Source organism: Acinetobacter sp. UBA6571, from assembly GCF_002434085.1.
Classification (GTDB): Bacteria; Pseudomonadota; Gammaproteobacteria; order Pseudomonadales; family Moraxellaceae; genus Acinetobacter; species Acinetobacter radioresistens.
This window is the reverse complement of sequence record NZ_DJJJ01000035.1, coordinates 1-115,343: the sequence shown is the minus strand read 5'-3', so window position 1 is coordinate 115,343 and position 115,343 is coordinate 1. Positions and strand designations below refer to the sequence as shown.

The window sequence follows — 115,343 nt, the reverse complement described above, 5'->3', positions numbered from 1 at the left end:
CAAGCCTTCCTAGTGCCTGCCGTGTATCTGTAACAACCAGCTGCATCATGTCAAGGTCAAGAGGACGCTCAACAATTGCAACCTGGCAGCCCTTATTTAAAACTTGAGCCACAAAATTATGTGCATCGAAACGCTCACCTTTTAAGGCAAGAAAAGCATCTCCAGCTTCTGCCTGCCGTGAATCCGTCAGAATCCGCTTGATTGGCTGCTCAGGGCAACGTTCCTGATACCAGTAGCCTTGTGTTGCTTCCATTAATTGTTGGGCTGTCCAAGGCTCCAAAGACCCGGTACTTGTTGTAGAGGTATGCATAAGTTTTCCTAGTCAGCAGAATAGGCTTGAGATAAATTGCAGTGTTGGACTTCAAGTGCGGACTGCACTTCGACCACGTCATCAAACCAGTGACGAACGCCATCAATTTCCTGATAGTTTTCATGACCCTTTCCGGCAATGACTACAATATCGCCAGCTTGTGCCTGTTGCACTGCATATTTGATTGCTTCACGCCGGTCGCGAATTTCCTGCACATGATGGTTACCAAAATCAACCCCATTCTTCATATCAGCAAAAATCTGTTCAGGACTTTCTGTTCGCGGGTTATCTGAGGTGAGAATCACCGGGTCAGCATCATTAAGAGCTGCCTGAGTCATCAACGGACGTTTGCCACGGTCGCGATCACCACCACAACCGAATATGGCCCAAAGCTGATTCTGGACATGGCGTTTCAAGGTAACCAGAACCTGTGTTAAAGCATCAGGTGTATGAGCATAATCCACTACAAATAAACGCTCTACATCACGGATCACCTGCATGCGGCCTGGAGCTCCCTTGAGCTGAGGTACAGTTGCTAAAATATCACTCAGTTTAAAACCGGCCTGCTCTACTGCAATCAGACTAGCCACCAGGTTTTCAATATTAAATTGACCTAAAAGCGGGCTCTGTACCACATATTCACCTGTTGGGGCGATCAGCTTAAACTTCGCTCCTTCCAGACTGTAGTGAATATCAGATACGCGATAATCTGCTTCTGGATGTTGTAATGAGTAGGTCAAAATCTTTGGTCGGGCCGGATTGGCTTGTGCTGTTTCCAGCATCACTGGTGCATAATCATCATCCAGATTGATTACGGCACTACGCAGCGTAGCAAATTTGAACAGCAAAGCCTTGGCATCTGCATAAGCTGCCAAGGTTCCATGATAATCCAGATGGTCTCGACTCAGGTTACTATAAATAGCAATTTCAATCTCGCAGCCATCCAGACGGCCCTGCTCCAGGCCATGTGAGCTGGCTTCGAGAGCAACAAAATTCGCACCCTGAGAGGAAAAATCATGCAGGGCATTTTGTAGCTGTAACGCATCTAGTGTGGTATGTGTTGAAGCGACCAGATGCGGTAAAATACCATTACCAGTTGTTCCCATTACAGCACAGGGCTGCTTCTGGAAGCTGATCAGTTCTGCTATCAGCCGGGAAATAGTGGTTTTACCATTAGTCCCTGTGACAGCTAGAATTCGGGCAGAATTTACCGGCTGGGTAGCCTGTAAATACTGTTTTTGCCACCCACCCATCCATTGTCTGACCTGGGGACAAACCCATGCTGTGGTCACCCCGAGATCAGATTCGGAAATAATACCAAGAGCACCTTGGCTTAATGCATTTTCCGCAAAAATACGAGTTTTATTAGAATGACTTAAGCTATCTAAAGCAATAAAGATCTGTCCTGCCTGTACTTTACGGCTATCCAGACAAAAACCGCTAAATGGCTGATTCGCCCACTCTACGTTGGCGTTACCTGGATATATTTCATTAAATGTAATTGTCATGCATCACCTGATTTACGGTTCCTGTGGAACATCGAGCGGCTTATCTAATGGCACATTCATCAAACGGAGTGATTCCTGCATTACCCTGGCAAATACTGGCGCAGCCACCAGACCGCCATAATATTTTCCTTTCGGATTTTCTACGACCACAAAAATAGCCAGTCGTGGATCACTTACTGGTGCTACACCAGAAAACAGAGCGCGGTACTCATTACTCGAATAACCCTTACGGTCAGCTCGCAGTTTATGGGCCGTACCTGTTTTACCTGCAACACGGTAACCGGGAATATTAGCCTGACGTGCAGTTCCTCCAGGTAATGTTACCTGTTCCATCATCAGGAGTACCTGATCAGCGATTTTAGGTTCAAGAAGCTGCTCACCTTTAGGCGGTTCATCCAGCTTATAAAGGCTAAGAGGCATTTTTACACCATGATTTGCCAGCATGGCATAGGCCTGTACCATTTGTAGTACAGTGGCATTAATACCGTAACCATAAGACATAGTGGCTACTTCTGAAACATTCCATTTACTTGGTGGTAAAATCAGGCCTGTACTCTCACCCGGGAACTTCACAGCTGAACGTTGTCCGAAACCAATTCGCTTAAAAAATGTCGGAAGAGTTGAATAGGGCAAAGATAAAGCCATCTTCGCCACACCAACGTTTGATGACTTGATAATTACACCAGTTACACTAAGCTGGCCATAACTATGCGTATCACGAATAGTATGGTTACCGACCCGCATTGAGCCTGAGCCTAAATTAATAATGGTATTTGGTGTATATTTACCACTTTCTAGCGCCGCAGCCACACTTAATGGCTTCATGGTAGAACCCGGTTCAAACATATCGATTGCACCGCGGTTTCGCATGGCATCTTTATTGGCCAGTCCATTTTTATCATTCGGGTTATAAGAGGGCCAACTGGTCATGGCCAGAATCTCACCGGTTTTAACATCTACTGCAATAGCGCTGGCCGAGCGGGCATTGTTGGCGATGCCTGCAGCTGTAAGTTCACGATAAAGAATATATTGCAAACGTGAGTCAATACTCAGTGTAATATTTTCACCCGGTTCAACTTCTTTAATAACCTCGGTTACCTTCAACCGGTTACCGCGTTTATCACGGATAACTTTCTGCTCACCATCGACACCAGCCAGCCGTTTGTTAAGCTGCATTTCCAGGCCTTCAATACCGGTCCCTTCACTATTGGTCAAACCAATAATCTGAGCATTTGGCTGTGGCTGCGGATAATAGCGTTTATAGTTTTTCTCGGCATATACCCCCTGAAAATCTCGCTTGACGATCAGGTCTGCCTGCTGTGGTGGTACTTCTTTTTTCAGAACCAGATAACGTGATCTTGGCCGCTCCTTTAATTTTCTTTTTAATTCGGCCCGATCGATACCGACTGCATCGGCCAACTCATCCAGATTAAGATTTTTATCAGGTAACTGACGCTTGAGTTTGCGGTTATTCGGATCTTTTTTTAACTCGGCTGTAATCTCGTCGTAGAGCTTTTTATTATCAAAATAATCACGCGGGTCAATTACAATTTTCATAATTGGCGTGCTGATCGCCAGAGGTACACCATGACGATCGCTGATGACTCCACGCATGGCTTTTAAAGACTCAGTTCTTAAAATATTGGCATTGGCCTTGTTTTGCAGAAAGTCCTTATTAATAATTTGTACGTAAAATGCACGCGCAATCAATATGACAAAACACAGTAACACCACGCCCCACATTAAATAGAAGCGCCACATATCAAAGGCAAGAGTAGGTTTTTCCGAAATCGACTGCTGTTTTCTTCGTGTTTGCTTAATTCGCTTGTCTACCATACAGCATGCCTTATTTTTTTTGCTCAGAAGTCATAGGTAAGGAAATCACCACAGTTTGTGAAGCCGGCGGAGAATACATACGCAACTGGGTTACTGCCCGGGTTCCAATCTGGGCAGTGGCACCAAAAGTCTGTTGTTCAATCAGCAGGCGTCCCCATTCTGCGTTCAGGTCATCCCTTTCACGCATATAGGAACTCAGATCTCGGTAATCATGACGATATTGAAAAACCTGAAAAACCACCATGACCGCACTCATAAAAACCAGCAGTACCAGAACTGTGTAAACCACAATTTTCTTGAGAGCCGGTTTCTGCAAGAGAGGTTGTTCAGCTTTTTCTTCAACAACTTTTTTTTTCATTGTGCGCCTTACTATGCTAAGCGTTCTGCTACTCTTAACCAAGCACTACGTGAGCGTGGGTTTTCTTTAACTTCGGCATCACTGGCTTTAATACGTGAAATTTTCTTCAAACGGCGAGTGTCCTGCTGTATTTGCGGCATTCCCCAGCCTGAATCTTCGGCCAAACTTGATTCTTTTTGTATAAACTGTTTGATCAGACGGTCTTCCAGTGAATGGAAACTGATTACCGCCAAGCGTCCATGTGGTTTAAGAATATCGACTGCCTGTGGTAGAAACAGCTCAATATCCTCTAATTCTTTATTGATGGCAATACGAATAGCCTGAAAGGTACGCGTAGCAGGATGCTTGTGTTTTTCCCATTTTGGATGGGCAGCTTTCACGAGTTCAGCCAGCTGGCCAGTGGTTGCAATGTAACCTGCCTGTTTAATTGCGCGGGCTAGGCGGCGACTGTAACGCTCTTCCCCATACTGATAAATAATATTGGCTAATGCCTCTTCTTCAATATTGACCAGCCACTCTGCTGCGGTTTGGCCTTGGGAATTATCCATACGCATATCTAAGGGTCCGTCTTGCATAAAGCTAAAACCGCGTTCAGCCTGGTCAAGTTGTGGCGATGAAACCCCTAAATCTGCCATGATCCCATCGACTTCAGTTATACCAATTTTTTCAAGCTCCTGTTTAAGATCAGCAAAACTGGCATGAATAATTTTAAAGCGAGCGTCCTGCTGCTCGAGCTCGGCAGCAACAGCCAAAGCCTGAGGATCTTTATCGAAGGCATAAACCTGAGCATCTGTATTGAGCTGAGCCAGTAATTCACGGCTATGGCCACCTCGGCCGAAGGTTGCGTCTACATAAATTCCTGTATTGCGCTCTGCCAGTACGGCAGCAACAGTTTCATGGAGTAATACAGAAATATGCGACATAAGATCGGTTCAGACAGCTAAAAATTTAACTGCACATTATTACCCTGTTTTTATAAAGCTCCAAATGGCTTTTTGTAGGGAAATATTATTTTCTATAGAGAAAACCGTTTTGCCGATCTTTTTTAAAGCATCATTAAAAGACCCTGACAGAATTATTCTGCTACAGGGCTTTTCCAGAGGAATTACTTGAACGACGAATGGTTAGCGACGATCATTATAAATCTGGTCAAATGTTGCCCCATTTACAAAATGGGTTTGCTGTGCCTTGCTCCATCCCCCGAATACTTCATCAATGGTGAAAGTTTTCAGCTTGGGAAATTGAGCAGCATATTTCGCCATAACTTTCTGGTTACGTGGCCGATAATAGTATTTTGCTGCCATTTCCTGGCCCAAAGGAGAATACAGATAATTAATATAGCCGGTAGCCAGCCATTTATTACCATTTTTTTCAACTGTCTTGTCAACAATTGCAACCGATGGTTCCGTTAAAATTGAAATTGATGGATAAACAATATCATATTTATCACGGCCTAAAGTTTTAAGCGTGACTAGAGCTTCATTTTCCCAGGTTAGCAGTACATCACCCATGCCACGTTCGGCAAATGTCGTCATAGAGGCACGTGCAGCAGAGTCCATCACCTTGACATTCTTATACATGCTTTTAACAAACTCTCGTGCCTTAGCATCATTACCGCCCGGCTGTTTCAGCGCATAGCCCCAGGCTGACAGATAGATCCAGCGTGGCAAGCCGCCTGTTTTAGGGTTAGGTGTAATAATCTGCACACCCGGTCTGGTTAGATCTTTCCAGTCCTGAATTTTTTTCGGATTACCTTTACGTACCATAAAAACAATGGTTGAAGTATAGGGTGCAGAATTATAAGGAAATTCTTTTTGCCAGCCTGCTTTAATCTGGCCAGATTTTACGATCTCATTAATGTCATTTGCCAAGGCTAAAGTCACTACATCACCTTTTAAACCATCAACTACTGAGCGTGCCTGTTTACCTGAACCGCCATGTGACTGTTTAAATTCAACTGTTTGTCCAGTACGGCTTTTCCAGTAAGCACCATATGACTTATTGAACTCATCATAAAATTCACGTGTCGCATCATATGAGACATTCAAAAATTGACGGTCAGCAGCTTGTGTAACTGAACCACATAGTATTAAGGTGGCTAACATGCCACCTTTTAAACCCCATTGGAAATGCTTTCTCATTTACTTCTCTAGGTCACTTGATAAACAATTTGCAATATACTGAAAATTTTTATAAAACAACAACTCATTATACAGTTGAGTATTGCATTCCCTTCAATTGATTAAGTTCTACAGTCCTTGATTTTTCTATAACGTTGTTTTAGGCACAGTTATCAGGTTTTCTCTAACTGAAACTATCATCTTTTATTGAGCTTCTAGTACAGTCAAAAAATCCAAGTATCTTGAGCACTCTTAAGTTTCCTATTTTCTCTTCACCTTCTCTACACATTTATCTGTTAAAACTACACTTCCAATACAGCTTAGGGTTTATTGTAATTTTTTAACTAGAGTTAGTTTAAAATTTTGTAATGAATTGTGAGTCTATACTATAACTGTTAAGACAAAGCTGTTTTAATTCATGCGATTTTCGGCAAACTTTATAAAAATTAGCCGATTTATAGGGGAACTCTTCTTACATGAACATGAATTTATTTAAGATTTTTTACTTAAGTTTGAGTATGCTTACACTCAGTCAGATGGGGCATAGCGCAGTTATTGTACAAGGCAACAGTCTTAAAAATCAGGATTTATCTAAAATACCTGGTTCTACCCATGCTCCTGCTAAAACAGGCTCTCTTATTGAAAAAGCTTTAAACCAGCGCCAATCTGAGAAAACTACGCCTTCAGTTGACAGATCCGAGCTGGATTTAAAAATGTTGACTTCTATGCGTGCTGCTCCTACCCAGAATTTTCTGGCGGCACAGAACCAGCGCTTCAGCCGTCTGGTACAGATTATTTTTCCACAGCAAACCTCTTAATTTTATAATTTTCATAGTCTTTTCTAGCCTGACCTGCCTGCGGTGAATTAACCCTTAAGCTGTCAGGCTTTTTCGTTATAATAGTCTTAATCTGTTATTGAAAATTAAGAGTTATGAACGTCCGCACCCGTATTGCTCCTTCTCCAACTGGCTTTCCCCATGTTGGTACTGCTTATATCGCCCTGTTCAATATGTGCTTTGCCAAGCAGCATGGAGGCGAATTTATATTGCGTATTGAAGATACCGATCAGCTGCGTTCAACCCCTGAATCAGAAAAAATGATTCTGGACTCATTAAAATGGTTGGGACTGAACTGGTCAGAAGGACCAGATATCGGTGGCCCACATGCACCATATCGCCAGTCCGAGCGTATGCATATCTATAAACAGTATGCATTAGAACTGGTTGAAAAAGGTCATGCTTTTTATTGCTTTGCAACTCCAGAAGAACTCGACCAGATGCGTGCCGAACAGCAGGCCCGTGGTGAAAGTCCACGCTATGACGGCCGGGGTCTGCAGCTCTCTCATGAAGAAGTTGAATGCCGTCTGGCAGCTGGTGAACCTCATGTTATTCGTATGAAAGTGCCTGCTGAAGGCGTATGTAAATTTAATGACATGCTGCGTGGTGAAGTTGAGATTCCCTGGGCTCAGGTAGACATGCAGATTCTGCTAAAAACTGACGGATTGCCTACTTATCATCTGGCCAACGTGGTTGATGACCATCTTATGCAAATTACGCATGTCATCCGTGGCGAAGAATGGATACCATCAGCACCAAAACACCAGTTGCTGTACTCCTACTTTGGCTGGGATATGCCGACAATCTGTCATATGCCACTACTACGTAATCCGGATAAGTCCAAATTATCTAAACGGAAGAACCCAACATCAATCAATTATTACCGTGATATTGGTGTATTGCCAGAGGCCCTACTAAACTATCTGGGTCGTATGGGTTGGTCTATGCCAGATGAAAGTGAAAAGTTTACGCTGGCAGAAATGATCGAACACTTTGACATTAAACGTGTATCACTAGGCGGCCCGATTTTTGATGTTGAAAAGCTTAACTGGTTAAATGGTCAGTGGATTAAGGCATTGTCTCCTGCAGAATTGTTAAATACCCTGCTCAACTGGAAGGCAGACCGTAATAAACTTGAAGAGATTGCTGCAGCCATCCAGCCGCGAATCAACCTGCTTTCTGAGGCAGTAAACTGGGCGGGCTTTTACTTCAATCAGTTCCCGAATATTTCCAAAGAACAGTTTGAAAGTAAAAAACTGACTGAGGAGCAGGTTCGTCAAAGCCTGCAATTTGCCATCTGGCGGCTGGAAAGTCTATTTACCTGGAATAATGATACGGTCAGCCAGACTCTAATGGATCTGTCTAACCAAATGGGCATCAAGCTACGTGATTTCATGCCTGCTTTTTTTATTGCGATTGCCGGTTCAACCTCATCCACGCCTGTCATGCAATCTATGGTGACTTTAGGTCCCGACTTGACCTTTGCCCGTTTGCGTCGTGCACTAGAAATTGTAGGTGGTCCGAGCAAAAAAGAGTTAAAAGCCTGGGAAAAACTTAATGAAAGTCTGAAATTGCCGAAAAATGAAGCAGATGATCAAGGCGAGTAAATATTTGTGTTGACGTATGAGCGCAATGCCCCTAATATTGCGCTCACACAAACGCTGGGGTCATAGCTCAGTTGGTAGAGCGCTACAATGGCATTGTAGAGGTCAGCGGTTCGATCCCGCTTGACTCCACCAGAAGCTGTTCTACTTTGTGTAACTGCCTCATAAGTCCCTATCGTCTAGAGGCCTAGGACATCGCCCTTTCACGGCGGTAACCGGGGTTCGAATCCCCGTAGGGACGCCAAATTCTAAAAGCCACTGACCTATTCAGTGGCTTTTTTTATGCTTACACTTTCGGCTTACCTACACTATTCGGTAAAATAGACCGCAAAAGAGTTTAGGAGTTTTTCATGCAATATCGCTGCCCACAATGCCAGAGTCCCAAGATCATACCAGTCAGTCAAGGAACCAATACCACCCGTCCTGTGGTTCCCAAAAGTCTGGTGTTCCTGATTCCGGCTATTTTTATTCTATTACTACTGGTGGTAATCAGTATCGGCATGTGGATCTTTGGTGATGGTGCCGGCAGTACATTGCAAATGGCGACTATAGCTGTATTTATTATCTGCCTTATAGCCGGATTCCTGTTCTGGCGCGATTTGCCAGACTTTAAACTGTCCATGCAGGCATTTATGCAATCCCAGAAACAATGGAAGTGTCGTGAATGTGGCCATGAGTGGCAGATCTAAACCCTAAAATAACTTAGTGACTGTGTTCATGATCATTCTGATGGTCATGAGCAAGTGTCTGACATGGGTCCTCCTCAATCTGTAACGTCACCTCGGTAATACCATGCTCATGGGTCAACATTTCGAGAGCATTTTGATAAAGTTGGTTCCGGTTTGCATGTGGTGCATACAAATGCACAGTTAGATGCACATTTTTAGAAGTAATAGCCCAGACTTTAAGCTGATGAATGCTCTCGACACCATCGAGTTCCAAGAGGTCATTACGCAGCTTTTCAATATCGATCTCTTCAGGTACACCTTCAAGTAGAATATTGATACTCTGTTTCAGTAATATCCAAGTCCGTGGTAATACCCAGAAACCAATTAGCACTGCGATTAGGGTATCTACCCACATCCAGCCAGTAAAATAAATAATTAAGGCGCCAACAATAACACCAACTGAACCCAAGGCATCACTCAGAACCTCAAGATAAGCCCCTTTCACATTCAGGCTGTCTTTCGAACTCGAAAACAGAATGCGCATGGAGATCAGATTGATCACTAGACCAATAATTGCCACGGAGAGCATGCCAAGGCTCTGAATCTCGGGGGGCTGGCTAAGACGCTGGTAGGCTTCATATAAAATATAGATAGCCACCACAAACAACATACAGGCGTTGAAAAGTGCTGCCAGAATTTCAAAGCGTTGATAGCCAAAGGTACGCTTATCATCAGCGGGACGTTTAGCAATTTTAATGGCAACCAATGCAATAGCTAACGCTGCGGCATCGGTAAACATATGCGCAGCATCTGATAACAGAGCCAAACTTTGGGTTATAAAGCCGGCAACTATTTCAATAATTAAAAAGATCGTGGTTAGTGCCAAAGCAAAACCAAGCTTTTTGGCATTACCTTCAGTGACGACTGCATGACTGTGATCGTGCCCATGATGCGCGCCCATTGACAGTCTCCTTGATTCTTAGTGAATTACTTTACAGCTCTTATCCTCTAAGGTAACAGTATGCTACTGGGATATCCAGTTCACTTCTGACAGTAGAACAATGTTTAATTTACCAATTTGAGAATTCAGTTAACCAATTGTTACTATGGATTTTTCTATTGGTATGGTCTGAGATGCCAAAATCCTAAAAACAAAAAAACCAGCCCTCAGGCTGGTTTTTCAGTTGTGGCTATTATCCACTGATTTTTTTATATTTGGCGCGTTTGGTTACAGCTGCATCGCCTAGGCGTGACTGACGATATGCTTCATATTCAGCATAGTTACCCGTGTAAAATTCAGGCTGCTCATTTTCAAACGACAAAATATGCGTTGCAATACGGTCCAGGAACCAGCGGTCATGCGATACCACCATAACTGTACCCGGAAAGACCAAAATTGCATCTTCAAGTGCACGCAAAGTTTCAATATCAAGATCGTTTGAAGGTTCATCAAGCAGTATTACATTAGCACCCTGCTGTAAGATTTTTGCCAGCTGCAAGCGGTTTCGCTCACCACCAGAAAGTTCACCTACACGTTTCTGCTGGTCTTGGCCTTTAAAGTTAAAACGGCCAATATAAGCGCGAGACGCAATTTCGTAATCACCTACTTTCAAGATGTCCAGACCGCCAGAAACCTCTTCCCATACGGTTTTGTTGTTATCCAAGGTGTCACGAATCTGGCCAACATAGGCCACTTTAACTGAATCACCCAGAGTAACTGTTCCGGTATCTGGCTGCTGTTCCCCAGTCATCATACGGAATAGTGTGGTTTTACCCGCACCGTTTGGACCGACAATACCAACAATTGCTGTTGGTGGTACAGAGAAGGTCAGGTTTTCATAAAGCAGACGTCCATCAAAGGATTTACTGATGCCTTCAACTTCTACTACCTTATTACCTAAACGTGGACCAGGTGGAATATAAATTTCAGAAGTTTCATTGCGCTGCTGGAATTCTTTAGAGTTTAACTCTTCAAAACGCTCCATACGAGCCTTGTTCTTTTTCTGCTGGCCTTTGGCATTTGAACGAACCCATTCCAGTTCTTTTTTCAAGGCTTTAGCAAAAGACTCTTCCTGTTTCTGTTCCTGTTCTAGACGGGCATTTTTCTGTTCCAGCCAAGACGTGTAATTGCCCTGGTAAGGAATACCATGTCCGCGGTCAAGCTCCAGAATCCACTCAGCAACGTTATCAAGGAAATAACGGTCGTGCGTAATAGCAACAATGGTACCAGGAAAGTCTTTTAGGAAACGTTCTAACCAAGACACAGATTCTGCATCCAGGTGGTTAGTCGGTTCGTCAAGAAGGAGCATGTCCGGTTTAGATAGAAGCAGACGGCAAAGTGCAACACGGCGGCGTTCACCCCCTGAAAGCAGAGTCACGTCAGCATCCCAAGCCGGCAAGTTTAATGCAGCAGCAGCCTGTTCCATCTGGTTATTCAGATTATGTGCATCCCAAGTCTGGATGATGGCTTCAAGTTTCTCTTGTTCTTTTGCAAGTGCGTCAAAGTCAGCATCTTCTGCTGCATATTCTGCAAACACTTCATCCAGACGGGCTAATGCATCTAACGGTTCACGCAGACCATCTTCAACATTTCCACGTACATCTTTGTTCGGATCTAGGGGTGGTTCCTGTTCCAGATAGCCGATTTTAATACCTGGTTGCGCACGTGCTTCCCCAGAGAAATCTTTATCTACGCCCGCCATGATACGGAGCAGAGTTGATTTACCTGCACCGTTAAGACCGAGCACACCAATTTTTGCACCCGGAAAAAATGACAAAGAGATGTCTTTCAGGATTTCACGCTTAGGCGGAACCATCTTCGACACACGGTTCATCGTGTAAATATATTGGGCCACGCAGGACTCCTCAATTGAAAATCAGAATATCGCAAACTGCGAAAAAATAACCAGCGTATTATACGATGAATACCATGAAAACATAAGGCGTACTCTGGGTATTCTGCGGGTTATCTCCCAACCTTTTGTGACTAAAAATTAAACTCACACCAAGATTTTGAGTTTGCTTAAACTCATCACTATACTTATGAAATAAATAGATATAGACAAAGAATAGGAAAGCTTTATTTCATATTAAAAAATGCTAGACTCGATCAGGTTTTAACCCACATCGAAGAAATAATATGACATATAAAGATGAAACTTTGGCAATTCATGCCGGTTATAGCCCTGAAGCGACGACGAAAGCTGTAGCGGTACCTATTTACCAGACCACGTCCTACTCTTTCGATAATACTCAACATGGGGCCGACCTGTTCGATTTAAAAGTCCAGGGCAATATTTATACCCGTATTATGAACCCTACAACGGCGGTTCTTGAACAGCGTATCGCAGCTCTAGAGGGTGGAATAGGTGCACTGGCACTTGCTTCGGGCATGGCAGCAATTACCTATGCGATTCAGACTATTGCCGAAGCAGGTGATAATATTGCTTCTGTTTCCACCCTATATGGTGGTACATATAATCTGTTTGCCCATACCTTGCCCAAACAGGGAATTGAAGTGCGCTTCTTCGATTATCAGGATCCAGAAGCATTACACTCTCTGATTGATAATAAAACCAAACTGGTATTTGTCGAGTCAATTGGTAATCCGCTTGGCAATATCATTGATCTGGAAGCCATCAGTAAAATCGCCCATGAATATGGTGTACCGGTGGTAGTTGACAATACGGTAGCGACACCGGTTTTGCTCAAGCCTTTTGAATTTGGTGCTGATATCGTGGTGCACTCGCTAACCAAATATATTGGAGGTCACGGTAACAGTATTGGTGGTGCGATTGTCGATAGCGGTAAATTCCCTTGGGGTAAATATCCGGACCGCTTTAAAGTGTTAAATACGCCCGACCCAAGTTATCATGGAGTTAACTATGTTGAGGCGCTTGGTGAAGCTGCTTATATTGCCCGTGCACGTGTTGTACCTTTACGTAATACTGGCGCCGCCATTAGCCCGATGAATGCTTTCCTGATTTTGCAAGGACTGGAAACCTTAAGCCTGCGCATGGAGTGCCATACCGAAAATGCTCTAAAAATTGCCGAGTATTTGAAAGCCCATCCAAAAGTCAAATGGGTAAATTATGCAGGCCTGACAGACCACCCACAGCATGCACTGGCACAAAAATATGTTCAAGGTAAACCTTCGGCTATCTTATCCTTTGGGGTACAGGATGGACTTGCTGGTGGTACCCGTTTTATTGATGCACTGCAGCTCTTTACCCGCCTGGTCAATATTGGCGATGCGAAAAGTTTGGCTTGTCATCCGGCAACCACTACCCATCGTCAGCTCAATGAACAGGAGTTGAAATCTGCAGGGGTTAGCGAGGATATGGTGCGTTTATCTATCGGCATTGAACATGCTGATGACCTGATTGCCGATCTGGAACAGGCACTTGCCGCAGTTTAAGTTATACACAAGCAGGGTCAACATACATGGCCCTGTTTATATTCCCTCAAATACCAGACAGTGTGACTAAAAAGCTTGAACTCGAATGTTTCTGATAATTAGCCCTACCTGATAGCTTTATTTTAATCTGGCATATGTTTTTACTTTCCATTTATGAACTGCTTTTTCAAAGCTTTATCTTTTCAACTATTTTAACTTGTGTTAAAACACAGTATAAACACATACTTAAATTAGAGTAATTGCTCTAAATATTATTTTTAGATTCAACCACTTAACTCTGGATTTTTCCCGTCATTTCGTTAAGATAAAAACCGACTGAGCCCCTTGGCCTATCGCAGGTCATGGCTATAACATATTTAAAAAAATTATATTTATTTTGCCTCAGCAAATTTTCAGCCAGGAAGATCTACGTGAACAACAAATTAGAGAAACTTTTCAAAGACAAGGTAAATGGCAAAGTAGCACTCATCACCGGTGCTTCCAGTGGAATTGGCCTAACTACAGCCAAGAAACTTGCTCAAGCGGGTGCACATGTGCTGCTGGTTGCCCGTACTGAGTCTACCTTGCAAGAAGTTCAGGCTGAAATTGAAGCAGAGGGTGGAAAAGCAACTATTTTCCCATGTGATTTAAATGATCTGGATGCTATTGATGCATGTTCCCAGAAAATTCTGGCGTCTGTAGACCATATTGATATCCTGATTAATAATGCTGGACGTTCTATTCGCCGTGCCGTCCATGAATCAATTGACCGTTTTCATGACTTTGAGCGTACCATGCAGCTGAATTATTTCGGTGCGATCCGTTTGATTCTGAATATATTGCCGCAAATGATGCAGCGTCGTGACGGACAGATCATTAATATCAGTTCAATTGGTGTGCTGGCCAATGCAACCCGTTTTTCTGCTTATGTGGCCTCTAAAGCCGCACTAGATGCTTTTAGCCGCTGTCTGTCAGCAGAAGTGCATTCACACAAGATTGCAATCACTTCAATTTATATGCCTCTGGTGCGCACTCCCATGATTGCACCAACCAAAATTTATCGTTATGTCCCTACGCTGTCGCCTGAGCAGGCAGCTGATCTGATTGCCTATGCCATTATCAAGCGTCCGAAACGCTTGGCTACGCATCTTGGCCGTTTGGCATCTATTACTTATTCGATTGCTCCTGAAATCAACAATATGTTTATGTCAATTGGCTTTAATCTGTTTCCAAGTTCCAGCGCATCAGTGGGTAAACAGGAAAAACTTAACTGGGTTCAACGCGCTTATGCCCGTATTTTTCCAGGTGAACACTGGTAAATATAATTACTTTATCAATAAAAATGCCTCCTATTCTGGAGGCATTTTGCTAGTTTCTTTTATTCCAGAAAATTGACCCGACCGGTCTGCACATCATAAATTGCTCCCACAATGGCTATTTCTCCACGTTCAAGCATCTCTTTTAAGACAGAGCTGTGGTTAACAATATACTGGATATTGTAATGAACATTCAGGGTAGTTACCTGATCAATAAAAGGCCGGTTCAGCTCACGCGGCTGCATAATATCGTAAGCGCTCTGAACCGAATGCATTAGCGGCCCCAAGATATACTGAATATACGGCATTTCTTTAATGTCAGAAATACTTTTATGCTGTAACCGCAGCTGGCAGGCACTAGTTACTGCTCCGCAGTCAGTATGGCCCAGCACCACAACTACTTTTGAACCCTTAGCCTGACAGGCAAACTCAAGAGAGCCTATGACTTTCTGTCCGGCCACATTTCCTGCAATACGCAGGCTGAATAAATCCCCAATTCCGACATCGAACAGCATCTCTGTAGGAGCTCTTGAGTCCATACAGCCGAGTACGGCAGCAATCGGATGTTGACCCTGATCAGCAGTTACTCGGATCTGCCGGTAAATATCACGTTGTAAACGTTCATTTTTCACAAAACGCTCATTTCCTTCCTTAAGCAAGTTCAGTACTTGGGCAGGTGTCAGTTGCTGCTGCAAATCGCGAGTACTGATATCAATATCTAGTACTGCGTCATCCAGTTCATGGTAATGCTGTTTGAATCCGATTAGTTTTAAATCAATCTTGCGTTTAATGGCAGTTTCATTCTGATACTCCTGAATAACTTGATAAATATCTGGATCGATTGAATCGGACTGAGTCGCATCCAGAATTAACCGCTCATCTTTATGAACATGTTCGAGAGCTGAAATGAGTGCTGAACGGTTTAAAAAAGTAACCTGTGAAGGCAGTTCAATCCGTGTAACAATACCGTGCAAATGCTTTTCCTTATATACACGTACGCCCTTATTCAAATTACCGTATAGGATAAAAGCACTACTGACCAATAATCCAATTAGAATTCCAGTGAGCAGATCTGTGAGTAAAATCGCAACTAATGTGATAATAAAAGGCAAAAACTGTTTCCAGCCCTGCTGATAAAGCTTTTTAAAGAGTTTTGGATGGGTAAGTTTAAAACCCGTTAAAATTAAAATCGCAGCTAGAGCTGATAAAGGAATCATATTCATCAATGGCACAAAAAACATCACTGCCAGTAGCAGGAAAATGCCATGAATAATGGTCGAACATTTACTGCGTGCGCCAGAATTGGCATTGACGGAGCTACGTACAATTACCGACGTAATTGGCATACCTCCAATTAAACCGGAAACAATATTGCCTGTGCCTTGTGCCCATAACTCGCGGTTCGGTGGTGATGAACGTTTTTGTGGATCAAGTTTGTCTGCCGCTTCGAGATTCAGAAGTGTTTCCAGAGAAGCGACTACCGCAAGGGTAATAGCTCCGGTGTAAATCAGTGGTTCTGCTAAATAGCTAAAATCCGGGAAAATCAGTACATCTCTTGGAGCTTCCAGTAAATTAGGTAACTGAATCAAGTTATGATTCTGAACTGCCAAAGGAGAACCCATCGACATTAAAATAAAATTTAATAGCGCAGCGGCAACCACAGCTACCAGTGCCGATGGCAGAACCAGTTTTTTAAGAGGACTACTGTCCCAAGCCAGAATTAAAAATAGACTGAGCAGACCAATCAGTGCTGCGCCTTTATCAAGGGAGCTAAAATTTGAAAAAAATGTTCCAGACCAAACTGCTGACCATGAGAAATCATGGATACCCAATAAATAAGGTAATTGGGTTGCTATCAGAATTACGCCAATTGCTGCGAGCAGCCCTAAAATAACGTTATTGGGAATAAAATTAGCAAAAAAACCTAGCTTGAATAGACCAAAGCCAATTTGAAGTAAACCGGCAAAAATAATACACAATAAAAAAGCGGCATAATTGCCGCTTAATTGATCCAGTTGTACCAGCATGACTGCCGTGAGCCCGGCCGCCGGGCCTGCCACACTGATGTGTGAGCCACTCAACACCCCGACGACAATTCCGCCTACAATCCCCGCAATAATACCGGAAATAATGGGTGCACCTGAGGCTAAAGCTATACCTAAACACAAGGGTAATGCGACCAGAAAAACGACAAGTCCAGAGAGTATATCTTTTAAATAAAAGGGTTTTCTCAAATTTAAAACTGACATAAAACAACCGTTTGGAATAAAAATTAGAATCGACTTCGAGGTCAGATGTAACACTAACATCGATGTTTTTATAAAAAGCGAGTTGATATTGTCTGACAATCTTTCTGAATTAAAGCCTGATTATGCTACTATAATGTGTGATTTTTACACTATTTTATTTAACTTTTATCTAACTCTGCCTTATGCTTGCTAGAGTTGGATTTTTTTCATCTAACTTTTTCATTTTAAGGTTTCGAAACCGCAATCCATTAAAAATTGATACGTAGAATTATAATATTTCGCTGGCCGGGTCCAGTCGGCCTGCTCTATTTCAGGCACATAAATTACCATGCCTTGTCGCGCGCGAGTCAATAAAACCCGATACGCATTTAGCAAGTATTTTTGCTTGGCTTCATTTTTAATTTTCTGCCATGTACTACCTTTGAAAGCCTGATACTTCCACTCCTGATCAAAATAAAAATTAATATCCCAAGCAACACAGGTATAGTCAATTTCCAGACCCTGTATATCAAATTCGGTAGCGACCTCTTCTAGGTAATATGAAGAGCGTACATCTGTATCTAGATTTAGAAACCAATGTTCAGGAGTAATTTTACTTTTAATATCTATTCCATCTGCTCTTAAACGCTTTGCCCCAGAGCTTGCTACAATGCCGTAACGCTCCGATCCTTTTGCCCTGGTTTTTAACCATTGCTTAGCTTGCTTCAAATTTCTGCTCAATACGACAGGATAATCAGAACTGATCTCTGAATAGAGCTGTTGAGCAGCCTGAGAATTCCCCTCTAAAATATATTGAATTAATTGTGATACCCGCTCACTTCTAAATGAACGTACAGAGACAGCTAAATGTAAATCCTGTTCATTAATGCCTGTAGTTTGTAGCCAGTTCCTATGTTCTGTAGAGTCCAAATAAACGCTGTCTTCTAATATCTTTTCGGAATAATAAATTTGCCACTCAGAAAACTTCTGTTTCAAGGCTTCTAACCATTCAGTAACGCCAGCTTCTCCTGTATTGATTTCTTGACCACCACCGATTAAACAGACTACAACACACCAATCTATATGCCGATTCATCACATTGATCAAAAACTCGGGTTCAGACATAGTAAAATTATCAATTCCCTTTTTGAGTTTCATAAAATTGGAAACCTGTTCTTTTTGCCAGGCCCGCTGCGCCTCATCAAAAACCACTACCTGCTCAACAGGTATTTCTGTAGAGCGTAAATAATAATCTCGAAAATGATGAATATTCTGTATAAACGCTTTTGCTGAACGCTCTGCCGCTAGACGACTTTTTGACAGGCCCTGCAATTTAAAATTTTTTACTGTATCGCGCACCAATGCTTCACGTAATACATCGACCAATGGCCCATTACCTGAAAGAAAAACAGCATGCTCTGTCTGATCCTTTTTCAATCGCTGATTCGCAATATTTAGACCAGCAAGCGTTTTGCCTGCACCCGGTACCCCGGTTAAAAAGCAGATCGACTTTATGTTATTCTGCTTGGAGTATTCAATGATTTCCTCAATCTTATTAGAGGTAATTTCAAGATTAATCGTACCTGCATCACTACGAGAAATCTCTTGGACTTGATGGCCTTTATATAAAGCTTGTGCTGCTTCAATAATTGTCGGTGTCGGTTTGTAGGGAGCTTCCAGCCAAGATTGGGTATTAATGACTGAATTATGAGAAAATTGCTGAATAATTTCAGAAAATATCTCTCCAAAATTTTCTGCATTACAGCATGCTACCTCATTTAATGAGGCTATTTCCTCCCAATTCTGCCTAGTTTCTGCTGCCTGTGTAGCCACCAAAACTGGAATTACTTTCTGATTATGACTACCTGCATGAAAATTAAGTAAGTCCAAACAGTAATCAATTACTTGTATTTGTGCTGAGTGACTGTATTGCGTATCTCCCACTTTGAATTCAATGACCAAAATTAAATCTTGAATGATCAAAATATTATCTACACGTTTCCCCATACGTGGAATATGAAATTCAAAAAAGATCTCGCCTTGATCAAGTATACAAAGAGCTCTCTTTAAAATCGTAATTTGCTTAAGCCATGCACTTTTTTGTAATTCATCAAGACTGAACTCATGCTGATAAGCCAGTGAACCTAATATAGCCTCTTCATTTTCATTCCTGAATTCTAAAAAATTATTCTGGTAGTAACTTTGTGCAAGACCCATTCTTTTTAGCCAAACTTTCTTCAATTTATTTTAGATAAAAAAGAAAACCTCCCACTTGGGAGGTTTCCGTTTACTTCGCAGAGATTATTTAGATCCTTTAATACCTGCTTGCAATAATAAAGCGCCTAATCCGCCAATTTTCTGTTCCTGCGGTTTAGCTGCCTGTGGTTTCTTCCCTTGTGAGCGTTCACCTTGCGGACGGGCATGTTGAGGACGTTTACCTTGTGGCTTACGCTCAGGACGCTGCTCCTGATTTTGTTCACGACGCGGACGTGGTGATGTTTTTACCGGCGCAGCAGCACCCTCAGGTCGCATAGAAAGATTAACGCGATTACGCTCTGCATCGACCTGAATCACACGTACCTGTACGATTTGTCCCGGCTTTACAATCTTGTGCGGATCTGAAACAAATTCGTTTGCCAATTCTGAAATATGTACCAGTCCATCTTGGTGTACGCCAATATCAACAAAAGCGCCAAAGTTAGTAACATTGGTTACCACGCCTTCCAGTTGCATACCTTCAGTCAGCTGTTTTACATCAGTAATATCATCACGGAACTTGGCAGTACGGAATTCAGGGCGCGGATCACGACCCGGTTTTTCCAGTTCGGCCAATACATCCTGGATAGTAGGCAGACCAAACTTGTCATCAATAAACTGGTTAGGGTCTACCTGACGAATAATTTCACTATTTCCAATAATATCTTTTACAGTAGTGGCTTTGGCTTCAACAATTTTCTCAACCAGACCATAACTTTCCGGATGAACAGAAGATGCATCTAATGGCTGATTACCTTCTTGAATACGCAGGAAGCCAGCTGCCTGTTCAAATGTACGATCGCCCAAACGGGGAACTTTTTTCAAGTCCTGACGGTTGTCGAAGCGACCGTTCTCTTTACGGTATTCTACAATTTGTTGGGCAATTGCTTTATTTAAACCAGCAATATAACCTAAAATTGCAGAAGAGGCGGTATTAACGTCTACGCCCACCGCATTTACACAATCTTCAACTACCGCATCTAACGTTTTTGCAAGACCGGCCTGATTTACATCATGCTGATACTGCCCCACGCCGATTGATTTCGGATCAATTTTAACTAGCTCAGCCAGTGGGTCCTGTAATCGACGGGCAATAGATACTGCTCCACGAATAGACACATCCAGTTCAGGCAATTCCTGAGAAGCCAGCTCACTCGCTGAATAGACTGACGCACCGGCTTCACTTACAGTCACACGGGTCAGTTTTAGATCCGGGTTGGCTGCCATCATTTCAGCCACTACAGCTTCAGTCTCGCGGCTGGCTGTACCATTACCAATTGCAATCAGTTCAATATCAAATTCACGGCACAAACGCGCAAGTTCGGCCACTGAACCTTCTTTATCTTCTTTTGGAGCAAACGGATAAATCGTACTATGGGCGAGTACATCACCTGACTCATTCACTACTGCCAGTTTTACGCCAGTACGTATACCCGGGTCTACGCCCAATGTACGTCGGCTACCTGCCGGTGCAGACAAGAGTAAATGACGCAGGTTTTCTGCAAAGACCTGCATAGCTTCATTTTCAGCAGCTAAACGCTTTTCGGTCAGTAATGAATGCTCAACCTGTGGACGTACTTTACCCATCCAGAACAGTTTTGCAGTTTGCTTGAGAAAATCCTGACGTGTCTGTGGCTGAATTTGATCCAACTGATATTCAACCTCAATACGCTGAATCGCCGGATCATTTTCACCATCAACTTTAAGGCCCAGCACATTTTCCTGACGTCCGCGCAACATGGCCAGTAAACGATGTGAAGGGACTTTGTTCAAATTTTCTGAAAATTCAAAATAGTCACGGAATTTTTTGCCAACTTCTTTCTTCTCTTCACTTGCTACTGCACTTTTCAAAACGGCAGTTTTTGCAAAGTTGGCTTTAAGCTCAGCCGTCAGCGCAATATTCTGTGCCCACTCATCAATAATAATATGCTGAATGGCATCCAGCTGGCTTTCCAGGTCTGGGTACTCTTCATGCGAGAACCCTGCAAGTGCTTCACTCGGGTCAACCTGTTCAGCCAATATTTTCTCAGCAACCGGCCCTAAACCAGCTTCTCTTGCCTTGAAAGATTTGCTGGTCCGTTTTGGACGATAAGGTGCATAAATTTCTTCAAGAGCATTTTTGGTTTCGACGGCCTCGACCCGGGCCAGCAAGTCATCGCTTAATTTATTCTGTTCTTTCAGCGATTCGATGACTTTAGCGCGTCGCTCATTTAAATCACGTAAATAGGATAAACGCGTATCAAGCTGACGTAGCTGCGTATCGTCTAAGCCTTGTGTCACTTCTTTACGGTAACGGGCAATAAAAGGAACACTGGCACCTTCATCTATAAGCTTGATGGCAGCTTCAACCTGATCTGGACGTACGGCAAGCTCGCTTGCCAGCTGCTGAACTAAGTCAGTCATCGTGTTTGATTCCACAAGGATAAATACTAAAAGCTGTGATTATAAAGACCAAGGCCATAAAATCTACTATTGTTTTATCTAAATTACACATCAGCAATAATGCTAATTTAGTGAAGTTCCATGGTTTTTATGCAATTTTACGACAAAATTCCCGTAAATTACCAAGATCTGGCCGTTCCTGTTTATTTTTTACCTGTATATATTTGGTATCTATGTCTTGATTTTTACTGCAATATTTGGTGCTTTAGAGCATAGTAAAACTCATTGTAAGCATCGTATACTCAATACTGTATATGGGTCTGATCACGATGACAATAAACAATAAAGGAGCACATCATGAGTCTAGTTGTACCTGCTGAACATACAGATGCTGTACAAGCCGATACAGATCGCGTTGAACGTATCCTCGTGGTCGATGATGATGTGCGTTTGCGTACTCTGTTACAACGTTTTTTGGAAGATAAAGGCTTTGTCGTTAAAACTGCACATGATGCTACCCAGATGGATCGTCTGCTACAACGTGAACTGTTTTCACTGATTGTACTCGACTTTATGTTGCCGGTTGAAGATGGCTTGAGTATTTGCCGTCGTTTACGACAGTCCAATATTGATATTCCTATTATTATGCTGACCGCACGTGGCAGTGATTCTGACCGCATTGCCGGTCTTGAAGCAGGTGCAGATGATTATCTGCCTAAACCATTTAATCCAAACGAACTTCTTGCCCGTATCCGGGCAGTTCTGCGTCGCCAAGTCCGTGAAGTACCTGGTGCTCCTAGTCAGCAGGTAGAGGTCGTAAGTTTCGGACCATGGTCTCTAGATTTATCGACCCGTACGCTGACACGTGAAGGTCAGGTGGTCACTTTAACCACTGGTGAGTTTGCCGTACTCAAGGCATTGGTTCAGCATCCACGTGAGCCACTAACACGTGACAAACTGATGAATCTGGCGCGCGGTCGTGAATGGGGTGCCATGGAACGTTCAATTGATGTTCAGGTGTCTCGCCTGCGTCGTCTGATTGAAGAAAATCCGGCACGTGCACGTTATATTCAGACAGTCTGGGGCGTAGGTTACGTCTTTGTGCCAGATGGCGCTGAATAACCCGTTTATTTTATGACCGGAATTATCCTGATGATTTGTACAGGCCATTCACTACTGGGAGGTTTTATATCTGCCAATAAAGTGAATGGCTAGTTCGTATAAGAATGCTTAAAAAATCGTATTGTCTATGGCCTTTGAGCCAAGACAAGCCGCTAAAATTCTGTCATAAAATTACAGTCTGAGTATAAAATACACTTATAGGAATCCGGAGTGAAACTCGACCCTATTGATCCACAAGAATTTACTGACTATGTAGCTTATTCAGAGAAAAAACGCACCCGTGGGGAACGTTTCCTGGACAAGATCAAGCCACGCTCCGCAGCAATGCGTACTACAGTTCTGGTCGGTTTTGTGGTGCTGTTCAGTCTGGTCATGTCACTCTGGTTTTTCTGGCGTACTTTATATTTACCTGAAATTCAGCAACATGCCCGTTATCTGGCTGTTGAGCTTGAAATTATTAACAACCCCAAACTGCGTATCTTCCATGACAATGTTGAAATGGATATAGATACCTGGCTCAAAAATCGGGTCGGAATTGAATATGTCACTGACCCTAAAGAGTATCCCAATGTTCGGGAAAAGGTGATCGCCGAATTCTTTACTAACCATATTGAAGAAAAGCTGGCTAGAGAGTTAAAAGTCGATAATGTTACGGTGTATTTCCAGTTTAAGCCAAGCCCAAGAATCTGGATACAGACCCCCGAAATGCACGGAAACTGGGTCCGTGAACCATTAAAAACTTATGCCAACTATAGCCCTGAACTGATTTTTGGTTGGCTGCTCGGTGTTCCGATTATTGCATCTATTATTATTTTGACATTGGTTCGGCAGTTAAATCGCCCCTTACGTCGGCTGCAAAATGCGGCAAACCAGTACAGCAAAACCGGGAAGGCACCTTATCTGGAAACCAATCATGGTCCACTAGAAATCCGTCAGGTAAATCAGGCCTTTAATCATATGGTTTATACGCTAGAGCAGACAGAGCGCGAGCGGATGATCATGCTAGCAGGTATTTCACATGATTTACGTACACCGTTGACCCGAATTCGTCTGACTGCTGAAATGTTACCGGATGAATTCCTGCGTGAAGGGCTGATTTATGACGTTGACGATATGGATGCAATTTTGAATCAGTTTATCTCCTATATGCGTGATGGCTCTGACGAAGAATTAAAAGACACCAATATCAACATCTTGCTACAGGAATTGATTGTACAGTTCAAACCGCTAGATATTCGTTTTGAAGCACAGGATGTTCCTATCATTCCAGCACGTAGCCTGTCATTGAAACGCCTGATTGGCAACCTGATCAATAATGCCAAGCGTTATGGTGCTGAACCAATCGAACTCTCTGCCTATACAGAAAATGACCGGATTATCATCAAGGTAGCAGATCATGGCGAAGGGATTCCAGAAGACCAGATTCAGGATCTGATGCAACCTTTTGTGCGTGGAGACTCCGCCCGTACCGTACAAGGTAGTGGTTTGGGCTTAGCAATTGTCAAACGTATTGTTGATATCCATCAAGGTGAGCTTAAAATCCATAATCGTCCTGAAGGCGGATTAGAAGCTATTATCTCACTGCTGATACCTAAAGAGAAAACTGAAGAAAACAATAGTCATAATCCGCTAGAAAAGATCAAGCAAAGTCTAAGTGACCGTTTTTAATCATGATTAAATTTTAGACATTTGAATTTTACAATTATCTTAGCCTTTAAAAATATTTATTTAAAAAATAGTAGTTTAAAAAGCATCAAAAATATTTATACCTTCATTTCCTGAAAAAATTAGACCTTAGCCTAACAGGCATGCACAATTTGTTTTTTGGGCGGTACAATCCGTCTAGTTTCGAGCATATTGAGAGTAAACCATGTCTTTAGATCGTATTCGATTAGCCTCCCTTCATGACAAAGTAATCAGTGCAGATCAAGCTGCCGAGTTCATCCAAGATGGCATGACTATCGGTATGAGTGGCTTTACTCGTGCAGGTGAAGCCAAAGCAATTCCTCAGGCACTGGTAAAACGTGCCAAACAGCATCCTTTAAAAATCTCCCTAATTACCGGTGCAAGCTTGGGTAACGATCTGGACAAACAGATGACTGAAGCTGGTGTACTGGCTCGTCGCATGCCATTTCAGGTAGATAACACACTGCGCCGTGCGATCAACAATGGCGAAGTAATGTTTATTGACCAGCATTTGTCTGAAACTGTAGAACAGATGCGTAACCTGCAGCTTAAACGCCCGGATATTGCAGTTATTGAAGCAGTTGCAATTACTGAAGATGGCCATATTGTGCCAACAACTTCTGTAGGTAACTCTGCAAGCTTTGCTATTTTTGCAGAAAAAGTCATTATTGAAATTAACACTTCAGTAAGTGAAGAATTTGAAGGTCTGCATGACATCTATATTCCGACTTACCGCCCAACCCGTACACCAGTACCTTTAACTCAGGTAGATGACCGTATCGGTTCAACTGCGATTCCAATTGATCCTGCAAAAATCGTTGGTATTGTATTTAATGAAACACCAGATTCTCCATCTACAGTAACACCACCAGATGTGGAAACTCAGGCAATTGCCAATCATTTGATTAATTTCTTTGAAAAAGAAGTTGCTGATGGCCGTTTACCGAAAAATTTGGGCCCTTTGCAAGCAGGTATCGGCTCAATTGCCAATGCTGTACTGACCGGCTTTAAAGATTCAAACTTTGAAGATCTGGTGATGTATTCAGAAGTATTACAAGACTGTACTTTTGAGCTGATCGATGCCGGTAAAATGAAATTTGCTTCTGGCTGTTCAATGACATTGTCTACCCAGTGTGGTGAGCGTGTTTTCGGCAACCTGGAAGCATATAAAGACAAGTTTGTATTACGTCCACAAGAAATTTCAAACCACCCTGAACTGGTACGCCGTTTAGGTATTATTGGTATTAACACTGCGCTTGAGTTTGATATTTACGGTAATGTGAATTCTACCCATGTTTGTGGCACCAAGATGATGAATGGTATTGGTGGTTCAGGTGACTTTGCCCGTAATGCACACTTGGCAATTTTTGTAACCAAATCGATTGCAAAAGGGGGCGATATTTCTTCAATCGTTCCAATGGTATCTCATGTTGACCATACCGAACACGATGTTGATATTCTGGTTACAGAACAGGGTCTAGCTGACCTTCGTGGACTGGCTCCACGTGAGCGTGCTCGTGTAATTATCGAGAACTGTGTACACCCACTTTATAAAGATGCCTTGAACGACTATTTTGACCGTTCAACTGCTAAAGGTGGCCATACACCACATCTGCTTCGTGAAGCGCTGCAATGGCATATTAACTTTGAAGAAAATGGACATATGCTGGCTGTTGAGCCTGCAGTAAAAACTGCTTAATAGCATTCAGTTAAAAAACGCCCATCTGGGCGTTTTTTCTTGTCTGAATTATTGCAATAGCAAGAACTGGATTAATTTATGCGAAGGCGGGGTGTAGTGGTAACTGGCTGACTAAAGTCTATCTCTCTAAGGGCCTGAGTCTCTAGTGTACCTAGCGAAACCTTACCCAAATCCCACTGAATCTGTCCTGATTCATTACGAAATGGCTGTAACATGATCTCCAGCCCACGCATCGGGTTATCTGACTGTAAACCTGCTGCTATCGCCAGTAAATGCTGTTGTAAGGCTAAGGGCAGATGATCCATATTAACCTCTGGCCTGCCCTCACTCGCTTCAATATTCCGCACCGGATGGGCATTAACAGTGATATTCTGCAAGTCATCCTCAATCTGCATCATCCGATGCTGTAAAGCACGCTGCTCGCTTTTCCTCTCCTGATAGGGAATAAACCCAGTTTCCTGGCGCATCTCAGGCTCAGCCATGACTTTTAATACTGGCAGTTCGACACTTTGTGCAAAAACTGCTGTCGAAGCATTTATGCTAAAAACCATCAGAACAATGTATTTAAAGAAGTGCATAACTATGTCACTCCAGAGCTGGTATCAGTTCAATATATGATTCATTTTTTTCATTTTGTATAAGAATTAACCATCAATTCTGTTACGCTCAGTTAAATCAGTATCTGAATATTAATAAAGACCGCTGATTTTGCCCTTTAGCTATATTCATCATTTTTAATCAGCATAAAAAAAGCCCCATACAGTATATGGGGCTTTTCAAATATGGTGGCGTGAGGCAGGATCGAACTGCCGACACACGGATTTTCAATCCGTTGCTCTACCGACTGAGCTATCGCGCCGATGAGGTGTATTAAGCCGTATCTGCTGGCAAGAGTCAACAAAAATCAGTTTTTTTTAGTTTAAATGCATATATTTTAAGCAAAAAAAATCCCTGATGGGATCAGGGACTGAAAACACAAATATGGTGGCGTGAGGCAGGATCGAACTGCCGACACACGGATTTTCAATCCGTTGCTCTACCGACTGAGCTATCGCGCCGATGTGGGGCGTATTAAACAATCTAATTAACTGATCGTCAAGTCTTTCCTTTATAAAAATATTTAAAAGATTATTTTTCATGCAAAATCAAAAAGATTGAACAAGCAGTAATAGCGAGACTAATAAACTTAACATCCTCTTAAGCTATATTTGCCTAGTTATATCTTTACAGTTTACCTAGATGTGCCAAGCAACGATGGATAGCCCCACAGCCTGGGTCAAACCTTTTGACTTCTTTTGCCTCTTCATAGCGGCAGACTTCACTGACCAGACGTTCAGCAACTCCACGACCGCGATTTGCCGGATGTACTACGATATATTCCAGAGTCTTACTCTCCCCTTGTCCCGTACACCAGATTGCACCTATAATTTTGGTATTAAACTCTGCTGTATACAACGTTGTATACTGGGCCAGATGCTGTTCAAGTTGCTCGACCGCATCCTGCCCGTCTCCGAATTCGGGACTGGTGTCATACAATCGCTCAAGCTGACTGCGGACTTCTGCATTTTCTAGAGAAGTATGAGCATGTACGGTAATAGGCATTGATTAACCCTCCTGAGCAATCTAATATGCTGTGGCTTTGACCTTGATCAACACAGCGCAAGTTTTCACATCAAACATTTTTGACGTTTTTGAGGAATGTGTCCATGACGCAACGTATCAGTGAAGTGGTAAGAAATACTAACGAAACCAAGATTCGAGTTCGTCTCAACCTTGATGGTACGGGTCAGGGCACCTTAAATACTGGCATTCCCTTTTTAGATCATATGATTGATCAAATCAAGCGTCATGGTCTTTTTGATATTGATATTCATTGTGATGGTGATCTGGAAATTGATGACCACCATACAGTAGAAGATTGTGGTATTACGTTAGGTCAGGCTTTTGCCCAGGCACTGGGTGATAAAAAGGGATTGCGCCGCTATGGACACTTTTATGCGCCACTGGATGAATCACTGTCACGTGTTGTAGTCGATCTCTCTGGCCGTCCGGGTCTGTTTATGGATATTCCATTTACCCGTGCCCGTATTGGCAGTTTTGATGTAGACCTGTTTTCTGAATTCTTCCAGGGCTTTGTCAATCATTCCTTAATGACCTTGCATATCGACAATCTGAAAGGGAAAAATTCACACCACCAGATTGAAAGTGTATTCAAAGCCTTTGCACGTGCCCTGCGTATGGCATGTGAAGTCGATCCACGTGCAGAAAATACTGTGGCCTCAACTAAAGGTAGCCTGTAATGACCCGTATTGCTTTACTTGACTATGGCATGGGCAATCTGCACTCAGCCGCGAAAGCACTAGAGTATGTGGGTGCTACTGTTGATGTCACCAATGACCCTAAACTCATTGCTCAGGCAGATAAAATTGTGTTCCCCGGTGTTGGGGCAATGCGTGACTGTATGCAAGGTATGCATGAAGCCGGAATTGATGATGTTGTTAAAAATGCAGTATTCAATAAACCGGTTCTAGCTATATGTGTCGGCATGCAGGCATTAATGCAATATTCTGAGGAAAATGGTGGCGCCGATGCCTTGGGTATTTTCGCAGGCGCAGTGAAGCGTTTTCCTGAGATTGAAGGTTTAAAAGTTCCCCACATGGGCTGGAACCAAGTTAAGCAGACTGAACCAAGTCATCCAATGTGGAAAAATATTGCTCAGGATAGCCGTTTTTATTTTGTGCATAGTTTTTATGTCGAACCACAGAACCCTGAACTGGTTGCGGCAACCTGCCATTATGGACTGGACTTCTGTACAGCTATCCAAAAAGATAATCTATTCGCCACCCAATTTCATCCAGAAAAAAGCCATACTGCCGGTCTACAGTTACTTAAAAACTTTGTGGACTGGAAGATTTAAACAGGTCTAAAACCTTTTACCATAGCTCATCATCAGGTGGGCCTTTTTATTGTAATTCAGCTTTAAACCTATAGTTTAGAAGTTTTCACTTTTCCTTTTGTTCAAGCTTGTTTATGATGCCTACTGCTTTAAACAAAAACTTAATAAAAACATTAAGGATTATAAAAAATGACTTCCAGTTTCAGTTCAACTACAGATTCACCTTTAAAAGCACATGGCCGTTTTGGACGTCTGTCCTTTTTAGGATGGAACATGCTGATGAGTTTCGGCGTTATCCTGCTTGTTTTCTTAATAGGGCTTTTTGCACCGGGTTTATTTAATACTGCTGAGGGTGCAGAGAACATCTCTATACCTGGTCTGATCATGATGGGGATCTTGTATATTGTCCTGATATACTTTAGCTTTATTTTTACCATTCGGCGTCTGCATGACCGCAATCATACCGGCTGGTTATCACTGCTGATGCTAGTACCGCTGGTGAATCTGTTTTTAATATTATATCTGTTCTTTGCCCGTGGTGATGAAGGCATAAATAACTATGGACCGCCGCGTGCAACCGCAACTTGGGAAAAGGTGCTAGGCTGGTTATATATAGTAATTGTTCCACTCGGAATTTTAACAGCTATTGCTGTTCCAGCTTATCAGGACTATGTACAAAAAGCACAATATAGCCAGCTTGAAATACAGCAACGGGCTGAATAGCAGGCCTATACTCAAGCCATGTATCGGCTGAAGTATTATAAATAGTTGATACTTTTACTCGGGAGCTTTTTTTATGCCTGAAAGCACTGAACTTCCTCTGCTCCCGAATAAAGAAGAAATCAACAAGCTTCCTCTCTTTAAAAATTTAGATGCTTCACATATCTATGTGCTTAGCAGTCTGAAAGACTGTCTACCTCTGCAATATGAATTAGTTACGGCTACTGTAGTGGGTTTTGATTCAGAATCTAAACCGACTTTTAGACGTGGCGAGATTTCAACGGGTCCTCATCTTATCCAACTGGCCACTGCAGAAAAGGTGTTCCTGTTTCAGCTTAACCCAGACATCCTCAATTTTCTCAAGCCAATATTGGCAAATCAGAAACAGGTGAAGGTCGGTTTTGGTTTAAAAAATGATGTCCATCTTTTTCAGAAAAAAGGTATAGAACTGCAAAGTACAGTAGAACTCTCAAAATGCTTTTCTGCATTTGGCTTTAAACAGCCTGTAGGTTTAAAAAATGCTGTGGCCCTGCTATTCCAGCAAAATTTTCCCAAATCTAAAAAAATCAGTATGTCTGACTGGTCTAATATGCGTTTAAGCTCAGCACAAATCGGCTATGCAGCAGCAGATGTTTATGCAGCACTGCTGGTATTTCAGGAACTCAGAAAACGTAGCCTATTGCCTGAGCATACTTTACGGCTGCTTGAACAGGTGAACTGTTTAGACCAGTGATCGCGTCATGGTTATCCTGATTTTCTGTCTTATAAATGATGTGCTTGGTCTTATGTAAAGATAACTGCATCTATGAATAGAATTTTAATTGATCAGCAGCCAATCAGATAAGTGATTTGATATTCCCTTTAATTGCGGGACATAGTTACTAGTTCAGACTGGTAATAGCAGCTCAATTACCGCACCTTATCATTTGGATACTTAGCCTGAAGTTAATTGCTGAATTCACTTAATAACATGTTTGTTTTTATATAGAATGCCATACTGAATAATACAAAAACATAACTCTAAGCTGACAATATCTAGCCTAATTTAAGTCAGTCTTATTTTATTGATAGATAAAAATATAGCATTTAGAAAATTCAAGTTTATTGTTAAGATTAGACTAATAAAATTCAACAGGTTAAGCAAGGAGCGAAAGCATGCTGATCATCCCGGCAATTGATCTAAAAGATGGTAAATGTGTCCGTTTAAAACAGGGCCGTATGGAAGACGATACGGTGTTTTCTGATGATCCGGTAGCAACTGCACAGCATTGGGTCAATGAAGGGGCACGTCGTTTGCATCTGGTCGATCTGAACGGTGCTTTTGCAGGTACACCCATTCATAAACCTGTAGTTGAAGCTATTGTACGGGCACAACCAGAACTGCCTGTGCAGATTGGTGGCGGAATCCGCTCTCTGGAAACGATTGAACATTATCTTGAAGCCGGGGTGTCTTTCGTTATTATTGGAACTAAAGCAGTTCAAAATCCTGAATTTGTTGAAGAAGCCTGTAAAAAATTTGCTGGACGCATTATTGTGGGTATCGATGCCAAAGATGGTATGGTCGCTACTGATGGCTGGGCTAACGTTACTGATGTTAAAGCGACAGAACTAGCCAAACGATTTGCAGATGCGGGTGTATCCAGTATTGTATATACTGATATTGCACGTGACGGGATGATGCAAGGTGTAAATATTGAGCAGACTGTAGCCTTGGCCCAGTACTCGGGGTTACCTGTTATTGCTTCTGGTGGCGTAACCAATATGGAAGATATCCGTATGCTGAAAGACCAGCCAGGCATCTTGGGTGCAATCACCGGTCGTGCAATCTATGAAGGTACGCTCAGCCTGCGTGAAGCACAATTGCTTCTTGACGAGCAATCGCCTGTAGTGCTGTAAATATATAGCCAGATTTAAAGAGGCTATCTGGCCTCTTTTTTATATTAACTGAAACCTCTTTTTATAGTGTATTGCCGCTTTATAAATGAGCAGCAAGTAAAACAAAGTAAAAATATAATAACTGCTTATGAATAGGGTTTAACTGAAAACTAGCAAAGGTTGTATCTAGTGCAAGCTTATCGCAATATAGGCGGGCCTTAAAACCAAGCCAGATGTAATGAATACTGCAAATTTATCCAAACTCGCTTCCTCTTCGCTGCTGCCACAATTTGCCCTGATTCTGATAACAGTGATCTGGGGTGGAACTTTCCTGACAGTCCAGTTTGCTCTGAATTATAGTTCACCAATGTTTTTTGTAGGCTGCCGGTTTGCAGCCGCAGCTCTGGCGGTGCTGCTGCTATCCTGGAGAATTATGCGTGGCCTCAATCTGCGAGAGTTGTTAGCAGGCTTCCTAATTGGCTGCACCATTGCGATTGGATATGGTACGCAGACTATTGGTTTACAGACTATTAGTAGCAGTGAGTCAGCATTTCTTACGGCAGTCTATGTTCCGCTTGTTCCATTTTTACTCTGGATTATTTTTCGCAAAACACCACATATCATGACCTGGATAGGTGTCATTCTGGCCTTTAGCGGATTGGTACTCTTGACTGGCAATGGTTTTACACAGATCTCTTTTAGTTTTGGACAGGCGCTCACATTATTTGGTGCTATCGCCATTGCACTGGAAATTATCCTGATCGGCTATTTTGCAGGAAAGGTAGATTTGCGGCGGGTAACAGTTATTCAGCTGGTTTTTACTTCGGTGTTAAGTTTTATGAGCATGCCATTTCTGGGAGAGCACAGTATTCCGGTGTTTTCCTGGCAGCTTGCAGTAGCAGCTTTTGGTTTAGGAATAAGCAGTGCGATTATCCAACTGGTCATGAACTGGGCACAGCGTTATGTAGAGTCATCCCGTGCGGCAATTATCTATGCAGGAGAACCCATCTGGGCCAGCCTGTTTGGCCGGCTGGCAGGTGAGCGTCTGGCGCCATTAGCTTTACTAGGGGGTGCTCTGGTCGTTCTGAGTATTATCATAAGTGAATGGCGACCTAAATTTTTAGGTTCAAAAGATATAGAGCCTGTTACTGAAGATTTAAATACTTTAAATAATAAAAAAGCCTGATGTTTCAGGCTATTGAAATTAATTTAAAATCATTCATACATGGCTTTATTTTCATTTAAACGCAATAAACCTTTAATAGCACGGTATACAATCCATAGCCATGCCAACCCGATTACTCCTACACAAAAACCTGAGGCAAGTAGCAGAACTGAGGCAAAAGCATCGGCATTATTATCTGTAAACAGCAAAAAGATAAAAGGAATAAAAGCCACAATATTCCAAATCAGATACCACCAGAATGTCCGGATCTGCCAAGTAAAATGACTTTCATAGATACCGCCGCGCATCTGGTCCTGTTTAACATAATTGATCACCAGCGCCACTACAGCCAGCAAACCAGCTGTGAAAATCGCCAGAATATAAAGAATATACAGACTGAAAGTCAGACTGCGTCTTGAGTCATTCATGACAGTACCAGAATTCATTTATTTTTCCTTTTTTAAGTATGAATTTGAATCAATAGGGATTCAAAGGAGAAATCAGCCATAAAACCAACAGGATATTTAGAACTATAGTAATCCAATATATTTTTCGAAAAGGTTGTTTTTGTGTTTTATGTCGCAGTTTCTGTTGGGCTAACCAGGCAGCAGGCCACCCTCCCAGAAAGGATAATATATGTAGAGTCTGCTCAGATATACGGCGCCGTCCGGCCTGTGCTGCTTCTCTATCCTGAGCATAAAACCAGTAAGTTGCTACATTCATGAGCATAGTAAATAATAAAAGCAGTCCATTTATAAGACCACTCGCAGTCACTATACCCAACATTATAAAATAGACTGCGATCAGAAGCTGAAAGGGCTGCAAAGCTTTTTTAGATTGTGAACGTGTCTGCTGCCGGGCTGGTTTTTTACGGGCCTGTGCAGCTGTGAGATAGGTCACCTGCTGAGCACGATAGCGGCCCTGTGCATCCAGAATAACCAGATATTCTAGTGCACAACCAATAATTGGCCGGGGTCCAGGTCGGGCAAAATCCTTTATATGTAAAAATACCCGTCCTTTATCAGGCTCATTGGGTTGAATAAATCCATAACCTTTTTCATCAAACCACTCTACCAGTCGCCCCTGATCACGCATCATTTGCCTTACTTCCCGATAAGTGCCAGACGATTTTGTAGCATATTACGCATTTCTAGCGGGTCTTTTTGCAAGATATCCTCTCCACCTCGCTGTTCCTGCGCATTCTTCTGTGCTACTTGCAGACGCATTAACCAGAAACGGCAGGCTGCCATGGCCAGATAAACCGGCAGACAGGCTTTTTCATCTTCTGTCAGCATACGCACAGTCTGATAATTTTCCAGATAGGCTTGTACCCGTGTCTGATCAAGTTTCACCGCCGGATAATCGCTACAGAAATCATTAATCGTAATGGCAATATCAAACAGCAATTCATCATGGTTTAACTCATAAAAGTCCAGAATTCCCTTTAAAGTGTCACCCTCGAATAAGGTATTGTCACGAAACAGATCGGAATGAATGAAGCCAAGCGGGCGCTGCGGGTATTTAGCCTGAAATACTTCAAACTGCTGAAATACACTATCCAGTAAAAGCTGGTCTTGTACATCCATGTCGGGTCTTAGTTCAGCAGCAACCTGACTCCAGTAACTATGATTACGGTAGCTCTGGCGCTCAAAATCAAAATCCTGTAAAGCGACATGCAATTTTGCCTGTGCTCTGGCAACCTCAGCTGTCTGGGCAGTATTGGCCGGTATAGGGTGCTCTCCTACCAGTCGTGGTGCAATCTGGGCAGGCTTTCCGGCAATCTGGCCAATTGCAGCTTCAGCCTGTTTTAAGGGCACCGCAACTGGCAAATGTGCATTGCCCAGATGCTCAAGTACTGGCACCAGTTCACCTGCCTGTGCTGCATTCATCTCTTCAAATACTGTAAGTACAAACTGCGAACCATCCTCGTTCACTAAAAAATAGTTTGTATTCTGAATACCGCCTTGAATTGGAATCAGTTCCTGAACCTTTAGTCCATAAGGTGCTGCGAAGGACTGAACTTCCTTTAAACTCAACGGGGTATAAACCGACATAGAAAACCTGCAAAAAAACATATCGAATTTGATAGAATACCTTCTCCCTCTATCAAGGTGTAGCATCTGCGGAGGTGAGTTTCATAATCGGCTGTTATAATTGGAAAAATTTATGCTCGCAAAACGTATTATCCCTTGCTTGGATGTTGATAATGGCCGAGTTGTTAAAGGCGTTCAATTCCTTGATATTCGTGACGCAGGTGACCCTGTCGAAGTTGCACGTCGTTATAACGAACAAGGCGCCGATGAAATTACCTTCCTTGATATTACTGCAACCCATCATGGGCGGGATACGACTTATCGTACAGTCGAACGTATGGCTGAAAGCGTGTTTGTACCTTTAACTGTTGGTGGTGGTGTCCGTAAAGTTGAAGATATTCGTTTATTACTAAATGCGGGTGCTGATAAAGTCAGTATCAACTCGGCAGCAGTATTTACGCCTGAGTTTGTGCAGGAAGCCTCACAGCGTTTTGGCGCACAATGTATTGTGGTCGCAATTGATGCGAAAAAAACTGGCGAAAACAAGTGGGAAATCTTTACCCACGGTGGTCGTAAGCCAACAGGAATTGATGCGATTGAATGGGCTGTGAAAATGGCTGACTTCGGTGCGGGCGAATTGCTGATTACCAGTATGGATGCCGATGGAACCAAAGCGGGTTATGACATTGCCTTGATGCGTCAGATCAATGATCGTGTCAATATTCCGACCATCGCATCAGGTGGCGTAGGCAATTTACAACATTTGGCTGACGGAATTTTGAAAGGCGGTGCAGATGCGGTACTGGCTGCTTCAATTTTCCATTTTGGTCAACACACCATTCCAGAAGCTAAGCAATATTTGGCTGAGCAAGGGATTGAAATGCGTCTTTAAACGCGAGTATTACTCAAAAAACCAACCTCTCAAAATCATCGTTTGAGAGGTTTTTTATTCACTCAACATTTCCTCAGGCAAAAAAATACCTTGCCTAAGCAAGGTATGGAAACTGCGTTTATACAACGCTAGAGGGTAAACGTGAATTTTGTCATTTTGAAAATTCTGTGCATTTCAAATGCTTGAATCAAAATAGCTATAAAATGAACAAAAATATTGACATTAAAAACAGATTTTATTGACAATTCACGACATGGACGACTGAAGTATTGTCGTGATTCGTCAAAATTTTGGTGCTTTATTGTCACACTTCGCATTTTTCACTAAGCAACTGATTCTTGTTGCTCCGCATCGGCTACAGGTGGTGTCACTAACTTTGGTTTTTGCTCAACCCACTTCGCAGGGAAAACCGATTCAATCGCTTGAGTCAGCGCTTTGGAAAGTGGCGCAGGTAGAGGTAAACCGAGTGGATTGGCTTCTTTTAAATCAGCAGATGAAACCACGCGTGTGCCCATGACATAATCAAACCATGGACGGGTCACACACCAATTCGCATCTTGATTTGAGTTCATGTGATGATCATAATGCCAGGGAATACGTTTTTTTGCCCATTCTGGCTCTAAATGAGAACGGCGATGCACATAATAATAATTACCTGCACAATACCAGAATGACAGCGCCATCCCTTTGGAGAATGGATAGGCTGCCGCACTCAACACGGTTGCAACCACAGCCAATGACATAATTTCATTACGTGTACGCCAACTGTCTAGACCTTCCACATAACAATCATCAGAAAAGTCTTGTTTACGGACTTCACGATGATGTGCCCAATGCGATTCCATCTGTTTTGGCGTTGGACTGAAACGTGGCTTGCCTTTACGGTGTACCCCATGCAATAGATATTTATGAGCAAACCATTCATATGCATTTACAACTGCCAAACCTGCAACAAAACCCTTCAACATGGTTTTCTCCAAATGTTTCCTTATTTTTTTAAAGATATAAATTTTTGTAGGCGAAGTATTGACGATACGATATATTTATATTGACAAAACACGACAGAATAAGGAGTAGACAGGATGTCCCAACTCAAGAACTATACAGGCTCTGTTTATGGCGGATTAGGGCATTTATTAAAGGCTTATTGCGAAACAAAAAATATTGAAATTCCTGAGCAATTACAACAAGTCCAAAATCTTGAACGTTTTGATTACGTCATTTGGCGTGACTTACTTGAAGATCTTAATCGTTTAAATCCCAAGACAGGTTTAGGCTTAGAAATTGCAGAGCACGTACAACCTAAACATTTAGGAATTATTGCTTATCTCGCACTGTCATGTGAAAACTTGGGCGAAGCATTGGCGCGTTATCATGATTTTCATCGCTTAATTTATGATGGTAGCCCTCTCGTCGTTGAATTTAACCCACCCTACGCATCAATCCGCTGGGAAGCTCCAGAACCCAACCCAACCCAATTAACAGATGAAATTGCAATTGCGCTGATGGTGCAATTCCATAAGTTATTTCTGTCAGGTGAAGATCTCAATCTACACGAAGTGCATTTTGTGAATACCGCACCGAAAAACATTATGGTTTATGAGCAGTATTTCCGTTGTAAAGTCCGTTTTGATCAGCCTAAAACTCAGCTACTTCTACCTGTTACCGAAGCCTTTAAGCCACTTCGAACAGGCGATCACACTTTACAGCAATTGTTGCTACAACAAGCTCAAGCTTTATTGGATAAGCTTCCCAATTCCACTCAACTCGATCAACGTCTGCAGCACGCCATTTTGACAGGCCTGCAAAAGAACCAATACCAGATCGACTTTATTGCGAAGAAACTGGGGGTTTCGGTTCGGCAGTTACAACGCCACCTGCAACAGCAAAATGCCACTTTTCAGGAACGGGTACAGGAAGTTCGCTTTATGCTGGCAACTGAATATCTAAAAGACCCACACCTGAGTTTACAGGAGATTGCCCTGCTGCTTTGCTATTCAGAACAAAGCGCTTTTCAGCGCGCATTTAAGCTTTGGACTGGTTTAACCCCACAACAGTGGCGGAAGAACAATACCATTTATAGTTCTTAATCAAGTTGATAAGGAAACGATGGTTTCTTAAAGCATTTTTTATAGAAATGGATTTTCGATTTCCTGTTCAGGTTGGCGCTGAATTTTTTCAGGGAGATTTTCCTGTTCCAGGGCTGCCACCAGCTCATTAATAAAGGCTTGCAACTTCTTGGCAGCCTGTAAACCGACCTGATCTTTGGTTATTTGCAGATTGCCATATAGGCTCACACAATCGACCTGATTTTCCAGCGTTAGGTCATAGATTGCGGAAGACTCATTTCCATTCACAAAAGGCTTAAACATCTCGTTCCCCATTATTATTCTCTTTTCATCACACTGAGCTAAACATAGATGATTTGCAAGATGCTCTACATTATCTCAACAATTGTAAAAAATACTGCACCAGCATATCCACCAACTGCTTGATCAGCGCCTGCTTGGTTTCCTCATCAATCTGTGGCAACTTACTTTCAGCAGTCTGGGGCTGTCCTGAAGCAAACTGCTTTTGTTGAGCCTGTATGCTGGCGGTATCGGCTTCTTCCGCACATTGGCTTTCCGCATCCCAACGCATATATTTAATGTCTTGATTGGCCTTAACCTGAGCTGCGGTCAACGGTAATTGATAGATGTTACGCTTCTGCTGCTCGGTCAGTTGCGGGAATAAATTAATGCCTAGCTTTTCTTCCAGATAACAGATACTGACCACTTTTACCTGCTGGGAATCATTATTGGGCGCATAGTAGGCACCACTAATGCCCTGCTTGGGCAGATAGACCGCCTTATACACGGCAGTTGGCACAATCACGCCCTGCCCAATGGTTTTGAGTCGTTTTCCCTCAAACACAGGCCCTGTAACAACATAAGCATCCCTATGCTGTTTGGTTACAATCGCACGCACGGCTTCCTCCAGCTTACGCCAGAGTTCCTGATTATTTTTAGGCGATTGCGGTACCATATTAGCTAAAGAGAAACTATCATATTGTGCAGCGGTGTTATTCATATCGCCATTTGGCGCCATGTGCCCACGGTCATAGCCTGAACCACGGTAGTCTGTCAGCAATGCACGATGCGCCTGTTGCACCCGTGTTTCCTCATGGAAATTGTCTTCACGCTTGATCTTGATGCTTAAACGTTCAGGTGTCAGATACTCGGCCGACCACAATGGGGTTTTGGACACCCCCGAATACATCACGTTGAAGCCGTTAAAGCACAGTGCATAACTGTCTTTTTTCAGGCTTTCCCTGCTCAGTATCGGTGGCACATCACGGTAGAACTGTTTTAGGCATCCACTATTGCCGCCTGAGGCAGGAAGAAGCTTGGCAATTTTTTCACTGCCAAATGCGATTGCAAAACTTCCCGTTGCAACTAGGGTAAGTAGAATCTTTCCAATATTCTGGCTTAAAAAATTAGCTTGAGTTTTAGCCTTTTTGCTTGGTTTCTTTGCCATAACCACATCAAGATCAACATGAACGCGAAGCTTAACAATTCAGGAGCATGCTGTATATTGCGCTACCGTTTAGAACGACATTTTATGTCGCAAAACTGTTCACTTGATCAGCAGGCAATAAAAAAGGCACTCGAAAGTGCCATTTTTATGTGTATTTTCACTAGATCTCGATCTGGCTACCCAGTTCTACCACACGGTTGGTCGGAATCTGGTAGAAGTCACTCACAGGGCTGGTATTACGCTGCATTGAAATAAATAGCTTCTCACGCCAAGGTGCCATACCGTCTCCAACTGTACTAATAATCCGTTCACGTGAGACAAAGAAACTAATCTGCATCAGGTTATATTCAAGCTCAAGTGCCTCATAGACTGCTTCCAGAGCATGAGGAATATTCATCTCATCCTTAAAACCATAGTACAGCTCAACCCGATAAAAATGTTGATTTAGTACCTCTACATGAAAGCGCTGTTCGTCAGGCATATAAGGTACATCTTGTATCTTGACTGTCAGAATAATATTTTTCTGATGCAAGACCTTATTATGCTTCATGTTATGCAGCATCGCATGTGGAACTACAGTAGGTGTACCGGTCAGGAAAACTGCCTCTCCTTCTACCCAGTTAGCCTGATCACCGATACTCTCGACAAATAGCTCCAGAGGCAAGGTATCCTGCTGTAATTTTACAAAGGTCAGCTCACGCCCCTGTTTCCAGGTAATCAGCAGAAGAAAAGCAACTCCACCGATCAATAATGGCACCCATCCGCCCGAGAATACCTTTAGTGAGGTAGCACTGACCAGTACCAAGTCCAGTATCAGAAATGGAATGATCAGCAGCATCAGCTTTGGCATTTTCCATTTCCAGCTGTAACGGATAAATGCAGCAATCAGCAAAGTGTCACACAGCATGGTTAAAGTTACAGCCAGGCCATAGGCATTAGCAAGGCGCGAGCTGGTCTGGAAAATCAGGATTAAGACAATAATAGAAGCAAGCAGTACCCAATTGAGCAATGGCACATAAATCTGGCCCTGTTCTGAATCCGAGGTATGCTTAACAGTAAGGCGTGGTAAATAACCCAGCTGGATAGCCTGACGCGCCAATGAAAATACGCCTGAAATCACCGCCTGAGAAGCAATTACTGCAGCCATAGTGGCCAGAAAAATCATTGGATACAGCGCCCATTCCGGCACTAGCAGATAAAATGGATTTTCAATAGCACTCGGATTTCTCAATAATAATGCGCCCTGTCCTGCATAATTAAGTACCAGACATGGCAAGACTACAAAAAACCAGGCCAGACGGATGGGTACAGGCCCAAAGTGTCCCATATCGGCATAGAGTGCCTCACCACCTGTCACAGTAAGCACTACCGCTCCCATGATAAAAAAAGTCATGAGCGGATGGCTTACAATAAACTGAAACGCCCAGTGTGGGCTGAACATTCCTAGTACCACAGGTGTCTGAATAATACTGGAAATGCCCAATAAGCCGAGCGAGAAAAACCAGAGCAGGGTTAATGGACCAAAAAATTTGCCAACAAAAGCAGTACCATACTTTTGCATGATAAATAGGGTCGTCACGATGGTAATGGCGATTGGAACAATATACGGATCCAGAGCATCTGTTGCGATAGATAGACCCTCTACGGCAGATAATACTGAAATCGCAGGTGTAATAATGCCATCACCAAAAAATAGTGAAGCCCCAATAAAACCAATAGCAATTAACAGTAATTTTTTGCGGTCACTGAAACGGGTATTACGTAAATTCAATGCAAGAAGCGCCATGATGCCGCCCTCACCATTGTTGTCTGCACGCATTACAATAGCGATATATTTAATGGTAATGACCAGCGTCATTGTCCAGAAGATAATCGACAAAATACCTAATACATTAGCTGTACTGATCCCTAAACCATGAGCTGCATGGAATGATTCCTTAAGTGCATAAAGCGGACTGGTCCCAATATCCCCAAATACCACCCCTAATGCTGCCAAGGTAATCGCAGGCAATGCGGCTTTTTTTGCAGAACTTTGCATATTTTGTCTTCATAACAGATGCCATTTTTGCGCCATATTATCACCGAGTTATTTATTTTTCTTCAAATCAATTGTTTCAACTTGGCAGGCGCGGTTTTTTTAGTTATTATCGCACGCCTTGGTGAGGTGTCCGAGTGGCTGAAGGAGCACGCCTGGAAAGTGTGTATACGTTTACGCGTATCGAGGGTTCGAATCCCTCTCTCACCGCCAAATATCATTCCCATGATGTCTTATGGGATCTTAAAAGACTTAAACCACAATGGTTTAGGTCTTTTTTTGTGTCTAATAATATCTACTTTATCTGTTGCAATCCCGATATAGTCGGGGGTATAACTGGGGGTATAATAATTAATTTATAAATCTAGAACACCTTAAATCAGTCAATAAAAAAATTTCTTATCATTGAGCTCAATGCCAAAAATTTATAAATTAAGAATAAAATAATCTCAAGCTTATCTAGTAATTCTTAAATATCTTTTAAACCTCCTCAAACTTCTTTTAATCTTTTAAAACTGAATTTATATCTCAACGTTCTATTTAAATATCGAAATCCTCATCACTGAATATTTATTAATCTAAAAACAGTATTTTAAATTTATATGACTAAAGTCTGCTGCTTTGTATTAACTTATAAATGGTACAAAAAATGCTTGGAATGTACATAAATCTTAAAAGGAAAAATGATGAAAAAAACACTCTCCGCTCTGACTTTAAGCTTGGGCTTACTCTTACCCTTTTCTGCTTTTGCCAAAAATAATGTTGTGGTTGTAGCGACTGGAGGAACCATTGCCGGTGCTGGTGCCAGCTCAACCAACAGTGCTACCTATACAGCGGCTAAGGTACCCGTTGATGACCTATTAAACGCAGTACCACAAATCCAGAATCTGGCTAATGTTACTGGAGTACAGGCTCTTCAGGTAGCTTCCGAGAGTATTACTGATAAAGAATTACTGACAATTGCCCGTAAAGTTAATGAGCTGGTTAAAAGACCTGATGTTAACGGTGTAGTGATTACGCATGGAACAGATACTCTGGAAGAAACTGCCTACTTTCTAAGCCTGACCGTGCATACTGATAAACCGATTGTAGTGGTAGGTTCTATGCGTCCACCTTCAGCGCTGTCTGCTGATGGGCCTTTAAACCTGTATAGTGCTGTTGCTCTGGCAGCCGCAGACAATGCAAAAAATAAAGGCGTATTCGTGCTCATGAATGATAATATTTTTGCAGCACGTGATGTCAGCAAGACAATTAATATCCATACCGATGCCTTTGCCAGTCAATGGGGACCGTTAGGTACACTGGTTGAAGGGAAACCTTACTGGTTTAGAAGCGTAGCCAAACGATTTAACAATACGTCTGAATTTAATATCGAGAATATTAAGGGCGATGCTCTGCCGCTGGTCCAGATTGTTTACGGTTCTGGCAATATGTTGCCCGATGCCTATACCGCATATGCTCGAGCAGGCGCAAAGGCAATTATTCATGCGGGTACAGGCAATGGCTCGGTAGCCAAAAATATTGTACCTACCCTGACTGAGCTCCAGCAGCGTGGTATACAGATTATTCGTTCATCTCGTGTACCCCAAGGTTTTGTATTAAGAAATGCCGAACAGCCAGATGATAAATATAACTGGGTGGTTGCACATGATTTAAATCCGCAAAAAGCCAAATTGCTGACTGCACTTGCACTCACTCAGACCAGAGATGCTAAAGAAATTCAGCGTATGTTCTGGGAATATTAATTTTTAAATATTAATTAAAGAAGGTATCTTCCGATACCTTCTTGATGACCTGAAAGCATTAAACGTAGACAAAATTCATTTGTTCATTTTTTCGCTTGTGAAAATCAGGTGTTTTTCGGTAGAATCTACGCCACAGTGCCGGCATAGCTCAGTTGGTAGAGCAACTGACTTGTAATCAGTAGGTCCACAGTTCGAATCCGTGTGCCGGCACCATTTCTCTTCTACTTTTCTTTTCTCGATTTATTCAGCTTTTACTGCACTAATCTGTACGTAGCGAATTAATCCATCAGCGTAAAGCTGGGCGCAAAGTTTGGCTGTCATCTGGATTTTATAATAATCTGTATTTTTTATAGTGGATTGTCCAGAGTTACGTAGTTTTGCCACGTATTTGGAAAAGCCCTGCAAAACTTCTGAAGATATATCTTGGATCATTATTTGCTCATAACCATAATTTTCTAGCAGATTTACCATTTCAGTTCGAGTTTTTAAGTCTTTAAGTTTGAGATCAGCTGCTTTGACCAATAACTGGTATTTACTTTTTTGCCAGAGGCTTGCCTGTTGCCAGTCATCTGACAACATCAAATAATGGAGTCCTAGATGACCGTGCTGCTTTAAATGACCAGTTACACTATTCAGAAAATGGCTTAGTGCATGATGGTAAGCAGCATCAATACAAAGAACCACATCAAACTGCTGAGTAAATTGTATTGGTTTTAAGGCAAGAAAAGACTGGTTATAAATCGCTTTTAAAGCTGGCAGATGATATTGACCAATCTTTTTGACACAGTTTTGCTGTAACTCTACAGCTTCTATATATTGAACCTGGTACTGATTTTGCCAATGCAGCAGACTCGCTCCCTGGCCGCAGCCCAGATCTAATACAGCATCCTGAGCCTTAAGCTGTACTGCCTGCGCTAACCTGTCAGCCAGCTGCTGGCAGGCCTGAGGATAATTTTCCTCAGCTTGCCAGTAACCCAGGTTGGTCCAGGCCAACTCTGCCGAGTCACCCAACTGTGCTGCATCAATAGCATATTTATGCTGGGGTAAGTACTGGCAGAGAATCTGGGCCCATTTCATGAGATTTTAATAACCAAGTTGCGGCGCGATCTCCACTTTAGGTTCTAAACCTAAAAATGGCAAAGGTGCATCAAAGATCTTGGCAATATGAATAGCCGAAGTGACAGCAGACTCCAATATCGGCAGACCATCACATGACCATGAACCACAGTAGAATACCTTACGGTTCGGTTGTAAATGCTGTTGCTGGACTTCTTTGTTTAATGCCACAGTTTTGGAATCAACTACTGCCCGAGTCAACGTTACACTAGAAATCACTTTTTTCGGATCAATTTCAGTAACCGGACGCCATGTCTGAAATACCGGAGACTTACCGACCAAACTTGGCTCAACTGCATTAAGCCAGACAGTAAACTGTTGTCGGGTAAAATGACGGTCCATCATATAACTCAGTACACACCAGTCTTTACGGCGCGGCGGCATTACTGAGCTATCTGTATGTATAACCAGTTCTCCCTGTTCAAACTTAAACTGTTTGAGAAGTTCAATATCATCCGCAAATTGTTGCGGGTTCATGAACTCTTCAAGTTTAGTGGTCGGTGTTGCAACTACTACCCGGTCAAAGACCGACTGCTCACCATCCTGTTTTTCCAGCAGAACTTTTTCACCCTGTTCTTCCACCTTACAGATTGGAGAACTACTTTGAATACGAATGCCCTCGATCAATTTATCTACCAAGGCAGGTGTTCCGCCTTGCATACGGATCAGGGCATCTCCATCAGTCAATTGACGCAGAAAAATTAGTAACGGTTTGGCAGGCCAGTCTCCGATTGTTTTCGGATTACAGGTACAGATGGTATAGAGTACCGGCATTACTGCACCATGCCAGAATACTTCTTCAATATCATGCTGGTTAATGAACTCAGCCAGTGTAATGTCCTGATTTTTAGACTTGAAGAACTGATGAATTGCTGTTTTTAGCTGTAGCATACCTTTAACCAGACGCCAGCCATACTGCTTGATGCCCTTGCGGTTATTAATAATAGGAATATTACCAATGCGGGTACGTGAAGTTGTGAGCCAGGTTTCAGTACGATCTTCAAATAGCCAGCTACAGGCCATATAGGTACGTACCGGAAAAGTTTTAATGCCCAGGTAACTGGCCAGACTCAGTGTATTCTTCCATAAATAGGGATTCATAACCCGTAGTGGGGCATCAATCAGTCCCCCCTCAAACTCCAGACTATGACTGTCCATACCTCGGCCCGGGAGTGCCTCGAAAATAGTAATTTCATGTCCTGCATCTTTCAGAATTCTTGCGGTAGCAAGCCCAGCCATGCCACTACCGATTACTGCAATATCCAAAGTTATTATCCGTCAGTTAACCGTTTTCCAGATTATGTACCAACGCTCTCAGAAACGCCGTATTAAAAAATGCCAGAATTCTAAATTGTCTATCTCAAGTATCAGGCAGACTGGAGGGTAAATTCATCTAGCTAAACAATTCCACCCAATAACCATGAAAAATATAACCCTTTAATAAATAAAATTTTTATAAAAAGATTGTGTACTAAAATAGAAGAAATAAGCTTAAAAAATTTCTCTCAGGATTAAAAAAATTAAGTACAAATTTCTGTATATATAATGTTAATTTCAGTATTTACATAAAGGTCAACTGGCTCGATGGTCAGATCTTGCTATAGTTCATTTTCACAAAATAATTCGGGTATAGAATTGCGCTATACCCGATCATGTAAGAACTTTATATCAAGAAAATTCCTGCCTAACTGAACTTAAACAAAAGAAGCTTTCAGAGCTGGAAACAGTGATCGTGTAAACTGATCCGTACTCCATAGCCCTACCGGGGTATGATGCATATGAGGTGCCAGATAAGGAAGTAACATATTCATACGCTTCTGGAAATCAGTTTCAGCCTGATAGGACTTCTTCAAAAAAGTCAGTTCGAAATCGACCATATCTTCTGGACGGTCCTGACTCTGGTTCTTCTGCTCATGCTTTCTTGCCCAACCACGCAAGCTGGTAGTTGAAGTACTTTGTGGACCCTGAATCCAGTCGTAAATCATCTGTTTTTCAGGATAGCTAAATACACCAAACATTTTACCGCGGTCATCATCAATCAATTTCCAGAAACGGCTTTCCTGTACATCTTCCCCCGGCTTGATCCAGTTTTTACGGATCAGGGCATCCAAGAAGGCCACTGTACTCTCATCATCCTGTAACCAGTCATTAATCTGCCGGTTTTCTATACGGCATTTATCACCATGAATAAAACGACCCACTTTGGCTTTCTTGATCAGAATTTTTTCTACATTACTGCGCAGATCAAGATTTTTAACTACCGCAGTGGAACCTATACCTACATCATTCAAGTAATAGCCAATTTTTACACGGCGCAAAAATTCTTCTTTATCTTGATAGCGCTGGGCAACTTTAAGTACACCTTCTAGGGCTTTCTGGGCATGGCCATTATCAAAGTTATCAATCGTGATATGCAGATTAAAATAATGTGAGTCAATACCAAGTTCTTTTAACTCATAATTACTGATGAGTAAATGTAAGGGAAGCTGCTCATATCCCATGTTAAATCCTAACACTTCTGGAATATATTCAGCAGGTGCATAGGCTAAAGCCAGTTGCACCGCAGCCTGGATATAATGTTCATCACTCAAAAGATTTTCAAAATCGTTAAGCTCAAGCTGATCCAGTAATTGCTGATAGAGGCAGACATGGTTGAGTGAAGAAGATCCACCTCCCAGTTCATCCAGGTAAATCGAGATCGCTTCATTGTAAACAGGATTTTGCCAGTATTTGCACAAGCTATAGAGCCAAGAACCATCAACCATTTTGGTCGGGCCAATCTTGACCAGAAATTCTAGAGCTTCACCGACGTTTTTAAAATATTCACGGGCACCATTTTGCCTCCTTCGTTCCAGATAGCTCTGAAAAGACTCACATGCCTGAATATTTTTATTGTTGAGCCATGCCCCTAAATCTTCTAAATTTTGTGGAAACTCCTTTTCTTCAAGTGTAATTGTATCAATAAAACGCTCTAAACAAATTTCGGCGAATTTTTCCTTTTCAGCCGTATCCCGCTCAGGTTCAGAAAAAAATTTTACTGTTTCTTTATGAGATAAGGCCGGGCTTTTCTTCTGGGTCAGCTTTCTCACTGGCTGCGTTGTTGTGGTAACCATATTTCATTATCTCTTTTTTTAATCCACTCCTGTTAGGAAATAGCATTCCCCTCTTCTTTTAAATAAAGTTTGTGTTATCTCTGGTTAAGAACACGTAAAAATAAAGTTGTGTTTTAATAAATTTCTTTTATTTTCAAAAAACTAAAGACTATAAACTCTACTTTTATTTACATTTTAATATTTTGAAACACCTAGAATATTATTGTAGAAGTTTTTATTAAATTTATTAATTCTAATATTCTTAAAAACAAAAAATAAACCCAAGATATATATTAATTTATTAATTTATTTAATAAATTTTGGATACAGAAATTTTATTTCTCTTAATCATTCATGATTATATTTTTAAAGGAATGCCACCTTAAGTTTTAACTTTTGATTTCATGTGTAAGGATTGTATATGTTGGATATATTTTTATACAACTGTTTATATAGCAATATGTAAACATTATAGAAATACAGAGAAACAATTATACTTAAGTCGTTATTTTTATTTATTTTATATTAAAAACCCCTATTTAACTTTTATATTCAAAAAGTATTAAGTATGTAAGTTGCTAATTCAATTTTGCCCATTTTCTGTTTTTATCTACCGACATCGCAATAAATTTAAAAAGCATTGCTCTAGAACTAAACCTAATAAGACAAGGGAGCTTCTAAATGTTTTATGTCTGTTGCAAGCACTTGGCAGATCTAGGCTTAAAAGTTGCGTTCATCGAAAGTGCAACAGCAGGTTATCTGGCTTATCAGTTTTCACTTAACCCGCATTCGGGTGAGGTTTTAATTGGCAGTTTGGTCTGTTATGACTTAAAAGCTAAAGAAAAAATCTTAAATATTCCTAAAGATCTGATTGAAGAGTATACGCCTGAGTCTCAGGAAGTCACTCATTATCTGGCTGAGCATGGTCATCATTTCTTTGATGCCGACATTATTGTGGCCTGTACAGGTCTGGTGAAACCTGGTGGTTCGGAAACACCGGAAAAACCTGTCGGGACCTTTTTCTATTCTATTTACTATAACGGCAAAGTTCATGATTTCAGATTTTATGCAGAGGGTGCGCCTGAAGAAAAGTTGCATAAAGTCCTGAATCAGGCTTGCCGTGAATTAAATCAGCTGATTCAACCTGAATGAGGGTTGTCTTTGAAGTTTGTAGTACACACACCTAAAACAATAGAGGCATGGTATGACGAATCAACATTATTCTAAAAGTGAGCTGGCAGGCGCCGACACACCAGATAAAGAAAACGATAACCTCAAGACTTTTGACTTAAATAGTGCACGAAGTGATGCTACGGGTCATGCACTGACGACCAATCAGGGTTTAAAAATTGCAGATAACCAGAATACGCTCAGAGCAGGTTCGCGTGGCTCTGCCCTGCTTGAAGATTTTATCATGCGGGAAAAAATTACCCACTTTGACCATGAGCGTATTCCGGAGCGGATTGTACATGCCCGTGGTTTTGGTGCACATGGCGTATTTCAGGCTTATGAAGGGAATGAACGTTTTACCAAGGCGGCCTTCCTGACTAATACGCAAATTACTACACCTATGTTTGTACGCTTCTCGACTGTACAGGGCTCACGCGGTTCACCAGATATTCCACGTGATGTTCGCGGTTTTGCCATGAAATTTTATACCACTGAGGGAAATTATGACCTGGTGGGTAACAATATGCCGGTCTTCTTCATTCAAGACGGGATAAAGTTTCCAGATGTCGTACATGCCGTTAAACCCGAACCACACAATGATATCCCTCAAGCAGCTTCAGCACATGATACTTTCTGGGATTTTGTTTCACTTACACCAGAGACAGCGCATCATGTAATCTGGCTAATGTCTGATCGTGCAATTCCACGAAGTTTCCGCGGCATTCAGGGTTTCGGGGTGAACACTTTCCGCCTGATCAATGCTGAAGGTAAATCTCACTTTGTGAAATTCCACTGGACCCCGATGCAAGGTGTGTTCTCGGTACTCTGGGATGAAGCACAAAAAATCAATGGTAAAGACCTTGATTTTAACCGCCGTGAACTATGGGATGCTATTGAAAGCGGTTTATATCCGGAATGGGAACTCGGTGTTCAGCTCATTCCTGAAGAGGATGAGCATAAGTTTGATTTTGATATTCTGGATGCCACCAAATTAATACCAGAAGAGCTGGTCCCTGTAACTCCAATTGGTAAAATTACACTAAACCGTAATGTAGATAATTTCTTTGCAGAAACTGAACAGGTAGCTTTCTGTCCGGCACATGTTGTACCGGGTATTGATTTTAGTAATGACCCGTTACTACAGGCACGACTGTTCTCTTATACAGATACCCAGTTAATACGCCTTGGGGGTCCAAACTTCCATCAGATTCCAATTAACCGTGCCGTTTGTCCTTTCCATAATAATCAGCGTGATGGTTATCATCAGCGGATTGTGCATCAAGGTCAGGCAAACTATGAACCTAATTCGATTGATAACAACTGGCCACGTGAAACTCCACCTGCACCAAGTGGCGGTGGTTTTGAAAGCTACTATGAACGTGTAGATGCACATAAGGTACGTGAGCGCAGTGAGTCTTTTAATGATCACTTTAGTCAGGCACGTCTATTTTATGTTAGCCAGACTCCACATGAGCAACAGCATATTAAAGATGCTTATGTATTTGAGCTTACCAAAGTTAAACGTGCTTATATCCGTGAACGTATCGTCAATGAAATGCTCAGCTATATCGACGATGACTTGGCGAGCTATGTTGCACAGAAGCTTTCACTTCCTATGCCACCAAAACGCGAGCTAGCAACTGTTACTCCGTCAAAACGCCTGAGTCAGGAGGCCTTCCCGCCACTTGATATTCGTGCACGCCGTCTGGCCCTGCTGGTACAAGATGGCTTCAGCATGCAGGAATTTGAAACTATTCAGGACTGGGCAATCAAGGAAGGCGTTATCCTTGAATGTATCAGTGATCATAGCGGTTTCGTGACTTCTGATACAAACGCGACTTTACCGCTCAAAGGAAACTATCAGTCAGAACCTTCGATTTTCTATGATGCAACTGTAGTACTTGGTGGTACCAAGGAAGTTGTACCAGATCAGGAAGGCTATCTGATGCATTATATTATGGAAACCTATAAGCATCTGAAACCACTGGTCTTCCTGAACGGGAATGAAAGATTAATTACTACCATGCCTCTTATTGAACCTGATGAAGGTGTAATTACTATGCCGAACTTTACAGCTGTTCAAGAACAGCTGAAAACTGCACTGCTCAAACATCGCGTCTGGGCTCGTGAAATGCAGGCCAAAAAGATTCCGGCATAATTTTCTAAACTGTAATAATAAATAATAATAGGAAAAGCACTAAAGTGCTTTTCCTATTTTTTTTAATAAAGCAAAACTCATCTAGATAATCTTTAAATCTTATTTATATGTAACCAATGTAATATTAAATTAATTTAAGATTAACCTAAAACATAATAACTTCCTATTTTAATTACCTAATTCTATATTCTTATTTATTTTAAATAATTCATTTTAATTATTCAGCAACATGCTTAAACACTTCATAACCTAATTCTATGTTTTAATTATTTTCATGTGATGTATAGATTATTTTAAACACAAGAGGTGAGACATGAATAATATGAACAATCAAAATCAGGAAAATCAACAACATTTGCAAAACCAGCAAGGACAGACTGGCGAACAGAAACAACAGGAAAATAATACCCAGAGCAAACAGGATCAGGGTATTCACCACCAGAACCAACAACTTGGTGTCGGGCAGGACGGCCAGCAGAGTGTTGAGCAACAACAGCAGCAAAGCCAGCAACATACCCAGCAGTCAGACCAGAAGGGTCAAGGTTTAGGACAGCCAGATCAGCAGAATTATAACCCGCAGGGTCAACAGAATCAGTATAACCAACAAAGCCAGCAAGGTTCATCGCAGAGCCAGCAGGGTCAAAATATGGGCCAGCAGGGTATGAGCCAACAAGGCCAAAGTCTGAACCAGCAAGGTGGTGTTAATAATAACCAGCAAGGAACTAATCGTGGTCAGGAAGGCCAAGGTCTGACAGGTACAGGCATGGGTGCTACCAGTCAGCATAATCAGCAAAGTCATGGCGGCCAGCCACAGCAAGTTAGCCCTGAACAGCAACAGCAGCAACGCACCACTCAGTATGAACAGGGTCAGCAGCATCAGCAAAATAGTAATAATGCAATGCAGCATGAAACTGATGATCAATATCGCTCTCGTCAGGAAGGTCAAAATGAAGATTATTAATCTTAGAAAATTAAGATTATTTTCATCTTTGGCTATTTGTTAATATAGATAGATTTAAATATATTACTTCTTTCTTAAAAATAAAAAATTTAATATCGGATATTTATATAATATCCGATTTTTTATATTTAATTTATTAAATAATATTTCAATGTAAAATTAAAAAACATAAAGCAGCAATCCCTCTATGTTTTAATATATTTTCCCAACATCTTTTTTAGTAAATAGCTTTTATATTTTAACTATAGATTTTTAATATAAAGCAGGAGATGTACAATGGTTGACGTAAATGAAAACCTAACGGATACGACCAGCACTTATAAAGACGATACACATCGTCAATCTCAGGAATATTGGAAGGAGAATTATAATAAGACTCCATATTATAAAGATGCATTAACACACTATCCTGACTTGGAATATGATCGTGATTATTCAGGTGCTTATAACTTGGGTTATACCAGCCGCCGAGAAAATGAAGGCCGTCACTTTGATGAGATGGAAGGCAACTTGCAGCAGAAATGGGAAGAAACTAAACGTGAATCACGTTTAAAGTGGGAACAGGCTAAACATGCCATTAAAGATGCCTGGGACCGTATGTAAGTATTTTAAGTCAAGGATTCAGAATTTCTCTGAATCCTTTTTATTTATTTTTTTATAACAATCATCCGGAGATCTTATGAATCAGTACCCAGCTACACCACCTGCACAGATTCAAACCCATCAACCGGGTAAACAGACCAAAATGAATCCCGAGCCTGAAATTATCAAGGCTTTCCATAAAGGTAGTGATAAATTAAAAGATAAAGTTGCATTGATTACTGGTGGTGACAGTGGAATCGGCCGCTCAGTTGCGGTGTTATTTGCACGTGAAGGTGCAGATATTGTGATTGCTTATCTAGAAGAAAGTCAGGATGCTGAAGATACCAAAGCAATGGTTGAACAGGAAGGCCGGCGTTGCCTTCTGGTAAAATGTGATATCCAGAAAAAAGAAGAAGTTGATCAGCTAGTTGAAAAAGCTCTAAATGAATTCCAGAAAATTAATATTCTGGTGAATAATGCCGGGGTACAGTACCCACAGAAATATCTGACTGATATTCCGCAGCAGCAATTATTCAAGACTTTTGAAACCAATATTTTTTCAATCTTCTACCTGACCCAAGCAGTACTGCCTTATTTAAAAGAAGGTGACAGTATTATTAATACGACCAGCATCACCAGTTATCACGGACATGACCAGCTGATTGACTACTCCAGCACTAAAGGCGCCATTACCTCCTTTACACGTAGTTTATCGACTAATCTCCTTAAAAATAAAACAGGAATTCGTGTAAATGGTGTTGCGCCCGGACCGATCTGGACCCCGCTTATTCCAAGCAGCTTTGATGAAGAACAGGTCAAAGATTTTGGTAAGGAAACGCCAATGGAACGCATGGGCCAACCAAGCGAAGTGGCGCCTGCCTATCTATTTCTGGCTTCCGATGATGCCAGCTATATTTCAGGCCAGGTTATTCATGTAAATGGCGGTTCAATCGTTAATGGCTAATTAAAAATAGATTTGCAGTATTTTTACTTTTGATAGAACTTGCTCAACAACGACTCAGCTCTTTTTTTGAGTCGTTCTTTTTTATTTAAAAAATGAATATAAAAAAGCAGACCCACGGGTCTGCTTTTTGTTTTATTAATACCAGTTAGAATGGCAGATCATCATCCAGGTCAGCCGGAACTTGAGAGGCTGGAGCTGACTGAGGAGCTTTAGGTGCGAAACCGCCCGGGTTATTATTGCCATAACCGCCACCTTGGTTGCTGTTATTATTAAAACCGCTACCCTGCTGGTTGCCGTTACCATAACCGCCCTGGCTACCCTGATTATTGTTAAAACGTGGTTGACCATAGCCTTGATCACCACCAAAACCTGCACCTGCCTGATCGCCCTGCTGTCGGCCTGAGTCTAGCATCTGCATCTGTTCACCACGAATCTCGGTAGTATAACGTTCCTGACCGTTCTGGTCGGTCCATTGACGGGTACGCAATGAACCTTCAATATAAACTTTTGAACCTTTACGTAAATATTGCTGGGCAATTTCACCTAGACGGTTGTGTAGCACAATACGGTGCCATTCTGTCTGTTCTTTACGTTCACCTGTGCTTTTATCTGTCCACGATTCACTCGTTGCGATAGAAAACTGTGTTAAAGAGCCGCCATTTGGGAAAGTTTTTGTCTCTGGATCGCGCCCTAAAGTCCCTACTAAAATAACCTTATTTACACCACGCATCAGCTGTTCTCTTCCTATTCATTTCTATGTTTTACTTTATAAGAGTTATGCTTAAATGGCTACCTCTTTACCCAACAACTGCGTCAAATTATGTCGAGCAGCTGCATCCACCTGCTGTTTATCGACTTTAATATAGGCCAGTTGCTGTTCAGGCATCACCACGACCTCTTCAATACCACGAATCGCCAATAACTTAGAAGTCCATTCATCTGTTTCCTGCATTTCTGGCAAGCTTAAAACCAGTGAAGTTAAATAGCGTGGCTGAGCCAGACCAAAACTGATGAATAACCAGATTATGGCAATTGCTGTCAGGATACTCCAGCCTAGAGAAGTATTATGCAAAGTCAGCAGGAAACCGCCCAGTGTTCCTCCGAAAAAGGCACCCAGAAACTGGCCACTGGCATTGACACCCATGGCGGTAGCCTTAGACTGCAAAGGTGCAGATTTGGACAGCCAGGACGGCAATAATGCTTCCATCACATTAAAAGCAATAAAGAAAAACCCAAGGCCGGTCAGCAGGATATATTTAGACTCAAAGCCAAAAATCATGATCAGCAGGCCTAATATAACTCCAGTAATTGCCGTCAAAAAGATTCCACGCATTTTGCGATATTTTTCCGCCAGGATAATACTGGGAAAAGCAAAAAACAGACTAACTACCAAAAGCGGTAAATAGACCATGCCATGACTGGCAAGCGGAATATGGGCAAATTCAATCAGCTGTGAAGGTATATATACAAACATTGCGGTAAGCAGCAAATGCAGGCTGAATACTGAAAAATGCAGACGGTTCAGATCACCCATTTTCAGGACCTGCTTAAGCTGTTGCAAATAGCCTTGGGAAAAATTCTTATGATGACGAGTGACCTTAGGCACCATGAATAACATTAGAATCGCCAGAAGGCCCATGACTGTGGTTACCCAGAACAGGCCGGAAATACCGACAATTCCTGTAAGCCAAGGACCCAGACTAAAAGCTACTACGAACGACAGGCCGATACTCATGCCCATCACAGCCATTGCTTTAGTACGCTGCTCTTCACGGGTTACATCGGCGAGTAAAGCCATCACTACTGCTGAAACTGCACCACCCCCAGCAATAGCACGGCCAATAATCACGCCATAGATAGTCTCTGACATGGCAGCAATTGCACCGCCCAGAGCAAACAACAACAAGCCAATCACTATAAGAGGTTTACGGCTGAATCGATCTGCCAGCAAGCTGAATGGAATTTGAAGAATCGCTTGGCTCAGACCATAAACACCCACAGCCAGGCCCAACAATGCTGGTGTCGCATACTGATATGACTGCCCTGCTACAGAGAATACAGGAATAATCATGAACAGGCCCAACATGCGTAAAGCAAAGATACTGCTTAAGGCAAAAGTTGAACGGCGTTCTAAGGCATTCATCATAGCAACAGGCTTATTAGAAAATAAGATGAATTATAAGATAAAGCAGCTCAAAGCGCGTAGCTCTGTTATTCGAAATAACGATATTAATGACAATAAAAAAGGGTATATGACTATACCCTTCAACTTATTCTGAGTTTAAAAATATATTCTAACCAAGACGTTCTGTCCGTTTACGATACTGGATTGAAGCCAGTACTGCCCAGACAATAAATGCCACCCCGATCAGGCCGGTTACCACTTCAGGAATATGTACGCCTGTGCCACTTGCCAGCATGATGATGGCCAGTGCGCCAATTGCATAATGCGCACCATGTTCAAGGTAGATGTAAGCATCCAGTGTACCTTTTTCGACCAGATAAATAGTCATGGAGCGGACGAAAATTGCACCAATTGCCAAGCCTAGCATAATAATAACTACATCACTGGTAATTGCGAAAGCTCCAATTACACCGTCAAAGCTAAAAGATGCATCCAGCACTTCAAGATACAGGAAACCGCCGAAACCTGCTTTTACTACACCGGTTGCTGCGCCCGTGCTGTCATGTGTAACAGCGTTACCTTCTTCATCAATTTCCGGTTCACCGCCTAGCAGATGACTAAGTACCTGTACCCCGATATAAATTACAATTCCCCAGATACCAGCCATAGTTACGACCAGACGTTTTGTCTCGTCTACATTGGCAGCCACTACCAGCAAAGCAATCAGGGCAATAAATACAGACATGGCCGGTACGCTGGCCAAACTGGTTAAGCGTCGCTCCAGCCAGCGAAACCAGTGAGTATCTTTACCTTCATCCAGGAAGAAATTCAGAAAAACCAGAAGCAAGAAAGCTCCACCAAAAGCAGCAATTTCAGCATGATGGTCCATCAACCGCTGCGAATAGGCCGTTGGATCATTAAGTGCCAGTCTTACCACTTCCATTAATCCCATATCAGCAGTGACTGCAACAATCACCACAGGGAAAATCAGACGCATACCGAAAACCGCAATTAAGATACCAACTGTCAGAAAGATCATTTTCCAGAAGTGGTCCCAGTTACGTAGTACTGAGGCATTGACTACAGCATTGTCAAATGACAGGGACACCTCCATTACTGCCAGGATGGCCGTGATGGTCAGAGCCTTGAACATGGTTTCTATGCCTGATTGAGGCCCATGGGTATAGCCCCAATAAGCTGACAGTGCAAGACACACCACCGTAAAAAAAATGGAAAATCGGAAATGCTTCATGGATAAACCTATTCACAATGAATGTTTTAAAACCTGTTTGAACCGGAGAAGTCTACGGCATCTTGTTCCAGTAATTATGACCTGTTTTTTTTGAAGCCGGTAAAAACTTTTTGATCAGTGAGCAACCTGATGTATTAAGAAGTTTAAGTTATATTCAAGAGCTCATGGTCTTATAGATAACATCCTATAGTGTTGGGATATTTTAAGTATTTTTTAACGCTTACCTTCAGGAGTATAAAATTGCATTTTTCACAATTACTGTGGCGGGATAATCTGGGTTTATATGAACGAATCCTCAAGATGCCTTTCAACCAGGAACTGATGCAGGGAACCTTATGCAAAAAAATCTTCACTCATTATATTATTCAGGATGCACATTATCTGCTTGCCTACGGCCGTGCCCTGGCAGTTTGTGCAGCCAAAGCTGCAAATGCCGAGGAAGTGATTCAGTTTTCTGAAGCTGCACGGGTAGCAATTGTATTTGAACGTAGCCTGCATAAGGATTTCATGCAGAAATTCGGTATTAGCCCAGCCCAATTTGCAGCTACACCATTGACTCAAGCCTGCCATCATTACACATCATTCCTGAGTGCAACTGCCTGGTCAGAAAGCTATCCGGTGGTTCTGGCTGCCCTGTTACCCTGTTTCTGGATATATGCTGAAGTCGGCAGATATATTGTTGAGCATTCAGCGCCCGACAATCCCTATCAGGCCTGGATTGATACCTATGCGGGTGAAGAGTTTCATCATGCGGTAAGGGAAGTGATCATGACATTGGACCAGGTGGCTCAGCAGTGTGATCACGAGACATTAAATAAAATGCAGCAAGTTTATAAACGTGGTGCTGAGCTGGAGTGGATTTTTTGGGACAGTGCCTACCGGCAGCGGGACTGGCCTGAAGGTTTAAGTGAATAGTAAAACAATGTGACATAAACTGACGCTTTAAAATCATAAAAACTACGCTTGAACATTTTTAAAGCGCTACCATATATAGAGTTTTAAACGCTTACTTAGGACGATTCATGAGTCAAAGTCATATCCGTATTCGAGGCGCACGTACCCATAACCTCAAAAATGTGTCACTCGATATTCCACGGGACAAGTTCGTGGTAATTACGGGACTTTCGGGCTCAGGTAAATCTTCTCTTGCTTTTGATACCCTGTATGCCGAAGGTCAGCGCCGTTATGTCGAGTCATTGTCGGCCTATGCGCGTCAGTTTTTATCCCAGATGGAAAAACCGGAAGTTGATGCAATTGAAGGCCTGTCTCCTGCAATCGCAATTGAACAGAAGTCAACCAGTCATAATCCACGTTCTACAGTGGGAACTATTACAGAAATTTATGACTATTTGCGACTGCTTTACGCACGTGTAGGTACACCGTACTGCCCGGAACATGACTTGCCAATGGTGGCGCAGACTGTGTCAGAAATGGTAGATGCTGTAAAAGCCCTGCCTGAAGGGACAGCCTTGATGCTGCTGGCACCGGTAGTACGTGAACGTAAAGGTGAATACTCTACCCTCTTTGAACAGTTGCAAAGTCAGGGTTTTGTCCGTGCACGTGTAGATGGCGAAATTATTGAAATTGATACGCCACCCGAACTGGACAAGAAAAAGAAACATACTATTGAAGTAATTGTGGACCGTTTCAAAGTACGTGATGACCTGGGTAATCGTATCGCTGAATCTTTTGAAACTGCACTACGGCTCGGCGGAGATCTGGCAGTTTTATCCTGGATGAAAGATGAACATCCAGACCGGGTATTTTCGGCCAAACATTCATGTCCGGACTGTGACCGTGCGGTAGGTGATCTGGAACCACGGTTATTTTCATTTAATAATCCGTTTGGTGCCTGTCCAGCTTGTGATGGTCTGGGTACCCGTAGCCACTTCAGTGCCGATAAACTGATCCATAACCCGGAGCTGAGTATTAGCCAAGGTGCAATCCGTGGCTGGGACCGTCAGCGCCCTTATTATTATTCAATGCTACAAAAAGTAGCTGCCCATTATGATTATTCTCTGGAAACCCCGTGGAAAGACTTGGGTAAAGATATTCAGAAGAAGTTTTTATATGGTACAGGGCGTGAGAAAATTGATCTCAGCTATGTGGACGAACGTGGCCGCCGTCATAACCGGGTTATGCCTTTTGAGGGTGTATTGCCACATCTAGAACGGCGCTACCGTGAGACTGAAAGTAATTATGTACGAGATGACCTGTCACAATACTTGTCGAATGCTGCTTGTGATGTTTGCGACGGTTCTCGGCTGAATGAGATTTCACGTAATGTAAAAATTCTGGACCATACCATCAGCCAGATTACCCGCATGTCGATCGGTGATGCCGCACATTATTATGAGCATCTGCATCTGGAAGGCGCCAAAGGTGAAATTGGTGACAAAATCTTCAAAGAGATTCGTGAGCGTCTTCACTTTCTGGTCAGTGTCGGTCTGAATTATCTGAGTCTTGCGCGTTCAGCAGAAACCTTGTCTGGTGGTGAAGCACAGCGTATTCGTCTGGCTTCACAAATTGGTGCCGGTCTGATGGGCGTGATGTATGTACTGGATGAGCCTTCGATTGGCTTGCACCAGCGTGATAACGACCGCCTACTGCAAACCCTGATTCGTCTGCGTGATCTGGGCAATACTGTACTGGTGGTTGAACATGATGAAGATGCCATTCGTGCCGCTGACCATATTATTGATATTGGCCCAGGTGCAGGAGTGCATGGCGGTTATGTAATTGCTGAGGGTACAGCCGATGAACTTTGCCAGCACAAAGATTCACTGACTGGCAAATATCTTTCTGGTGAGTTAAAAATCGCGGTACCACAACAGCGTGTTCAGCCGCCAAAACCGGAAGAACAGATCAAGCTGTTAGGGGCGTCAGGACATAACCTGAAAAATGTTGACCTTACCATTCCCCTAGGTGTAATGACCTGTGTTACCGGCGTGTCTGGTTCTGGAAAATCTACCCTGATTAACCGGACCTTGTTACCTCTGGCAGCTACTCAGCTCAATGGAGCAACTACCTTAACACCAGAGAAATTTGACAGTATAGATGGTCTGCAATTTCTTGATAAAGTTGTAGATATTGACCAGAGTCCGATTGGACGTACCCCACGCTCCAACCCGGCAACCTACACAGGCGTATTTACACCTATCCGGGAACTGTTTGCCCAAACACAAGAAGCCAAAGCACGCGGCTATAGTGCTGGCCGGTTCTCCTTTAATGTAAAAGGTGGCCGCTGTGAGGCCTGTGAAGGTGATGGCATGATTAAGGTAGCAATGCACTTCCTGCCGGATATGTATGTACCCTGTGATGCCTGTCATGGCAAACGATATAATCGTGAGACTCTGGAAGTTGGCTATAAAGGTAAAAATATTTCCGATGTACTGGAAATGACGGTAGAAGATGCAGCTGCATTCTTCGAGGCTATTCCGGTAATTCATCGCCGTCTGGAAACACTGACTCAGGTAGGTCTCGGTTATATCCGTCTGGGCCAGTCGGCAACCACGCTGTCGGGAGGTGAAGCTCAACGGGTAAAACTGGCCCGTGAATTAGCTAAACGTGATACCGGGAAGACTCTGTATGTACTGGACGAACCTACCACAGGCCTGCATTTCCATGATATTGCCAAGTTATTAGATATCCTGCATGAGCTACGCAACAAGGGTAATACCATTGTAGTGATTGAGCACAATCTGGATGTTATTAAGACTGCAGACTGGGTGGTCGATCTTGGACCGGAAGGAGGCTCTGGTGGTGGTCAGATTATTGCTACCGGCACACCAGAGGAGGTTGCTGAAGTAGCTATTTCACATACAGGCCGTTTCTTGAAACCTTTATTGAAATAGACTCCTCAGCTGTTAAAGCCCTATTGAAAACGGTGATATATTCACCGTTTTTTTATTTTAAACTTCATAATTTTTTACTGAGACGTTTTATGCAGTCAGATAGTTATAAAGGTTTTTTTAGCAATACCCTGTTGTTTCTATCAATAGCTTTAACAGCCGCTTTATTTATAAAAATATTCATCGAAATACAATAAGAAAAAAACTCCTAGGTTAGCGTATTCTAAAAATTTGGGAATTTAAATCTCTTACTACGCAACACTATTTCGTCCCGCTGCCTTTGCCCGGAATAACGCCTGATCCGCCTTTTCCAGCAGTTCTAACCAGTTTTCTGCGCCTGTCGCGACGCCTATACTCACTGAAACAGAAATTGAGTTACCATTTTCAAGCTTAAGATGGGCCTGCTGGACTTCAGCACGAATTTTTTCTGCCACTTTCAAAGCTGCACCGAACTCGACATATTCCAAGAATATGATAAATTCGTCTCCGCCATAACGAATAATCAGATCCGAAGAACGTACACTTTTTTTAAGCTGACTGGCAACAAGCTGAATAATTTGATCACCAATAATGTGTCCGTACTGATCATTTACCTGTTTAAAATAATCAATATCTACCAGAATCAGACAAGTCTGGCTTAATTGTTTAACATGCTTTTCCAGATACTGTATATGCTCATCCAATGCTAGGCGATTCGATACTCCGGTTAAAATATCGGTATTGGCAATATTACGCAGTTGTAATTCAAGTACATCACGCTCGGCCAGCTGTGCCTGTAGTTTTTGTATGGCTTCAAATAGCGAGAGTGGATAAAGAATATCTGAGGACTGGATACGAGCATCTTGATGACCGGCAAGCTTTAAAATCAGATTGCGTGCCCGGATTAAGGGGGTAAATACTTTATAGCGTGCATAAACCATAGTAAAAATGGCGGTAAACACAGAAATAACAGAAACAGAAAGAGTCAGGATAAATTTTTTCCATGCCTTACTGCGTACCTCTTCAGCTGTTTTAACGCTATGATCCAGCAGAAAATCCTGTAAATTAACCACTGTCAAAAATTTATCAACGATTTGTTCAGTTAACTGGGTTCCTGTCATAGAGTACGGCTGATTTTTTATACTTTCATTGATCAGCGTTTTTACCATTGGAATCGCTTTTTCCAGAAACTCTGTTTTAACTTCACCATGTAGTCTTAAATATTGGGGTGTTCTATATTTATCCTGTTGAATAGAATTAATCAGATCCCATAAGTAATAAGCCTGATACTGGGTCTGCAAAGAGCGTGCAAGATTTTCCTCTGGAATTTTCTCCTGAAAAGTGACCGCTGCAATAATATTGGAGGCCAAACGTCCAGCCTGATCCCGCAGGTCAGTCAAAATTAAAATCAGGGTATAATAATCAGAGATAACGGTATTTTTCCCCACTGAATGTGAAATGACATTTTTTAAGACCTGATGAGCGCTATCCCAAGCAGCAAACATTTTCTGAATCGACCGATCAAGCTGTATAGAGGTTCTTTTAGAGCGAGGTATAGCAATATAGCCATCTATAGCCTGTCTACCCTGCTCTAGTGAATGCACCACATTCTTAGATACATTTTCAGCATCTGCCGGCAAGCCGGCCTTGTTTAAAATATTTACTGTTTCAGCAATATGTGTATCTACTGATTTTCGAAAATCAATTAGTTCCCTGAAATTCTGTTCGAACTCTTCTGTTGTACTCGACATGACTTTATTTGATGGGCCACGTTCTCGTGAAATCATATTTGTCAGCTCGGCCATATTACGTAGTGCAGAGATTTCTGTCAGAGCCAGGTCTGTTTTCTTGTAAGTACGATAACTGTCTATAGTCAGAGGAATACAAATAAAAAGAAGTGAAAAAATAATAACCAACATGGACCAGAACAAACGCCGGGTAATATATTCTGAACGTAGCTGGTTCTTCATCAAACATATCCCATTACAGATTCTAGTATTCAAAAATATATTTTATAAAAACTTAAGATCATAAAAGTTTCGGGCAGAGATAGCTTCTTTAGAATACTTAAAGTTTACTGATGTTTTTTTAATGGAAAGTTAGTAATAACCTGTTCCCCAAGAGGGGCTATTTTACCTTTTACTCTATCTTTTTCAATAGTTTAAAAATTTATCACTCTAGTTTTAAAGTCTAAGAGATCTGCAGAATACATAGAGCCCTGAGTAAAAATATAAATACTTTTAAATACACTATATTTTTTCTCTATACAAAATTTATAAAATTTTATTAAAAAATCAGAACTATAATTTTAATAACTTTTCTGAAAGATAAAAGATAAATAGTTTCTGCAACTATATAATATTTCATTTAGCTTAAATCCCTTTTCAAGTTAAAGATTAATATTTTTTCTAACTCTATAATTTTTCTATTAATTGGTTTTACCGTTTTTTAAAATATTAATTATCAATTTAACACATTTAAAAAACTGTTGCATACTACATTTAAGAATAATAAGTGAGATTTTAATCACACTTATTTGAATTCCTCAGGATGTATCTCCCAAATATTATGCATCCTTTCTGGCCCAGTTATCTCTTTTAAGCTGGGCCTTTTTTTACTTAAAATTTACTTATTTTTAGTTAAAACTTTTTTAAAATTACGCAAGTCATTTTTTGGTTTTGCATGTACAGCTCAAATTTCTTATTTTAACTGTAATTTAAAATAGCACACTGTCTAAGTATAAAACTCAGGTTAAAAAAAGCCCAACCTTGGGGAAAGCTGGGCGGATAAACCAGAAATACGGTTTTAAAAATTCTGTGGTACAGATATAAGTTGTATATATCTGATATAAATATTATGTGATTTTTCATGTATAAAGTAAAGTTGATTAATTTAATAAGGATTAGAAAATCTATCGCTTTTTACAATTTTGTAGAGCTAAGTCTTATCTTAATCTAACTACTAAGATAAATTCTAATTTAAAGTTTTTAGCTTATAAAGTGCTTAAAAAAGCATCTATCCTACCAAAAATTAAATATAAAATACTTCAATTTGATTCCTTTCTTATTTCTAGAATTATTGATTAATTCTTCTATATTAATCAGTTAAAACAATCATAAAACTCTTATTCAAAACTCATTTTTTCCTAAAATTTATTCATTAATTAAGTATTACTTAACTGTTATATCGAAACTTTTTAAAAGGTTGACAAACCTTATTCCAAATGAGCAAAAAATGTTCTTTATCATATTTAGTATAATTACTCTATAAAATAATATCTTTTTACTTCATTGACTTAATAAATTGTTACAATACAATGCAGTGGTTTAATCCATTTTTAATAAACTGGTAAATATCATGAAAAAACTCGGTTTAGCCACTGCTTTACTATTAGCCATGACCGGTGCGCAAGCATATCAATTTGAGGTTCAGGGACAATCTGAATATATCGATGCCACACTCAATGATAAAGATTTTACTGGTTCAGTAGCCGGAACTTACTACTATAAAAATGTAGATTCAAGCAAAGGGCCATTAGCTGAAGCCGCATTTTTAAACCAAGCTTCTAACATTTCTCTTGCTTACACCTATGGTAATCTTGACTTGGGTGCAGATCGTACCTTGAGTCTGGATACTGAAGCACACACTTACGGCGTAAAAGGTGAAGCATATATTCCGACTTCAGTTATTCCGTTATATACCAGTGCAGCTTATAGCCACACTAAAACAGATACAGATATATCTGAGTTTGGTACAAAATTAGGTTCTATTGAAAATAATGGCGATCGTTATGCATTAGAGCTTGGTGCACTTCTGGCACCTAATTTCCTGGTAGCAGTAGGCTATGCAAATATTGCTGATCCTTTTGCTCTAGACGCCAACAATATTATGTCTAATGGTATTCTAAAAACTGTAGGTGAAGCTGCAACTGCCGGTTTTACTAATCAGCGTCTTTCTCAAGATATCGTAACTGCCCGCACTAAATATGTAGGCCCAGTTGATGGTACAAATGCATCAGTTGGTTTTGAAGCCGCAATGATGCATGCAGACAGCAACAATGCATATCAGTTAAAAACTGATGTCTACTTTACACCAAAATTTAGTGTAGGCGCTTCTTATGCTGAATCTAATTTTACTGATGTAATGGATTCAGCTTGGGGAGCAAACATTAACTACTTTATTACTCCAGCAGTTGCAGTAGGCGCAAGCTATGTTAATGCAAACGCAGTAGGTATAGATGCAGATACTCAGACTGTAGGGGTTAACGCCAAATTCCGTTTTTAATCTGTTAACAGATTAAGGAACTAAAAAAGGACTCCATTGGAGTCCTTTTTATTATTGCATTTAACTGCGTATGACGTTCAGGAAGTAAAGATGACGTTCATACTGGTCCAGAATATCCTGAAGCAGATCTTCTTGCGTCCATTCCATAACATCATAATTTTGTCCTCCCTCTCTTAAAAACACTTCAGCCTGATAATATTCATGGTCGGTAGCTGATTGAGCTTCAGTCATAAAGCTTGGAGGGGTAGTTTCACGTGAAACCACTTTATAGATAAAATTAATCTCATTCCGATGATCCACCCTTAATAGCAATCCGTCCTCAAGAGTTTCTATGCTCACCTCAAGATTACGACGTTTAAACTCATGCTGAATATGCTGAAATGCCTGAGCAACTGTAGACTTTATATAATGCTCTACTTCATCACGACTATGTGGATAATGCATAATTAGGCCCAGACGCTGTTGCCAGCTGCGCGGGTTATGAATAGCACGCGGTGTAATACGTGCCTCCTGAATAGCCTGCATTTTCAAACTGTCTAATCTTAATGCCTTGAGCAACCCCCAGCAGATGAGCAGCATAATAAAAGTAAATGGCAAAGCACTCATAATGGTGGCGGATTGTAATGCACCTAAACCACCAGCCATGAGCAGAATAATAGCCAGTAGCGCCATAAGTACTGTCCAGAACAGCCGCTGCCAGGCAGGAGACTGATCCGTTTTAGAGGTAAGATAATCGGTAACCAAGGCGCCTGAATCGGCAGAGGTCACAAAAAACAGCATAACCAGAACAGTTGCTAAAATACTGCTCACTCCAGACCAAGGTAACTGGGTCAAGAATTCAAACAGCGCTACAGAAGAATCAGTTTTTACAGCTTCTAGCAGGCTATTATTTCCTTCAAACATCACATTATATAGCGCTGCATTACCTATGAATCCCATCCAGATAATGGTGAAACCTGTAGGAATCAGCAATACGCCTGCAATAAACTCACGGACAGTACGTCCTCGTGAGACTCGGGCAATAAACATACCCACAAATGGTGACCACGAAATCCACCAAGCCCAGTACATGATAGTCCAGCCACCAATCCAGCCATTAGGCTGATAGGCATATAAGTTAAAAGTCATGCTGAACAGGTTAGATACATATTGTCCTGCTGTCTGGATGGTGGTCTGCAATAAATAAATGCTGGCGCCAGTTAAAAATATGAAAGCCAGCAATAGCAATGCCAGAATGAGGTTGAGTTCAGATAAACGCTTAACGCCCTTATCCAGACCTAAAAAAACCGAGAGTGAAGCAATACTGCTTACCACAACAATTAAAATAATCTGAGTCAGAATACTCTGCTCCCAGCCAAACAGGTAATTTAATCCCGAGTTAATCTGTGTTACACCAAAACCCAGAGAAGTGGCAACCCCGAATATGGTCCCAATTGTGGCGAAAGTATCGACTCCATCACCAATTGGTCCATAAATACGCTTACCAATTAAAGGATATAAGGCTGAGCGGACTTTTAATGGAAGCTGATGACGGTATGCAAAATAAGCCAGTGACAACCCAACAACTGCATAAATAGCCCAGGCATGTAAACCCCAATGGAAGAAAGTAACACGCATGGCCTGTTGTGCTGCCAGTACGGTCTCCGGCTGGCCACTTGGTGGACTGACATAATGCATAATGGGCTCAGCAACACCAAAGAACATTAAGCCAATCCCCATACCTGCAGTAAACAGCATGGCAAACCAGGAAGGATAGGTATAATCAGGTTGACTATGATCTGGCCCAAGTTTGATCCGGCCCATGGAAGACACAGCAATACCTGTTAGCAGGATTAAAAATAAGGCAACCGATAAAACATAAAACCAGCTGAAAGAATCAGTAATCCACTGATTTAATTTTTTGGTCAGAAGTTCAAATGCATCAGGAGCAAAAATAACAATAGCTAAAAAGATCAGGATAATCACAACCGTGCTAATAAACACATTAGGATTAACATTGGAAAACCAAGCTTTGGACTTGGAAGACATAGGTGATTTACCCCCATATATTTTTTTAATAAAATGACAGACTCTGCGGTCAAAATGCATTCTGCTAAGACATTGTAAAAACAAAGAATACTGAACCAGTATTCAGAGTGATATATTAAATTAACTTACAAATGAAAGCCGTTAACTTCCTGTAAAGGAAAATTTTCAAGATTTGTCTTTATTCGTACGGGGTGAATGTGAAATATATTGCAGTACAATAAGTCTTGAAACGATAAGTGCCAGATACATTACTCCGCCAAACATCTGTAACATTGCCAGAACACGTGCCGCCGGACTGACTGGCATCAGGTCTGCAAGACCCGTAGCTGACTGGAGACTAAAGCTTAAAAACAGAAGATCCAGCCAGGTTTGCAATGGCCCTGTCCGATTTGGATTTTGAAAGCTATAAGGAACTACCAGTTGGCAGATGTTATAAAGAAAGGCAAAACCCCAAGCGATCAAGGTAAAGACTGCGGCAGCTGCAAAAAGCTCATCCTTAGTAAGATAACGGTCAGCAAACATATAGCGGATCAGTCCATAAGCCGCACAAAAATAGGCACTTGCTTCAAAAGCATGGGTAGTAATGATCAGACTCACATGTTCATAACCAAAAAGTATGGGCACAGAAAAAATAAAAGCACCACCGACAAAAATGAGACCGAGTGCGGTGTAGGCTGGAGTCTGGCGTATCATTTTTGCCACCAGTAATAGTGCAATCACGCCCAGTAACCAGGTGACAGAACGAGACGGTGTACTATCATTGCTGAGCAAAGATAAAATCAGTATAAAAAATTGTAATAAAACTAACTGGGCGGAAGGTAATAAACGAAGACCTTTCCAGAATCCAAGAAGTACACGCAAGCCTGCTTTTAACCCAGCCATTTTCTAATGTAGCCATTATTATTTATTAATTAAATGAAGTGTGGCGAGACCTTATAAAAAGAAAGTATAAATTTATAAAAGCTTATATTAAGAAATGTAACATTAACTCTATACCTGTAAACTCTATATCTATAGGTTTTCTTTCAATTAATCTTTTAAAAACAATAATTTTAAAATTTTATCTAAAAAATATCTCTAAAGCCTATGCCTACTCAATTTTTACAAAATAATGACATTAAAAGGACCTATATCCAAGATTTTAGAGTAAAAATTCTAATTCGTTTTTAAGTCTAAAAAACAAATAAAATTAAGGAAGTACATTTTATGAAAAAGCAGATCAGCTTACTTGGCTTGGCTTTAAGCTCAACTTTACTGGTAGCCTGTGGAGGAGGCGGAAGTTCCAATGACGCTACTATCACTACGCCACCAAATGTGCCTAATGAAACAATTTCGCCAGAATTATCAGAAGAATTCGTGCCTTTTGAAGACCAGAGTATTCTGGACAAGATTCGCGATAAAATCACTGGTGATCGCAGCAATGAGACAGACTATAACGTTGCATTAGGCCACATGGTTGGGGAGGTTTTTGCAGACTATCCTTATGGCCGGACTGGCAGACTGGTACAGATTTATAATCTGGGTCTAAATAGCATCAAGTTTCCAAACCGACTTTGTGCAGAAGTAATTACGAATGGCTCAGTAAAGACTTTAAGCCTAAAACAGGATAAGGAAAACTGTATTATTCTCGATAAAACTTATCGTCAGGGCTCAAGTATTACCCAAACCGTAAATGGTGATACCACTACTTTGAAATTTACCAATGTGCGCTATGGTTCAAATGTAGATTTTAGCCTGAAAGATGATTACCTGATTTCAGGCAGTATTTCCTATCGGGAAACAACAACTACAGCAGGTAAAGAAAAGGCTTATCAGGTTGATCAGTTGGAATTTCAGCGGGTCAGCAAGGATGCTAATGCACCAGCTGGCGGAACAAACTATAATGAAACCAGTAAAGAGTACCTGCAAGTCAGAAACTATAACTACCGTTTAGCCGATGAATATGGCAGCGGAAGTAATGGAATACGCACTCTTACCACCAGCGGGACAATTATTGGCCAGCCTTACCAGGCAGATTTCCGTTATAGCTTTAATTTTGAGACCACTACACCCTTTAAAATGGCTGAAACCATATCTAACAATTATAAGCATTTACCTACTGAGGGTAATTTAAAAATACGTGACACCTACAACCAGATGATTGATGTGCGCCAGAACCAGCCTGAATCATTAAAAGCTACTGTTTATTTTAATGGTAGTGAAATTGCTGACCTGTACTGGTCAACTATTATTGGTGACAAGAAATAATGAATTAATAAAAAGCCCCGCAATTGCGGGGCTTTTTATTTAAATCAATTAATGATCTTGAGCACCGGAAGCTCCGATACCAGTCATGGAACGTACAAACTGGGCATCGAATTCTTTACGTTCACGCTGTGCACGCGCTGATTTATCAGTTACAGAGAACAACCAGCAGCAGAAGAATGAAAGTGGCATAGCAAAGATTGCAGGGCCATTAAAAGGGTTAATTGGCGTATCAGAAATACCGAGTGTATCCACCCAGACTGCTTTAGACAGCACAATCAGAATTACAGCAAGTGACAGACCCACAACACCACCGGCTACTGCACCACGTGTCGTCAGGCCTTTCCAGAACATAGACAGAACAAGTACCGGGAAGTTAGCACACGCAGCAACCGAGAATGCCAGACCTACCATGAAGGCCACGTTCTGTTTCTCAAACAGGATACCTAAAATCATTGCAAAGATCGCAAGGCCCAGAGTGGCAATTTTAGACATGCGAAGTTCAGATTCAGGCGTAGTCTGTCCTTTTTTAAATACGTTTGCATACAGGTCATGCGAGATTGCAGAAGCACCTGACAGGGTTAAACCAGCCACTACGGCAAGAATTGTGGCAAATGCTACCGCTGAAATGAAGCCCATAAACAGGTCGCCACCCACAGCATCAGCCAGATGGACCGCAGCCATATTGTTACCGCCTACAAGCTCTAACTTGCCTGTAACCGCCATTTTCGCTACATCAATGAATTGTGGATTATTCGATACATACAAGATTGCACCGAAACCAATGATGAAGGTCAGCAGATAGAAGTAACCAATGAAACCTGTTGCTACAACCACTGATTTACGTGCTTCTTTTGCATCTTTTACTGTAAAGAAACGCATGAGGATATGTGGAAGACCAGCAGTACCAAACATCAATGCAAGTCCGAGGGAAATCGCATCAATTGGGTTCTCTGCCAGTTTGCCTGGTCCCATGATTTTGCCTGCTTCTGCCAGTGTAATATCATGGACTTTAGCGAAAATCTGGATAGATTGGTCAAACATTGCAGTAAAGCTGAAGCCAACACCTTTCATTACCATAAATGCCATGAAAGTTGCGCCAGAAAGCAGCATTACAGCCTTGATGATCTGTACCCAAGTGGTAGCCAACATGCCGCCGAACATTACGTAAGCCATCATCAGCAGGCCAACAATTACAACCGCGATATTATAGTTCAAGCCAAATAGCAGTTTGATCAGCTGTCCCGCACCGACCATCTGTGCAATGAGGTAAAACGCGACCACGACCAGTGAGCTGATTGCTGCCAAGGTACGAACCGGCTTTTCTTCCAGACGGAATGACACCACGTCTGACAGGTTATATTTACCCAAGTTACGCAGACGCTCTGCAATCAGGAACAGAACAATTGGCCAGCCAACCATGAAGCCTAATGAGTACAGCAGACCATCGAATCCTGAACTGAACACCATGGCAGAAATACCCAGGAACGATGCAGCAGACATGAAGTCACCAGCAATCGCCAAACCGTTCTGGAAACCCGAAATACCACCACCTGCAGTGTAGAAGTCTTGAGTTGACTGAGTCTGTTTGGCTGCCCATTTGGTAATGAACAATGTAAGGCCGACAAAAATCACGAACATGATAATTGCGTGCCAATTCGTAGCCTGCTGCTCAGCCGCACCCAGATCAGGGCCAGCCATAGCCAGACCAGAAGTTAAAAATGTGGACGCAGCAAATACTTTTGCTTTACATGAATTCCATTTCATATTAGTGCATTCCTTTAGTAGTCGTAGACTCTTGCGCGATTGCCTCGACTTCTTTCAAAGCTTCTCTGTTAAGTTCATCAAGTGTGTTATTGGCGATATATGAATACACTGCACATAATACAAATGACAGGACGATAATGCCGAGGCCTAAAGGAATTCCCCAAGTTGTTACCCCGCCACTAAAAGAACTCATCAGGAATTCTTTGTTATAACCTACCAACAGCATGAAACCAACATAGACAAACAGCATAATTGCAGTTAATGTCCAGCTGAGATTTCTTTTCTTGGCCACCATCTCTTTAAATTTTGGATTTTGTAGAATTCGCTCTACCTTAAGCTCATCCATAACCTTGCTCCTTAATCAGCGGCCAAGCTATTGGTCGCTTTTGTCCAATCTTTAATCTTTTTTTTACGTATACAAAATTAACAATATTGTAGGGTTCCCGTAACTTAGACTTTGGTCTTTAAATACTGATCAGGCATCTGTTTATCCTGCGCTTGAGGTATCATAGAAGCAGCAATAAAGACCGTGAGCAATATGAACAGCTGGCTGATCATCGGGGTACTGGCCCTTTATATTTTTATACTTTTTGTCTGTGCATTTTTTGGTGAAAAGCATGCCAGCCGTCTAAGTACTCGTGGCCGTATGTTGTTATTCAGCCTGACGCTCGGAGTATATTGTTCATCCTGGACATTTTATGGCGCAACTGGTGCTGCAGTACGTGAAGGTATTATTTTTCTGCCGATCTATCTGGGGCCATTGCTATTCGTCGGATTAGGCTATGATATCTGGCGCCGTCTGGGTCGGGTACGCCAGCATCATGCTATTTCTTCTATTGCTGACTTTGTAGCTGCCCGCTATGGTAAAAGCGGTAGTCTTGCCTCTTTAGTGACTATTCTGGCTGTCATTGCCATTATTCCTTACTTGGCTTTACAACTCAGGGCCATTGCATTGAGTGCATCGGTCATACTAACGCAGAATGAATCCTTACATACCACCACCAACAGTGTGCTTTTACTTACCGGTGTTCTGGCTATACTCGCAATGATGTTCGGTACACGGCAGATCGCCAATACTGAGCAACATGGTGGTCTGATGCTGGCTGTCGCTTTTGAGTCTTTTGTTAAGCTGTTTGCCCTACTTTGTGTAGCGCTCTTTTTTCTTTTTGATGCTCCTGAAAATATTGTGCAGGTCTCTGGTGATGTTGCCAAGACATTTTATGAAGTACAGCTATTTGGCGTACCGGAAACTTTCTGGGTACAGACCTTGCTGGCTGCACTGGCAATCATCTGCCTGCCACGACAGTTCCATGTGGCCGTAGTTGAACTGCGCGACGAAAAACATATTCGCGGGGCACGTCGCTGGTTTGCCGCTTATCTGATTTTAACGACACTAGCAATTATTCCTATTGCCAGCTGGGCATTGCATGCTGCACCAAACTTTCTTACCGTACCTGATGTGGCAGTGCTTTCCCTTCCGCTCAGTTATAATCAGGAATGGTTGACTTTATTAGCATTTTTAGGAGGCTTTTCTGCCTCGACCGGTATGCTATTGGTCTCATCGGTTGCACTTTCCATTATGCTTAGTAATGATCTGATCATGCCGGCATTATGGCGTTTTAATATTATTTCCCGGCATGACAAACGCTTACCGCAAGTTCTTAAATTTACCCGGCGGGTCTGCATTTTGGGTGTCATGCTCCTGGGCTTCCTGTTCTTTCATTTTTTTAACGATATTGACCAGTTATCTGTGTTTGGCCTGCTGGCCTTTAGTGCAGTAGCCCAGTTCTCCCCTGCCCTGATTGGTGGACTCTATTGGCGGGGTGGTAGCCGTCAGGGGGTGTATGCCGGACTGATTGTTGGTTTCTTTATGTGGACCTATACCCTGCTGCTACCTACCATCTTGCGCAGTCTGCCAGAAAGCTATACTGAATTTGCCCAACAGTTCCTTACGGCTGGACCACTCGGCCTGCACTGGTTACGCCCGGAGGCCCTGTTAGGCTTTGAATCCTTTGCGCCATTAACGCATGGCGTCATCTGGGCATTAGGTCTCAATATTATTTTATATATCTGGGTATCACGAATTTACCGTCCAAGTATTGCTGAGCAGATTCAGGCTGAAAGTTTCTTTTATTATGAAACTAAACCTTTACCAGCACACAGTGCTTCCACTGACATGAGTTATTTGCACCAGGATGCGGTCCGTTTAAAAGTAGGTGACCTCATGACTCTGGCGCGGCGTATTACTGGAGAAGGGCCAGCGACGCATGCTTTTCAGCAATTTTGTGCCCAGAACAATCTGGTTCTTAATGAAAATAGTGTCGCTAACGGTATGTGGTGGCGCTTTACCGAGCAGTATCTGGCCGGTACTATTGGTGCCGCTTCAGCCCGTACCCTGCTTACTACGGCCATGGTTAATAATGGCCTGGCATTAGGCCAGGTGGCCAATATTCTGGACCAGGCTTCACAATGGCAGCGTTTCAACCAGAATCTGCTGATGACCATGATTGACCACATGACCCAAGGTGTAAGTGTAGTCGATGAAAATATGTGTCTGGTGGCGTGGAACAACCAGTACCTGAAGCTGTTTGACTATCCTAAAGATCTGGTTTATGTCGGCTGTCCGATTTCTGATCTGATCCGTTATAATGCCGAGCGTGGCGAATGTGGTCCCGGGTCTATTGAAGAACATGTCCGTAAGCGGATTCACTGGATGCAGGTCGGCAGCGCACATGAGTTTGAGCGTATCCGTAAGGATGGCCGGGTGATCCAGATGCGCGGCAACCCAATTGAAGGGGGTGGTTTCGTGACTACCTTTGCCGACATTACTGCATTCCGGGAAAATGAAGCCATACTGGAAGCACGCGTTATTGACCGCACCCGCCAGCTGGCAGATGCCCTGGCAGAGCAGCAACTTGCCCGCGAACAGGCAGATAAGGCGAACATGTCGAAAAGCCGTTTTATTGCAGCTGCCAGTCACGACCTGTTACAGCCAATGCATGCTGCCCGGCTGTTTAGTACCGCTTTGGAGCAGAGTGTTAACAACGATGAAGATCGTATCACTTTGCAACAACTGGACCGAGCCCTGCATGGGGCTGAAAGTATGCTGTCAGCTCTTCTGGATATTGCCCGACTAGAAGGGGGCAATATGCAGCCAAACCGGCAGTCTTATCCTCTACATGACTTGCTACGTGATCTGGAGTTGCAGTTCAAGTCGATTGCTTCACAGCGCAATATTCAGTTTCACGTCCACGATGCACCCTTCTGGATAGACACAGATCCGCAGTGGATACGCCGGATTGTACAGAATTTTGTCAGTAATGCCTTACGTTATACCGCTAAAGGCCGGGTGCTTTTAGGTGTATTACGTTCCAGTGAACGACCGGGCCATATACGAATTGGCGTCTGGGATACCGGGCCTGGGATTGCTGAAGAACAGCGTATTAAGCTTTTTCAGGAATTTGAACGGTGTGGACATACCTCGCCTTGGGGTGAGCAAGGTCTGGGCCTAGGTCTGGCCATTGTTCAGCGGATGACCAGCCTGCTAGATTATCCGGTTCATGTATACTCTACCCAAGGTAAGGGCTCCTGCTTTATTCTGGAAGTTCCAATTGTAGCGCCACCCAAAACAGTGACTGCCCCAGTACAGGTGGCACCACTGAAAACCAAGGCTTATCGCATTCTTTGTCTGGACAATGACGAAACTATCCTTGAAGGTATGTCAACCTTACTAACGAAATGGGGGTATCAGGTCTTTAAAGCCCGTGAACCTCAACAGGCAATTGCTCTTATTGAACAGGAAAATATTCAGGTCTGGCTGATTGACCAACATCTAAATCAGGGACAATTAGGATTAGACTTTATTCTTGAGCATCGTCATCATCCTGTACCCGTAGCGTTGATTACCGCAGATTCAGATCCTGAATTACCTCACCGTTTAAAACAGCACAATATTGTCTTATTGAAAAAACCATTAAAACCAGCGGCATTACGCGCCTGGTTATCGGGTTTAAAAATCATAGGTGATCAGTCTTGATCTATAAATAATTGAACAGTCTTTTTTGCCAGCATAAAGCTGGCAAAAAAGACTGTGAAAAACTATTTTCAGCCTTAACTGACAAAATATAAGGGCAAGACAGGCAGAATAAATCAAAAAACAGCTAATTTAATGATGAAAAACTGGCCAAAAATTTCAACTGTGAATTTTCTATGGCAAAGCTGCTCAATTTTAAAGTGAACACTTGTATACTTAGTTACAATTAAACAAGTTATTGATTTTATAAAAATAAAAAACCCATTTTTAATCTTATACAACTTTAGTCTTATTTCTATTTACCCCCCTCCACCCTCATAAAATAGATATATACATCAGGTTTTCTCATTGTCTGCATTATGAAAAAACCGGTCAGAGAAAAAACCTAAGGATACTATTATGAATATGTCAGAAATTGTCGGACACGGTGCCCAGCCTTCACAACAGTTTTATCGGGATTATAGTGCCAATGCGCTATTACCTGAAATCCAGTGGCAGCAATTCTTTAAACATAGCAAGCTTGCTCAACCCCAATTACAGGCTCTCGATACCCTTTACCACAGCGCAGTTCCTCTGGCACTTCAGGTATTTGAAGCATTAAGATTTGATGTTTTTGCTCCCGCTGCCTATCAGCCCCAAGGTCTGGGTTTATTTGACAAGCTAGCCCAGCAGGAAGAAAAGCTGATTCAGGTCCTACAGTCAGAATCTGAGTGTCTAGATGATGCTGTACGTCATCAGCTTTGGAGTATGCTGCTGCGTGGTGGAGCGGTACTGGTCTTTAAAGCATGGCTGGGTAAGGTAAAAACCGGACAGGACCAATTGGATATGACTCAATTTGATGAATTATCCGATCTGCTCTTTATTAAGACTTCACCTTATGATTTGGCCGAGTATTTAAAGGTAGACCCTCAGGCTGATTCGGATCATATTTTCTTAATGTATGAAGGTGATATTTTTCTGGACCGTTTTAACAGTCTGGAAACTGCGGCTTTATTTGTCGAGCTTGGTGTATATGATGCAGCATTCTTGAGCCTGCGTGATGATCGTGTAGCAAATTATTTAAAGGAAAAAGGACAGGTATCACAAGATCAGATTGATGATTTAGAATTTGCCTTGAATCCGCTATTTTGCACTGATCTGATGGCCAAACAGGACTGCCTGGCTTAAAACATTCGGTACAAAAAATAAGGCCTTATTCATGGGCCTTATTTTTATAGCTATTTTAAATTAGACTCTCTTTTCATCAATATTAAGTGCCTTGATAGCCAATACTGCCTGAGTACGGTTTTGTACTCCCAGCTTACGGAAAATAGCTGTTACATGTGCCTTGATGGTAGCCTCTGAAACATCTAGTTCATAAGCAATCTGCTTGTTGAGCAGACCTTCAGCAACCATCATCAGTACACGGAACTGCTGTGGTGTAAGTGACTGAATTCGCTCTGCAAGTTCGGTCTCATCAGTTGCTCTCGGATCAAAGCTCACGTTGGTAGGCAAATTCGGTGGTAACCAGATTTCCCCTTCTAATACCTGACGAATTGCCTCGCCAATATGACTTGGATGGGCAGATTTAGGAATATAGCCCATTGCTCCGTGTGCAATTGCACGCTGAATAATTGACAGCTCTTCATGAGCAGAGACTACAATAATCGGAATAGAAGGATATTGGGCACGGACATGAACCAGTGCTGAAAAACCTGAAGCACCGGGCAAGTTTAAATCCAGTAAAACCAAATCTGGTTCTGAACCCTTTTCCAGACGTTCATAAAATTCATTTACTGCAGCTGTCTCAGAGATTTGTGCCTGTGGCAGGCTATAACGCACGGCTTGAATTAGGGCATGCCGGAACAGTGGATGATCATCAACGATTAATATGTTCATAAGCGAAACAGGAGATCTCTTTGCACAGTACAGCTTTATTCTAACTGCACTCATGACATTAAGGATATGCAATTCTTCACTAATTTAGTGTGCAAGCTAGTAAGAACTGATCAATAATAAAGCGCTCTTAATGTATTTGATATTTTTATTCAATTCAAATCAGAATTTCATATAAATTACTATTTTTAGAGCCGCCTAAATCTCAGTTTATATTAAATTTTTATAAAACAATAACTTAAATTTTATTTTTTTTTGATCTAAAAGATATCTTGAAAAACGATAACTTATTTTAATTTCCTTATTTTACAGGCTGGCTGCTTCTGACCGTTAATAAATAGTAACTAGCGAGCTATTTAGGTTTATTTACATGACACATCATTTTTCATCTTCTGTTCAGCCTCTTAATATTGTTGCAGTTTCAGGTGGTCTCAATACACCGTCTAAAACTGAAGCTCTGGTTCAGGCGGTATTAAATGAACTCGGCGAGGCAACACCTATTAATATCCACTTTATTAAATTTAGTGAAATTGGGCCTTTACTTGGAGGCGCTATTTACCGTAACCAGCTTCCACAGCGCGTACAGGATGATCTGGCTGCTGTGGAAGCAGCAGACGCTTTAATTGTTGGGACCCCGGTTTACCGTGCCTCTTTTACTGGCCTATTCAAACATTTTTTTGACTTTGTCGAACAGACAGCCCTAGTAGATGTACCTGTATTATTGGCTGCCTCTGGTGGTAGCGACCGCCATGCATTGGTATTGGAACACCAATTACGCCCATTGTTTAGCTTTTTTCAGGCACAGACTTTACCAATTGGTGTTTATGCCACAGATCGTGATTTTACTCCAGAATATACCATTCAGAGTCAACAGCTGGCAGACCGCATTACACTGGCTGTTGCCCGCGCACTTCCAATTCTAGAGTGGGCGCCAGCCAAAGGGCAACGCGCAGAACTGGTTAAAGTCAAAACTGAGCAAGCTAACCAGAATTTGGGGATCAATAAACAGATTGAGCAGGAAGAGGTCTTGCCATCTGTCGCCGTACCCAGCCTAGATGCAGCAGAGTCGCGTTTGCATCCAAAAAACCTGAAGACTCATGTGGCCTAACAGTTTGTGAGGAAATCACTATGAAGGATGATCAAGCACAGCAGCTGAAGTTTGCTTACTGGGTTCCAAATGTCAGTGGCGGCTTAGTGGTGAGTAAGATTGAGCAGCGCACCGACTGGAGTTATGAATATAACGTCCGTTTAGCGCAGACTGCCGAGAAAAACGGCTTTGAATATGCATTAACCCAGATTCGTTTTACAGCAGGCTATGGCGCCGAAAACCAGCATGAGTCTGTCAGCTTTAGCCATGCTCTTCTCGCAAAAACTGAAAAGCTGAAAGTTATTGCTGCCATTTTACCAGGTCCCTGGAAACCGGCTCTGGCTGCCAAACAGCTCGCTACTATTGATCATCTGACTCAAGGTCGCATAGCAGTTAATATTGTGAGTGGATGGTTTCGTGGAGAATTTGATGCCATTGGAGAGATCTGGCCTGAACATGATGAACGTTATGTACGTTCTGAAGAATTTATTCGAGCTTTAAAAGGAATCTGGACTACGGATCAGTATAGTTTTAAAGGTAAATATTATCAGTTTGAGAATTATACCCTTAAACCCAAACCTCTACAGCAGCCTCATATTGAGGTATTTCAGGGTGGAAGTTCCCGAGCCGCACGTGATATGGCTGCACGTGTGTCTGACTGGTATTTTACCAACGGTAATAGCGTTGACGAACTGGTCAAACAGATTAGTGATTTGCGTACCAAAGCGGCTTTAAATGGTCATCAAATTAAGGTTGGGGTAAATGCCTTTATTATTGCCCGTGATACAGAAGAAGAAGCGCAGGCAGTATTACAAGAGATTATCGAGCAGGCCGATATTCAGGCAGTACAGGCTTTTGGGAAGGCTACTCGTGAGGCAGGAGCTGCCAGTCGTGAAGGCGAAGGAAACTGGGCAAAATCCACTTTTGTGGATCTGGTGCAATATAATGATGGTTTTAAGACCAATCTAATTGGTACTCCCCAACAAATTGCTGAACGGATTATTGAGCTTAAAAATGCCGGGGTTGATTTGATCCTCTCAGGCTTTTTACATTTTATAGAAGAAATAGAGTATTTCGGCTGGAAGGTTTTGCCATTGGTTCGTGAGTTAGAAGTAGAGCAGCAGCATGTTGTATCTGCCAAGTCTGCCTGATTAATCAGCTAAACCTGGTTGCTCATGAACCAAATAATAATAACACCCCATGGCAGTTCTCCTCCCTCAAGACTCGGCTTGAGGGTTTTTTATAGCCTGCACTTTTTCTATAAGCTGTCTCTGAAGATAGTTGTATATTAAATTCTGGATATAAAGATTGACCTGAAAATTATTTCTCTCATACCCGTTCAAGAATAAAAGCTGGGTTCAGGTAGTTTACCGGTTAATATCCATTCCCCAATTTCCTGATATTTATAGTCAACCGGATCATGCAGGGTTTGGGTTCGAACATTGCGCCAGAAGCGGTCCAGATTCAGTTTGGCAGCTGTGGCACGTGCCCCCATGACCTGAAATATATTTTGCGTGATATAAAGTGAGGTATTGGTTGCAGCAATCTTAGCAGTTGCGATTGCAACAGAAACCTCCCCACGTTGCACTGAACTTAAGTATTCACCCTGTAACCATGCTGCCTGCAGTTTCTTCACAGCATCTGCTGCAAGTAGCCTTACCCCTTCAAGCTGCACATAAAACTCGGCAAAATGTTTCTGGGTATAAGGGTCATCTACAGCTTGTTCAGCCAGAGACTTTGACCAAGCTTTTTGGCACTGTACAACAGCTTTAGCATTCTCAAATGCTCCTTCTGCTACACCTAAAAATAAATGGACAAAAATCAGCTGTGCAATAAGCGGACGAAGACTCGAATAGGGGGTACTCAGTGGGCCGGGGTTAAGTAATAGCTCTTTTTTATAGACATGCACCTGTTCAAAATGGCTGGTACCACTGTCGGTCTGGCGCTGACCCATATTGTCCCAGTCCCCCAAAAAACTAACACCGTTGCGCTGCGATGGAATCACACCTATCAGCAATTTGCCCTGTTCATCATAGCCCGAGCACAGCAGCAGGTCTGAGTCTATTGAACCGGAGCAGAAACTTTTATCCCCCTGAAAAATATATTCATGATCTGTAATTCGGGTTACTGTAGTACGACGGTCGAGGGGGTTGAGTGCATTTCCCCAAAACAGGTTATCTTGAGCAGTCTGCCTGAACCAGCTGGCGTATTGTTGTGGTTGTGCAAACAGTTGTACCGTGGCAATCAACAAGTGATGAAATCCGTAGACATGCGCCAGTGAACTGTCTGACTGCGCTATAATTCGAATAGTTTCAAAAATTGTCGTCCAGTTTGCTCCTGAACCGCTATATTCAGTAGGAATTGACAGTTTAAGTAGCCCGCTTTCCCGAATCAGGTCACGTTCTTTTTTAGGGTTACCGCCCTGCTTATCACGTAAGGCAGCGGTATGTGAAAATAGCCGGGTGAGTTGTTGTGCTGTCTGTATCGCCTGCTCGGCAGAGTAAGAATTTTCTGTTGTATTCATTAAGCTTTTATCTAGGATACTCATTAAAATTTTATAGCTTGTACAGCTGTGTGTATTCTTCAGTTTATTCTTATAGTTAAAAATACCGCCTTAAAGCAAGGCGGTATTCAGAAATATTTTACTTGTGGTCCGGATAGACCGTAACAATCAATTGCTCGACTACAGCTGGTTCTGCCAAGGTCGAAGTATCTCCCAGACTGTCCAGTTCATTGGCAGCAATTTTTCTTAAAATACGGCGCATGATTTTACCGGAACGTGTCTTGGGCAGTGCGGGTGCCCAGTGCAGCGCATCTGGTGTTGCCACTGGGCCAAGTTGCTTGCGTACCCAGCTGACCAGTTCCTGCCTTAATTCTTCAGACTCATTCACGCCTGCCTGCAAGGTTACAAAAGTACAGATCCCCTGTCCTTTAATCTCATGAGGCATTCCCACTACAGCGGCTTCAGCAACATAGTCATGTGCCACCAAGGCGCTTTCAATTTCTGCAGTTCCCAGCCGGTGACCTGAAACATTTAACACATCATCAACACGACCCGTGATCCAGTAGTAACCGTCTTCATCACGACGAGCACCGTCACCAGTAAAATAGTTACCGGGGAATGTCGAGAAATAGGCTTCAATAAAACGCTGTGGATCTCCCCATATGGTTCGCATCTGGCCCGGCCAGGAATCTTTAATAATCAGGTTACCCTCTGCTGCACCGTCCAGCTCCTTGCCCTCACCATCGACAATAGCAGGTTGCACTCCAAAATAAGGCCGCGTAGCCGAACCGGGTTTAAGGTCAGTCGCACCGGGGAGTGGTGAAATCAGTATGCCGCCCGTTTCAGTCTGCCACCAGGTATCAACAACTGGACAGCGTTCTTCTCCAACTACGTTGTAGTACCATGACCAGGCTTCAGGGTTAATCGGTTCACCAACAGAGCCCAGCAAACGCAGGCTACTGCGGTCACTTTCACGCACGTAGGCATCACCTTCACGCATCATGGCCCGAATTGCAGTGGGTGCAGTATATAAGATGGTTATATTATGTTTGTCGACAATATGGCCTACACGCGCCCAACTTGGATATTGCGGCACACCTTCAAACATTACCGTCGTGGTACCATTAGATAATGGCCCATAAATAATATAGCTGTGACCCGTAATCCAGCCCACATCGGCAGTACACCAGTATATGTCGTCCTGTTTTATATCAAATACTTCTCGAAAGGTGCTGTTGACATAAACCAGATATCCGCCAGTAGTATGCAGTACGCCTTTAGGTTTACCGGTAGAGCCAGAGGTATAAAGAATAAAAAGTGGATCTTCAGCATTCATCGGCTCCGGCGGGCAGATTTCATTCACTTCAGTTATTACTTCGTGATACCACAGATCGCGCTCTGGTTTCATTTCTACCGGATTACCAGTACGGTGTACTACTACTACATGTTCAACTGAGTCTGTTTCTGCATGCTCTAAGGCCTGATCGACACTTTCTTTAAGAGGAATCAGCTTGCCACCCCGCATACCAGCATCAGCGGTAATTACCATTTTTGCCTGGCTGTCTTCAATACGGCTGGCCAGCGAATCAGGAGAGAATCCCCCAAAGACTACACAATGCACTGCTCCAATACGGGCACATGCCAGCATGGCAATGGCAGCTTCACTGACCATTGGCATGTATAGGACTACCCGGTCGCCTTTAACAATCCCGTATTTTTTCAGGGCATTGGCAAAACGGCATACTTCATCATGCAGTTCTTTAAAAGAAATAATCTTGTGACGTGAAGGATGGTCTCCCTCCCAGATAATTGCAGGCTTGTGCGGATGCTCTTTTAAATGTCGGTCCAGACAGTTGGCACTGACATTAAGCTGGCCATCAGCAAACCATTCGATCTTGAAATTATCAGCAGCAAAACTGCTATTTTTAACTTGTGTAAATGGCTTGATCCAGTCAATCCTTTTTGCCTCTTCAGCCCAGAACTCTTCAGGTTGCTCAATCGAATGCTGGTAACGTTTCAGATAATCTTCTTCGACAGTGCGGGCAGTTTTTTTAAATTCTTCAGGTACAGGATAGATCTCACTCATAGTATCACTTCCTTGATATTGTACGTCTCCTCACGAGACTTTTAGCACGGGGTATTATTTATTTTATTGATTGCCTTTCAACCAGTAATAGGACTGTTCAGTACAACTGACAATCATGCTTTGGTCGTAGATAAAGCGCTTAACTTTTATTCAACAGAATAACTGCTTTTTAACAAATATGATTGATTTATCAGAAACTAATTTAATCTTTATCTTATAATTTTAAACCGGTAAAACTTTAATAATTGCATAAAAGCAACATTTTCTTACCCAATCCAGCCATTAACTGATGAGCGATCATGACTGCTGAATATAATTTTTACCCCACTGAAACCGATCATCCTCTTTCGATGAGAGGGCGCTTTAGCCGTTTAAGCTATATTGGCTGGAATGGCCTTTTAAATTGTATCGCTTTCTTCATACTGGTTATATTCAGTCTGCTCATGGGCAGCTTTAATATGCAAAGCACTCCTCAGAGCTATAATATTACAGGGATGTGGGATCAGCTGGCCAGTATAGGTTTATTAATACTTACCTTGCTTTATGCCTATTTTAACCTGGTCCTGATAGTACGACGTTTGCATGACCGTAATCATAGCGGCTGGTGGGCACTGCTGCTGTTCTTACCTCTGGTTAATTTCCTGTTCATGATTTACCTGCTTTTTGCCGCGGGTGATGCAGGAATTAACCGTTTTGGGCATCCACGTCGAACCTTGCTCTGGGAAAAAACTGTAGCTTGGCTGTTAATTGCTTTAGTCATTTTAAGCTTCTTTATCAGCCGCAGTACCTGGATTTACCTGAGTGAAAGTCAGCCTATTGAAATACCACGGGAAGTCTTGCAAAAAGCGACGCCGTATTTTTAACTCAGGTACAGCCTATGTATAATTTTGGCAAGTAGCCGATTAAATTCAATATGGTTTTCAGGCAGAATATGGTCTTTGTTTAAGGTGCGGATGAAGCTGTGGCTGAAGAAGCAAAGAAATTGAGTGATGTAACTGAGGGAACTACTCAGTTACTGCACGAAGCAGGTGAAAAAACTGCACAAAAGGTGATTGAACACACCAGCAAATATAATGATGCCTATAGTACCATTGATAAGATCATTGAAGGTTTCTGGGAACGTGTGCCCTACTTCTGTATTGCTCTAGCAGTTTTCCTGATTTTCTGGCTCTTATCAGCCCTGTTTAAATTTTTTATTCGTAAGACCCTGCATAATAAAACCTATACCCGACAGAATTTGGTTCTGGTACTAAACCGGGTAGGAAGTACCTTTATTGTATCTTTTGGTTTGCTGATTGCATTGGTAATCTCAGTGCCCGGCTTTACACCGGGACAACTGATGAGCGCGTTAGGAATCGGCTCGGTCGCAATCGGTTTTGCATTTAAGGATATTTTTCAGAACCTGCTTTCAGGTATCCTGATTTTACTGAGTGAACCTTTCCGGATTGGTGACGATATTATTGTAAATGGACTGGAAGGTACGGTCGAAGATATCCAGATTCGGGCAACTTATTTACGCTCGCCGGATGGTCGCCGTATTCTGATCCCAAATGCGACAGTCTATACCAGCTCAATAACTGTCAACACTGCCTACCCGCGCCGCCGCTGTAACTTTGATGTCGGGATCAGCTATGAAGATGATGCACAAAAAGCCAAAGAACTGATTCTGAATATACTTAATAACCAGCGTACAATTTTAAGCCAGCCGGCTTTTAGTGTGAATGTTTCTGCTTTATCTGACTTTTCTGTCAGGCTCAGCGTGTTCTGGTGGATTGATACAAAAGAAACCAATATTGGTGCTTCAGTCAGTGAAGTTCAGGAACAGGTGATCAAAGCCTTTGATGAGCATGGCATCTCTATTCCTTATCCGGTACAGGAAGTTAAAGTTTACCGCGGCGACAACAGTCTAGTACAGGAAGATAAACCATCAGATGCCACTAAACAGCCGACCTAACACATATGGAATCACGGTTTCAGTACGGATAATACGTTGGCCTAGATGCACGGCCTGACAGCCATTTTGAGTGAGCAATTCTATTTCATAAGGAATAAAGCCACCTTCTGGTCCAATAATTACAGTGCAGGGATGCACTATACTGGACGGCATAGCCTGCTCGCTATAGGGATGTGCCACATAAGCAGGTTGCTGCGCTGAGATTAACCCGGGCAATATATCTTCAACAAAAGGCTTAAAACGCTTATGGATTTCTACAGCCGGTGCAATTGTATCTCCTGCCTGCTCCAGCCCCAGCGTTACATAACTTTCAATCTGTTGTAAAAATGGGGTTTGCCAGTAGCTTTTATCGACCCGGTAGCTGTGCAATAAAATAATCTTTTCAACACCGAGTGTTACACTGTCCATAATCAGGCGGCGTAATACTTTTGGCCGTGGCATAGCCACAATGAGGGTGACAGGAAGTTTATCTGGTAGCTGTTCCTGTTTTAATGGCCGTACCTGTACTGTATTGTCATTCAGAGCAACGATTTCTGTCAGGTAACGCTCACCATTACGGATACCCACTTTTAAAGTATCACCTGTCTTTATATTCAGATGCTGATGTAAATGCTGGACTTGACGTCTGGAACAGATAGTCCATGTTTCGGGCGCTGCTGCCTGCGGCTCAAGTAAAACAATATTCATTTTTATGCTGACTTATAAATACTGATCAATAGCATGGATGTGCCGATTTAAAGAACCCTGATTTTTTTGGAGAATATTATAGGCTTGCTGGCTTAAATGACCTGCGGCCTCCGGGTCATCTATACAGGCCAGCAGCTGGTTTACAGCCTCGTTTGCATCGTGTGCAATCAGAATTCCTTGAGCTTCTACGAACTCATCAACAATACTCTGGAAATTAAAGTATCGCATACCGATAACCGTGGGAACATGAAGTGCAATCGGTTCAAGAATATTATGTCCGCCCCCTGGCTCATTTAAAGAGCCACCAACGAAACAGGCTTGACTCAAGGCATACCATAACCATAATTCACCCATACTATCGGCCAGATAGACTTGTGTATCTGGCTGAATCGTCTGGTCAAGGCTACGGCGTCGGGTAAGCAGTGCCAGTTTCTGGCACTGCTCAAATACTTCATTAAAACGTTCAGGATGTCGTGGTACTACAATGCATAAGAGTTCTGGCTGCTTTTGTAAAAAGGGCCGAAGAGCAGTTAACAGCTCTAGTTCTTCAGGCGCATGAGTACTGGCCAGTAGAATAATCTTGCGTGGCTCTAACTGCCAGTCTCTCTTTAATTGGGCAGCCCGTTCAGTAAATTTAGGCGGTGCAGAAATATCAAACTTGATATTTCCTACAACCTGAACAGCTTCAGGTGGCATACCCAATTCGATATAACGCTGTCTGGTGGGCTGATCTTGAGCCAGCATTGAATCCAGGCATTCGACCATGGAACGGCTAAGGCCTTTTACTCTGGCATAACCTTTGGCGGACTTTTCAGATAAGCGTGCATTTAACAATAAGACAGGAATATGCCGAAATCGGGTTATCTGCAACAGGTTCGGCCAAAGTTCAGTTTCAACCAGTGCCAACAGTTTGGGCTGGTATTTGCTCAGAAACTCTTCAATTAAGTAACGCTGGTCTACCGGCAGAAATACTGCCTGAAACAGTTTCGGATAACGCTGTGAGAATAAGGATTTGGCACGTGCCTGTCCAGTACGGGTCGTATTGGTCAATAGTACCGGCTGACCTAAACTTAAATAATGTTCAATCAGAGGTTGTGCTGCATTGGTTTCACCGACAGAAACAGCATGGAACCAGAGCGCTTGCGTATGTAAAGGAGGCTGAAAAGGCCCAAAGCGTTCCAGCAGCTCATCCTGAAAATCAGGCAAGTGTCCCGAACGTTTATATAAACGCTTCCGATAAAGCGGCTTTACTAACGCCAGTAAGGCGTTATACCAAAATGGTGTTCCCAAGCAGAACTCTCAGTCAAGAAACAATCGGCAAATATAGCATGACCCAGTCCTCTGGATCATGCCCCTTAAGAATTTTAATCCTGGTGTTTATATAGCCATTGTCGGGTAGTCAGTATAGCCTTCCGGTCCAAAACCATACATGGTAGTGGTATTAAGCTCATTAAGTGGCGCATTGCTCATCAGGCGTTGATATAAGTCCGGATTGGCAATATAAGCTTTGCCAAACGATACGGCGTCTGCCTTACCACTGGCCAGCAGCTCTTTAGCTGTTTGCGCATCTAGGCGCATATTCGCGATATAGGGTACACCTGAACGTTCTTTCAGATAGGCACTAATACTGTCTTCGGCAAGATATTCACGGGTAAATATAAAGGCAATCTGACGTTTACCCAGCTCTTCAGCCACATAGCCAAAGGTTTCTTTCGGGTTATCATCGCCCATATCATGCTCATCACCACGTGGTGCCAGATGTACGCCAACACGTCCTGCTCCCCATACCTCAATCAGAACATCGACAACTTCAAGTAAGAAGCGGGCACGATTTTCAACAGAACCACCATATTCATCTTCACGCTGATTCGTACTGCTTTGCAGGAACTGGTCCAGCAGATAGCCATTTGCAGCATGAACTTCTACCCCATCAAAACCGGCAGCTTTGGCATATATGGCTGCCTGCTTATACTGCGCTACAATGGCTTTAATTTCAGAAATTTCGAGCGGGCGTGGGGTCACATATTCACGTTTTGGTCGTAGCAGACTAACGGTACCTTTCGGTTTGATGGCACTTGATGAAACTGGTATTTCACCCTTGAGTAAATCTGGATGTGAAATACGGCCTACATGCCACAGTTGTGAAACAATCAGGCTTCCCTCAGCATGCACTGCATCTGTAATCTTTTTCCATGCAGCAACTTGTTTATCATTATATAAACCTGGGCTACGTTCATATCCGTTTGCTTCTTCTGCAATCACAGTTGCTTCCGCAATAATCAGGCCAGCATTCGCACGTTGCGTATAGTATTCCACCATCAGATCAGTGGGTATACGATCTTCAGTAGCACGGGTTCGAGTTAATGGGGCCATAACCAGACGGTTCTTGAGCTGAAGTTCGCCAAACTGTGCGGGAGTAGACAGATCAGTCATATTTCATATCCTTGGGAGATCTTTTCTTCACCTGAAAAAGATTTAGAGAGATTGTTGTAGAGTATCTACAAATTTCTGGATCAGTGCTTCATTGCGCGAAAAATAAGACCATTGACCATATTTGGTTGCCTGGATCAGTCCTGCCTGTTGCAACACTGACAGATGGTTGGACATAGTCGACTGAGAGACATTGGCAATTTTTTCAATCTGCCCTGCACATACTCCCCGGCTAAAATCATATTCACATTCATTTAGCTTAGGAATAAACTGCTCAGGATCTTTCAGGCACTGTAAAATCTGCCTGCGGATCGGATTTGCCAAAGCTTTATAAATCGCTTCTGTGTCCATCACTTTTTCTCGCACTGATGTAAAACACGTTACCCTTGAAATACAGTATATCGTTTTTTATCGATATTAATATCGAATTTTTACGATATTTGTTATTCAATTTAGAAATAAACGTGATCTGTTGAACGGGGGATTTTATTTTAACACTCTCAGAAGACTTTCCCCATAACCTTCACTGTACTCATTGATGAGTCAATATTAAAACTCTCTATATTCAAAAAGTTTTATAAAAATAGTGTAGCAGTACCGGGTTGCTGCATTAAAATCAGGCTAATTCATTTATATCGATATGCTACAGGAGCAAGTTTTGTCTTTATTCCAGATTAGACATGGCAGCTGGAACGAACTCCAGTCAGCAGCAAAGTTTATTCGTACTGAAGTATTTATTCAGGAGCAAAAGATTGCAGCAGAAGATGAATGGGATCAGGACGATAAACATGCTGTTCATTTTATTCTATATGATCAGACACGTGCCATTGCAACTGCACGGTTACTACCAAATCACTGGATTGGCCGAGTAGCCGTTCTTAAAACTGATCGTGGACGTGGTTTAGGTAAAGCTCTAATGCAGGCTATCATTAAATATGCACAGGAGCAGCAGCTTGATCAGCTGTGTCTATCTTCTCAAGTCCATGCAACATCATTTTATCAGGAACTCGGTTTTGCATGTTTTGGGGAAGTATATGAAGATTGTGGTATACCCCATATTAATATGCATTTAACCCTTTCCTCAACTATGCCTTAAATCCTATTCAGAGCACTTATAAAGCTACTGATCAGACCAGAAAAGCAGTTTTATCGATAAACACCTGAGGTTTACTTTAAGCTAAACCGGGTTATACTGCTGTCAGTTTTGAGAATGAATAAAAGTCATAAATTTTATATCATATTGAATATATTAATTTTTTATTTATATATTGAAATATGGATTTTTGACTGTGACCAGATCAGGCCAAAGCTGAATGAGTATAACGTTGTATACAGCCTGCTGTATGGAAGTGCCTGTAACTTCTCGTTTTCTATATAAACACGACAAATGGGTAGACGGAATTGATTGATTTTTTGCTTGGTTTCGAACAGCATTTGCCCGGCTTTATTGAAGCCTATGGTATGTGGGTATATGCGCTCCTGTTTATGATTATTTTTGCTGAAACTGCATTTATTGCCATGTTTTTCCTGCCAGGAGATAGCTTGCTCCTGAGTGTAGGAGCATTATGTGCTTCAGTAGATTTTATGCACCTTGACTTTATGATCATGCTGCTTTTTGCAGCGGCCACTCTAGGTTATATTGTTAACTACCATACCGGTAAATTCTTTGGGCCACAGATTACCAGTGTAAAATCACGTTTTATCAAACCGGAACATTTAACCCGTACAAATCGCTATTTTGTGCGTCATGGTGGTAAAACTATCCTGATGGCTCGTTTTATTCCTTTTGTACGTTCAGTGGCTCCATTTGCTGCAGGTGCCAATCAGATGAATTATCCGATGTTTCTGCTTTATAACCTGCTAGGCGGCCTGTTCTGGATTGGGCTATTGCTGGGCTTGGGATATTTTGCTGGCAGTACGATTTTTTTAATTAATGAAATTACCTAATTAATTATTTTATTAATAAAATTAAAAAAAACAGGAGACCAGCTCCTGTTTTTATATGAGCTATAATTAAAATTAAAGCCCTTGTTTCAGACTTGCTTCAATAAACTTGTCCAGATCGCCATCAAGTACTGCTCCGGTATTTGAATTCTCAACGCCAGTACGCAAATCTTTAATCCGTGAGTCATCAAGTACGTAAGAGCGAATCTGGCTACCCCAGCCAATATCCGACTTGGAATCTTCCAAAGCTTGTGCAGCTTCATTACGCTTACTCATTTCAAGTTCATAAAGCTTGGCACGTAGCTGTTTCCAGGCATGATCACGGTTGGCATGCTGTGATCGCTGATTCTGGCATGCAACCACGATACCTGTTGGCATATGGGTCAAACGTACTGCAGAGTCAGTTTTATTAATATGCTGTCCACCCGCACCTGATGCACGGTAAGTATCTGTACGTACATCAGATGGATTGATATCGATTTCGATATTATCATCTACTTCAGGTGAAACAAATACAGCAGAAAATGACGTATGACGACGGTTACCCGAGTCGAATGGCGACTTACGTACTAAACGGTGTACACCGGATTCTGTCCGTAGCCAGCCATATGCATACTCGCCTTCTACCCGGATAGTGGCTGATTTGATTCCCGCGACATCACCATCAGACTCTTCCATCAACTCAGCTTTAAAGCCATGACGTTCAATCCAGCGCATATACATCCGCAGTAACATAGAGGCCCAATCTTGTGCCTCTGTACCGCCCGAACCAGCCTGAATTTCGACATAGCAGGGATTTGGATCCATGGGGTTACTGAACATGCGGCGGAACTCAAGTTTTGCCAATGCTTCTTCCGCAGAGCTCAGTTCAGCCTGTACATCCGCAAGCAGGCTTTCATCATCCGCTTCGACTGCAAGGTCTAGCATTGCCTGTGCATCTTCCAGCTGGGTACTTAAACCTTCCAGCACATTAATAACATTTTCAAGCTCACCTTTTTCCTTAGCCATCGCCTGAGCACGACTCTGGTCATTCCAGATACTCGGATCTTCTAACTCACGTAAAACTTCTTCTAACCGTTCTTTTTTAAGATCGTAGTCAAAGATACCCCCGTAGAGTCTGACTACGTTCACTTAAATCTTTCAACTGGTTTAGATACGGATTAATTTCCACGTGATTTACTCTCAAAAAAACCTTTTAATCCTTAAATTGTAGCATAGAGCATCTGTCTCGTTGAGATCATTTCAAATAACAGTAGCGTGATAAAAAATTTGAAAATTGATATTGGGCAGGGATCATTTATGAGTTTATTAGAATTAAAAATTTATATTGAAAATGAAATAAATGAGAGTGAATTACAAGTTGTCCGAATGTATGCAACAGATCAACATCATATTTCAAAGCTAACAAAATATGTAAATTCAACTTGAAAATAAAAAGATAAAAATGAGTAAATCTTGCTCACATTTAAATAAGTTGTAATCAAAATTGAATAATCTATAATCAAACACCTGTACTATTCACAAAATCTCCATGCTTTTAATAAAACTAAACATTTAAGTTTTAATATTATATATCAAATACTTATATCAAAAAAATTACATATTATTACGCGAACAACATTCTCGTTACTTTCCTGTGATTGACCCGAATTTAAAAACACATAAACTGAAGTTGTAACAAAACATTATGTATGCAACTTAGCTAACAAGATTTTAAGAGGGGTGAATAACCATGAAAAAACTAGCAATTGCGTCAGCGCTTTTATCAGCTCTAGCAGTAACGGGCACAGCCAATGCTTATCAAGCCGAAGTAGGTGCATCTGCAAGTTATGTAGACCCCGACAATGGCGATTCAGGTAGTGCTTTTGGTGTAAACGGTACTTATTATTTTAATCCGGTTCAAACACGTAATGCACCGCTTGCAGAAGCTGCTTTCCTTGACCGTGCCAGCAATGTAAGCGCAGCTATTAACTATGCTGACCGTGGTGATGTAGATAGTACTCGTTATGGTATCGGTGCAGAATACTTTGTACCTAACTCAGACTTTTACCTAAGTGGTAATGTTAGCCGTCACGACAGTGAGCGTGATACACCATTTGGTACTATTGATAATGATACAACTTACTATGGTGCAGAAGTAGGTTACTTACCAGCTCCAGGTCTCTTAATTGCAGCCGGTCTAAAAGGTTATGACAATGACAATGACGACGGTGTAGACCCAACACTTCGTGCAAAATATGTTACAACTCTTAGCAATGGTAAAGATATCAACCTTGAAGCGGGTGCAGCATTCGGTGACCTTGATGAATACAATCTGGCAGCAGATTACTTCATTGACAAAACTTTCAGTATCGGTGCCGACTATTACAATAATGATTTAACAGATACTAATGAGTTTGGCGTAAATGCACGTAAATTCATTAACCAGCAAGTAAGTCTGGAAGGCCGTGTTGGCTTCGGTGAAGAAGGTAATAATGACTACAATAGCTTTGGTGTAGCTGCAAAATACCGCTTCTAATCTGAAGTAATATTTAGACTAATAAAAAACCCATCTCCGGATGGGTTTTTTATTATATTTTACAAGTCATAAAGCAATATATCTATTACAGTCAGTACCTATTAATTCGATCTACTATACTTAAACTGGTTCAAGCGGCCTATTATAAAATTTTCTGTTTAAGATGGATAATACGTAATTGCAGGCCTGTATTACCATTGAACTCGTTACGTTCCAGTTCATAGACCAGATCGACTTGATCATTTTCCGGATCATACTCAAATCTGTCTTTTGCGTTAAAGGCAATTGCATCTACTACCTGACCGTTATTTAATGCCAGACGTAATTTGAGATGAGTCTCTTTAAGCCATCTGAAGTCTACAACCTTAAAAGTTCCTTCAAACACAGGTGACGGAAATTTTTGTCCCCATGGTCCTAACTTTTCAATCAGATCCACTGTGTCAAGAACCAACGCTTCTGCAGGCAGCTCCCCATCTGTCCAAAGTGTAGCAGAGAGCAGCGTTTCATCCATTTCTGCAATTAGCTGGGTAAAAACCTGTTTAAATTCTAAAAAATGCTCTTTACGGATCGTGAGTCCGGCAGCGGCAGCGTGACCGCCAAAATAACGTACCAGATAGGGATACTGTTCAGCGATCTGCTCAATACAATCACGAATATGAATTCCCTCAACCGAACGGGCCGATCCCTTGATATGAATACCGTCTTCATCTGCTGCGAATACAATGCTTGGCCGGTGAAACTGCTCTTTTAAGCGTCCAGCGACAATTCCAATCACGCCCTGATGCCAGTGTTCTTCAAACATAATCAGCGCGGGAGGTATATTCTCTTTTGATAACTGTAGTTGCTCCAGATAGCGCAAGGCTTCCTGCTTCATCTGTGCTTCAATCTGACGGCGTTCAATATTTAGCTGATTAAGTTGCCGGGCCAGAGGATAAGCATTTTCCAGATCAGGGGCTAACAGGCACTCAATTCCGATTTCCATAGTTTCCATACGGCCTGCTGCATTAATACGCGGCCCAAGTACGAAACCTAAATCTTGTGCTTTAAGAGCTGCCGGTTCGCGTCCGGCAATATCAAGTAATGCCAGAATTCCTGGACGGCACTGCTGTTGGTGTATGCGTTTCAAACCAGCATCGACCAGAATACGGTTATTGTAATCAAGGCTCGCAACGTCGGCGTAGGTACCTAAGGCAACCAGGTCCAGATATTGGGTTATATTGCTGACAGATTTGTCTGCCCTTTTGCGAAAACTGCACAGATTGGCAAGTACATAAAAGGCAACGCCTACTCCAGCCAAGGCTTTACTCGGAAAATTACAGCCCAGTTGGTTCGGATTAACTACTGCCTCAGCGGCTGGCGTTTCTTTGGTAGTCAGATGGTGATCTGTAATAATAACCTGCATACCATGGTCTTGCGCCTGTTTTACCCCTTCATGACTAGAAATACCATTATCTACAGTAATCAACAGGTCGGGAGTAAAACGGGTAAAAGCCAGATCCGCAATTGCAGGCGTAAGTCCATAACCATATTTAAACCGGTCAGGAACCAGATAGGCTACATCTGCGCCCATATCTCTTAAAGCAAGAATCATCAGAGCAGTGCTGGTTGCACCATCTGCATCATAATCTCCGACAATAACAATTTTTTTCTGCTGGTCAATGGCCTGATTTATAATCTCAACTGCCTGTTCCAGTCCTTTAAGGCAAGGAGAAAGCAGATATTTTAATCTGAGTTCAAGTTCTTGTTCAGAAGCGACTCCACGTCTGGCCAGAATATGGGCAAGAAAGGGTGACACGTGTTGAAAACTTTCTACACGTGTCAGTAAAGGGCGTTGCTTAACTTGAATATTCGGCATCTATGGCATTAATCGTTGTAATTTCCAATGACCATCGATTCTTTCATAACTGAGGCGGTCGTGTAAACGGTTAGGCCGTCCCTGCCAGAATTCATAATATTCAGGGTGTAGACGATAGCCTCCCCAGAATACAGGTTTTTCAAGAGGCTGGTTCTCTACTTGCTGTTGTAGAGTCTGAAAGCGCTGCTGTAATTCTTCACGGCTAGAAATTACGCCACTCTGTGGCTGACTGATATGGGCAGCAACCTGACTGTCATGTGGCCGCTTATGATAATACTCCGTTGACTCCTGTTCTGAAATTTTCTCAACCCGCCCATGGACACGGATCTGCCGTTCCAATACAGGCCAGTAAAATAGCAGCTCGGCATAAGGATTAACTGCCAGATCCAAGCCTTTTTGACTGTCATAATTGGTATAGAAGTCATAACCTGTTTCAGTGGCGCCGCGCAGCAACACGGTACGCACATGTGGTCGCCCCTGAGCATTTGCGGTAGCTAAGGACATGGCATAAGGTTCATGCAATCCTGCTTGAAGAGCATAATTAAACCAGCTCAAGAACTGCTCATGTGGCTGGGTATCTACTTCTGCCTCATGCAGCTCATCTTTCTGATAAGTCAGGCGTAACTCACTTAAATCTTTAATCACATCACTCATGCTTTAGCCCTCCACAAGTACATCTGCCTGATTTTTTACGGCATTGGCCAGATGTTGAGCCAGTGCTTTTACTTCCTGCTCATTTTCACCCTCTACCATGACACGGATGACCGGCTCAGTACCTGATTTTCTTATTAAAAGCCGTCCTCTTCCTTCAAGCTGTGCTTCAGCTTTTTCAAATTCAGCAACCAGTGCAGGAATCGAATAAGGATCAATCATTTTTTCTAAACGAATATTAATGAGTTCTTGTGGAAAAAGCTCAAAGTCTGCAACCAGTTCATCCAGAGCCTTACCCTGCTCAACCATGACAGTTAATACCTGAAGTGCAGCAATAATAGCGTCTCCTGTTGTACTCTTATCCAAGGTAAGAATATGTCCAGAAGGTTCACCGCCAGTCATCCAGCCATTCTCTTCTAGTGCCTGCAATACATAGCGGTCACCGACTTTGGCCCGAACAAAATCGACACCGGCTTTTTTTAATGCCAGTTCCAGTGACAGGTTACTCATCAGGGTACCGGCAATACCCGCAGGTTTCTGGCTGGTTTGTGTCGCAAGAATATACAGAATATGGTCACCATCAATCAGGTTACCGGCTTTATCTACCATAACGACGCGATCAGCATCGCCATCAAATGCAATACCGAGGTCGGCATGTGACTGTATTACTGCTTTTTGCAGGTTTTCTGGATGAGTTGAACCACATTGCTCGTTAATGTTTAGGCCGTCTGGTTCATTATATAGAGCAATAACTTTTGCCCCTAATTCGCGAAAAACAGCAGGACCTACGTTATAGGCTGCTCCATTGGCACAATCTACTACAATTTTCAGGCCACGGAGATCATGATGGTAAGGAAAGGTGGATTTACAGAATTCAATATAACGGCCAGCTGCATCTTTTACCCGGACACTCTTACCCAGATTAGCCGTATCCTCAATACGAATTTCTTTTTCCAGTTCCGCATTAATTGCTTCTTGAAGCTCGTCTGGCAATTTTTTACCCTGACTGGAAAAGAATTTAATACCATTATCAAAATAAGGATTATGCGAAGCAGAAATGACGATCCCGGCATGGGCATGTAAAGCACGCGTCAAATGGGCAATTGCGGGAGTCGGTAAAGGCCCAAGTAAATGTACATAAACGCCAGCAGCGTTAAGACCAGCCTGTAAGGCTGACTCTAAAATATACCCGGACAAACGGGTATCTTTACCTAGTACGACTAATGTTTTATCAGAAGGATTGATTCTTTTGAGTACCTTACCTGCAGCGAAACCAAGTTTTAAGGCAAATTCAGGGGTGATTGGGAGTTCACCGAATTTACCACGGATACCATCGGTTCCAAAATAGCTCATATTTTACTCACTTCTTATAGTTTATGGTTATTTAACCAAGCTGTTGCAAATTGGATTTACTTTACACCAAAACAAAAAAGCCGTCATAAAACTGACGGCTTTTTCTATAAGGATCAGGTCAAAAATAGCCCAATCATGATTTAACCCACACGGTAGTTAGGTGCTTCTTTAGTAATCGTGACATCATGTACATGAGACTCAGACATACCTGCTGCCGTAATTTTTACAAATTTAGCATTTTGGCGGAGATCATCAATTGTCGCAGATCCGGTATAACCCATAGATGAACGTAAACCACCCATCATCTGGTGCACAATATTACCCATCGGGCCTTTATATGGTACACGGCCTTCAATACCTTCTGGAACCAATTTCTCGGCACCCGCTTTAGAGTCCTGGAAGTAGCGGTCTGCAGACCCGGTCGCTCCAGCCATTGCTCCTAATGAACCCATGCCACGATAGGCCTTATAATAACGTCCCTGAAAGAATTCAACCTCACCTGGTGCTTCTTCAGTTCCTGCTAGCAATGAACCGACCATAATCGTACTGGCACCTGCACCAATTGCTTTGGCCATGTCACCCGAGAAACGGATACCACCATCTGCAATCAGTGGAATCTGTTCTTTAAGTGCACTGGCCACACTGTCAATTGCAGAGATCTGCGGCATACCAATACCGGCAACAATACGGGTGGTACAGATTGAACCTGGTCCAATACCTACCTTAACTGCATCTGCACCGGCATCAAGTAACGCCAGCGCAGCATCACCTGTGGCAATATTTCCACCAATGACTTGGACCTGCGGATAGTTATTCTTGACCCAACGGACACGTTCAATTACACCGGCTGAGTGACCATGGGCAGTATCGACCACAATGACATCTACACCTGCCTCAACCAAGGCTTCAACACGGCTTGGTGTTTCGGCACCAGTTCCTACTGCTGCACCAACACGCAATCGGCCAAGGTCATCTTTACAGCTATTTGGATAAAGCTCAGCTTTACGGAAATCCGTTACCGTAATCAGTCCTTTAAGTGCATGTTGCTCGTCCACGACCAGTACTTTTTCAATACGGTGCTGTTGCAGTAAGGCCTGAATATTTTCTTTAGACTCGCCTTCCCGCACAGTCACCAAGCGCTCTTGTGGCGTCATAATATTACTGACAGGCTGTTCAAGATTAGTTTCAAAACGGGTATCACGGCCAGTAACAATGCCGACCACCTGGCCATCTTTAACCACAGGTACACCACTGATATTATTGGCTTGCGTAATCGCAATCAGTTCACGTACAGTGGTTTCAGGGGTAACTGTAATTGGGTCTTTAACCATACCGGCTTCAAATTTTTTGACACGGCGGACTTCTGCAGCCTGAAGTGCAATATCCATATTCTTATGCAGAATACCGATACCACCGTTCTGAGCCATGGCAATCGCCATACGTGACTCGGTTACAGTATCCATGGCTGCTGAAACAAGAGGAATATTAAGTTGAATACCGCGGGTCAAACGTGTCTTTAAGGAGACATCTTTTGGGAGAACAGTAGAGTAGGCAGGGAGTAACAAGACATCATCGAAGGTTAACGCTTCTTGAACGATGGTCAGCATAACAGTCTCACTGGTAATTTCCGTGAGCTATTATAAACAAATTTCTCCTCAAATTTCATTTTTCTCTCAGAGAATTTTTATTTCAGCGATTTCAGACCAGAGAAATCAGTATCTTCGCAGAAGCATTTTTGCCCATAGTTTTATCATCCTACTCGTTTTATTTTTATTTATGCTTAGCTAACCTGATCGTAGCTGTCATCATTGATTACCTGAGGTTCAATATTAATCAGCGGAATCATCCCATGCGCACTTCGCGCTTTATTACACTGACTGTCACCAGCCTGAACTTCTTGGCAGCTTGAACTTCGCACACTGTAAATACTACAGCTAACCTGTTCTCCTGGCGTTCCTTCTAGTGCCTGACAACGTGGCTGGGTCTGGTTAGTCCCTTTCATGCATGAGTAAACTGGTGTAATTGGCTCTACCAGATGTTTAGGAATCTGTTCGCCTTCTGCCCAATAAAATGATACCCGGTAATAGGCACAGCAGGCACCACAGCTTAAACAGGCATTTTCATAAGTTACTTGAGACAACATTTTCTTATATTCTCGTTAGTCTAGATATTGGCTATTTCCAATAGCAGAATCTTAGAAAATGTTGTTTTTCTACTCAAGTATTTTTTAATATTTTAAACCGGGCAGTGAAAAATACGCTCATCCATCAGATCAACGCCACACTGGAGTGTCTCAATCCAGTCCAGAAACTGTTTCACTTTTTCCTTGCCAATAAATGCACTGCCATGCTGTGGCACAATCATTTCAATATCCATTTTACGAACCATATTCACCCATAAACGGATAACCTTATTTGCACACATATAGCGCTGGTGAAAAGCTTTCATTTTAGGAATATGAGCTTCAAAGTCTTCAAGTGGCTGACTGGCATTCTCTACCATAGAAGCACCCATATCACCTGAAAATAAAATTTTAGAAACCGGATCGTAGAACTGAAAATTACCCACTGAATGTAAAAAGTGAGCCGGAATAGCCAGTATCGCAGCATGTCCCAGCGCAATACTCTGCCCCTGATCTGGGAGCTCAACCAGACGGTCCAGCCAGTTACCTTTCATGCGGTCACTCATGAAGGCTGAGTTCAGATGGGGTAAGAAGCGTGCCCAGAGTTTTGATGCAACCACCTTGGCATCGGTATAAACCAGCCAGCGTGGCATGGAAGTAATAATATCCGGATCTTGGTGTGAAGCCATTACATAATCAAGATTGGCCAGCCGGGTGTAACGGTTTAATTCCATGGTCAGGGGAATATATGTTAAGTCGCCACCAGGGTCGAGAACCGCCGCCCGCTCATGATCAATAATCAGAAACTGATTGGCCTGTACACCTTCACCTTTAACCAGACTGGTAAAACTGATGCATTTATGTGTGCCGTTATCAAACAGCACCTGTGATGTGGTGCGATCTAAACTCATCCCCTACCCCAAATTGACTTAACAAGTTAAATTTTTAATTCCTTATTAAAATAATGGGATTCATTAAAACTTACAATAAAATAAAAAATTTAGTTTGTACTGCTCAGGCAGTTTTTTAAGTAGGCTCAAAATATAAAATACAGCCCGACCGGTATCTGCCGGGCTGTCATAAAGTTGGCTTAGAAAAAGTAATGCTGCACAATAGTAAAGATACCAATCGCCAAGAAGATAAAGGCACTAATCTTGTGAATTAGAGCTATGGGCAGCTTGTGTGCCAGCTTATCGCCAATAAACACTGCAGGTACATTAGCCAGAAGCATACCTAGCGTGGTGCCGGCTGTTACCCAGAAAATACTGTCAAAACGAGCTGCCAAGGCAACTGTAGCGATCTGGGTTTTATCACCAATTTCTGCCAAGAAGAATAATACAAATGTGGCACCAAATACTCCGTAGCGCTGCCATTTATTAATATTTTCAGTTTCATCATCCAGCTCGTCAGGAATCAGCATCCAGATTGCCATGCCAATAAAACCTGCTGCCAGAATCCACATCATTACAGTCGGGTCAACCATACGGGTAATAAATTGCCCTAATACTGCAGAAAGCCCGTGATTAATCAGCGTAGCAGCGAGAATGGCCAAAATAATAGGTAAAGGCTTACGGAAACGCGCAGCCAACAAAAGGGCCAAAAGCTGAGTTTTATCGCCCATTTCAGCCAGAGCAACAATTGCTGTTGATACAGAAAAAGCCGCCATACTAGTTGGCATATTAGAGATTAAGGAGGTGAAAAAATCTGGCATGATTATTCTCTGGCTAGCGTAGTCCCATGACTTATCTCTCCCGCCAGCCATAATCAAGCAGAAAGATAAATCAAAGGTCTTGCCAACAAAAGAATTAAAGCTCGGGTTCTTTGGCTATGATGACCATGTTCTGTTGAACAATTATGTTGACCATCACCTATTTACTGGAACGTAAATAGCGGCTACTCCCCAATGAAGTAGGCCTAGTGTAAAACGAGCCAGCCGAATTTTCAAACCCCTTTTATTTTAAACCCGGCTTTATACATTAATATTTTTTAATCGGACCGATAAAAAGCCCCGCAATCGCAGGGCTTTTTATCTAGATAAGGAGATTACAGCAATAAACTGCGTATATCCTTTAACAGTTTGGTCAGCTTATTGGTAAAACGTGCTGCATCAGCACCATTGATCACCCGATGATCATAAGACAATGATAATGGCAACATTAGGCGCGGATCAAAAGACTCACCATTCCATACTGGTTGCATGGTTGCCGGAGAAATTCCCAGAATTGCCACTTGTGGCCAGTTAACCAGCGGCGTAAATGCCGTACCACCGATTGAACCCAGACTGGTAATGGTAAAGTTGGCACCTTGCAGGTCTTTTGGAGACAGCTTTTTATCACGTGCCTTCTGGCTCAGCTCCCCCAGTTCCTGTGCAATCTGACGGATAGATTTCTGATCAGGATTACGTAGTACCGGTACAGTCAACCCATCTGGCGTAGCTACCGCAATCCCCATATGAATTTCATGACGCAGCATTACTGCTTTCTGGTCATCAGCCAGATGACCTGCAAAATAAGGCTCTTCTTTTAACAGGTGAGCAACCGCCTTGGCGATAAAGGCCAAGATAGTCAGACTGATGCCTTCTTTTTTAAAGTTAGCTTTCAATTCACCACGCCATGCCTCAAGTTCGGTAATATCAGCCAGATCAAACTGGGTTACCTGAGGAATATAATTGTTGAGTGAAAGCTGTGGAACAGACACCTGCTGCAAACGTGTCATGGTTTTCAGTTCACCACCACCAAAAGCAGTAAAATCTGGCAAAGCTGGCAAACCTGAAACTACAGGTGCTGGAGTTGAGCTTGCAGGTTTTTGCACTTCAGTCAGACGAGTTTTGACATATGCAAAAACGTCTTCCTTCATTACACGTTCATGCGGACCCGATGCCTTAACTTGTGCTAATACTACGCCCAGTTCACGAGCCAGCTTCCGTACTGCAGGCCCAGCATAAACCTTGGCATTTTCAAGTTGCTGTTCTTTACTTAACTTATCAGTGCCCTGCTGTGGAGCTGACAAAGTACCAGTATCATTTTGCGGCTTAGCTACAGTCTGTTGCGTTGCAGCATCCTGCTCTTTAACCGCTGCAGCCTGTTTAGTTTTAACCGGTTCAGATGATTTCTCTGTCTCTACTACAGCCAGTAATAGTCCCTGTTTAACGACCTGGTTTAACTCTACATGTAACGCCTTAATGATGCCGGCAGCAGAACTTGGAATCTCAACTGAAGCTTTGTCTGACTCAACCACACACAAGCTTTGCTGAGCCTCTACACGGTCACCGACTTTAACTAAAATTTCAGTGACTATGGCTTTGTCTACCCCAAGGTCCGGTACAGTAACTTCAATTTCTGTACTTTCAGCACTACTACTATTTTCAACTGATGTAGCAGCCTGCCGTTGAGATGCAGATTTTTCTGTAGCAGGCTGGACGGAAGGCTTCTCTGATACAGGCCCGGCCGAACCTTCAGCGGTCCGTACAGTAATCAGCACCACACCTTCTTTAACGCTATCACCTTCTTTGACGGTAATACTTTGTACTTTGCCTGCTACAGTACTTGGTACTTCTACGGTGGCTTTGTCTGACTCAACTACTGCAATACTCTGGTCAACCTGAATATCATCACCTACCTGAACCAGCAGCTCACCCACCAGTGCTTTCTCTACCCCAATATCAGGTAACTTAACTTCAACCGTAGCAGCTGAAGATGAGCCAGATTCAGACGGTTGAGCAGCTTGGGTCGGAGAATTTGGCTGATGGGATGAAATTTCCTGCTGAATTTCCCGGTCAGGTAATTCAGTTGGAGTATTTTCTGAAGTTTTCTGTGCTGCATCGGCTTCTTGAGCTTCAGTAACGCCGCCAGATGTACCTTCTGCTTCAAGTTCAATCAATGCTGTGCCTTCAGTCACGTCATCGCCCTGATTGACCAGGATACTTTTAACCACTCCGGCTGAAGTGGCAGGCACTTCAACCGTTGCTTTATCGGATTCCAACACGACAATGCTGTCATCTACTTCAATACGGTCGCCTACTTTGACCAGAACTTCTGCAACATTCGCTTGATCTACGCCGATATCAGGTGTCTTGATTTGCATAGGGCTTAGTTCTCCTCACCTGATACTGGTTCTTGATATTCTGCAACTGTCTGGACTTCCGGATGAGCTTGAGGTGCCCAAGCTACCGGACGGTCTGTTTCCAGCTCAAAACTGGAAATAGCATCTTTAACCAGACGGTTTTCAACTTCGCCTTCATCTGCCAGTTTTTTCAGAGTGGCAACCACGATATGAGCTGCATCTACACCAAAATAACTGCGAAGATTGGCGCGGGTATCAGAACGGCCGTAGCCATCTGTACCCAATGTAACGTAAGGCCGGTTATCTGGCAGATAAGCGCGGATCTGTTCACTATAAGTACGCATGTGATCCGTTGCTGCAACCACGATACCATCTGTACCACGCAACTGCTGAGAAACCCAAGATTCTCGGGTTTGTTCATTTAACGGATGCAGGCGGTTATATTCTTCACATGCCATTCCATCACGTGCCAGTTCATTGAAGCTGGTGACGCTCCAGACATTGGCATGAACCTGATATTCCTCACGCAGAATTTTAGCAGCCTTGATCACTTCACGCAGAATAACGCCTGAACCCAGCAACTGGACAGTGGCTTTATCACCTTCTTCAAGCAGGTACATCCCGCGTTTGATGCCCTCTTCTACACCCTGTGGCATTGGTGGATGTTCATAGTTTTCATTCATGAGTGTCAGGTAATAGAACACACGTTCCTGATTTACATACATGCGTTGCAAACCATCATGTACCACAACAGCCAGCTCATAACCAAAGCAAGGGTCATATGAAACACAGTTTGGAATGGTACTGGCCAGAATATGTGAATGACCATCCTGATGCTGCAAACCTTCACCATTCAGAGTAGTACGGCCTGCAGTTGCACCCAGCAAGAAACCTTGAGCCTGCGCATCTCCTGCAGCCCAGGCAATATCACCGATACGCTGGAAACCGAACATGGAGTAATACATGTACATCGGAATCATCGGCAAATTATTGGTTGAATAGCTACTTCCCAGCGCAGCCCAGGCACTCATGGCTCCGGCTTCGTTAATACCTTCCTGAAGCATATGCCCATCTTTGGCTTCACGGTAATTCATGAGCTGTTCATTATCTTCTGGCGTATACTGCTGACCATGTGCCGCATAGATACCTAACTGCCGGAACATACCTTCCAAGCCAAAAGTACGTGCCTCATCCGGTACGATCGGAACAACATGATCTTTAATTGCTTTTTCTTTAAGCAATGCTGAGATCAGGCGTACCATTACCATGGTAGTGGATTGCTGTTTACCATTACTGCCACGTAGAACGCTATCAAAAACTGACAGTTCTGGAATATCCAGAGCATAGCTTTCTTTGCGTCGTGCCGGTAAATAACCCCCTAGAGCTTCGCGCCGTGCCTTAAGATATTTTAGCTCGGGAGAATTTTCGCTCGGACGATAGAATGGCAGTTCTTCAAGCTGTTCATCATTAAATGGCAGATTGAAGCGGTTACGAACATATTTCAGTGACTCAAGCTGCATTTTCTTGATCTGATGCGTCTTGTTTACCGCTTCAATCTCTTCAGACAGACCATAACCTTTTACCGTTTTAGCTAAAATAACTGTCGGCTGACCTTTGGCTTTGGTTGCCTCAGCATAGGCAGCAAAGACCTTGTACGGGTCATGACCGCCACGATTCAGATTATCAATATCTTCATCGCTTAAATTCTTTACCAGCTCTTCAGCTTCCGGATATTTACCGAAGAAGTGAGCACGCGTATAGGCTCCACCTTTAACCTGATAGCGCTGATAGTCACCATCTACTGCTTCTTCCATTGCAGCTTTTAGTGCACCAGAGGTATCTTTGGCCAGTAAAGGGTCCCAGTGGCGACCCCACACTACCTTAATCACTCGCCAACCTGCCCCACGGAACAACGATTCTAATTCTTGGATAATTTTACCATTACCACGTACCGGGCCATCCAGACGCTGCAGGTTACAGTTCACTACCCAAATCAGGTTATCGAGCTTTTCGCGACCTGCCAATGAGATCGCACCCAAACTCTCTGGCTCGTCCATCTCGCCATCACCCAGGTACGCCCAGATTTTCCGGTCTTCTTCTTTAGTCAGGCCACGGTTCATCAGATATTTCTGAATGTGGGCCTGATAAATTGACATGATTGGTCCCAAGCCCATAGATACTGTCGGGAATTGCCAGTAATCTGGCATCAGATAAGGATGTGGATAGCTTGGTAAACCATTTCCGCCTACTTCACGGCGAAAATTGCCGAGCTGCTCTTCAGTGAGTCGGCCTTCCAGAAATGAACGTGCGTAAATGCCCGGTGCACAATGACCTTGATAATAGATCATATCACCGCCGAAATTATCACTAGCAGCACGGAAAAAATGGTTAAAACCTACATCATACAGGGTGGCACTAGATGCAAAACTTGCCAAGTGACCACCAAGATCATCACCGGTCTTGTTAGCACGTAACACCATTGCTAAGGCATTCCAGCGAATCAGAGCGCGAATTCTTCGCTCCATATCCTGATCACCCGGCATAGCAGGCTGTTCATCTACTGAGATTGTATTGAGATATGGCGTATTGAGACGCTGAATAGGAACATGTTTAGCTATCGCGCGCTGATACAATTTTTCAAGCAGAAATGCTGCCCGCTCTGTACCCATATGCTGTAGTACTGAATCAAAAGCATCTTGCCATTCTTGTGTTTCCTGTGCGTCGGTATCACCGTAAAACGCCATAACTCACCTTTCTCTTAATCTTCCTGTCTTATCCCCTATATGTATCATGTTTTCGTGTAGAGCAGGTATCGCCGCAGGTGAATGCCATCATGGAGAATTATTCATAAGATAAATACCAAGTGACGTTTTATTACTCAGAATAACAAAAAATCGCCAATATAGGCGATTTTTCATACAATTCATATTAAAAGTGGTGATACTATAATTTTATGGCAGCATAGCAAGGTAAGTTGAAGGATTCTTACGCTGGCCATCTTTGACTACTTCATAATGAAGGTGAGGGCCGGTACAGCGGCCGGTACAGCCAACATTTGCAATATGTTCACCTGCTTCAACACGGTCACCTACACGGGCGACCAAACGTGAAGCATGGGCATAGCGAGTTAAGTAACCATTACCATGATTAATTTCTACATACTGGCCATAACCTGTACCCCAGCCTGATTTGGTCACAATACCTGGACCAGTTGCATAGATTGGAGTACCACTAGGTGCAGATAGATCCAGACCTGAATGATTTTCAGCCCGGCCACCCATAACACGGCCACCGTAGTTAGAACTGACACGTTTCATATCAGGTAGGGGATGGCTGACTAGCCATGAATAAGGATTACTGGAGTTGTAAGATGGGGTCGTTTTAGTTCCGTACTTTTTTGCTAAAGATTCATTATTCAACTCAACAGTTTTCTCACGAAGAGTAATGCTAACATTCGTGTTTGCTGGAATATTAATATCATCCGGCTGAGAATATGAACCTTGAGCTAAAGTGCGGGTAAGTTCTTCAAGACGATCTGGTGATGATGTGGTACCGTTTAATTCAACCAGATCTGCAAATGCAACTGATGCAGCTGATGCGGCGAGTGAAAACGCTAGTAAAATACGACGCGTGTGCATAAAAACCTCATTTAACTGTTCTTACTCAAGGTTCCTTGTGATCTCTTCCTTGATATCAGCTGAAACAAGCGCATAAGATTAAGACATTACTATGTGGAAAATATGTATGTCAGAACCTTTCAACGTCTTTCAACAGACAAGAAAACACCTAAAAACAGGAAACTTAACGTTTCTTAAAGCGCAAGTTGCTGAATGGCAGAAACTTACGAAACTAATTCAACCGCTATTACCCCAACCGGAACAATGGCAAGTCGTGTGTTATGAATACGGCATTTTGACGGTAACTGGTGAAAATCAAGCCTTGATCAGTCAGCTCGGCTACCTGCAAAAGCAATATATTTCTAAGTTAACTCAACATGCTGAACTGAAAGATCTGAAACAGATCCGGCCTTATCTCAGGTCTAGACAACCTGATACTCCTATCAGAACTGCATCTTCTCAATCACTTGCACCAGAAACACAGGAAATGTTACGAAATGCTGCTGGCTTTGTGAGCGACCCCAAGCTTAGCCAAGCCTTGCTACGTTTGGCAAGCAATAAAAAGTAACATGGCAGCAATATACAATTACTTTAGAGAAGATATTTAGAGAATTATTTCACATTTTTACATGTTATATTATAACATAACCATATAAAGACAATGACTTATGAAAGACTTACATAAGAAATTGGGCAGTCCTCAATGTCATTAAATGTTACAATTTCATAATTACTAGGATCACTCTGCACATTGCGTAGCAGCTGATTATTTAAAGCATGGCCAGACTTATAGCCATCGAATTTGGCAATGATCTGGTGTCCGAGCAGATATAGGTCACCTACTGCATCCAAAATTTTATGGCGTACAAACTCATCTGAAAAACGTAGCCCCTCTTCGTTCACTACGCCGGTATCATCTACACCAATTGCATTTTCAAGACTGGCTCCTAGCGCCAGATTATTTGCTTTCAGATAATCCAGATCTTTCATAAACCCAAAAGTCCGGGCTTCACTAACTTCATATACGAAAGTTTCAGTAGAGAAGTCAATCGTGGCAGATTGGTATTCTTTAGCAAATGCAGGATGATCAAAATCAATTGTAAAATTTAACTGAAAGCCATGATGGGGAGTAAAAATAGCCTGTTTGTCATCAATCAGAGCTTCAACCGGCTTTAAAATTTTAATAAATTTCTTGGGTGCATTTTGTTCAACCAGCTCACCTTGCATGAGTAAATAAATAAATGGACCTGCACTACCATCCATAATCGGCACTTCAGAGGCTGAAACCTCCACAATCAGGTTATCAATTCCCAAGCCGGCAATTGCACTCATGACGTGCTCAATGGTTCCAACCTTGGCATTTTCCTGTACCAGGTTAGAACACATAAATGCTTCCTGGATGAGTAAGGCATCAGCAGGAATATCAACAGGAGGGTTCAGATCAATACGACGAAATATGATGCCGCCATCAACTGTATGCGGAACAAAGTTAATCATGACTTTCTGACCGCTATGCAGTCCAATGCCACTGGCTTTGACCATACGTTTGAGGGTACGCTGTTTCAACATTCGCTTTTTGTCTTCCACCTAAAAAACCGCTATACGTTAGCATATTTAGCCATTGATAAAAAACAAAAAGGTAGTGTTTGACCACTACCTTTTGTAAAGATATCAGCTTTTGTTCAAACTAGCTGCATTTTTACTTGCGTTGCTGGTTTTTCAGGTAATCTTGAATACTCATTGGTGAGGAACGTGGCGTAGAGCTTGGTGTAGAGGCTGCTGGAGCTTCTACAGCCTGACGCTTGCTGATAGCAGGCACATCATCTTCTTCAACAGAAACATGGGTGGTAGCCTGAGTGCGTGCTTGAGCTGACTGGACCTGGCGTTTTGGCTCAACGGCATCAGCGGCATTACGGGTCAAACCGGTGGCAATGACTGTAACACGAATTTCATCACGCGCATCTGGATCAAACACCGTACCAAAGAATACCTCACCATCATCCAGATCCACGATCTGGTTAACAACATCCGTAATAATCTCGGTTTCACGTAAAGTTACGTCAGCACCACCTGTAATATTAATTAGAACACCTTTGGCATTCATGATATTAACATTATCAAGTAACGGACTACGAATAGCCAGACGGGCTGCGTTCTCGGCACGATCCTGTCCACTGCTACGCCCTTCACCCATCATGGCATAGCCACGGGTACTCATTGCAGTTTTCAAGTCAGCAAAGTCAAGGTTAATGTGCCCTGGACGTACAACCAGATCAAAGATTGAACGTACTGCATTAAGCAGTACATCGTCTGCTTTTTTGTATGCATCCTGCATGGAAATATCACCAAACACACTGAGCAGGCGCTGGTTTGGAATGATAATCAGGGAATCGACATGAGCTTCAAGCGCATCAATACCCTTTTCTGCAGAACGCTGACGACGACGGCCTTCAAAGTTAAAAGGCGTGGTCACTACACCGACGGTTAAAATCCCCATCTCTTTAGCAATTTCAGCAACCACAGGTGCGGCCCCTGTACCTGTTCCCCCGCCCATTCCAGCAGTCACAAAAACCATATCAGCACCTTCAAGATGCTGACGGATTACTTCGCGACTTTCTTCAGCGGCAATCTGTCCTACTTCCGGATTAGCACCTGCGCCAAGACCACGTGTACTTTGTTCGCCAAGCTGGATTTTAAATGGAGCGTTCATCCGGTCGAGAGCTTGTTTGTCGGTATTAGCACAGACAAACTTTACACCTTTGATATCGGACTGCACCATATGCTGTACAGCATTACCGCCACCACCGCCTACACCAAATACAGTGAAACGGGCCTGACCGTTGCTATCGCTTGGTTCATCTTCTATTAGTTCAAATGAGGACAACATGACCTTTAGATTTCCTAATTAAATTGTGGCAGTCACTTTAGCCCGTATACTGCCTTGATCTGTAAAAAATATTTTTTAGAATGCTGTGCAATGCTCACCTTGTCAAGTACACGGCTTTTCACTTACAACTTCCTAACAATATTCCCAAAAAACCCATACATCCTAGAAGATCGATTTTAGTTTGCTATTCAGGTTAGTCCATCCATTGGCAACCCGACTCCAGAATGGGCGTTTCTCTGTTTCTTCCGGCTCATCAACGGTTGCCTGCATTTCACTTTGGCTAAAAAGTAGCAAGCCTGAAGCAGTGGCATACATTGAGCGACGCAAAGAAGCCTGATGCTGTTCTTCTGCATACACCTGTAAAGGCGGATTACCTAAATGGGCGGATACACCTAACATACGGCGCGCCAGATTTACCATGCCTTCGATCTGGCATGCGTCCCCTGTAAGCACGACACCATGATACAAGCCATGAATTGCACCACTTCGTTCTAGTTCTTCTCGAATTTTAGAAAAAATTTCTTCATAGCGTGCAATAATAATTTCTGCAAGTTCAATGCGACTAATCGTTTGCGGACCATCAATCCCTTGTACCTGAATCATATGATCAGGCTTTACTGCATGCAAATCAACACAACCATGTAATATTTTAATACGCTCGGCTTCCTCAGTCGTTGTTTGCAGCACAGCAGCAATATCCCGGGTAACATGCTCCCCTCCTCGCTGCAAGGTATGAACCAGTGCTAAATGACCATCAAGATAGACCGCCAGATTGGTGGTACCTGCGCCTATATCGACCAGACAGACGCCATATTCTTTTTCATCTTTCAACAGGCTGCCTTCCGATGTTGCCAAAGAAGATACCACCATCTTCTCGACCCCAATATTTGCACCTTTCATGGCCCGGTCAAGATTTTGCATAGTGCTGATTGGCATCATCATTAGCTGATAATGTCCGGTCATACTTTGTGCTGACATGTTAATCGGATTTTGCACCCATTCTGGCGTGTCATCCAGTTCAAAACCTAATGGTACAGCACTGGCCAGATAGTAGTCTGCTGTTACATGGCTTGCCTTGGCTAGTTCCAGCGCACGCACCACTTCATTGGTGCTGATAATACGTTCCGGATTTGTAACAGGGGTACGGCCAGCCGCATAGAAACTTTTTAATTCTGTACTTGGTATAGACACCCAGGCCGAGTGGATACGGCATTCCGCCATATTTTCTGCTTCTGCGACAGCATTTTTTATTGCGGCAATGACTTTATCGAGACTGACAATTTTTCCTTTATTCATACCCCGGTTGCGAGCACTCGCCATACCAATGACCTGAATATTATCCGGAGCATGGACCTTACCAATTAAAACTGAAACTTTGTGCGTCCCAATATCAATCGCAACAACCGAGGGAACAGCTTCACTCATTAATCACTACCATTTTATGTTCGTTGTTTATATTTGGCCCAATGCCTCAATCTTATAAAGCCACGTATTATGGCTTTGCCCTTATTCCGCCTGCAATGCTTGTGTCATCAATCGTTACAACAAACTGACTATTTATAATTTTAGGTGGTGCTGCACTTTTCCACTGAATAGCCAGGCCATTACGATAACGCAGGTCAATTGCCGAGATTTTGTTCCACACTGGTTTTAAGTCAGTTTGTGCCAGATGACTCAAACGTTGCAGTTTACTCATAGTCTGATCTTGGTCCACGATAATACGAAGTCCAGAATCAAATTGCATAAACCAAGTCATACGTTCTGTTAAATAAAGTTCTTTTAAACGCAAATTGACTGGTCGAAATAATTGATTGATCTCATTGTAACGGCGCATCATCACCTTGGACTGACTGGCCGGACCATGAAGTAAGGGCAATTGCTGATGACTGCTATACACCGCCTCAGTAAAAATATCCCCACTGTCACTAAGCAGTCGTCCTGTTCCCCAACGGGCAATTGCGTGACGTGGCATAACACGTACCCGGATGGCATTTGGCCATGCACGTGATACGACGACTCTATCTACCCAAGATATTTCCAAGGCTTCGTCCCGGATCTGTTCCAGATCAGAGGTAAAATAGTTAGCCTGAATTACCGGGTCCAGATGTTTGACCAGCTGCTGCTGTTCAGCATCGGAGCGTGCTCCAACTACCTGAAGTTCAGCTACAGTAGCATCTGTCATAACCCGGTATAAACCATAAACTCCTATAACCAGCACCAAGCAGGCAATTACCAGCATCAGCCACCCACCCAGATTAGTAAGCTTTTCCTTCCGGGTTGGTGGTTTTTCATGAATAGAAGTAATTGCTGCCCGCGGTTTACGGCGCATAGAAGTCGGAAGCTGAGCCATGGCTTACTGGTCTACTCCATGATATTGCAGTGTTTGCTCCAAAATCGTGACACAAAGCTGGTCAAAATCATAACCCACAGCCTTGGCTGCTTTAGGAACCAGTGAATGGCTGGTCATGCCTGGTACAGTATTGACTTCAAGCAGCCAGAAATTACCCTGTTCATCCTGCATGGCATCAATACGGCCCCAGCCTTTACAGCCCACTGCCTGAAATGCACGCAAGGCCAGCTCCTGAAGCGTCTTCTCTTCAGCTTCACTTAAGCCGCAAGGAATACCATATTGCACATCATTACGATTATATTTAGCTTCATAATCATAAAACGCGACATCTTTTGGTGGCTCCAGACGGATAACTGGCAGGGCCTGGCCATTTAGCAATACGATCGTGAACTCACGGCCATTAATCCATTTTTCTGCCATGACTACAGCATCATGTTCAGTGGCCTTGGCCAAAGCTTCAGCAAAGTCTTCAGGTTTTTCTACCTTACTCATGCCAATACTTGAACCTTCATGTACCGGTTTAATGATGAATGGCAAACCAAGACTGGCAATTACCTCATCAGCATCGGTATCTTTGCTCACAATACGGTGTGGGGCTGTCGGCAGTTCACTGCCCTGCCAGACCTGCTTGGTTTTGATCTTGTCCATACCAATCGCAGAACCTTGTACCCCTGTGCCGGTATATGGAATATTTAACCACTCCAGTACACCCTGAATCTGTCCATCTTCACCGCCACGACCATGCAATACAATAAAAGCGCGGTCATAATTCACCAGTTCAGTGACACAACGTTCTTGTGGATCAAAGGCCTCGGCTTCCACCCCTGAACGTATCAATGCTTCAAGCACAGCACGACCACTATCTAACGAAACTTCTCGCTCTGCTGATTTCCCGCCAAGCAATACTGCAACTTTGCCGAATTTTAAAGCATTTGACACGTTGATATCCTTAAAGTTTTATCACTAATATTTTTTAAATGACCCAAAAGTCCTATTTCAGATAGAGCTGGTGATGAGCGAGTTCAAGTGAAATAGCCCCCACGTTACCTGCACCTTGGGTTAATAACAAGTCATTCGGTTGTAACACTTTTTGTATAACATTCTGCAGATTGCCTTCGACCGGATCGATCAGGATTGGTTCAACCTCGCCACGCAGACGGATGCTGCGTGCTAGCGATCGGCTGTCCGCACCCACTATCGGCTTTTCACCAGCAGGGTAAACTTCAAGTAACAGTAACTGGTCAACCTGTGAAAGTACATCGACAAAGTCATCAAAACAGTCTCGGGTACGGCTGAAGCGGTGAGGCTGGAACATCATAACCAGTCGACGGTCAGGGTGGCTCTGCCGTGCAGCCTTGATGGTAGCTTCTACCTCTTTCGGATGATGTCCATAGTCATCGACCAGCTTGACTGTACCCTGTTCCAGCCCAAACTCACCCTGAACCTGGAAACGGCGCCCCACGCCACTGAAACCTTCCAGTGCACGGCCAATTGCCGCATCGGATACACCTTCATCTGTTGCAACACCAATAGCTGCCAGTGCATTTAATACATTATGCAGGCCGGGCTGGTTAATCGTCAGGCGTAATGGCTCACGATCTTTACGTAATACCGTAAAGTGACTGCGCATGCCATCCTGTTCAACATCGACAGCGCGAATGTCATTGTCTGGATTGAAGCCATAAGTTAATAATGGACGCGCGATCCGCGGCATGATTTCACGAATATTGGCATCATCACCGCATACAACTGCCAAGCCGTAAAATGGCAGCTTGTGAAGGAACTGGATAAAGGTATCTTTCAGTACATCAAAACTACCGCCATAAGTATCCATATGGTCAGCATCGATATTGGTCACAATGGCTGCCATTGGCTCAAGATGTAAAAAGGATGCATCTGACTCATCGGCTTCAGCTACGATATAACGACTTGCTCCTAATGCAGCATTTACACCAGTACGGTTCAGCAAGCCGCCAATAACATAAGTAGGATCCATACCTTCTTCTGCCAGCATACAGGTCAGGAGACTGGTAGTTGTGGTTTTACCATGAGTCCCTGCTACTGCAATTCCATGACGGTAACGCATCAGCTCGCCCAGCATCTCGGCACGGCGTACCACTGGAATACGCTGTTCGATCGCGGCTTTGACTTCCGGGTTCTCAGGATCAATTGCGGTAGACACTACCAGTACACTGGCACCTTTAATATTATCAGCCGCATGGCCAATAAATACTTCAATACCATTTTCTTCGAGCTGAGCTGTGGTCTTCGAGGCCTTAATATCTGAGCCTGAAACGCAGTAACCCTGATTTTTAAGTACTTCGGCAATACCACACATACCTGCCCCACCAATTCCGACAAAATGAATTTGCTTGATACGGCGCATTTCAGGAATTTTAATTAATTCTTTAACTTGTTCAGCAGGAATAGAAGGAGACATAATAAACTCTATATTACAATTTTTTAATTAAATCAACCACGTGCTGAGTTGCATTCGGTTGTGCCTGTTGCCGCGCTTTGACTGCCATTTCAGTCAGTAACTGGCGGTTAAGTAAGGGCGCTAAAAGTTCTTTTAAATATTCAGGGCTCATGACGGCTTGCTGACAGATTTTGGCAGCATCCAAATCTGCTAGAAACCGGGCATTGGCAGTCTGATGATCATCTACAGCGATAGGTAAAGGTACAAATATGGCAGCCACCCCAGCAGTTGCGACTTCAGTAACAGTAAGTGCGCCAGCACGACAAATAATTAAGTCAGCATCACTATAAGCTTTGGCCATATCGGTAATGAATGGCTGTACTTCAACTTGTAAACTCGCTGGTGCTCCCTGATAGGCAGACTGGGTAAGTTCCAGCTGTTTTTGTCCACACTGATGAAATACCTTTAAAGGCATATCAAACTGTTTTAATACGGCAGGGACTCGCTCATTTAATGCTTGTGCACCTAGTGAGCCTCCCACAATTAAAATATTTAGCGGTGCCTGTGCAGCTGCACGCTGATCATAGCGCCATTTTGGATTTAGAATTTCAGCAATTTCTTTACGAACCGGATTACCGGTTGTGACCACTTTGGACTGTGGCGGAAAAGTTTCTGGAAATGCCTGACAGACTATTTTTGCAATACGAGAAAGCTGTATATTGGTAAAACCGGCTACGGCATTCTGTTCATGAATAATGACAGGTATACCCAATAAACGAGCAGCCAAGCCACCAGGTCCTGCAACATATCCACCAAAACCAGCCACCGCATCAATTTTTAGCTGCTTCATATAACGCATAGCACTAAAAGTTGCCTTTAAAATTTTAAAGGGGGCCATGAGTTTACGAAGTATGCCATTACCACGTACCCCCTGAATATCAATCTGGTAAATTGGAATTTTCTGATCTTGAAGCAGGCGGTTCTCCATACCCTGAGGAGTTGCCAACCATGAAACCTGAGCACCTTCTGATTGTAATTGTTTGGCAACAGCAAGCGCAGGAAAAACATGGCCGCCTGTGCCGGCAGCCATAATCATGACATGTTTGGAAATACGTTGTTGTGAGTCAGACACGGCTTAATTCTTCAATACTAAAATAATTCGACTGGGAACCAGTTTTTTGACCGCTAATTGTAATCACAAAGTTTAAGCTTCGAAAAGTTTATTTACTTTTTTTCACCAAGCATGTCATCGTTTTTTTCTTGGAATTTTAAAGTTTAAACTAGTTTTATTATTAACCCTATATAAATTCGTATAATTATCGAGNNGTTTAATTTAATTAAAGATAAAATATCCCTTCTCGTTCTTTATTATGATTTTTCTCTTGAGTAAAGTTTTGTATAAGAGCTTTACTGATTCAAATATAAGATTAATAAAAATTAAAATTATCATATTATGCAAAAATTCTAATTTTTTTATAGAATCTCATTATAAACTATAAAAAAATTCTCTTAATATTCAAAAAAACTCCAGTATTTTCATGGATGAAAAACGTGGCTCTAGCTTCTTTAAAGACTAATTTTTGCATCATTTTCGCAGGTTACCTAGCCGCTATTCACGTAGGTAAACTATCTGCGGGTTTACCCATTCTACAGCAGGAAATTGGCCTGAGTTTAACTCAGGCAGGTTTAGCGCTTTCGCTGGTACAAGCAGCTGGTATGTGTTTTGCTCTAAGCTTGGGTGGGCTTTCACAATATTTTGGTTTAAAAAGATGTCTTACATTGGGTTTAGTCATTCTAGGCTGTGCAAGCATGGGCAGTTTATGGATTAACGATCTTTATAGCCTGTTTATTTTCCGTTTTATTGAAGGTATTGGCTTCCTTTTTATCACTTTATGTGCTCCAGCTTTGCTTAAACAGCTGAGTACGCCTGAATCACTTAACCTGAAAATGGGGTTGTGGGGATCCTATATGGGATTAGGTGTGGGTCTCGCCCTGCTGTTTATACCATTCCTGTTAGAGTTCTGGAGCTGGCAGCAGATCTGGAATATGCTTGGCTTATCTTGCCTGCTGCTGGCGGCTGTCGTGTACCTACAGTTACCGCCTATCAACAAAATACAAAATAGCTCCTTCCCTTT

General features: G+C 42.5%; 93 protein-coding genes, 6 tRNA genes and 1 riboswitch (1 of these 100 running past the window's edge). Of the genes, 41 read left to right on the top strand and 58 right to left on the bottom strand.

The window, feature by feature from the left end; genetic code table 11:
* The 6 genes from B3X18_RS06850 to B3X18_RS06825 form a co-directional block, all read right to left on the bottom strand.
* Window positions 1-310, bottom strand: partial view of a UDP-N-acetylmuramoyl-tripeptide--D-alanyl-D-alanine ligase gene (locus B3X18_RS06850; RefSeq protein WP_034688129.1) — the start only. Its footprint begins 1,097 nt before the window's first position; the window shows 310 of its 1,407 coding nt (coding positions 1-310); it begins with the start codon at window positions 308-310; its stop codon lies beyond the left edge, outside the window.
* Window positions 311-318: 8 nt separating this feature from the next.
* Entirely contained in the window at window positions 319-1,818 is a 1,500-nt protein-coding gene (locus B3X18_RS06845; RefSeq protein ID WP_005018031.1) for a UDP-N-acetylmuramoyl-L-alanyl-D-glutamate--2,6-diaminopimelate ligase, read from the bottom strand.
* A gap of 12 nt (window positions 1,819-1,830) precedes the next feature.
* The gene (gene ftsI, locus B3X18_RS06840; protein ID WP_005018029.1) at window positions 1,831-3,654 is read right to left on the bottom strand and encodes a penicillin-binding protein PBP3; all 1,824 of its coding nucleotides are present in this window, start codon (window positions 3,652-3,654) and stop codon (window positions 1,831-1,833) included.
* 10 nt (window positions 3,655-3,664) lie between these two features.
* A complete protein-coding gene (gene ftsL / locus B3X18_RS06835) occupies window positions 3,665-4,012 on the bottom strand; it encodes a cell division protein FtsL (protein ID WP_005018026.1) in 348 nt (115 codons plus the stop codon).
* An 11-nt stretch (window positions 4,013-4,023) separates the two neighbouring features.
* Window positions 4,024-4,935: a 16S rRNA (cytosine(1402)-N(4))-methyltransferase RsmH gene (gene rsmH / locus B3X18_RS06830; protein WP_005018024.1), complete on the bottom strand. Its 912-nt coding sequence runs from the start codon at window positions 4,933-4,935 to the stop codon at window positions 4,024-4,026.
* Window positions 4,936-5,136: 201 nt separating this feature from the next.
* The gene (locus B3X18_RS06825) at window positions 5,137-6,153 is read right to left on the bottom strand and encodes a sulfate ABC transporter substrate-binding protein (protein WP_005018022.1); all 1,017 of its coding nucleotides are present in this window, start codon (window positions 6,151-6,153) and stop codon (window positions 5,137-5,139) included.
* A gap of 497 nt (window positions 6,154-6,650) precedes the next feature.
* Between B3X18_RS06825 and B3X18_RS06820 the strand changes: the two genes are divergently transcribed.
* From B3X18_RS06820 to B3X18_RS06800, 5 genes are all read left to right on the top strand, one after another.
* Window positions 6,651-6,950 carry a hypothetical protein gene (locus tag B3X18_RS06820; RefSeq protein WP_373865823.1) on the top strand — a complete coding sequence of 100 codons (300 nt, stop codon included), beginning with the start codon at window positions 6,651-6,653 and terminating at the stop codon, window positions 6,948-6,950.
* Between the two features lie 113 nt (window positions 6,951-7,063).
* Complete coding sequence (gltX, locus tag B3X18_RS06815; protein ID WP_005018016.1) at window positions 7,064-8,575, top strand: glutamate--tRNA ligase; 1,512 nt, start codon at window positions 7,064-7,066, stop codon at window positions 8,573-8,575.
* 56 nt (window positions 8,576-8,631) lie between these two features.
* Window positions 8,632-8,707 (top strand) — tRNA-Ala (locus tag B3X18_RS06810).
* 33 nt (window positions 8,708-8,740) lie between these two features.
* Window positions 8,741-8,816: transfer RNA gene (locus B3X18_RS06805), tRNA-Glu, on the top strand.
* Between the two features lie 106 nt (window positions 8,817-8,922).
* Window positions 8,923-9,261: a hypothetical protein gene (locus B3X18_RS06800; protein WP_005018014.1), complete on the top strand. Its 339-nt coding sequence runs from the start codon at window positions 8,923-8,925 to the stop codon at window positions 9,259-9,261.
* Between the two features lie 13 nt (window positions 9,262-9,274).
* On the opposite strand, the gene B3X18_RS06795 is transcribed toward B3X18_RS06800, so the two are convergent.
* Together B3X18_RS06795 and ettA are read right to left on the bottom strand one after the other, a co-directional pair.
* On the bottom strand, window positions 9,275-10,201 hold the full coding sequence (locus tag B3X18_RS06795) for a cation diffusion facilitator family transporter (RefSeq protein WP_005018011.1): 927 nt from the start codon (window positions 10,199-10,201) through the stop codon (window positions 9,275-9,277).
* A 232-nt stretch (window positions 10,202-10,433) separates the two neighbouring features.
* Window positions 10,434-12,095, bottom strand: coding sequence for an energy-dependent translational throttle protein EttA (gene ettA, locus B3X18_RS06790; protein ID WP_005018007.1), 1,662 nt, complete (start codon window positions 12,093-12,095; stop codon window positions 10,434-10,436).
* 284 nt (window positions 12,096-12,379) lie between these two features.
* Here ettA and B3X18_RS06785 point away from each other — a divergent pair, with 284 nt between their 5' ends.
* Both B3X18_RS06785 and B3X18_RS06780 read left to right on the top strand, forming a co-directional pair.
* A complete protein-coding gene (locus B3X18_RS06785) occupies window positions 12,380-13,657 on the top strand; it encodes an O-acetylhomoserine aminocarboxypropyltransferase/cysteine synthase family protein (protein WP_005018004.1) in 1,278 nt (425 codons plus the stop codon).
* Window positions 13,658-14,067: 410 nt separating this feature from the next.
* Window positions 14,068-14,955 carry an SDR family NAD(P)-dependent oxidoreductase gene (locus B3X18_RS06780; RefSeq protein ID WP_005018003.1) on the top strand — a complete coding sequence of 296 codons (888 nt, stop codon included), beginning with the start codon at window positions 14,068-14,070 and terminating at the stop codon, window positions 14,953-14,955.
* 59 nt (window positions 14,956-15,014) lie between these two features.
* Here the strand turns inward: B3X18_RS06780 and B3X18_RS06775 are convergent, their stop codons facing one another.
* From B3X18_RS06775 to B3X18_RS06765, 3 genes are all read right to left on the bottom strand, one after another.
* Window positions 15,015-17,201 carry a SulP family inorganic anion transporter gene (locus B3X18_RS06775; protein WP_034671903.1) on the bottom strand — a complete coding sequence of 729 codons (2,187 nt, stop codon included), beginning with the start codon at window positions 17,199-17,201 and terminating at the stop codon, window positions 15,015-15,017.
* Window positions 17,202-17,420: 219 nt separating this feature from the next.
* On the bottom strand, window positions 17,421-19,397 hold the full coding sequence (locus tag B3X18_RS06770) for a DUF2075 domain-containing protein (RefSeq protein ID WP_005024177.1): 1,977 nt from the start codon (window positions 19,395-19,397) through the stop codon (window positions 17,421-17,423).
* 84 nt (window positions 19,398-19,481) lie between these two features.
* Window positions 19,482-21,839 (bottom strand): Tex family protein, encoded by a 2,358-nt coding sequence (locus B3X18_RS06765; RefSeq protein ID WP_005024174.1) that lies wholly within the window; start codon window positions 21,837-21,839, stop codon window positions 19,482-19,484.
* Between the two features lie 336 nt (window positions 21,840-22,175).
* On the opposite strand from B3X18_RS06765, the gene ompR reads away from it, so the two are divergent.
* The 3 genes from ompR (at window position 22,176) to B3X18_RS06750 (ending at window position 26,325) form a co-directional block, all read left to right on the top strand.
* Window positions 22,176-22,940, top strand: a complete 765-nt coding sequence (ompR, locus tag B3X18_RS06760; RefSeq protein WP_005017991.1) for a two-component system response regulator OmpR — start codon at window positions 22,176-22,178, stop codon at window positions 22,938-22,940.
* Between the two features lie 210 nt (window positions 22,941-23,150).
* Entirely contained in the window at window positions 23,151-24,608 is a 1,458-nt protein-coding gene (locus B3X18_RS06755; protein WP_026443907.1) for an ATP-binding protein, read from the top strand.
* Between the two features lie 202 nt (window positions 24,609-24,810).
* Window positions 24,811-26,325 carry an acetyl-CoA hydrolase/transferase family protein gene (locus B3X18_RS06750; protein WP_005017988.1) on the top strand — a complete coding sequence of 505 codons (1,515 nt, stop codon included), beginning with the start codon at window positions 24,811-24,813 and terminating at the stop codon, window positions 26,323-26,325.
* Window positions 26,326-26,396: 71 nt separating this feature from the next.
* On the opposite strand, the gene B3X18_RS06745 is transcribed toward B3X18_RS06750, so the two are convergent.
* The 4 genes from B3X18_RS06745 to B3X18_RS06730 all read right to left on the bottom strand — a co-directional run bounded on the left by B3X18_RS06745 (window position 26,397) and on the right by B3X18_RS06730 (window position 27,927).
* A complete protein-coding gene (locus B3X18_RS06745) occupies window positions 26,397-26,903 on the bottom strand; it encodes a hypothetical protein (RefSeq protein ID WP_005024169.1) in 507 nt (168 codons plus the stop codon).
* A 205-nt stretch (window positions 26,904-27,108) separates the two neighbouring features.
* Window positions 27,109-27,184 (bottom strand) — tRNA-Phe (locus B3X18_RS06740).
* A gap of 123 nt (window positions 27,185-27,307) precedes the next feature.
* Window positions 27,308-27,383 (bottom strand) — tRNA-Phe (locus B3X18_RS06735).
* A gap of 166 nt (window positions 27,384-27,549) precedes the next feature.
* Window positions 27,550-27,927, bottom strand: coding sequence for a GNAT family N-acetyltransferase (locus tag B3X18_RS06730; RefSeq protein WP_005024167.1), 378 nt, complete (start codon window positions 27,925-27,927; stop codon window positions 27,550-27,552).
* 104 nt (window positions 27,928-28,031) lie between these two features.
* Between B3X18_RS06730 and hisB the strand changes: the two genes are divergently transcribed.
* The 6 genes from hisB (at window position 28,032) to B3X18_RS06700 (ending at window position 33,002) form a co-directional block, all read left to right on the top strand.
* Window positions 28,032-28,625, top strand: coding sequence for an imidazoleglycerol-phosphate dehydratase HisB (hisB, locus tag B3X18_RS06725; RefSeq protein WP_005024164.1), 594 nt, complete (start codon window positions 28,032-28,034; stop codon window positions 28,623-28,625).
* Window positions 28,625-29,242, top strand: a complete 618-nt coding sequence (gene hisH, locus B3X18_RS06720; RefSeq protein WP_005024162.1) for an imidazole glycerol phosphate synthase subunit HisH — start codon at window positions 28,625-28,627, stop codon at window positions 29,240-29,242. The genes hisB and hisH overlap by 1 nt, the downstream gene beginning before the upstream one ends.
* Before the next feature lie 168 nt (window positions 29,243-29,410).
* Complete coding sequence (locus B3X18_RS06715; protein WP_005024160.1) at window positions 29,411-29,944, top strand: DUF805 domain-containing protein; 534 nt, start codon at window positions 29,411-29,413, stop codon at window positions 29,942-29,944.
* A gap of 73 nt (window positions 29,945-30,017) precedes the next feature.
* A complete protein-coding gene (locus tag B3X18_RS06710; RefSeq protein ID WP_005404633.1) occupies window positions 30,018-30,674 on the top strand; it encodes a 3'-5' exonuclease in 657 nt (218 codons plus the stop codon).
* 422 nt (window positions 30,675-31,096) lie between these two features.
* Complete coding sequence (gene hisA, locus B3X18_RS06705; protein ID WP_005017957.1) at window positions 31,097-31,837, top strand: 1-(5-phosphoribosyl)-5-[(5-phosphoribosylamino)methylideneamino]imidazole-4-carboxamide isomerase; 741 nt, start codon at window positions 31,097-31,099, stop codon at window positions 31,835-31,837.
* A gap of 217 nt (window positions 31,838-32,054) precedes the next feature.
* Entirely contained in the window at window positions 32,055-33,002 is a 948-nt protein-coding gene (locus B3X18_RS06700) for a DMT family transporter (protein WP_017400562.1), read from the top strand.
* A gap of 29 nt (window positions 33,003-33,031) precedes the next feature.
* Here the strand turns inward: B3X18_RS06700 and B3X18_RS06695 are convergent, their stop codons facing one another.
* From B3X18_RS06695 to B3X18_RS06685, 3 genes are read right to left on the bottom strand one after another with little or no spacing between them, the layout of a single operon-like run.
* Window positions 33,032-33,427 (bottom strand): DUF4870 family protein, encoded by a 396-nt coding sequence (locus B3X18_RS06695; RefSeq protein ID WP_005404635.1) that lies wholly within the window; start codon window positions 33,425-33,427, stop codon window positions 33,032-33,034.
* Between the two features lie 31 nt (window positions 33,428-33,458).
* The gene (locus tag B3X18_RS06690) at window positions 33,459-34,076 is read right to left on the bottom strand and encodes a DUF1294 domain-containing protein (RefSeq protein ID WP_017400563.1); all 618 of its coding nucleotides are present in this window, start codon (window positions 34,074-34,076) and stop codon (window positions 33,459-33,461) included.
* Between the two features lie 8 nt (window positions 34,077-34,084).
* Complete coding sequence (locus B3X18_RS06685) at window positions 34,085-35,035, bottom strand: homoserine kinase (protein ID WP_005405260.1); 951 nt, start codon at window positions 35,033-35,035, stop codon at window positions 34,085-34,087.
* A gap of 112 nt (window positions 35,036-35,147) precedes the next feature.
* On the opposite strand from B3X18_RS06685, the gene hisF reads away from it, so the two are divergent.
* On the top strand, window positions 35,148-35,906 hold the full coding sequence (gene hisF, locus B3X18_RS06680; protein ID WP_004659983.1) for an imidazole glycerol phosphate synthase subunit HisF: 759 nt from the start codon (window positions 35,148-35,150) through the stop codon (window positions 35,904-35,906).
* Window positions 35,907-36,229: 323 nt separating this feature from the next.
* Here the strand turns inward: hisF and B3X18_RS06675 are convergent, their stop codons facing one another.
* On the bottom strand, window positions 36,230-36,874 hold the full coding sequence (locus tag B3X18_RS06675) for a sterol desaturase family protein (protein ID WP_004797727.1): 645 nt from the start codon (window positions 36,872-36,874) through the stop codon (window positions 36,230-36,232).
* A gap of 114 nt (window positions 36,875-36,988) precedes the next feature.
* Between B3X18_RS06675 and B3X18_RS06670 the strand changes: the two genes are divergently transcribed.
* On the top strand, window positions 36,989-37,996 hold the full coding sequence (locus tag B3X18_RS06670) for an AraC family transcriptional regulator (protein WP_005404639.1): 1,008 nt from the start codon (window positions 36,989-36,991) through the stop codon (window positions 37,994-37,996).
* Between the two features lie 39 nt (window positions 37,997-38,035).
* On the opposite strand, the gene B3X18_RS06665 is transcribed toward B3X18_RS06670, so the two are convergent.
* The 3 genes from B3X18_RS06665 to B3X18_RS06655 form a co-directional block, all read right to left on the bottom strand.
* A complete protein-coding gene (locus tag B3X18_RS06665) occupies window positions 38,036-38,278 on the bottom strand; it encodes a hypothetical protein (protein ID WP_005404640.1) in 243 nt (80 codons plus the stop codon).
* 70 nt (window positions 38,279-38,348) lie between these two features.
* A complete protein-coding gene (locus B3X18_RS06660) occupies window positions 38,349-39,422 on the bottom strand; it encodes a DNA/RNA non-specific endonuclease (protein WP_005405261.1) in 1,074 nt (357 codons plus the stop codon).
* Window positions 39,423-39,582: 160 nt separating this feature from the next.
* On the bottom strand, window positions 39,583-41,460 hold the full coding sequence (locus B3X18_RS06655; RefSeq protein ID WP_005404642.1) for a potassium transporter Kup: 1,878 nt from the start codon (window positions 41,458-41,460) through the stop codon (window positions 39,583-39,585).
* 120 nt (window positions 41,461-41,580) lie between these two features.
* Between B3X18_RS06655 and B3X18_RS06650 the strand changes: the two genes are divergently transcribed.
* The 3 genes from B3X18_RS06650 to B3X18_RS06640 all read left to right on the top strand — a co-directional run bounded on the left by B3X18_RS06650 (window position 41,581) and on the right by B3X18_RS06640 (window position 43,415).
* Window positions 41,581-41,670 (top strand) — tRNA-Ser (locus B3X18_RS06650).
* Between the two features lie 473 nt (window positions 41,671-42,143).
* Entirely contained in the window at window positions 42,144-43,202 is a 1,059-nt protein-coding gene (locus B3X18_RS06645) for a type II asparaginase (RefSeq protein WP_080548205.1), read from the top strand.
* Window positions 43,203-43,339: 137 nt separating this feature from the next.
* Window positions 43,340-43,415 (top strand) — tRNA-Thr (locus B3X18_RS06640).
* Between the two features lie 27 nt (window positions 43,416-43,442).
* Here the strand turns inward: B3X18_RS06640 and B3X18_RS06635 are convergent.
* The 3 genes from B3X18_RS06635 to B3X18_RS06625 form a co-directional block, all read right to left on the bottom strand.
* A complete protein-coding gene (locus tag B3X18_RS06635) occupies window positions 43,443-44,279 on the bottom strand; it encodes an SAM-dependent methyltransferase (RefSeq protein ID WP_005404644.1) in 837 nt (278 codons plus the stop codon).
* A 6-nt stretch (window positions 44,280-44,285) separates the two neighbouring features.
* Window positions 44,286-45,584: an FAD-dependent oxidoreductase gene (locus B3X18_RS06630; RefSeq protein WP_005017923.1), complete on the bottom strand. Its 1,299-nt coding sequence runs from the start codon at window positions 45,582-45,584 to the stop codon at window positions 44,286-44,288.
* 428 nt (window positions 45,585-46,012) lie between these two features.
* Entirely contained in the window at window positions 46,013-47,431 is a 1,419-nt protein-coding gene (locus tag B3X18_RS06625) for an iron-containing redox enzyme family protein (RefSeq protein WP_005017922.1), read from the bottom strand.
* 660 nt (window positions 47,432-48,091) lie between these two features.
* Here B3X18_RS06625 and B3X18_RS06620 point away from each other — a divergent pair.
* The 5 genes from B3X18_RS06620 (at window position 48,092) to B3X18_RS06600 (ending at window position 53,245) form a co-directional block, all read left to right on the top strand.
* Complete coding sequence (locus B3X18_RS06620) at window positions 48,092-48,562, top strand: CinA family protein (protein WP_005404645.1); 471 nt, start codon at window positions 48,092-48,094, stop codon at window positions 48,560-48,562.
* 52 nt (window positions 48,563-48,614) lie between these two features.
* Window positions 48,615-50,738, top strand: a complete 2,124-nt coding sequence (gene katE / locus B3X18_RS06615; protein ID WP_005024128.1) for a catalase HPII — start codon at window positions 48,615-48,617, stop codon at window positions 50,736-50,738.
* Window positions 50,739-51,051: 313 nt separating this feature from the next.
* Window positions 51,052-51,699 carry a hypothetical protein gene (locus B3X18_RS06610; protein WP_005404646.1) on the top strand — a complete coding sequence of 216 codons (648 nt, stop codon included), beginning with the start codon at window positions 51,052-51,054 and terminating at the stop codon, window positions 51,697-51,699.
* Window positions 51,700-51,975: 276 nt separating this feature from the next.
* Complete coding sequence (locus B3X18_RS06605; protein WP_005017916.1) at window positions 51,976-52,302, top strand: hypothetical protein; 327 nt, start codon at window positions 51,976-51,978, stop codon at window positions 52,300-52,302.
* 76 nt (window positions 52,303-52,378) lie between these two features.
* Entirely contained in the window at window positions 52,379-53,245 is an 867-nt protein-coding gene (locus tag B3X18_RS06600; protein WP_005404647.1) for an SDR family oxidoreductase, read from the top strand.
* A gap of 145 nt (window positions 53,246-53,390) precedes the next feature.
* Here B3X18_RS06600 and ssb read toward each other — a convergent pair whose 3' ends face one another.
* The 3 genes from ssb to B3X18_RS06585 form a co-directional block, all read right to left on the bottom strand.
* A complete protein-coding gene (gene ssb, locus B3X18_RS06595) occupies window positions 53,391-53,975 on the bottom strand; it encodes a single-stranded DNA-binding protein (protein WP_005017910.1) in 585 nt (194 codons plus the stop codon).
* Between the two features lie 51 nt (window positions 53,976-54,026).
* Complete coding sequence (locus B3X18_RS06590; RefSeq protein WP_005017908.1) at window positions 54,027-55,391, bottom strand: MFS transporter; 1,365 nt, start codon at window positions 55,389-55,391, stop codon at window positions 54,027-54,029.
* Between the two features lie 148 nt (window positions 55,392-55,539).
* The gene (locus tag B3X18_RS06585) at window positions 55,540-56,622 is read right to left on the bottom strand and encodes a DUF475 domain-containing protein (protein WP_034669790.1); all 1,083 of its coding nucleotides are present in this window, start codon (window positions 56,620-56,622) and stop codon (window positions 55,540-55,542) included.
* A 240-nt stretch (window positions 56,623-56,862) separates the two neighbouring features.
* Between B3X18_RS06585 and tenA the strand changes: the two genes are divergently transcribed.
* A complete protein-coding gene (gene tenA, locus B3X18_RS06580) occupies window positions 56,863-57,537 on the top strand; it encodes a thiaminase II (protein WP_005017903.1) in 675 nt (224 codons plus the stop codon).
* 107 nt (window positions 57,538-57,644) lie between these two features.
* Window positions 57,645-60,476, top strand: a complete 2,832-nt coding sequence (uvrA, locus tag B3X18_RS06575) for an excinuclease ABC subunit UvrA (protein ID WP_034669788.1) — start codon at window positions 57,645-57,647, stop codon at window positions 60,474-60,476.
* A 248-nt stretch (window positions 60,477-60,724) separates the two neighbouring features.
* Here the strand turns inward: uvrA and B3X18_RS06570 are convergent, their stop codons facing one another.
* Window positions 60,725-62,422, bottom strand: a complete 1,698-nt coding sequence (locus tag B3X18_RS06570; RefSeq protein ID WP_034669787.1) for a GGDEF domain-containing protein — start codon at window positions 62,420-62,422, stop codon at window positions 60,725-60,727.
* A gap of 1,384 nt (window positions 62,423-63,806) precedes the next feature.
* On the opposite strand from B3X18_RS06570, the gene omp33-36 reads away from it, so the two are divergent.
* The gene (omp33-36, locus tag B3X18_RS06565; protein ID WP_265596719.1) at window positions 63,807-64,736 is read left to right on the top strand and encodes a porin Omp33-36; all 930 of its coding nucleotides are present in this window, start codon (window positions 63,807-63,809) and stop codon (window positions 64,734-64,736) included.
* A 60-nt stretch (window positions 64,737-64,796) separates the two neighbouring features.
* Here omp33-36 and B3X18_RS06560 read toward each other — a convergent pair whose 3' ends face one another.
* Both B3X18_RS06560 and B3X18_RS06555 read right to left on the bottom strand, forming a co-directional pair.
* The gene (locus B3X18_RS06560) at window positions 64,797-66,764 is read right to left on the bottom strand and encodes a BCCT family transporter (RefSeq protein ID WP_034669953.1); all 1,968 of its coding nucleotides are present in this window, start codon (window positions 66,762-66,764) and stop codon (window positions 64,797-64,799) included.
* Between the two features lie 165 nt (window positions 66,765-66,929).
* On the bottom strand, window positions 66,930-67,625 hold the full coding sequence (locus B3X18_RS06555; RefSeq protein WP_034688142.1) for an ion channel: 696 nt from the start codon (window positions 67,623-67,625) through the stop codon (window positions 66,930-66,932).
* Window positions 67,626-67,970: 345 nt separating this feature from the next.
* Between B3X18_RS06555 and B3X18_RS06550 the strand changes: the two genes are divergently transcribed.
* Window positions 67,971-69,011 carry a hypothetical protein gene (locus B3X18_RS06550; RefSeq protein ID WP_034688133.1) on the top strand — a complete coding sequence of 347 codons (1,041 nt, stop codon included), beginning with the start codon at window positions 67,971-67,973 and terminating at the stop codon, window positions 69,009-69,011.
* Between the two features lie 48 nt (window positions 69,012-69,059).
* Here B3X18_RS06550 and B3X18_RS06545 read toward each other — a convergent pair whose 3' ends face one another.
* Both B3X18_RS06545 and B3X18_RS06540 read right to left on the bottom strand, forming a co-directional pair.
* On the bottom strand, window positions 69,060-70,775 hold the full coding sequence (locus B3X18_RS06545; protein WP_005017886.1) for a cation acetate symporter: 1,716 nt from the start codon (window positions 70,773-70,775) through the stop codon (window positions 69,060-69,062).
* Between the two features lies 1 nt (window position 70,776).
* Window positions 70,777-71,121, bottom strand: a complete 345-nt coding sequence (locus B3X18_RS06540; protein WP_005017884.1) for a DUF485 domain-containing protein — start codon at window positions 71,119-71,121, stop codon at window positions 70,777-70,779.
* A 192-nt stretch (window positions 71,122-71,313) separates the two neighbouring features.
* On the opposite strand from B3X18_RS06540, the gene B3X18_RS06535 reads away from it, so the two are divergent.
* Window positions 71,314-74,811, top strand: a complete 3,498-nt coding sequence (locus B3X18_RS06535; protein WP_034429157.1) for a hybrid sensor histidine kinase/response regulator — start codon at window positions 71,314-71,316, stop codon at window positions 74,809-74,811.
* A 396-nt stretch (window positions 74,812-75,207) separates the two neighbouring features.
* Window positions 75,208-75,975, top strand: a complete 768-nt coding sequence (locus B3X18_RS06530) for a hypothetical protein (protein ID WP_005407209.1) — start codon at window positions 75,208-75,210, stop codon at window positions 75,973-75,975.
* A 60-nt stretch (window positions 75,976-76,035) separates the two neighbouring features.
* Here the strand turns inward: B3X18_RS06530 and B3X18_RS06525 are convergent, their stop codons facing one another.
* Window positions 76,036-76,686: a response regulator gene (locus B3X18_RS06525; RefSeq protein ID WP_005017881.1), complete on the bottom strand. Its 651-nt coding sequence runs from the start codon at window positions 76,684-76,686 to the stop codon at window positions 76,036-76,038.
* 367 nt (window positions 76,687-77,053) lie between these two features.
* On the opposite strand from B3X18_RS06525, the gene msuE reads away from it, so the two are divergent.
* On the top strand, window positions 77,054-77,791 hold the full coding sequence (gene msuE / locus B3X18_RS06520; protein WP_005024097.1) for an FMN reductase: 738 nt from the start codon (window positions 77,054-77,056) through the stop codon (window positions 77,789-77,791).
* 20 nt (window positions 77,792-77,811) lie between these two features.
* The gene (sfnG, locus tag B3X18_RS06515) at window positions 77,812-78,921 is read left to right on the top strand and encodes a dimethylsulfone monooxygenase SfnG (protein ID WP_286935205.1); all 1,110 of its coding nucleotides are present in this window, start codon (window positions 77,812-77,814) and stop codon (window positions 78,919-78,921) included.
* 188 nt (window positions 78,922-79,109) lie between these two features.
* On the opposite strand, the gene B3X18_RS06510 is transcribed toward sfnG, so the two are convergent.
* Complete coding sequence (locus B3X18_RS06510; RefSeq protein WP_034669776.1) at window positions 79,110-80,294, bottom strand: acyl-CoA dehydrogenase family protein; 1,185 nt, start codon at window positions 80,292-80,294, stop codon at window positions 79,110-79,112.
* A gap of 118 nt (window positions 80,295-80,412) precedes the next feature.
* Window positions 80,413-82,359: an acetate--CoA ligase gene (acs, locus tag B3X18_RS06505; RefSeq protein ID WP_034674892.1), complete on the bottom strand. Its 1,947-nt coding sequence runs from the start codon at window positions 82,357-82,359 to the stop codon at window positions 80,413-80,415.
* A 299-nt stretch (window positions 82,360-82,658) separates the two neighbouring features.
* Here acs and B3X18_RS06500 point away from each other — a divergent pair, with 299 nt between their 5' ends.
* Complete coding sequence (locus B3X18_RS06500; RefSeq protein WP_034669774.1) at window positions 82,659-83,222, top strand: DUF805 domain-containing protein; 564 nt, start codon at window positions 82,659-82,661, stop codon at window positions 83,220-83,222.
* Between the two features lie 98 nt (window positions 83,223-83,320).
* The gene (locus B3X18_RS06495; RefSeq protein ID WP_005017875.1) at window positions 83,321-84,313 is read left to right on the top strand and encodes a mechanosensitive ion channel family protein; all 993 of its coding nucleotides are present in this window, start codon (window positions 83,321-83,323) and stop codon (window positions 84,311-84,313) included.
* On the opposite strand, the gene B3X18_RS06490 is transcribed toward B3X18_RS06495, so the two are convergent.
* The 4 genes from B3X18_RS06490 to B3X18_RS06475 all read right to left on the bottom strand — a co-directional run bounded on the left by B3X18_RS06490 (window position 84,287) and on the right by B3X18_RS06475 (window position 87,781).
* The gene (locus B3X18_RS06490) at window positions 84,287-85,000 is read right to left on the bottom strand and encodes a 16S rRNA (uracil(1498)-N(3))-methyltransferase (protein ID WP_005017864.1); all 714 of its coding nucleotides are present in this window, start codon (window positions 84,998-85,000) and stop codon (window positions 84,287-84,289) included. The two genes, B3X18_RS06495 and B3X18_RS06490, sit on opposite strands and share 27 nt — an antisense overlap.
* Before the next feature lie 12 nt (window positions 85,001-85,012).
* The gene (locus B3X18_RS06485; RefSeq protein ID WP_034669773.1) at window positions 85,013-86,290 is read right to left on the bottom strand and encodes a 3-deoxy-D-manno-octulosonic acid transferase; all 1,278 of its coding nucleotides are present in this window, start codon (window positions 86,288-86,290) and stop codon (window positions 85,013-85,015) included.
* Between the two features lie 87 nt (window positions 86,291-86,377).
* The gene (locus B3X18_RS06480) at window positions 86,378-87,433 is read right to left on the bottom strand and encodes an alkene reductase (protein WP_005024073.1); all 1,056 of its coding nucleotides are present in this window, start codon (window positions 87,431-87,433) and stop codon (window positions 86,378-86,380) included.
* A 42-nt stretch (window positions 87,434-87,475) separates the two neighbouring features.
* Entirely contained in the window at window positions 87,476-87,781 is a 306-nt protein-coding gene (locus B3X18_RS06475; RefSeq protein ID WP_005024071.1) for an ArsR/SmtB family transcription factor, read from the bottom strand.
* 289 nt (window positions 87,782-88,070) lie between these two features.
* Here B3X18_RS06475 and B3X18_RS06470 point away from each other — a divergent pair, with 289 nt between their 5' ends.
* Together B3X18_RS06470 and B3X18_RS06465 are read left to right on the top strand one after the other, a co-directional pair.
* A complete protein-coding gene (locus B3X18_RS06470) occupies window positions 88,071-88,526 on the top strand; it encodes a GNAT family N-acetyltransferase (protein WP_016801298.1) in 456 nt (151 codons plus the stop codon).
* Window positions 88,527-88,831: 305 nt separating this feature from the next.
* The gene (locus B3X18_RS06465) at window positions 88,832-89,377 is read left to right on the top strand and encodes a VTT domain-containing protein (RefSeq protein ID WP_017400573.1); all 546 of its coding nucleotides are present in this window, start codon (window positions 88,832-88,834) and stop codon (window positions 89,375-89,377) included.
* A gap of 72 nt (window positions 89,378-89,449) precedes the next feature.
* On the opposite strand, the gene prfB is transcribed toward B3X18_RS06465, so the two are convergent.
* A protein-coding gene (prfB, locus tag B3X18_RS06460; RefSeq protein WP_100067877.1) for a peptide chain release factor 2 occupies window positions 89,450-90,545 on the bottom strand; the annotation gives its coding sequence in 2 pieces (ribosomal slippage) (window positions 89,450-90,472 and window positions 90,474-90,545; 1,095 coding nt in all).
* 561 nt (window positions 90,546-91,106) lie between these two features.
* Here prfB and B3X18_RS06455 point away from each other — a divergent pair.
* Window positions 91,107-91,892, top strand: coding sequence for a putative porin (locus B3X18_RS06455; RefSeq protein ID WP_005024063.1), 786 nt, complete (start codon window positions 91,107-91,109; stop codon window positions 91,890-91,892).
* A 142-nt stretch (window positions 91,893-92,034) separates the two neighbouring features.
* On the opposite strand, the gene recJ is transcribed toward B3X18_RS06455, so the two are convergent.
* The 10 genes from recJ to B3X18_RS06405 form a co-directional block, all read right to left on the bottom strand.
* Window positions 92,035-93,747, bottom strand: a complete 1,713-nt coding sequence (gene recJ, locus B3X18_RS06450) for a single-stranded-DNA-specific exonuclease RecJ (RefSeq protein ID WP_005024062.1) — start codon at window positions 93,745-93,747, stop codon at window positions 92,035-92,037.
* Window positions 93,748-94,401, bottom strand: a complete 654-nt coding sequence (pdxH, locus tag B3X18_RS06445) for a pyridoxamine 5'-phosphate oxidase (RefSeq protein ID WP_005024060.1) — start codon at window positions 94,399-94,401, stop codon at window positions 93,748-93,750. It abuts the gene before it with no gap.
* Window positions 94,402-94,404: 3 nt separating this feature from the next.
* Entirely contained in the window at window positions 94,405-95,751 is a 1,347-nt protein-coding gene (gene glmM / locus B3X18_RS06440; protein ID WP_005024058.1) for a phosphoglucosamine mutase, read from the bottom strand.
* A 140-nt stretch (window positions 95,752-95,891) separates the two neighbouring features.
* Complete coding sequence (gene guaB, locus B3X18_RS06435) at window positions 95,892-97,358, bottom strand: IMP dehydrogenase (protein WP_005017853.1); 1,467 nt, start codon at window positions 97,356-97,358, stop codon at window positions 95,892-95,894.
* Between the two features lie 173 nt (window positions 97,359-97,531).
* The gene (locus tag B3X18_RS06430) at window positions 97,532-97,894 is read right to left on the bottom strand and encodes a YkgJ family cysteine cluster protein (protein WP_034674879.1); all 363 of its coding nucleotides are present in this window, start codon (window positions 97,892-97,894) and stop codon (window positions 97,532-97,534) included.
* 92 nt (window positions 97,895-97,986) lie between these two features.
* Complete coding sequence (locus B3X18_RS06425) at window positions 97,987-98,784, bottom strand: MBL fold metallo-hydrolase (protein ID WP_005017851.1); 798 nt, start codon at window positions 98,782-98,784, stop codon at window positions 97,987-97,989.
* Between the two features lie 179 nt (window positions 98,785-98,963).
* The gene (locus B3X18_RS06420; RefSeq protein ID WP_005405191.1) at window positions 98,964-99,539 is read right to left on the bottom strand and encodes a TMEM165/GDT1 family protein; all 576 of its coding nucleotides are present in this window, start codon (window positions 99,537-99,539) and stop codon (window positions 98,964-98,966) included.
* 90 nt (window positions 99,540-99,629) lie between these two features.
* A riboswitch (yybP-ykoY riboswitch) is annotated at window positions 99,630-99,787 on the bottom strand.
* Window positions 99,788-99,916: 129 nt separating this feature from the next.
* A complete protein-coding gene (locus tag B3X18_RS06415; RefSeq protein ID WP_034674876.1) occupies window positions 99,917-101,956 on the bottom strand; it encodes a 2-oxo acid dehydrogenase subunit E2 in 2,040 nt (679 codons plus the stop codon).
* 5 nt (window positions 101,957-101,961) lie between these two features.
* The gene (gene aceE, locus B3X18_RS06410; protein ID WP_034674873.1) at window positions 101,962-104,679 is read right to left on the bottom strand and encodes a pyruvate dehydrogenase (acetyl-transferring), homodimeric type; all 2,718 of its coding nucleotides are present in this window, start codon (window positions 104,677-104,679) and stop codon (window positions 101,962-101,964) included.
* A gap of 207 nt (window positions 104,680-104,886) precedes the next feature.
* The gene (locus B3X18_RS06405; RefSeq protein ID WP_034674869.1) at window positions 104,887-105,573 is read right to left on the bottom strand and encodes a M23 family metallopeptidase; all 687 of its coding nucleotides are present in this window, start codon (window positions 105,571-105,573) and stop codon (window positions 104,887-104,889) included.
* 106 nt (window positions 105,574-105,679) lie between these two features.
* Here B3X18_RS06405 and B3X18_RS06400 point away from each other — a divergent pair, with 106 nt between their 5' ends.
* Entirely contained in the window at window positions 105,680-106,120 is a 441-nt protein-coding gene (locus B3X18_RS06400) for a hypothetical protein (RefSeq protein WP_034674866.1), read from the top strand.
* A gap of 98 nt (window positions 106,121-106,218) precedes the next feature.
* Here the strand turns inward: B3X18_RS06400 and lpxC are convergent, their stop codons facing one another.
* From lpxC to murG, 7 genes are all read right to left on the bottom strand, one after another.
* The gene (gene lpxC, locus B3X18_RS06395) at window positions 106,219-107,121 is read right to left on the bottom strand and encodes a UDP-3-O-acyl-N-acetylglucosamine deacetylase (protein WP_005024044.1); all 903 of its coding nucleotides are present in this window, start codon (window positions 107,119-107,121) and stop codon (window positions 106,219-106,221) included.
* 130 nt (window positions 107,122-107,251) lie between these two features.
* The gene (ftsZ, locus tag B3X18_RS06390) at window positions 107,252-108,436 is read right to left on the bottom strand and encodes a cell division protein FtsZ (protein ID WP_026055458.1); all 1,185 of its coding nucleotides are present in this window, start codon (window positions 108,434-108,436) and stop codon (window positions 107,252-107,254) included.
* Window positions 108,437-108,601: 165 nt separating this feature from the next.
* Window positions 108,602-109,864, bottom strand: coding sequence for a cell division protein FtsA (gene ftsA, locus B3X18_RS06385; RefSeq protein ID WP_005017834.1), 1,263 nt, complete (start codon window positions 109,862-109,864; stop codon window positions 108,602-108,604).
* Between the two features lie 67 nt (window positions 109,865-109,931).
* Window positions 109,932-110,789, bottom strand: coding sequence for a cell division protein FtsQ/DivIB (locus B3X18_RS06380; RefSeq protein WP_005024040.1), 858 nt, complete (start codon window positions 110,787-110,789; stop codon window positions 109,932-109,934).
* A 3-nt stretch (window positions 110,790-110,792) separates the two neighbouring features.
* Window positions 110,793-111,728, bottom strand: a complete 936-nt coding sequence (locus tag B3X18_RS06375) for a D-alanine--D-alanine ligase (protein ID WP_005024038.1) — start codon at window positions 111,726-111,728, stop codon at window positions 110,793-110,795.
* Window positions 111,729-111,780: 52 nt separating this feature from the next.
* Window positions 111,781-113,229, bottom strand: coding sequence for a UDP-N-acetylmuramate--L-alanine ligase (gene murC, locus B3X18_RS06370; RefSeq protein WP_005017818.1), 1,449 nt, complete (start codon window positions 113,227-113,229; stop codon window positions 111,781-111,783).
* Window positions 113,230-113,242: 13 nt separating this feature from the next.
* Window positions 113,243-114,340 (bottom strand): undecaprenyldiphospho-muramoylpentapeptide beta-N-acetylglucosaminyltransferase, encoded by a 1,098-nt coding sequence (murG, locus tag B3X18_RS06365; protein ID WP_034669767.1) that lies wholly within the window; start codon window positions 114,338-114,340, stop codon window positions 113,243-113,245.
* A 410-nt stretch (window positions 114,341-114,750) separates the two neighbouring features.
* On the opposite strand from murG, the gene B3X18_RS06360 reads away from it, so the two are divergent.
* A partial coding sequence (locus tag B3X18_RS06360; protein ID WP_286935203.1) for an MFS transporter occupies window positions 114,751-115,343 on the top strand: 593 nt, incomplete at its 3' end.

Coding starts and splice junctions, on each gene's coding strand:
- B3X18_RS06655 (WP_005404642.1), bottom strand. CDS start 41,460: ATGCAAAGTTCTGCAAAAAAAGCCGCATTGCCTGCGATTACCTTGGCA.
- B3X18_RS06490 (WP_005017864.1), bottom strand. CDS start 85,000: ATGAATATTGTTTTACTTGAGCCGCAGGCAGCAGCGCCCGAAACATGG.
- B3X18_RS06560 (WP_034669953.1), bottom strand. CDS start 66,764: ATGTCTTCCAAGTCCAAAGCTTGGTTTTCCAATGTTAATCCTAATGTG.
- B3X18_RS06500 (WP_034669774.1), top strand. CDS start 82,659: ATGACTGCTGAATATAATTTTTACCCCACTGAAACCGATCATCCTCTT.
- B3X18_RS06625 (WP_005017922.1), bottom strand. CDS start 47,431: ATGGTTACCACAACAACGCAGCCAGTGAGAAAGCTGACCCAGAAGAAA.
- B3X18_RS06510 (WP_034669776.1), bottom strand. CDS start 80,294: ATGAATACAACAGAAAATTCTTACTCTGCCGAGCAGGCGATACAGACA.
- B3X18_RS06745 (WP_005024169.1), bottom strand. CDS start 26,903: ATGCACTTCTTTAAATACATTGTTCTGATGGTTTTTAGCATAAATGCT.
- B3X18_RS06480 (WP_005024073.1), bottom strand. CDS start 87,433: ATGACTGATCTGTCTACTCCCGCACAGTTTGGCGAACTTCAGCTCAAG.
- murC (WP_005017818.1), bottom strand. CDS start 113,229: ATGTCTCCTTCTATTCCTGCTGAACAAGTTAAAGAATTAATTAAAATT.
- B3X18_RS06425 (WP_005017851.1), bottom strand. CDS start 98,784: ATGAGTTTAGATCGCACCACATCACAGGTGCTGTTTGATAACGGCACA.
- rsmH (WP_005018024.1), bottom strand. CDS start 4,935: ATGTCGCATATTTCTGTATTACTCCATGAAACTGTTGCTGCCGTACTG.
- ftsI (WP_005018029.1), bottom strand. CDS start 3,654: ATGGTAGACAAGCGAATTAAGCAAACACGAAGAAAACAGCAGTCGATT.
- acs (WP_034674892.1), bottom strand. CDS start 82,359: ATGAGTGAGATCTATCCTGTACCTGAAGAATTTAAAAAAACTGCCCGC.
- ftsL (WP_005018026.1), bottom strand. CDS start 4,012: ATGAAAAAAAAAGTTGTTGAAGAAAAAGCTGAACAACCTCTCTTGCAG.
- ssb (WP_005017910.1), bottom strand. CDS start 53,975: ATGCGTGGTGTAAATAAGGTTATTTTAGTAGGGACTTTAGGGCGCGAT.
- hisA (WP_005017957.1), top strand. CDS start 31,097: ATGCTGATCATCCCGGCAATTGATCTAAAAGATGGTAAATGTGTCCGT.
- B3X18_RS06660 (WP_005405261.1), bottom strand. CDS start 39,422: ATGGCAAAGAAACCAAGCAAAAAGGCTAAAACTCAAGCTAATTTTTTA.
- pdxH (WP_005024060.1), bottom strand. CDS start 94,401: ATGAGTGATGTGATTAAAGATTTAAGTGAGTTACGCCTGACTTATCAG.
- B3X18_RS06415 (WP_034674876.1), bottom strand. CDS start 101,956: ATGCAAATCAAGACACCTGATATCGGCGTAGATCAAGCGAATGTTGCA.
- B3X18_RS06710 (WP_005404633.1), top strand. CDS start 30,018: ATGCCTGAAAGCACTGAACTTCCTCTGCTCCCGAATAAAGAAGAAATC.
- B3X18_RS06825 (WP_005018022.1), bottom strand. CDS start 6,153: ATGAGAAAGCATTTCCAATGGGGTTTAAAAGGTGGCATGTTAGCCACC.
- B3X18_RS06400 (WP_034674866.1), top strand. CDS start 105,680: ATGTCAGAACCTTTCAACGTCTTTCAACAGACAAGAAAACACCTAAAA.
- B3X18_RS06715 (WP_005024160.1), top strand. CDS start 29,411: ATGACTTCCAGTTTCAGTTCAACTACAGATTCACCTTTAAAAGCACAT.
- B3X18_RS06750 (WP_005017988.1), top strand. CDS start 24,811: ATGTCTTTAGATCGTATTCGATTAGCCTCCCTTCATGACAAAGTAATC.
- B3X18_RS06530 (WP_005407209.1), top strand. CDS start 75,208: ATGAATATGTCAGAAATTGTCGGACACGGTGCCCAGCCTTCACAACAG.
- B3X18_RS06690 (WP_017400563.1), bottom strand. CDS start 34,076: ATGCGTGATCAGGGGCGACTGGTAGAGTGGTTTGATGAAAAAGGTTAT.
- B3X18_RS06535 (WP_034429157.1), top strand. CDS start 71,314: ATGAACAGCTGGCTGATCATCGGGGTACTGGCCCTTTATATTTTTATA.
- B3X18_RS06545 (WP_005017886.1), bottom strand. CDS start 70,775: ATGAAATGGAATTCATGTAAAGCAAAAGTATTTGCTGCGTCCACATTT.
- B3X18_RS06645 (WP_080548205.1), top strand. CDS start 42,144: ATGAAAAAAACACTCTCCGCTCTGACTTTAAGCTTGGGCTTACTCTTA.
- B3X18_RS06420 (WP_005405191.1), bottom strand. CDS start 99,539: ATGGCGGCTTTTTCTGTATCAACAGCAATTGTTGCTCTGGCTGAAATG.
- B3X18_RS06610 (WP_005404646.1), top strand. CDS start 51,052: ATGAATAATATGAACAATCAAAATCAGGAAAATCAACAACATTTGCAA.
- B3X18_RS06455 (WP_005024063.1), top strand. CDS start 91,107: ATGAAAAAACTAGCAATTGCGTCAGCGCTTTTATCAGCTCTAGCAGTA.
- hisF (WP_004659983.1), top strand. CDS start 35,148: ATGCTCGCAAAACGTATTATCCCTTGCTTGGATGTTGATAATGGCCGA.
- B3X18_RS06775 (WP_034671903.1), bottom strand. CDS start 17,201: ATGTCAGTTTTAAATTTGAGAAAACCCTTTTATTTAAAAGATATACTC.
- B3X18_RS06795 (WP_005018011.1), bottom strand. CDS start 10,201: ATGGGCGCGCATCATGGGCACGATCACAGTCATGCAGTCGTCACTGAA.
- uvrA (WP_034669788.1), top strand. CDS start 57,645: ATGAGTCAAAGTCATATCCGTATTCGAGGCGCACGTACCCATAACCTC.
- B3X18_RS06665 (WP_005404640.1), bottom strand. CDS start 38,278: ATGTTTAAGCCTTTTGTGAATGGAAATGAGTCTTCCGCAATCTATGAC.
- hisB (WP_005024164.1), top strand. CDS start 28,032: ATGACGCAACGTATCAGTGAAGTGGTAAGAAATACTAACGAAACCAAG.
- B3X18_RS06635 (WP_005404644.1), bottom strand. CDS start 44,279: ATGAAATGGGCCCAGATTCTCTGCCAGTACTTACCCCAGCATAAATAT.
- B3X18_RS06380 (WP_005024040.1), bottom strand. CDS start 110,789: ATGGCTCAGCTTCCGACTTCTATGCGCCGTAAACCGCGGGCAGCAATT.
- katE (WP_005024128.1), top strand. CDS start 48,615: ATGACGAATCAACATTATTCTAAAAGTGAGCTGGCAGGCGCCGACACA.
- B3X18_RS06770 (WP_005024177.1), bottom strand. CDS start 19,397: ATGGGTCTTGCACAAAGTTACTACCAGAATAATTTTTTAGAATTCAGG.
- lpxC (WP_005024044.1), bottom strand. CDS start 107,121: ATGTTGAAACAGCGTACCCTCAAACGTATGGTCAAAGCCAGTGGCATT.
- ompR (WP_005017991.1), top strand. CDS start 22,176: ATGAGTCTAGTTGTACCTGCTGAACATACAGATGCTGTACAAGCCGAT.
- B3X18_RS06550 (WP_034688133.1), top strand. CDS start 67,971: ATGAAAAAGCAGATCAGCTTACTTGGCTTGGCTTTAAGCTCAACTTTA.
- B3X18_RS06700 (WP_017400562.1), top strand. CDS start 32,055: ATGAATACTGCAAATTTATCCAAACTCGCTTCCTCTTCGCTGCTGCCA.
- B3X18_RS06675 (WP_004797727.1), bottom strand. CDS start 36,874: ATGTTGAAGGGTTTTGTTGCAGGTTTGGCAGTTGTAAATGCATATGAA.
- hisH (WP_005024162.1), top strand. CDS start 28,625: ATGACCCGTATTGCTTTACTTGACTATGGCATGGGCAATCTGCACTCA.
- aceE (WP_034674873.1), bottom strand. CDS start 104,679: ATGGCGTTTTACGGTGATACCGACGCACAGGAAACACAAGAATGGCAA.
- B3X18_RS06600 (WP_005404647.1), top strand. CDS start 52,379: ATGAATCAGTACCCAGCTACACCACCTGCACAGATTCAAACCCATCAA.
- B3X18_RS06405 (WP_034674869.1), bottom strand. CDS start 105,573: ATGCACACGCGTCGTATTTTACTAGCGTTTTCACTCGCCGCATCAGCT.
- guaB (WP_005017853.1), bottom strand. CDS start 97,358: ATGCTGACCATCGTTCAAGAAGCGTTAACCTTCGATGATGTCTTGTTA.
- B3X18_RS06670 (WP_005404639.1), top strand. CDS start 36,989: ATGTCCCAACTCAAGAACTATACAGGCTCTGTTTATGGCGGATTAGGG.
- B3X18_RS06765 (WP_005024174.1), bottom strand. CDS start 21,839: ATGACTGACTTAGTTCAGCAGCTGGCAAGCGAGCTTGCCGTACGTCCA.
- B3X18_RS06800 (WP_005018014.1), top strand. CDS start 8,923: ATGCAATATCGCTGCCCACAATGCCAGAGTCCCAAGATCATACCAGTC.
- B3X18_RS06785 (WP_005018004.1), top strand. CDS start 12,380: ATGACATATAAAGATGAAACTTTGGCAATTCATGCCGGTTATAGCCCT.
- gltX (WP_005018016.1), top strand. CDS start 7,064: ATGAACGTCCGCACCCGTATTGCTCCTTCTCCAACTGGCTTTCCCCAT.
- B3X18_RS06620 (WP_005404645.1), top strand. CDS start 48,092: ATGTTTTATGTCTGTTGCAAGCACTTGGCAGATCTAGGCTTAAAAGTT.
- B3X18_RS06585 (WP_034669790.1), bottom strand. CDS start 56,622: ATGAAGCATTTCCGATTTTCCATTTTTTTTACGGTGGTGTGTCTTGCA.
- B3X18_RS06470 (WP_016801298.1), top strand. CDS start 88,071: ATGCTACAGGAGCAAGTTTTGTCTTTATTCCAGATTAGACATGGCAGC.
- B3X18_RS06540 (WP_005017884.1), bottom strand. CDS start 71,121: ATGGATGAGCTTAAGGTAGAGCGAATTCTACAAAATCCAAAATTTAAA.
- B3X18_RS06475 (WP_005024071.1), bottom strand. CDS start 87,781: ATGGACACAGAAGCGATTTATAAAGCTTTGGCAAATCCGATCCGCAGG.
- msuE (WP_005024097.1), top strand. CDS start 77,054: ATGACACATCATTTTTCATCTTCTGTTCAGCCTCTTAATATTGTTGCA.
- ftsA (WP_005017834.1), bottom strand. CDS start 109,864: ATGAGTGAAGCTGTTCCCTCGGTTGTTGCGATTGATATTGGGACGCAC.
- B3X18_RS06525 (WP_005017881.1), bottom strand. CDS start 76,686: ATGAACATATTAATCGTTGATGATCATCCACTGTTCCGGCATGCCCTA.
- sfnG (WP_286935205.1), top strand. CDS start 77,812: ATGAAGGATGATCAAGCACAGCAGCTGAAGTTTGCTTACTGGGTTCCA.
- B3X18_RS06695 (WP_005404635.1), bottom strand. CDS start 33,427: ATGAATTCTGGTACTGTCATGAATGACTCAAGACGCAGTCTGACTTTC.
- B3X18_RS06570 (WP_034669787.1), bottom strand. CDS start 62,422: ATGAAGAACCAGCTACGTTCAGAATATATTACCCGGCGTTTGTTCTGG.
- B3X18_RS06605 (WP_005017916.1), top strand. CDS start 51,976: ATGGTTGACGTAAATGAAAACCTAACGGATACGACCAGCACTTATAAA.
- B3X18_RS06590 (WP_005017908.1), bottom strand. CDS start 55,391: ATGATGAATGCCTTAGAACGCCGTTCAACTTTTGCCTTAAGCAGTATC.
- B3X18_RS06820 (WP_373865823.1), top strand. CDS start 6,651: ATGCTTACACTCAGTCAGATGGGGCATAGCGCAGTTATTGTACAAGGC.
- glmM (WP_005024058.1), bottom strand. CDS start 95,751: ATGAGCTATTTTGGAACCGATGGTATCCGTGGTAAATTCGGTGAACTC.
- B3X18_RS06845 (WP_005018031.1), bottom strand. CDS start 1,818: ATGACAATTACATTTAATGAAATATATCCAGGTAACGCCAACGTAGAG.
- B3X18_RS06730 (WP_005024167.1), bottom strand. CDS start 27,927: ATGCCTATTACCGTACATGCTCATACTTCTCTAGAAAATGCAGAAGTC.
- recJ (WP_005024062.1), bottom strand. CDS start 93,747: ATGCCGAATATTCAAGTTAAGCAACGCCCTTTACTGACACGTGTAGAA.
- B3X18_RS06430 (WP_034674879.1), bottom strand. CDS start 97,894: ATGTTGTCTCAAGTAACTTATGAAAATGCCTGTTTAAGCTGTGGTGCC.
- B3X18_RS06685 (WP_005405260.1), bottom strand. CDS start 35,035: ATGTCGGTTTATACCCCGTTGAGTTTAAAGGAAGTTCAGTCCTTCGCA.